The organism is Methanimicrococcus hongohii (genome assembly GCF_032594095.1).
In the GTDB taxonomy this organism is placed as follows: Archaea; Halobacteriota; Methanosarcinia; order Methanosarcinales; family Methanosarcinaceae; genus Methanimicrococcus; species Methanimicrococcus hongohii.
Genome location: NZ_CP131059.1, coordinates 2,075,593 through 2,190,935 on the forward strand (window position 1 = coordinate 2,075,593; position 115,343 = coordinate 2,190,935).

General features: G+C 41.8%; 115 protein-coding genes, 7 tRNA genes, 3 rRNA genes and 1 pseudogene (2 of these 126 only partly in view). 67 read left to right on the top strand and 59 right to left on the bottom strand.

Translation table 11 applies throughout. From position 1 onward, the window contains the following. On the bottom strand, positions 1-522 hold the beginning of the coding sequence (locus tag MmiHf6_RS09535; RefSeq protein WP_316557558.1) for a CDC48 family AAA ATPase. 1,929 nt of this gene lie to the left of the window's left edge; 522 of the gene's 2,451 nt are visible here — the first part of the coding sequence; the start codon lies at positions 520-522; its stop codon lies off the left edge, out of view. 177 nt (positions 523-699) lie between these two features. Here MmiHf6_RS09535 and MmiHf6_RS09540 point away from each other — a divergent pair, with 177 nt between their 5' ends. Then, a complete protein-coding gene (locus MmiHf6_RS09540) occupies positions 700-1,605 on the top strand; it encodes an NAD+ synthase (RefSeq protein WP_316557559.1) in 906 nt (301 codons plus the stop codon). A gap of 130 nt (positions 1,606-1,735) precedes the next feature. Here MmiHf6_RS09540 and MmiHf6_RS09545 read toward each other — a convergent pair whose 3' ends face one another. From MmiHf6_RS09545 to cptIN, 5 genes are all read right to left on the bottom strand, one after another. Then, positions 1,736-1,957 carry a hypothetical protein gene (locus MmiHf6_RS09545; protein WP_316557560.1) on the bottom strand — a complete coding sequence of 74 codons (222 nt, stop codon included), beginning with the start codon at positions 1,955-1,957 and terminating at the stop codon, positions 1,736-1,738. Positions 1,958-1,992: 35 nt separating this feature from the next. Further along, the gene (locus tag MmiHf6_RS09550) at positions 1,993-2,232 is read right to left on the bottom strand and encodes a hypothetical protein (protein ID WP_316557561.1); all 240 of its coding nucleotides are present in this window, start codon (positions 2,230-2,232) and stop codon (positions 1,993-1,995) included. Positions 2,233-2,244: 12 nt separating this feature from the next. Continuing rightward, a complete protein-coding gene (locus MmiHf6_RS09555; RefSeq protein WP_316557562.1) occupies positions 2,245-2,634 on the bottom strand; it encodes an ADP-ribosyltransferase in 390 nt (129 codons plus the stop codon). 9 nt (positions 2,635-2,643) lie between these two features. Further along, a complete protein-coding gene (locus MmiHf6_RS09560) occupies positions 2,644-2,928 on the bottom strand; it encodes a hypothetical protein (protein WP_316557563.1) in 285 nt (94 codons plus the stop codon). 67 nt (positions 2,929-2,995) lie between these two features. Beyond that, a complete protein-coding gene (cptIN, locus tag MmiHf6_RS09565; protein ID WP_316557564.1) occupies positions 2,996-3,508 on the bottom strand; it encodes a type III toxin-antitoxin system CptIN family toxin in 513 nt (170 codons plus the stop codon). A 494-nt stretch (positions 3,509-4,002) separates the two neighbouring features. On the opposite strand from cptIN, the gene MmiHf6_RS09570 reads away from it, so the two are divergent. The 9 genes from MmiHf6_RS09570 to MmiHf6_RS09610 all read left to right on the top strand — a co-directional run bounded on the left by MmiHf6_RS09570 (position 4,003) and on the right by MmiHf6_RS09610 (position 11,984). After that, the gene (locus MmiHf6_RS09570) at positions 4,003-4,245 is read left to right on the top strand and encodes a hypothetical protein (protein WP_316557565.1); all 243 of its coding nucleotides are present in this window, start codon (positions 4,003-4,005) and stop codon (positions 4,243-4,245) included. 579 nt (positions 4,246-4,824) lie between these two features. Further along, the gene (locus MmiHf6_RS09575) at positions 4,825-7,029 is read left to right on the top strand and encodes an S-layer protein domain-containing protein (RefSeq protein WP_316557566.1); all 2,205 of its coding nucleotides are present in this window, start codon (positions 4,825-4,827) and stop codon (positions 7,027-7,029) included. Positions 7,030-7,811: 782 nt separating this feature from the next. Then, positions 7,812-8,165: a DUF6978 family protein gene (locus MmiHf6_RS10245; RefSeq protein ID WP_420891330.1), complete on the top strand. Its 354-nt coding sequence runs from the start codon at positions 7,812-7,814 to the stop codon at positions 8,163-8,165. 4 nt (positions 8,166-8,169) lie between these two features. After that, positions 8,170-8,967 (top strand): DUF1828 domain-containing protein, encoded by a 798-nt coding sequence (locus MmiHf6_RS09585; protein WP_316557568.1) that lies wholly within the window; start codon positions 8,170-8,172, stop codon positions 8,965-8,967. A 418-nt stretch (positions 8,968-9,385) separates the two neighbouring features. Continuing rightward, entirely contained in the window at positions 9,386-9,652 is a 267-nt protein-coding gene (locus MmiHf6_RS09590) for a hypothetical protein (protein ID WP_316557569.1), read from the top strand. 135 nt (positions 9,653-9,787) lie between these two features. After that, positions 9,788-10,063, top strand: a complete 276-nt coding sequence (locus tag MmiHf6_RS09595) for a hypothetical protein (protein ID WP_316557570.1) — start codon at positions 9,788-9,790, stop codon at positions 10,061-10,063. Between the two features lie 92 nt (positions 10,064-10,155). Further along, positions 10,156-10,830 carry a hypothetical protein gene (locus MmiHf6_RS09600; RefSeq protein ID WP_316557571.1) on the top strand — a complete coding sequence of 225 codons (675 nt, stop codon included), beginning with the start codon at positions 10,156-10,158 and terminating at the stop codon, positions 10,828-10,830. 130 nt (positions 10,831-10,960) lie between these two features. Continuing rightward, complete coding sequence (locus MmiHf6_RS09605; protein ID WP_316557572.1) at positions 10,961-11,197, top strand: 4Fe-4S dicluster domain-containing protein; 237 nt, start codon at positions 10,961-10,963, stop codon at positions 11,195-11,197. Positions 11,198-11,387: 190 nt separating this feature from the next. Continuing rightward, entirely contained in the window at positions 11,388-11,984 is a 597-nt protein-coding gene (locus tag MmiHf6_RS09610) for a hypothetical protein (protein WP_316557573.1), read from the top strand. 55 nt (positions 11,985-12,039) lie between these two features. Here the strand turns inward: MmiHf6_RS09610 and MmiHf6_RS09615 are convergent, their stop codons facing one another. Further along, a complete protein-coding gene (locus MmiHf6_RS09615; protein WP_316557574.1) occupies positions 12,040-12,195 on the bottom strand; it encodes a hypothetical protein in 156 nt (51 codons plus the stop codon). 99 nt (positions 12,196-12,294) lie between these two features. Here MmiHf6_RS09615 and MmiHf6_RS09620 point away from each other — a divergent pair, with 99 nt between their 5' ends. Together MmiHf6_RS09620 and MmiHf6_RS09625 are read left to right on the top strand one after the other, a co-directional pair. After that, complete coding sequence (locus tag MmiHf6_RS09620) at positions 12,295-12,924, top strand: hypothetical protein (RefSeq protein WP_316557575.1); 630 nt, start codon at positions 12,295-12,297, stop codon at positions 12,922-12,924. A gap of 55 nt (positions 12,925-12,979) precedes the next feature. Beyond that, entirely contained in the window at positions 12,980-13,642 is a 663-nt protein-coding gene (locus MmiHf6_RS09625; protein WP_316557576.1) for a hypothetical protein, read from the top strand. 229 nt (positions 13,643-13,871) lie between these two features. Here MmiHf6_RS09625 and MmiHf6_RS09630 read toward each other — a convergent pair whose 3' ends face one another. Both MmiHf6_RS09630 and MmiHf6_RS09635 read right to left on the bottom strand, forming a co-directional pair. Next, positions 13,872-14,456, bottom strand: coding sequence for a malonic semialdehyde reductase (locus MmiHf6_RS09630; RefSeq protein ID WP_316557577.1), 585 nt, complete (start codon positions 14,454-14,456; stop codon positions 13,872-13,874). Between the two features lie 95 nt (positions 14,457-14,551). Beyond that, positions 14,552-15,115 (bottom strand): flavodoxin family protein, encoded by a 564-nt coding sequence (locus MmiHf6_RS09635; RefSeq protein ID WP_316557578.1) that lies wholly within the window; start codon positions 15,113-15,115, stop codon positions 14,552-14,554. A 199-nt stretch (positions 15,116-15,314) separates the two neighbouring features. On the opposite strand from MmiHf6_RS09635, the gene MmiHf6_RS09640 reads away from it, so the two are divergent. From MmiHf6_RS09640 to MmiHf6_RS09685, 10 genes are all read left to right on the top strand, one after another. Further along, positions 15,315-15,435, top strand: a tRNA-Met gene (locus MmiHf6_RS09640). A 147-nt stretch (positions 15,436-15,582) separates the two neighbouring features. Beyond that, entirely contained in the window at positions 15,583-16,884 is a 1,302-nt protein-coding gene (locus tag MmiHf6_RS09645) for a hypothetical protein (RefSeq protein ID WP_316557579.1), read from the top strand. 18 nt (positions 16,885-16,902) lie between these two features. Then, entirely contained in the window at positions 16,903-17,538 is a 636-nt protein-coding gene (locus MmiHf6_RS09650) for a hypothetical protein (protein WP_316557580.1), read from the top strand. Between the two features lie 640 nt (positions 17,539-18,178). Beyond that, complete coding sequence (locus MmiHf6_RS09655) at positions 18,179-18,943, top strand: SDR family NAD(P)-dependent oxidoreductase (protein WP_316557581.1); 765 nt, start codon at positions 18,179-18,181, stop codon at positions 18,941-18,943. Between the two features lie 17 nt (positions 18,944-18,960). Continuing rightward, entirely contained in the window at positions 18,961-19,716 is a 756-nt protein-coding gene (locus tag MmiHf6_RS09660) for an SDR family NAD(P)-dependent oxidoreductase (protein WP_316557582.1), read from the top strand. 467 nt (positions 19,717-20,183) lie between these two features. After that, positions 20,184-20,396: a hypothetical protein gene (locus tag MmiHf6_RS09665; protein ID WP_316557583.1), complete on the top strand. Its 213-nt coding sequence runs from the start codon at positions 20,184-20,186 to the stop codon at positions 20,394-20,396. Positions 20,397-20,417: 21 nt separating this feature from the next. Beyond that, a complete protein-coding gene (locus MmiHf6_RS09670; protein WP_316557584.1) occupies positions 20,418-20,765 on the top strand; it encodes a hypothetical protein in 348 nt (115 codons plus the stop codon). 18 nt (positions 20,766-20,783) lie between these two features. Next, complete coding sequence (locus tag MmiHf6_RS09675; RefSeq protein ID WP_316557585.1) at positions 20,784-23,888, top strand: DNA-directed DNA polymerase; 3,105 nt, start codon at positions 20,784-20,786, stop codon at positions 23,886-23,888. Further along, positions 23,848-24,009 (top strand): hypothetical protein, encoded by a 162-nt coding sequence (locus MmiHf6_RS09680; protein ID WP_316557586.1) that lies wholly within the window; start codon positions 23,848-23,850, stop codon positions 24,007-24,009. Before MmiHf6_RS09675 ends, MmiHf6_RS09680 begins: the two co-directional genes overlap by 41 nt. Before the next feature lie 111 nt (positions 24,010-24,120). Beyond that, complete coding sequence (locus MmiHf6_RS09685; RefSeq protein WP_316558672.1) at positions 24,121-25,545, top strand: dihydroorotase; 1,425 nt, start codon at positions 24,121-24,123, stop codon at positions 25,543-25,545. Between the two features lie 11 nt (positions 25,546-25,556). Here the strand turns inward: MmiHf6_RS09685 and MmiHf6_RS09690 are convergent, their stop codons facing one another. From MmiHf6_RS09690 to eif1A, 4 genes are all read right to left on the bottom strand, one after another. Beyond that, positions 25,557-26,033, bottom strand: a complete 477-nt coding sequence (locus MmiHf6_RS09690) for a hypothetical protein (RefSeq protein ID WP_316557587.1) — start codon at positions 26,031-26,033, stop codon at positions 25,557-25,559. 453 nt (positions 26,034-26,486) lie between these two features. Further along, positions 26,487-27,050, bottom strand: a complete 564-nt coding sequence (locus MmiHf6_RS09695) for a KH domain-containing protein (protein WP_316557588.1) — start codon at positions 27,048-27,050, stop codon at positions 26,487-26,489. A 2-nt stretch (positions 27,051-27,052) separates the two neighbouring features. Beyond that, complete coding sequence (locus MmiHf6_RS09700) at positions 27,053-28,063, bottom strand: RIO1 family regulatory kinase/ATPase domain-containing protein (protein WP_316557589.1); 1,011 nt, start codon at positions 28,061-28,063, stop codon at positions 27,053-27,055. 180 nt (positions 28,064-28,243) lie between these two features. Then, positions 28,244-28,582: a translation initiation factor eIF-1A gene (gene eif1A, locus MmiHf6_RS09705; RefSeq protein ID WP_316557590.1), complete on the bottom strand. Its 339-nt coding sequence runs from the start codon at positions 28,580-28,582 to the stop codon at positions 28,244-28,246. A gap of 829 nt (positions 28,583-29,411) precedes the next feature. On the opposite strand from eif1A, the gene MmiHf6_RS09710 reads away from it, so the two are divergent. The 5 genes from MmiHf6_RS09710 to MmiHf6_RS09730 all read left to right on the top strand — a co-directional run bounded on the left by MmiHf6_RS09710 (position 29,412) and on the right by MmiHf6_RS09730 (position 36,217). After that, a 16S ribosomal RNA gene (locus MmiHf6_RS09710) occupies positions 29,412-30,885 on the top strand. Positions 30,886-31,004: 119 nt separating this feature from the next. Then, a tRNA-Ala gene (locus MmiHf6_RS09715) sits at positions 31,005-31,076 on the top strand. A 231-nt stretch (positions 31,077-31,307) separates the two neighbouring features. Then, positions 31,308-34,240: ribosomal RNA gene (locus tag MmiHf6_RS09720) — 23S ribosomal RNA — on the top strand. Positions 34,241-34,537: 297 nt separating this feature from the next. Then, positions 34,538-34,659 (top strand): 5S ribosomal RNA (rrf, locus tag MmiHf6_RS09725). Together the 16S, 23S and 5S rRNA genes with 1 tRNA gene alongside form the textbook arrangement of a ribosomal RNA operon. Positions 34,660-35,926: 1,267 nt before the next feature. Next, on the top strand, positions 35,927-36,217 hold the full coding sequence (locus MmiHf6_RS09730; protein WP_316557591.1) for a DUF1292 domain-containing protein: 291 nt from the start codon (positions 35,927-35,929) through the stop codon (positions 36,215-36,217). A 59-nt stretch (positions 36,218-36,276) separates the two neighbouring features. Here the strand turns inward: MmiHf6_RS09730 and MmiHf6_RS09735 are convergent, their stop codons facing one another. After that, positions 36,277-36,906: a GTP-binding protein gene (locus MmiHf6_RS09735; RefSeq protein WP_316557592.1), complete on the bottom strand. Its 630-nt coding sequence runs from the start codon at positions 36,904-36,906 to the stop codon at positions 36,277-36,279. 105 nt (positions 36,907-37,011) lie between these two features. On the opposite strand from MmiHf6_RS09735, the gene MmiHf6_RS09740 reads away from it, so the two are divergent. Further along, positions 37,012-37,083: transfer RNA gene (locus MmiHf6_RS09740), tRNA-Cys, on the top strand. A 261-nt stretch (positions 37,084-37,344) separates the two neighbouring features. On the opposite strand, the gene MmiHf6_RS09745 is transcribed toward MmiHf6_RS09740, so the two are convergent. The 3 genes from MmiHf6_RS09745 to MmiHf6_RS09755 all read right to left on the bottom strand — a co-directional run bounded on the left by MmiHf6_RS09745 (position 37,345) and on the right by MmiHf6_RS09755 (position 39,701). Beyond that, positions 37,345-37,701 carry a nascent polypeptide-associated complex protein gene (locus MmiHf6_RS09745; protein ID WP_316557593.1) on the bottom strand — a complete coding sequence of 119 codons (357 nt, stop codon included), beginning with the start codon at positions 37,699-37,701 and terminating at the stop codon, positions 37,345-37,347. Positions 37,702-37,923: 222 nt separating this feature from the next. Continuing rightward, complete coding sequence (locus MmiHf6_RS09750) at positions 37,924-38,244, bottom strand: HesB/IscA family protein (RefSeq protein ID WP_316557594.1); 321 nt, start codon at positions 38,242-38,244, stop codon at positions 37,924-37,926. Between the two features lie 227 nt (positions 38,245-38,471). Beyond that, positions 38,472-39,701 (bottom strand): hypothetical protein, encoded by a 1,230-nt coding sequence (locus MmiHf6_RS09755; RefSeq protein WP_316557595.1) that lies wholly within the window; start codon positions 39,699-39,701, stop codon positions 38,472-38,474. Between the two features lie 611 nt (positions 39,702-40,312). On the opposite strand from MmiHf6_RS09755, the gene MmiHf6_RS09760 reads away from it, so the two are divergent. Then, positions 40,313-41,020: a mechanosensitive ion channel family protein gene (locus tag MmiHf6_RS09760; RefSeq protein WP_316557596.1), complete on the top strand. Its 708-nt coding sequence runs from the start codon at positions 40,313-40,315 to the stop codon at positions 41,018-41,020. Between the two features lie 197 nt (positions 41,021-41,217). Here MmiHf6_RS09760 and MmiHf6_RS09765 read toward each other — a convergent pair whose 3' ends face one another. Then, on the bottom strand, positions 41,218-41,463 hold the full coding sequence (locus MmiHf6_RS09765) for a hypothetical protein (RefSeq protein ID WP_316557597.1): 246 nt from the start codon (positions 41,461-41,463) through the stop codon (positions 41,218-41,220). A 687-nt stretch (positions 41,464-42,150) separates the two neighbouring features. On the opposite strand from MmiHf6_RS09765, the gene MmiHf6_RS09770 reads away from it, so the two are divergent. From MmiHf6_RS09770 to thsA, 7 genes are all read left to right on the top strand, one after another. Further along, positions 42,151-42,876: an NAD(P)-binding domain-containing protein gene (locus MmiHf6_RS09770; RefSeq protein WP_316557598.1), complete on the top strand. Its 726-nt coding sequence runs from the start codon at positions 42,151-42,153 to the stop codon at positions 42,874-42,876. Between the two features lie 457 nt (positions 42,877-43,333). Further along, positions 43,334-44,692, top strand: coding sequence for a glutamine synthetase family protein (locus MmiHf6_RS09775; RefSeq protein WP_316557599.1), 1,359 nt, complete (start codon positions 43,334-43,336; stop codon positions 44,690-44,692). 143 nt (positions 44,693-44,835) lie between these two features. Next, positions 44,836-45,933, top strand: coding sequence for a M42 family metallopeptidase (locus MmiHf6_RS09780; RefSeq protein ID WP_316557600.1), 1,098 nt, complete (start codon positions 44,836-44,838; stop codon positions 45,931-45,933). Between the two features lie 524 nt (positions 45,934-46,457). Next, positions 46,458-46,616 (top strand): hypothetical protein, encoded by a 159-nt coding sequence (locus MmiHf6_RS09785; protein ID WP_316557601.1) that lies wholly within the window; start codon positions 46,458-46,460, stop codon positions 46,614-46,616. A 244-nt stretch (positions 46,617-46,860) separates the two neighbouring features. Next, complete coding sequence (locus MmiHf6_RS09790; RefSeq protein WP_316557602.1) at positions 46,861-48,525, top strand: hypothetical protein; 1,665 nt, start codon at positions 46,861-46,863, stop codon at positions 48,523-48,525. A 344-nt stretch (positions 48,526-48,869) separates the two neighbouring features. Continuing rightward, complete coding sequence (locus tag MmiHf6_RS09795; RefSeq protein ID WP_316557603.1) at positions 48,870-49,337, top strand: hypothetical protein; 468 nt, start codon at positions 48,870-48,872, stop codon at positions 49,335-49,337. A 346-nt stretch (positions 49,338-49,683) separates the two neighbouring features. After that, positions 49,684-51,333 (top strand): thermosome subunit alpha, encoded by a 1,650-nt coding sequence (gene thsA / locus MmiHf6_RS09800; protein WP_316557604.1) that lies wholly within the window; start codon positions 49,684-49,686, stop codon positions 51,331-51,333. A 440-nt stretch (positions 51,334-51,773) separates the two neighbouring features. Here thsA and MmiHf6_RS09805 read toward each other — a convergent pair whose 3' ends face one another. After that, positions 51,774-52,220 carry a hypothetical protein gene (locus MmiHf6_RS09805; RefSeq protein ID WP_316557605.1) on the bottom strand — a complete coding sequence of 149 codons (447 nt, stop codon included), beginning with the start codon at positions 52,218-52,220 and terminating at the stop codon, positions 51,774-51,776. Positions 52,221-52,793: 573 nt separating this feature from the next. Here MmiHf6_RS09805 and MmiHf6_RS09810 point away from each other — a divergent pair. From MmiHf6_RS09810 to MmiHf6_RS09820, 3 genes are all read left to right on the top strand, one after another. Continuing rightward, the gene (locus tag MmiHf6_RS09810; protein ID WP_316557606.1) at positions 52,794-52,958 is read left to right on the top strand and encodes a zinc finger domain-containing protein; all 165 of its coding nucleotides are present in this window, start codon (positions 52,794-52,796) and stop codon (positions 52,956-52,958) included. Between the two features lie 85 nt (positions 52,959-53,043). After that, entirely contained in the window at positions 53,044-53,313 is a 270-nt protein-coding gene (locus MmiHf6_RS09815; protein ID WP_316557607.1) for an elongation factor 1-beta, read from the top strand. 403 nt (positions 53,314-53,716) lie between these two features. After that, on the top strand, positions 53,717-54,421 hold the full coding sequence (locus MmiHf6_RS09820; protein ID WP_316557608.1) for a CDGSH iron-sulfur domain-containing protein: 705 nt from the start codon (positions 53,717-53,719) through the stop codon (positions 54,419-54,421). Between the two features lie 95 nt (positions 54,422-54,516). On the opposite strand, the gene MmiHf6_RS09825 is transcribed toward MmiHf6_RS09820, so the two are convergent. Both MmiHf6_RS09825 and MmiHf6_RS09830 read right to left on the bottom strand, forming a co-directional pair. Further along, positions 54,517-54,723 (bottom strand): hypothetical protein, encoded by a 207-nt coding sequence (locus MmiHf6_RS09825; RefSeq protein WP_316557609.1) that lies wholly within the window; start codon positions 54,721-54,723, stop codon positions 54,517-54,519. Then, positions 54,704-54,901 (bottom strand): hypothetical protein, encoded by a 198-nt coding sequence (locus MmiHf6_RS09830; protein ID WP_316557610.1) that lies wholly within the window; start codon positions 54,899-54,901, stop codon positions 54,704-54,706. The genes MmiHf6_RS09825 and MmiHf6_RS09830 overlap by 20 nt, the downstream gene beginning before the upstream one ends. Before the next feature lie 444 nt (positions 54,902-55,345). Here MmiHf6_RS09830 and MmiHf6_RS09835 point away from each other — a divergent pair, with 444 nt between their 5' ends. From MmiHf6_RS09835 to MmiHf6_RS09845, 3 genes are all read left to right on the top strand, one after another. Beyond that, a complete protein-coding gene (locus tag MmiHf6_RS09835; RefSeq protein ID WP_316557611.1) occupies positions 55,346-55,858 on the top strand; it encodes an amino acid-binding protein in 513 nt (170 codons plus the stop codon). Between the two features lie 16 nt (positions 55,859-55,874). Further along, positions 55,875-56,876, top strand: a complete 1,002-nt coding sequence (locus tag MmiHf6_RS09840; RefSeq protein WP_316557612.1) for a homoserine dehydrogenase — start codon at positions 55,875-55,877, stop codon at positions 56,874-56,876. A 281-nt stretch (positions 56,877-57,157) separates the two neighbouring features. After that, positions 57,158-58,912, top strand: a complete 1,755-nt coding sequence (locus MmiHf6_RS09845; protein ID WP_316557613.1) for an ATP-dependent DNA ligase — start codon at positions 57,158-57,160, stop codon at positions 58,910-58,912. Here MmiHf6_RS09845 and MmiHf6_RS09850 read toward each other — a convergent pair. Continuing rightward, a complete protein-coding gene (locus tag MmiHf6_RS09850; RefSeq protein WP_316557614.1) occupies positions 58,894-59,025 on the bottom strand; it encodes a hypothetical protein in 132 nt (43 codons plus the stop codon). The two genes, MmiHf6_RS09845 and MmiHf6_RS09850, sit on opposite strands and share 19 nt — an antisense overlap. Before the next feature lie 89 nt (positions 59,026-59,114). Next, positions 59,115-59,264, bottom strand: coding sequence for a hypothetical protein (locus MmiHf6_RS09855; RefSeq protein WP_316557615.1), 150 nt, complete (start codon positions 59,262-59,264; stop codon positions 59,115-59,117). Between the two features lie 50 nt (positions 59,265-59,314). Here MmiHf6_RS09855 and MmiHf6_RS09860 point away from each other — a divergent pair, with 50 nt between their 5' ends. From MmiHf6_RS09860 to MmiHf6_RS09880, 5 genes and pseudogenes are all read left to right on the top strand, one after another. After that, entirely contained in the window at positions 59,315-60,274 is a 960-nt protein-coding gene (locus MmiHf6_RS09860) for a Fic family protein (protein ID WP_316557616.1), read from the top strand. A gap of 266 nt (positions 60,275-60,540) precedes the next feature. Further along, on the top strand, positions 60,541-62,322 hold the full coding sequence (gene infB, locus MmiHf6_RS09865; protein ID WP_316557617.1) for a translation initiation factor IF-2: 1,782 nt from the start codon (positions 60,541-60,543) through the stop codon (positions 62,320-62,322). A gap of 170 nt (positions 62,323-62,492) precedes the next feature. After that, positions 62,493-62,903, top strand: a complete 411-nt coding sequence (locus MmiHf6_RS09870) for a hypothetical protein (protein WP_316557618.1) — start codon at positions 62,493-62,495, stop codon at positions 62,901-62,903. Next, positions 62,875-63,285, top strand: a complete 411-nt coding sequence (locus tag MmiHf6_RS09875) for a hypothetical protein (protein WP_316557619.1) — start codon at positions 62,875-62,877, stop codon at positions 63,283-63,285. The genes MmiHf6_RS09870 and MmiHf6_RS09875 overlap by 29 nt, the downstream gene beginning before the upstream one ends. Positions 63,286-63,678: 393 nt before the next feature. After that, positions 63,679-64,083 (top strand): annotated as a pseudogene (locus MmiHf6_RS09880) (30S ribosomal protein S6e); the annotation flags it as partial. 292 nt (positions 64,084-64,375) lie between these two features. Here the strand turns inward: MmiHf6_RS09880 and MmiHf6_RS09885 are convergent. The 4 genes from MmiHf6_RS09885 to MmiHf6_RS09900 all read right to left on the bottom strand — a co-directional run bounded on the left by MmiHf6_RS09885 (position 64,376) and on the right by MmiHf6_RS09900 (position 69,369). After that, the gene (locus MmiHf6_RS09885; RefSeq protein WP_316557620.1) at positions 64,376-65,737 is read right to left on the bottom strand and encodes a DUF7121 family protein; all 1,362 of its coding nucleotides are present in this window, start codon (positions 65,735-65,737) and stop codon (positions 64,376-64,378) included. A 9-nt stretch (positions 65,738-65,746) separates the two neighbouring features. Beyond that, complete coding sequence (locus MmiHf6_RS09890) at positions 65,747-66,334, bottom strand: hypothetical protein (protein ID WP_316557621.1); 588 nt, start codon at positions 66,332-66,334, stop codon at positions 65,747-65,749. 534 nt (positions 66,335-66,868) lie between these two features. Continuing rightward, positions 66,869-67,159 carry a DUF424 domain-containing protein gene (locus tag MmiHf6_RS09895; RefSeq protein WP_316557622.1) on the bottom strand — a complete coding sequence of 97 codons (291 nt, stop codon included), beginning with the start codon at positions 67,157-67,159 and terminating at the stop codon, positions 66,869-66,871. Positions 67,160-67,266: 107 nt separating this feature from the next. Continuing rightward, complete coding sequence (locus tag MmiHf6_RS09900) at positions 67,267-69,369, bottom strand: minichromosome maintenance protein MCM (RefSeq protein ID WP_316558673.1); 2,103 nt, start codon at positions 69,367-69,369, stop codon at positions 67,267-67,269. Positions 69,370-69,672: 303 nt separating this feature from the next. Between MmiHf6_RS09900 and MmiHf6_RS09905 the strand changes: the two genes are divergently transcribed. Then, a tRNA-Ser gene (locus MmiHf6_RS09905) sits at positions 69,673-69,755 on the top strand. A 142-nt stretch (positions 69,756-69,897) separates the two neighbouring features. Here MmiHf6_RS09905 and MmiHf6_RS09910 read toward each other — a convergent pair. Further along, a complete protein-coding gene (locus tag MmiHf6_RS09910) occupies positions 69,898-70,110 on the bottom strand; it encodes a hypothetical protein (protein ID WP_316557623.1) in 213 nt (70 codons plus the stop codon). A gap of 109 nt (positions 70,111-70,219) precedes the next feature. Between MmiHf6_RS09910 and MmiHf6_RS09915 the strand changes: the two genes are divergently transcribed. The 5 genes from MmiHf6_RS09915 to MmiHf6_RS09935 all read left to right on the top strand — a co-directional run bounded on the left by MmiHf6_RS09915 (position 70,220) and on the right by MmiHf6_RS09935 (position 74,392). Continuing rightward, on the top strand, positions 70,220-71,263 hold the full coding sequence (locus MmiHf6_RS09915; RefSeq protein WP_316557624.1) for a transcriptional regulator: 1,044 nt from the start codon (positions 70,220-70,222) through the stop codon (positions 71,261-71,263). Between the two features lie 213 nt (positions 71,264-71,476). Then, positions 71,477-72,088 (top strand): TetR/AcrR family transcriptional regulator, encoded by a 612-nt coding sequence (locus MmiHf6_RS09920; protein WP_316557625.1) that lies wholly within the window; start codon positions 71,477-71,479, stop codon positions 72,086-72,088. 185 nt (positions 72,089-72,273) lie between these two features. Next, positions 72,274-73,644, top strand: coding sequence for an MATE family efflux transporter (locus MmiHf6_RS09925; RefSeq protein WP_316557626.1), 1,371 nt, complete (start codon positions 72,274-72,276; stop codon positions 73,642-73,644). A gap of 357 nt (positions 73,645-74,001) precedes the next feature. Continuing rightward, positions 74,002-74,160 carry a hypothetical protein gene (locus MmiHf6_RS09930; RefSeq protein ID WP_316557627.1) on the top strand — a complete coding sequence of 53 codons (159 nt, stop codon included), beginning with the start codon at positions 74,002-74,004 and terminating at the stop codon, positions 74,158-74,160. A gap of 70 nt (positions 74,161-74,230) precedes the next feature. Next, on the top strand, positions 74,231-74,392 hold the full coding sequence (locus MmiHf6_RS09935; RefSeq protein ID WP_316557628.1) for a hypothetical protein: 162 nt from the start codon (positions 74,231-74,233) through the stop codon (positions 74,390-74,392). A gap of 205 nt (positions 74,393-74,597) precedes the next feature. On the opposite strand, the gene metG is transcribed toward MmiHf6_RS09935, so the two are convergent. Then, a complete protein-coding gene (gene metG, locus MmiHf6_RS09940; protein ID WP_338140907.1) occupies positions 74,598-76,817 on the bottom strand; it encodes a methionine--tRNA ligase in 2,220 nt (739 codons plus the stop codon). Positions 76,818-77,180: 363 nt separating this feature from the next. Between metG and sppA the strand changes: the two genes are divergently transcribed. The 5 genes from sppA (at position 77,181) to MmiHf6_RS09965 (ending at position 81,184) form a co-directional block, all read left to right on the top strand. Further along, complete coding sequence (sppA, locus tag MmiHf6_RS09945) at positions 77,181-78,245, top strand: signal peptide peptidase SppA (protein ID WP_316557630.1); 1,065 nt, start codon at positions 77,181-77,183, stop codon at positions 78,243-78,245. 503 nt (positions 78,246-78,748) lie between these two features. Then, positions 78,749-78,874 (top strand): hypothetical protein, encoded by a 126-nt coding sequence (locus tag MmiHf6_RS09950; protein WP_316557631.1) that lies wholly within the window; start codon positions 78,749-78,751, stop codon positions 78,872-78,874. Continuing rightward, on the top strand, positions 78,819-78,992 hold the full coding sequence (locus tag MmiHf6_RS09955; RefSeq protein WP_316557632.1) for a hypothetical protein: 174 nt from the start codon (positions 78,819-78,821) through the stop codon (positions 78,990-78,992). The genes MmiHf6_RS09950 and MmiHf6_RS09955 overlap by 56 nt, the downstream gene beginning before the upstream one ends. Positions 78,993-79,084: 92 nt before the next feature. Continuing rightward, on the top strand, positions 79,085-80,509 hold the full coding sequence (locus MmiHf6_RS09960) for a TiaS agmantine-binding domain-containing protein (RefSeq protein ID WP_316557633.1): 1,425 nt from the start codon (positions 79,085-79,087) through the stop codon (positions 80,507-80,509). A gap of 348 nt (positions 80,510-80,857) precedes the next feature. After that, the gene (locus MmiHf6_RS09965; RefSeq protein ID WP_316557634.1) at positions 80,858-81,184 is read left to right on the top strand and encodes a hypothetical protein; all 327 of its coding nucleotides are present in this window, start codon (positions 80,858-80,860) and stop codon (positions 81,182-81,184) included. A gap of 102 nt (positions 81,185-81,286) precedes the next feature. Here MmiHf6_RS09965 and MmiHf6_RS09970 read toward each other — a convergent pair whose 3' ends face one another. The 5 genes from MmiHf6_RS09970 to rpl7ae form a co-directional block, all read right to left on the bottom strand. Beyond that, on the bottom strand, positions 81,287-82,057 hold the full coding sequence (locus tag MmiHf6_RS09970) for an SDR family oxidoreductase (protein ID WP_316557635.1): 771 nt from the start codon (positions 82,055-82,057) through the stop codon (positions 81,287-81,289). A gap of 291 nt (positions 82,058-82,348) precedes the next feature. After that, a complete protein-coding gene (ndk, locus tag MmiHf6_RS09975) occupies positions 82,349-82,798 on the bottom strand; it encodes a nucleoside-diphosphate kinase (protein ID WP_316557636.1) in 450 nt (149 codons plus the stop codon). A gap of 152 nt (positions 82,799-82,950) precedes the next feature. Beyond that, entirely contained in the window at positions 82,951-83,139 is a 189-nt protein-coding gene (locus MmiHf6_RS09980) for a 50S ribosomal protein L24e (protein WP_133517274.1), read from the bottom strand. 13 nt (positions 83,140-83,152) lie between these two features. Then, on the bottom strand, positions 83,153-83,377 hold the full coding sequence (locus MmiHf6_RS09985) for a 30S ribosomal protein S28e (RefSeq protein WP_316557637.1): 225 nt from the start codon (positions 83,375-83,377) through the stop codon (positions 83,153-83,155). Positions 83,378-83,397: 20 nt separating this feature from the next. Next, positions 83,398-83,760 (bottom strand): 50S ribosomal protein L7Ae, encoded by a 363-nt coding sequence (gene rpl7ae / locus MmiHf6_RS09990; protein ID WP_316557638.1) that lies wholly within the window; start codon positions 83,758-83,760, stop codon positions 83,398-83,400. Positions 83,761-84,435: 675 nt separating this feature from the next. On the opposite strand from rpl7ae, the gene MmiHf6_RS09995 reads away from it, so the two are divergent. Together MmiHf6_RS09995 and MmiHf6_RS10000 are read left to right on the top strand one after the other, a co-directional pair. Beyond that, the gene (locus MmiHf6_RS09995; protein ID WP_316557639.1) at positions 84,436-87,996 is read left to right on the top strand and encodes a cobaltochelatase subunit CobN; all 3,561 of its coding nucleotides are present in this window, start codon (positions 84,436-84,438) and stop codon (positions 87,994-87,996) included. Then, on the top strand, positions 87,915-89,012 hold the full coding sequence (locus tag MmiHf6_RS10000) for a cobaltochelatase subunit CobN (protein ID WP_316557640.1): 1,098 nt from the start codon (positions 87,915-87,917) through the stop codon (positions 89,010-89,012). The genes MmiHf6_RS09995 and MmiHf6_RS10000 overlap by 82 nt, the downstream gene beginning before the upstream one ends. Before the next feature lie 324 nt (positions 89,013-89,336). Here MmiHf6_RS10000 and MmiHf6_RS10005 read toward each other — a convergent pair whose 3' ends face one another. Together MmiHf6_RS10005 and MmiHf6_RS10010 are read right to left on the bottom strand one after the other, a co-directional pair. Further along, a complete protein-coding gene (locus tag MmiHf6_RS10005; protein WP_316557641.1) occupies positions 89,337-90,266 on the bottom strand; it encodes a hypothetical protein in 930 nt (309 codons plus the stop codon). A gap of 380 nt (positions 90,267-90,646) precedes the next feature. Next, complete coding sequence (locus MmiHf6_RS10010) at positions 90,647-91,573, bottom strand: beta/alpha barrel domain-containing protein (protein WP_316557642.1); 927 nt, start codon at positions 91,571-91,573, stop codon at positions 90,647-90,649. A 228-nt stretch (positions 91,574-91,801) separates the two neighbouring features. On the opposite strand from MmiHf6_RS10010, the gene MmiHf6_RS10015 reads away from it, so the two are divergent. Next, entirely contained in the window at positions 91,802-92,059 is a 258-nt protein-coding gene (locus tag MmiHf6_RS10015) for a hypothetical protein (RefSeq protein ID WP_316557643.1), read from the top strand. Positions 92,060-92,150: 91 nt separating this feature from the next. Here the strand turns inward: MmiHf6_RS10015 and MmiHf6_RS10020 are convergent. The 6 genes from MmiHf6_RS10020 to MmiHf6_RS10045 all read right to left on the bottom strand — a co-directional run bounded on the left by MmiHf6_RS10020 (position 92,151) and on the right by MmiHf6_RS10045 (position 95,741). Then, positions 92,151-92,223: transfer RNA gene (locus tag MmiHf6_RS10020), tRNA-Asn, on the bottom strand. 129 nt (positions 92,224-92,352) lie between these two features. Further along, a tRNA-Ile gene (locus MmiHf6_RS10025) sits at positions 92,353-92,425 on the bottom strand. Between the two features lie 158 nt (positions 92,426-92,583). After that, positions 92,584-92,656: transfer RNA gene (locus MmiHf6_RS10030), tRNA-Asn, on the bottom strand. 100 nt (positions 92,657-92,756) lie between these two features. Continuing rightward, positions 92,757-93,602 carry a HemK2/MTQ2 family protein methyltransferase gene (locus MmiHf6_RS10035; protein ID WP_316557644.1) on the bottom strand — a complete coding sequence of 282 codons (846 nt, stop codon included), beginning with the start codon at positions 93,600-93,602 and terminating at the stop codon, positions 92,757-92,759. Positions 93,603-93,684: 82 nt separating this feature from the next. After that, on the bottom strand, positions 93,685-94,554 hold the full coding sequence (gene rsmA / locus MmiHf6_RS10040; protein WP_316557645.1) for a 16S rRNA (adenine(1518)-N(6)/adenine(1519)-N(6))-dimethyltransferase RsmA: 870 nt from the start codon (positions 94,552-94,554) through the stop codon (positions 93,685-93,687). A gap of 359 nt (positions 94,555-94,913) precedes the next feature. Continuing rightward, positions 94,914-95,741, bottom strand: coding sequence for a DUF655 domain-containing protein (locus MmiHf6_RS10045; RefSeq protein WP_316557646.1), 828 nt, complete (start codon positions 95,739-95,741; stop codon positions 94,914-94,916). A gap of 483 nt (positions 95,742-96,224) precedes the next feature. On the opposite strand from MmiHf6_RS10045, the gene MmiHf6_RS10050 reads away from it, so the two are divergent. Beyond that, positions 96,225-96,800, top strand: coding sequence for a phosphatase PAP2 family protein (locus tag MmiHf6_RS10050; protein WP_316557647.1), 576 nt, complete (start codon positions 96,225-96,227; stop codon positions 96,798-96,800). Positions 96,801-97,661: 861 nt separating this feature from the next. Here MmiHf6_RS10050 and MmiHf6_RS10055 read toward each other — a convergent pair. From MmiHf6_RS10055 to priS, 4 genes are all read right to left on the bottom strand, one after another. Then, entirely contained in the window at positions 97,662-97,850 is a 189-nt protein-coding gene (locus MmiHf6_RS10055) for a 30S ribosomal protein S27e (RefSeq protein WP_316557648.1), read from the bottom strand. Positions 97,851-97,856: 6 nt separating this feature from the next. Continuing rightward, on the bottom strand, positions 97,857-98,135 hold the full coding sequence (locus tag MmiHf6_RS10060) for a 50S ribosomal protein L44e (RefSeq protein ID WP_316557649.1): 279 nt from the start codon (positions 98,133-98,135) through the stop codon (positions 97,857-97,859). A gap of 203 nt (positions 98,136-98,338) precedes the next feature. Continuing rightward, a complete protein-coding gene (locus MmiHf6_RS10065; protein ID WP_316557650.1) occupies positions 98,339-99,175 on the bottom strand; it encodes a DNA replication complex subunit Gins51 in 837 nt (278 codons plus the stop codon). Beyond that, positions 99,165-100,394 (bottom strand): DNA primase catalytic subunit PriS, encoded by a 1,230-nt coding sequence (gene priS, locus MmiHf6_RS10070; RefSeq protein WP_316557651.1) that lies wholly within the window; start codon positions 100,392-100,394, stop codon positions 99,165-99,167. The genes MmiHf6_RS10065 and priS overlap by 11 nt, the downstream gene beginning before the upstream one ends. 257 nt (positions 100,395-100,651) lie before the next feature. Between priS and rqcH the strand changes: the two genes are divergently transcribed. The 3 genes from rqcH (at position 100,652) to MmiHf6_RS10085 (ending at position 104,760) form a co-directional block, all read left to right on the top strand. Beyond that, positions 100,652-103,006 carry a ribosome rescue protein RqcH gene (gene rqcH / locus MmiHf6_RS10075; RefSeq protein ID WP_316557652.1) on the top strand — a complete coding sequence of 785 codons (2,355 nt, stop codon included), beginning with the start codon at positions 100,652-100,654 and terminating at the stop codon, positions 103,004-103,006. A 100-nt stretch (positions 103,007-103,106) separates the two neighbouring features. Continuing rightward, the gene (locus MmiHf6_RS10080; RefSeq protein ID WP_316557653.1) at positions 103,107-104,171 is read left to right on the top strand and encodes an mRNA surveillance protein pelota; all 1,065 of its coding nucleotides are present in this window, start codon (positions 103,107-103,109) and stop codon (positions 104,169-104,171) included. Positions 104,172-104,634: 463 nt separating this feature from the next. Then, positions 104,635-104,760: a hypothetical protein gene (locus tag MmiHf6_RS10085; protein ID WP_316557654.1), complete on the top strand. Its 126-nt coding sequence runs from the start codon at positions 104,635-104,637 to the stop codon at positions 104,758-104,760. Here MmiHf6_RS10085 and MmiHf6_RS10090 read toward each other — a convergent pair. The 4 genes from MmiHf6_RS10090 to MmiHf6_RS10105 all read right to left on the bottom strand — a co-directional run bounded on the left by MmiHf6_RS10090 (position 104,757) and on the right by MmiHf6_RS10105 (position 106,486). Beyond that, on the bottom strand, positions 104,757-104,993 hold the full coding sequence (locus MmiHf6_RS10090; RefSeq protein WP_316557655.1) for a hypothetical protein: 237 nt from the start codon (positions 104,991-104,993) through the stop codon (positions 104,757-104,759). The genes MmiHf6_RS10085 and MmiHf6_RS10090 overlap by 4 nt on opposite strands. Before the next feature lie 96 nt (positions 104,994-105,089). Next, the gene (locus tag MmiHf6_RS10095) at positions 105,090-105,353 is read right to left on the bottom strand and encodes a thioredoxin family protein (RefSeq protein ID WP_316557656.1); all 264 of its coding nucleotides are present in this window, start codon (positions 105,351-105,353) and stop codon (positions 105,090-105,092) included. 64 nt (positions 105,354-105,417) lie between these two features. Next, positions 105,418-106,221 (bottom strand): coenzyme F420-0:L-glutamate ligase, encoded by an 804-nt coding sequence (gene cofE, locus MmiHf6_RS10100; protein WP_316557657.1) that lies wholly within the window; start codon positions 106,219-106,221, stop codon positions 105,418-105,420. 82 nt (positions 106,222-106,303) lie between these two features. Next, positions 106,304-106,486: a hypothetical protein gene (locus MmiHf6_RS10105; protein WP_316557658.1), complete on the bottom strand. Its 183-nt coding sequence runs from the start codon at positions 106,484-106,486 to the stop codon at positions 106,304-106,306. 204 nt (positions 106,487-106,690) lie between these two features. Between MmiHf6_RS10105 and MmiHf6_RS10110 the strand changes: the two genes are divergently transcribed. Both MmiHf6_RS10110 and MmiHf6_RS10115 read left to right on the top strand, forming a co-directional pair. After that, entirely contained in the window at positions 106,691-106,831 is a 141-nt protein-coding gene (locus tag MmiHf6_RS10110; RefSeq protein ID WP_316557659.1) for a hypothetical protein, read from the top strand. Continuing rightward, entirely contained in the window at positions 106,813-107,064 is a 252-nt protein-coding gene (locus MmiHf6_RS10115; RefSeq protein WP_316557660.1) for a hypothetical protein, read from the top strand. The genes MmiHf6_RS10110 and MmiHf6_RS10115 overlap by 19 nt, the downstream gene beginning before the upstream one ends. 187 nt (positions 107,065-107,251) lie before the next feature. Here MmiHf6_RS10115 and MmiHf6_RS10120 read toward each other — a convergent pair whose 3' ends face one another. From MmiHf6_RS10120 to MmiHf6_RS10160, 9 genes are all read right to left on the bottom strand, one after another. After that, the gene (locus MmiHf6_RS10120) at positions 107,252-108,190 is read right to left on the bottom strand and encodes a methylenetetrahydrofolate reductase (RefSeq protein ID WP_316557661.1); all 939 of its coding nucleotides are present in this window, start codon (positions 108,188-108,190) and stop codon (positions 107,252-107,254) included. A gap of 40 nt (positions 108,191-108,230) precedes the next feature. Beyond that, positions 108,231-108,842: a methylenetetrahydrofolate reductase C-terminal domain-containing protein gene (locus tag MmiHf6_RS10125; RefSeq protein WP_316557662.1), complete on the bottom strand. Its 612-nt coding sequence runs from the start codon at positions 108,840-108,842 to the stop codon at positions 108,231-108,233. A gap of 600 nt (positions 108,843-109,442) precedes the next feature. Continuing rightward, positions 109,443-110,423 (bottom strand): hypothetical protein, encoded by a 981-nt coding sequence (locus MmiHf6_RS10130; RefSeq protein WP_316557663.1) that lies wholly within the window; start codon positions 110,421-110,423, stop codon positions 109,443-109,445. A 724-nt stretch (positions 110,424-111,147) separates the two neighbouring features. After that, positions 111,148-111,984 (bottom strand): dihydropteroate synthase, encoded by an 837-nt coding sequence (gene folP / locus MmiHf6_RS10135; protein WP_316557664.1) that lies wholly within the window; start codon positions 111,982-111,984, stop codon positions 111,148-111,150. 129 nt (positions 111,985-112,113) lie between these two features. Beyond that, positions 112,114-112,977 carry a bifunctional 5,10-methylenetetrahydrofolate dehydrogenase/5,10-methenyltetrahydrofolate cyclohydrolase gene (locus tag MmiHf6_RS10140; RefSeq protein WP_316557665.1) on the bottom strand — a complete coding sequence of 288 codons (864 nt, stop codon included), beginning with the start codon at positions 112,975-112,977 and terminating at the stop codon, positions 112,114-112,116. A gap of 290 nt (positions 112,978-113,267) precedes the next feature. After that, on the bottom strand, positions 113,268-114,503 hold the full coding sequence (locus MmiHf6_RS10145; protein WP_316557666.1) for a serine hydroxymethyltransferase: 1,236 nt from the start codon (positions 114,501-114,503) through the stop codon (positions 113,268-113,270). 123 nt (positions 114,504-114,626) lie between these two features. Further along, positions 114,627-114,875: a hypothetical protein gene (locus MmiHf6_RS10150; protein ID WP_316557667.1), complete on the bottom strand. Its 249-nt coding sequence runs from the start codon at positions 114,873-114,875 to the stop codon at positions 114,627-114,629. Next, positions 114,775-115,131 (bottom strand): hypothetical protein, encoded by a 357-nt coding sequence (locus tag MmiHf6_RS10155; protein WP_316557668.1) that lies wholly within the window; start codon positions 115,129-115,131, stop codon positions 114,775-114,777. Before MmiHf6_RS10155 ends, MmiHf6_RS10150 begins: the two co-directional genes overlap by 101 nt. A 207-nt stretch (positions 115,132-115,338) precedes the next feature. Continuing rightward, a protein-coding gene (locus tag MmiHf6_RS10160) for a hypothetical protein (protein WP_316557669.1) crosses the window boundary here: on the bottom strand, positions 115,339-115,343 show its end. It continues 142 nt past the right edge of the window; the window shows 5 of its 147 coding nt (coding positions 143-147); its start codon lies beyond the right edge, outside the window; it ends in the stop codon at positions 115,339-115,341.

Below are 115,343 nucleotides of genomic sequence, written 5' to 3' on the forward strand. Positions count from 1 at the left end.
GAATTCGACCGTTTGTTTTTTCATTTCCGGCTGTGAAACATCATTGAGCCCGAGCATGTCTTTTCGAACGGGAACGATGTCTTCTTTGACCAAATAGCGTTCTCTTAAATTGTATCTGATTTTATCTTCGATTTCCCCGCTCAGCGTCAGCCGTTCTTCTTCAAGCGGCGCGACCGTTATTTTTTTTGCGGGGACGACTTTTGCTTTTCGAATGGTGACTTTGTCGCCGACGGTGACTTTTGCGTTGTAGCGGATAAATGTGTCAATTCGAAGAGTTTCGTCAGTCGTTCCGTCCAAAATGTTAGCTTTCCAGACGCGCGCTACTGTTTTTCTTTCGCCTTCGATTTCAACAGGCTCGCCGACGGAAAGTCCGAGCATTTCCATGACTTCGGGAGTCAGCGGGATGATTCCTTTGCCGTAGTCGTCGGTCGGATACACTTTTTCGACTTCCATTTGGAGTTCGTCGACTTTGGGTCTTTTTTGAACAGGCGCGTCTGCATTGATGAATTCATTCTTTTTCATAAATTTTCCCGCTTAAAATTACTGCCGCAATCGTTTTCAATGAAACGGCGGCGTATCTTCTTTATTTGAATATTCTATTAATACGCCCGTTATAATTTATTTCTTTCGTATTCTTTTTTGAATCGTTTCAACTTAAATCAGTAAACTTTAAAGCCCAACCGCTCCAATCTAATTATTATGACAACTGTTCATTTCTCCGTTCCGGCGCCTTTTCAAAATTTTGATGCGGCTGCTGCCGAAACGAAAATTATTGATTTTATCCAAAACACTGTCCGCGGCTCCGGCTCTTCCGGCGTTGTTCTTGGTCTTTCCGGCGGCATTGACTCGGCGCTTGTTGCCGCTCTTTCCGTTAAAGCGCTCGGCACGGAAAATGTGAATCCCATTTTCTTTTACGACGCGCCTCCCGGAAGCACGATCGAATTTGATTCTGACGATTTGCGGGATGCGGAACTTCTTTCCAATCAGCTCGGCTTAACGCTTCAGAAAATCAATCTGTCTCCCGCGTTTGCCGCCGCCAAATCTTCATTTGAAATCAAACGTCCGGCGGCACTGGCTGAATATTCGACAACTTCGCCTTATTGGGAATTCGGCGAAACTTTGATTCCGTCGGGCAATTTGAAATCGAGACTTCGAATGTCTTTGCTTTATTATTATGCCAATCGCGGCAATTTGCTTGTCATCGGCACGAAAAATAAAACGGAACGCTTGACCGGCTATTTCACAAAATACGGCGACGGCGGCGTTGATTTAGATCCGATTGCCGATTTGTATAAAACAGAAGTTCGATTGCTTTCAAAATTTATGGATTTGCCTGAATCTGTTTTGACAAAAATGCCGTCTGCGGGTTTTTGGAAAGGCCAGTCGGATGAAAACGATCTCGGCGTTCGTTATGAGCAATTGGACACTCTGTTATATGAGATTGAAAAAGTCGGAATTGATCAATTTTCGAAAATGAGTTCGGAAAATTTGGAAAAAGTTTTAGCGGAATCTAATCTTTCCAAAGAACAATGTGATGCGATTGTTTCAAGAGTTAAATCGGCGGAACATAAAAGAAAGTTGCCGGAATTTCCGGTGTTTTCTTAATTTTTTTTACAATTAAAAAAAATTATATTATATTTGTACTCGATCATTTCATACGGTTAACCCGTCGAATTCGACGGGTTTGGTCAGTCGCCAATTGCAGAAAATCGACAAGATCTTTTTAATTCACCACTCACTCTTCAATTTCTCCAAACATAGCTCTGATTTTTATCAAATCTTCTTCGGGATATTTTGTTCCGTCTAACTGAATCCCTTTTCTAATTCTTTGAATTTCTTGTTTCATCTCTTCTTCTGCTCTTTTTACCATTTTTTCAATTTCTTCTTTCTTTTCCGGTGTAAATTCGGGGGCTTGCCCGACGTATCTGAATATTTCACTAAAAGATTCACACTGCATATCAATTCACTTCTCACTTTTTCAGTAGTATGTGCTTATTTCTCAATTCTTTTAATTTCTCCTTCTTCTCCAAATATTGATTTAAATATTATGAGTTCTTCATCATCGTATTTTGTCCCGTCCAAGCGAATGCCTGTTCTTATTCTCTTTATTTGACATTCTAAATCTTCATTCATTTCTTTTATTGTTTTTTCAATCTCGGCGGCTTCTTCCGGGGTCGGTTCGGGAGCTTGCCCGACGTATCTGAATATTTCACTAAAAGATTCATACCACATATCAATCAACTTTTAAATTTTTTCAATACTGTATATCTTCACTCTCTTATTTATATTTTCTATCTTGAAACTCTCAATTTTTGTAATGATGTATGTTGATTTTCTCGGACACAATATTTCATTTTCCGCCTTGTCTAAATACAAAGCATTCATTCCTTTTCTCAATTTCAATTGGAAAAGTATCGGTTTTTCCGGATCTGAATATTTGAGTGCCCTGTTAAAATCCAATGAAAAACTTCCAAAAGCATCTTCTGTAAATGTTCCCCCTACATTCGGATTTTCTATCCAATCTATGTCCTTTACTCCTCTGTATACGACATAATCTCTGTCAGCTCTGCTTTTCCGAATCGAATTATCAATATTCAAAGCATTAAAACCAACCAATTCTTTTTCATCAATCAATAAATCATTCTAAAATTCTAAGTGCCGACAGCAATTGTTTATCGCAAAACACCACGGCTTACTTCTCCAAATCTCCGGCAAATCAAACGACCAATTTCCTTTTTGTTCATTCCACGAATGTTTGTCCTGATAATTTCCGATGCAAACTTTTTCGGTTGCCGTCAAATCCGGTCGATCAACATAAGCTGTCAGAAAATTATTTTGGAATGTTTCTTGGTTTTCGGCAACGATATTCGCCGAATAAATGTCAATTTCTTTGTTTTTTGTCTCTTCTGAATTGTAATATTTACTCATATCAGGCGAAACTTATTGCATTCATTTAATGCGTTTGATTTTGTTAAAAACGGCAGCTTTATATCGGTTAAGCCTTACGATTCCTTTTCTTTTCAGTCTTTTTGTTTTTCATCAACAGTTTTTCTTTAATGGAATCAACATCTGTAAAAAAGACGCCTTTCCCTTTTTCATGAGCTTTTAAAACATCATTCGATAATCCTATTATCTTTTTTTCATCTCGCTCGTCAATTTTTACTTCGACATTATTTGTGTCTGTATAAACTGATTCAATATATTCTTCAGTCGTCGGAAACATATTCTGAATCAGAAACGCTTTCTCGTATCCTAAAACCTTACAAAAATAAATTGTATTGCAGTATCCGTATTTTTCAAATTTTTTGCGATGGATATTTCTGTATTTTTTAAGTTGAGACGAAATTGGGATGAGCCAAAACAATTCAGGATGTTTTGTGTCTTTAATTGAAAAGAAACAAGGTCTGCCATGTAATTCTCCATCGGTGCCGTCTTTGTTTTTCATTAAACCATTGTCAGGATATTCATCGTAAAAGTAATCTGAAATAAAATAAAAACAATTTGACATGTTAGTGCACCTGTAATATCAATTATAATCAGTAAATATAATCAGTAGTCTCATTTTAAATAATCATACACAGTCAAATTCGAAATAATCATACACTATTGACATTCAAATCATTATCAGCAATTGATATCTTTATACGATTGGCAGAAGAGCAATTCGCAGAAAATGCTGATTATTTTATGAGATTTTACGAATGTTGCACTCAAGCAACAAATTGACAACAAAAATAGAGAATTGGGAAGGAAACTACTCCATATTTGTATCCGGCCATTTCATACCCCGCATACCGGAGAGCGGGGATCATTTGTATCCGGCCATTTTATACCCCGCATACCGGAGAGCGGGGATCATTTGGAATAGATTTCCTTCAATAGCCGAATGAACAGCTATACAATCAATGAATTGTCTTGGTGGTATATCAATTTTTCTTTATGAGTCGCATCGCAACATAAAATTTAATGAAAAATTATGATAAGCATTACGGGAGAACAAGGTTGGAAGAAATCTATTCTCATGTGTATCCGACTAATTTTTGTCACCGGCTGTCGGAAAGCCGGGGAGATTTGGATCCGGTCTATTTTATTACAACCGCCTTACGGATGGCGGTGGGCGGAATAGATTTCTTTCCCGCTGCTTTTACGCAGCAATCAATAGCAAGACTCTTTGATATAAATTACTTTTCTTTTTTCTCGAATTATATCTATTTGGATTTTATAGAATTATTATTTTGGAATTAATCTTAATTCCGTTTTTCCTGTCTGTCGCAGTTGTTGCAAAATTTGCAACAACTTTATTCTCTGCAATCCATTCAATCCGCCAATAATCCCCTCAAAATCTCCCAATCGACAAAATTAAATGAATTTACGACATTTTTCAAAATAATTCAAAATAATCGTCAAAAATTCAAAATAATTCTAAAAACCACAAAAAACAACAAAAAAAGTCGAAATTCTAATCCGATTTCGTTCTTAATCATGCATTTTCACGATAAAACTGCAATCAATCGAAAACTTCAATTCAAATGATAGCTTTACCGCTCTCAAAAATCGTTGTCGTCGATTATCGACTTCTTCCTCGTTTTAAAGTGAAAATCCGCCCCAAATTTTATTCAAATGACCGCAAAAGTTTAATAACCCTTTTGTCAGTTTTATCCTCTGTATAAGCTCGGGTATTCGTAACTATCATTGTATTCGGCAAAAGCCGGATATTTCAGTGATTTTCGGACACATTTCACAATTCATGTAATTCGTTGAATTTACGTTCATTACCGAATAATCAAAACCCGTGTTTACCATTCTAATATGGAGGAAAAATAAATGCAAATGAAACACTTATTAGTGGCATTACTTGTTCTTCTTGCATTCGCCGGTATGGCCGCAGCAGATACTGTTGTCGATTCCGTCGAAATCAGAAGTACAATTATCCACTATGGTAGCGGAACTATCTCTCCGGCTACAATTACACCTGCTGACTGGGCAGGTCTTTGGTATGACCTTGATGAAAATGTTTCAACAGAAACGATCACTTTTGAATTCACTGCTGGTCAAAAAGGTGACGTTAATGTCACATACACAACTATTCCGGCATTCCAGAATTATGAATATGACGGATGGGCAAACACATCTGTTCCTGCTGAAAACTTCGGCTATGCCGTCATTGGTTTCTTCGCAGAACCGTACGTTGCACTCGGACAAAAGAACATTAATGGTACATGGACTCCTGCAACCATTGCAACTGTGGCACCTAAAGTTAGCGCAACCAAAATTGCAAAACTTGTCATTGATGATGATGAAAAATACACATTAAAGACTGGTGCAACCCTCGAAATGGGTGAAGGTTACTCTATTATTGTTGATCAGATTGATGTTGACGGTAACAAAGCATATCTCAAACTCATGAAAGACGGCAAAGAACTTAACTCAAGCATTGTTAACACTAACGAAACGGGACTCAACAGCTCTACTTGGATCTTTGATTTAACTGTTCTTGGTGACAAAAACATTCAGGTCTTAAGAGTTCACGTTAAAGATGTTTTCCAGGGTACAGAAAGCAGCCTCGTTGAAATCGATGGTCTTTGGTTAGTTGACTACCTCAACGCAATTGAAGTTAAATCTGATGACAAGTTCGGCAAATTCGAATGTACTGTCGATGACGACTATAAATTAGAATTTGAAGCCGAAGAAGTTACTCTGAGTGCTGATTCCGATATTGAACTTGGTAAGGGTGTCTACATTAAGACTGAAAAGAACTTTAATAAAACAGATGCCAGCCTTGACAAATTCTATCTCTACAAAGAGTATACTGATGCAGGCACATATGAAATCCGCAGCAGTGTCTTTAACTATGGCGCTGCCAGTGGTGCAACAATTACATGGGTCGGCGGTGCGCCAACTTCAACTGAACTCAACTTCACAACCTTTGCAGCATTCTTCTATGATATGGATAATGCAGTTGACACTGAAGTTTTGAAGTTCGGTACTGGTACAAACGCTACTGAAATTCCGGAAGGTGACCTCACTTACGAAACAACACCCAAACCTGTCGAATATGAATATGATTGGGTGCGTTCTATTGCGGATGGCGCTTCTACTATTGATATCCCCGAATTCTATATGATTATGGGATTCTTTGGTGAAAAATATGTTCCGTTCAATGCAGTTGATGTCGATGGTGCTTTCAGCAATGTTACCCCTGATAAGATGGCAAAACTCATTATCGATGATGATGAAAAGTACACTTTGAAGACTGGTGCAACATTAGAACTCGGCGAAGGGTACACTCTCATCGTTGACCAGATTGATGTTGACGGTAACAAAGCATACCTCAAATTCCTCAAAGATGGTAAGGAAATCAACTCCAGTATTGTTAACACAAACGACAGCACAAGCAACTGGATTCTCAGACAGAATATCTCCAATGAAAAGAATATTCAGGTACTCAGAGTTCACGTGAAAGACGTGTTCCAGGGTACACAAGACAGTCTTGTTGAACTTGACGGTGTTTGGCTTATGGACTACGAAAACATTGTTGAACTTAAATCCGATGACAAGTTCGGTGTCCTTGAATATGACGGTGATGCTGACCTTACAGTTTACTTCGATCCTGGTATGAACTATAGCAACAGCACTCCAATCAACCTCTCGGTTTCTTCAAAGACACTTGAGTTCTCCTCTGGTTCTAAGATTTCCTGGAGTACAGATATGGACAAGCAGATTGCCAACAATATGTACTTGAAGACAGCTGACAACAGCACCAACAAATTTGCATACTTCTACGTCAATGCAATCGTCGGTGACGGCGGAAATGTTACACCTCCAGACGAAACACCGTCTGAAACACCCACCGAGCAACCTCCGGTGACAACACCCACTGAACCCGGAAACGAAACTCCTGACCCGGAGAAACCCGCAGAAGAATCCTTCTTCAAGAAATACATGTGGTACATCATTGCAGCAATTGTGTTGATCATCATCATCGCAGGCGCAGCATACTACTTCATGGTTTACAAGAAGCAGGCATAATTGTCTCGTAAAGGTTTAAACTAAAATTAAGTAAGAATTTCTTCGGAAATTCTTTACTTATCTATTTTTTTTGTGATTGTTTTTTTGGAAGAGCTTTTGCTGTCTTTTTGCTTTGATTTTTGTATTGTTTTTGTTATCGTTTTTTTGATTTTTTTGTTTCGTTTTTGTTTATTTTTTTGAAAAACGGTTTTTGCGGTTCGCTTGAGGATTCCCGAAAATCGAATAAAACGAGAAATATAAAAAAGATTCGAAAAATCAGATCATTCTCTGCCATAAACGTTTTTCTTTTTATTGGAAAAGCGGCCGCCGCTTGAGTGCGGCTCGCTTCAATTGTCTCATCTTTTAAAAATTGAAATTCAATCCCTTTTAAAACTGTTTTAAAAAACTTCGACATTTATTTATAGAAAATAGGTCTTGTCTAAGTTGCAGTGTTCATCTTTTAGATCTCACTCAAATATTTTCCGCTTACCGGCTGCGGGATATATAAATCGTCGGGATTAAATCTATCGGTATTTTCAAAATCGGCCGATCTTTCATATTTTAAAATCAATTTTGGTGATAATTATGAACGGTCGATTTTATTTTGAATCAAATCAATATGCAGAATTAGCGGAATATCTGGTCAGTCTTGAAAAATATATCATTCAAAACGGGAAGAAGGCGGAAATATTTTCGTTAAATATCGAGTATCCGATGAATTTCCAATTGTATCTTTTTTCACCGGATGATTCAGGTCAAAATTTTACGGTGAATGTAAAAGAAAGTGAAAAAAATCTTTAAAAATCAGTTTACATCATCAAGACCGCAGCACACAAACAGGATTATTAAGAATAGATTTTTATTCACGCCATCAGAATCCTGTTAACATTGTTTCAACTGTTCCGGAAAAATTTAAACCGTTTGCAGGATTATGGTTGGATGAATACAACGGCCATATCCATTACGCAGTAAATGGTTATAAACCGTTGGCCTGGGCGATACCGTTGGATTCAGATGACTTTCCCGTCAAAGAATTGGCTGAAAGAGATGATTACATCAAAACACTCAAAGCGTTTTTTGATAAAATAAATTTGAAAACAATTATTAACTACGGATTTCAGAAAAATTTGAGAGATTTATATGAATTGGGTAAATGAAGTAATGGATAATTACTATAATTTTCTGAAAGAAAAAACAATCGTAACAACCGACTCTTCTTCCGATTGGGTCGAAATCAGCACACCCTTTGTCGGCTTATTTAATGACACGGTAGACATCTATGCCAAAAAAGAAGGGCGCAAAATAATTCTTTCCGATGACGGCAACACAATGAGAGACTTAGAATTGAGCGGCCTTGAAATAACAAAATCATTCAAAAGAAAAGAAATACTTGACAGAATACTAAACAATTATGGAGTAACACTTAACAACGGCGAACTGATTACCGAAGCAACCGAAAAAGATTTCCCTCAAAAGAAATTGAATCTGATTTCGGCCATTTCCGAAACAGCCGATATGTATTATTTGGCAAAACACACAGTTGCTTCAGTCTTCAAAGAAGATGTGAAAGCCTATTTGGATGAACAGGAATTGATCTATACACCGTATTTTATTTCCAAAGGAAGTACCGGATTAGAATTTACTTTTGATTTCCAAATTGCTTATAAAAATTTGGAAATTGTAATCAAATCTTTCAATTCAGTAAACAAAATGAATTTACCGCAGTTTTTATTCACGTTGGAAGATATAAAAGGGGTTCGGGAACAACAAACACAAAAAGAAATTATCGGATTGGCTGTAATTAATGATTCGGATAAAGAAATCAGTGATGAATACATTAATGCACTCGATAACAAAGGTGCTCAATACATTCTTTGGAGTGAACGCCATACTCCTGAAAACATAAGCAAACTAAATCCGTTTTTGAATCCGCATCCGCAATCGTTAATATCCTTGTGAAAAACAGGTATCCAATATTTTTGGATAACTGAATTTCATCCGATTTATAATATACGATTTTAAATTATGATATATTTTAGTCAGATTGGTAAAGCGGCCGCCGCTTGCGTGCGGCTCGCTCCTGCATCTTTCAATCCATCTGGTCTGCGGCTATCGGTTTTAAAATAATTTTTCTCTCTTAATTATCACTCGATTTTTATGAAACTTTTCAAACATCGTTTGTCGTCAATTATCGACGGGTTAAACGTTATATCATGTAACAGATTGCGTTTTTTAAAATTAATGACCGCAAAACTTAATAAAGAGTATTTCATGGTTTGTGACTATACCAAGCACGGTATATTGGTTTGATGATCTTTCAAAATAATTTTGACGGATTTTCCGTGCTTGAAGAAATCAGGAAATAGGGGGGATTTGGTTGAGCAAAAAGAGTTTACTCATTACAGTCGTTTTGATTTTCGCGTTCGTTGCGACAGCAATGGCAATCGAAAACAAAAGCGCCGGTGAAAATTTCACAAGTTCAGAGTACTTAAATACCAAATCAATTGAACCGGTTTCAGTTGCATCATATGCAGCTGACACAGGTGTCGAAGGTGAAAATCTTGAATTAAATCTTCGGCAAGACCCCGATCGGTGGGCAGGGATGTTCTCGGCTTTACAGCCTTATTCGGGGAATGAAACATAATGATCTAAATCATAATGATTTATCTAAATGATTAATCTGAATGATTAATCTGAATGATTAATCTAAAATTATAATGATTTTTATGATGTTTGTGTTTTCAGATTTATTGGTTAAACAAAACAAACAAGTGATACAATGAAGAAAATATTAATCGTTTTGTTGGTTGCTCTTCTTGCTGTTGCGGTCGGCGTTTCCGGCTGTTTGGGCGGCGACGATGGCACAGACAACAATACGTCCGACAACTCAAGTGTAAACAATTCAACAAACAATTCAACAGATGACGCAAACAATTCATCAAATGATACTGATGAAAACAATACGGATAATTCATCCGTAAATGCAAATTCAACGAACGGTTCGTCGAATGGATACAGCGGTTCGGAAGAATACCTGAATAATCCCAATGAATAAAACGGATTCGAAGGACTGAATAATTCTTCAAAAAATTTATGTTTTTGGCTTTTCGTTCAGATTTATTTAACAAAACAAACAAGTGATACACAATGAAGAAAATATTAATCGTTTTGTTGGTTGCTCTTCTTGCTGTTGCAGTCGGCGTTTCCGGCTGCTTGGGCGGCGATGATGACACACCTGACAATAACACATCAAACAACTCATCCAACAATTCAAACAATTCGTCAAACAACACGAATGGTACGAACAATTCATCCAATAATACAAACGGTACGAATAATTCGACAACCGACAACTCAACAAACAATTCAAGCACAAACGCAACGCCTGAAATCTCATTCAATAACAGCACTGTTACTGTTTCAGTTTCCGGCTACGAGCTTTTGGCAATTAGAACTGTAACTGCTGACGAACAGAACATTGACGGCGTTACAGACGCGCTCAACGGTCTTTCCGGTTACTATTCCGTTAACTCAACAAATGTTTACCTCTCCGCTTACCAGACAGCAAACAATTCATCTGCAGAAGGATATGTTCAGTCGATGATTGACGCAAACAAGGAGAAGTACCCGACTACCTACAATATTACAAATACAACAATCAACGGAAACGATGCAACCGTCATTACAACAACATCCACTTCCGGCGGCACAACCGTTGAAAGATATGTTGTGACATGGGCAAGCGGCGACAAGCTCGTCGTTGTTGACGGTCCGGCAACACTCAGCGAAATCAAAACAATCGCCGAAGCTTCCGATTTGTAATTTAAATATAATTTAAATCGTAAATGTTGAGAGGATTTTTCCTCTCACTATTTTTATTTGCGTTTTTTAATCTTTTTCTTGTTTTTCAATTCTTTTTTATATCTGTTGCGACTTTTTCATTTCGATTCATATGGCAAAACATTGGTTCCCCGTTTTTTCTTCCGACAAATGTCATCAATGCGAAGCCTGTCTTTTGATTTGTCCCGTTCATATTATTGAATTAACAGAACTTAACGGCAATTTCATTCCCGCTCTTTCCGATTCCGATGAATGTCTTGTGAATTGTTTCAAGTGCGTCAAAATTTGCCCGAACAACGCCGTCGGAATCATCCGCCCTGCAAAACCATGTGATTGCTGTTCTTTTTAAAAATTTTGGACGAGCACGCGATTAATATACCATCAAAATCATTTATTTGCGGCTGACTACGATTTATTTGCGGATGATTCAAATTATTTTCAATCATTTCGATTTATTTTGATCAATTTTATTTTGATCAATTTATTTGCTTATGATTCGTTTTTCAGCATTTGATTCGGTATTCAGGTAGGGGATAATTATGAAATTTACTCAAATCTTATTTTTAATTCTTGCCGTTTTCATTGCAGTCGGCGTTTCCGGCTGTCTGGGCGGCAGCGATTCGGACAATGCGACAGATGAGAGCGATAACTCAACAAACAATTCAACAACACTTCCCGATGAGGATTTGAATTACAGCACAAATATTGTAACAGTCCGCGATCTTCCGGAAGGATTCGAATTCCTGTCGACGCAAAGTGTAAAATCAAACGGTGAAAGCGTCGGAATCACGGATGTTTTGTACGGCTACAGAGGATATTACAAATTCACAAACGACACCGTCAGCAACGCAACCGTTTATTTCTATTGTTTCAAAACAAATTCAACAGAAGATGCCGACCGATATTATCAGCAAATGAAAGACTCATACAATTCAAATGACGGCGACAGCGGAGATGTTTCGACAGTCGTGGTCAATGGTCACAACGCGGCGAAATTTACGACAGCCGATGATGTTGCCGGGACGGATATGATTGCTTGGACGCGCGGTAATTTAATTTTTGCCGCAAAAGGACAAACTGCCGGCCAAATTGATTACGGAACATTGGAATCATTGGCAATTGCATCAGAACTTTAAATGATTCAATGATTAATGATCGGCTGAGAGGGGGGAATGTTTTTCTCACTCCTTCTCATTTTTTCTTTTTTTTCTTTTCATTTTTTTCTTTCATTTTTTTCTGTTTTCTCTTCTGATCGAATGCGCTGCCGCGCACGCCGCTTCGCTCTTCTTTTTCTTTTATCAAATAGCGTTCATTTTTCTTTTTCTTTTTTGCATTTCTTTTTTGCATTTCTTTTAAATCGTCTGTTCATTTTTTATAAAATTGCGTTCTCCAATCACTTTAATAATATAATTGAGTATATACACTATCAAGTTCGGAGGTTTTTCTATGAAAAAATCATTATTCATTTTAATCATTCTTCTTACTGCCGCTTTAGTCGGCGTTTCAGGATGTTTGGGCGGCGGCGATGATGCCGACAGCAACACAACAAACAATACGACAGAACCGCCCGTGAGTGAACCCGATAATTCTTCAAACGAGTCCGGTCAGTCAAACGCAACGATTATCACAACATTTAACGCAAGCGTTGTTACCGTCAATCCGCTTCCCGCAGGATTTACGCATCTGGCAACCCGCTCGGTCAATGCAAACACGGAAGGAATCGGTGTTTTGGAAGCCTATATCGGCTACAGAAATATGCTGACATATGATAACGCCAATGTTTATCTTGCCGCTTACAGATGCACGTCAAAAACAGCTGACGAGTGCATTCAGGACATGATTTCATCTCATGCTTCAAAATACGGAAGCGACAGCAATGTTTCAACCGTGACGATTAACGGGCACGAAGCAACGCTTCTTGAGGCAACCACCGTTGACACGCCGCAGCAAGGCAGATACATCTTGGTTTGGTCCAACTGGTCCGGCGATCAGTATGACGACAGCTTTTTGATTGTTGTTAACGGGCAAGTCAATTATTCCGTCATTAAAGAATTGGCGGAAGCTTCCAACCTTTAATCTTTAATTTTTTTCAATTTAAAAAACAATTCTAAAAACTCTGTGAGGAAAAACAATGAAGAAAAACATTCTTGTTCTTCTTCTCCTCGCTGCTGTTTTGGCAGTCGGCGTTTCCGGCTGTCTCGGCGGCGATGACGAGGCGAACAATACGACAAACAACACAACAAATAACACGACAAACGGTTCGAATAACTCAACCGATTCTTCAAACAACAGCTCTAATAATGATTCCGACAGCGATGATTCTTCAAATGAATCCGTATCGATCCCGCCGTTTGACGCGAATTTAACTTTAGTAGATCCTATTCCCGACGGTTTTTCTTTCCTTTCGACGGCAACCGTCAGATCTCACGGCCAGCATATTGGTGTTACTGACGCGCTGTTCGGCTACCAAGGCATTTATCAATACGGTGAAAATGAAACATCCGTTTTCCTGACGTTTTATGATGTCGCGATTGCGAACACGACCAAAACATCTGAAGATTACATTCAGATAATGAAAGACAGCCACGCCTCTCAATACGGCGATGACAGCAGTATTTCAACGATTCGGTTTAACGGTCACGACGCGGTCTTGTTCACTGCCGAAACCGATGACGTGCCGCAATACGGCAGATATATGATTGCCTGGACGCTTGGTGACAGCATATTTGTAACCGTGACGGGTGTCGTTGATGCCGATGTTTTGGAAGCGTTGGCAACGGCTACAGGATATTAATCCGCTGAGTTATTGTGAAAAAAAGTTGAGAGACATTTGAGACCTCTGTCTCTCTTTTTGATTCTTTTTTAAGTCTGATTATCTCTTTTGATTCTTTTTTAAACGCGATTGCCTTTTTAATTGTTTTTAAAAATTTGTGCGGCTCGCGCGCGGCGGCGGCCGGAAGCGCAAACCGACAAGCTGCGGGGGTGCAAACTTCACTCCGGGCGAAATAAGATCAGTCAGATTCTTAAAGAATTTTGCAGGCTTCATCAAATTTGAATCTGTCATCGCGCGGATGAAGTTTGCTTTTGTTGCCGATTCCGAGGTTGCACAGAAAGACGGATTTGAATCTTCCGTCCGGGAAAAATTCCTTGTCGACGCCGGCATTATCAAAGCCGCCCATCGGGCCGCAATCCAGTCCCAGCGCACGCGCGGCAATAATCAGGTAAGCGCCTTGAAGCGAACCGCTTAAAAGTCCTGCACGCGTTGCAAATTCTTCATCACCTGCGAAAACGGAATAATAATCGCCGTGCGGATAAAGGCGCGGCATAAATTCGTAAAATTTCGTGTCATACGCGATGATGGCAGTTGCGGCCGCTGCTTCAACTTTTTTGACATTGGATTCATCTAAGTGCGGAATCAGTTTTTTCTTGGCTTCCGGACTTCTCACGAAAACAAAACGGCCGGCTTGGCAGTTCGCCCATGTCGGCGCCATTTTCAGTTCATCGTAAATCTGAGTCAATAATTCGTCGGAGATATCTGTTTTTTCAAAATATTTGTGCGTTCGGGCTTCATCAAAAATGATGTCCGTGGATTCTTTGCTGAGTTTCATTTGATCGCCTGCTGTTTTTGTTTTTTAATTTTGTTTGTTTTAATTTTGTTTATTTTTATTTTACTTATTTTTCAATTTTATTTCAATTTCTATTTTCAATACATCTGTTTCATTTTTGTTTGAATTTTGCTGACGGATTCTTCCGCCTGTTTTATAATTTCAGGTTTTGACTTCACTGCGCCGGCTTCTAAAACGCCTTTTGCGACAATGATATCTGCGATTTCAACGCCGATATAATCAAAACTGTCCTGATACATTCCGATGACGTGAGACGCTGTTTTATCTTCGGTATCTTCCATCGGGACGACTAATATCACTTTTTTATTTTGGAATGTTTCGCGCGGCAAACCGTACCATCTGTCGGTAAACACTTTCAGCTGCGCGGTCGGTCCCCACCAGTAAACGGGTGTTCCGAGAATCCAGACATCCGCTTCTTTCATCTTTTCGCCCATCATCTGCATATCATCTTTTTTGATACATCCTTTGCCGCTTTTATGGCACGCATCGCAGGCTTCACAAAAACCGATATCGGCTTTGTTGAGATTGACGAAATCTGTTTCCCAGCCGGTGTCAGCTGCGCTTTTCAGAATCGTTTCCATCAAAAAATTCGTGTTGCCGTTCTTCCTTGGACTTCCGGAAAAGCCTGTTATTTTTACCATTAAATTTCCCTCTCACTGTTGATTTTATTTCCGTTTTTCAGCATTCGTTTTTATTTATTTTTCATTTTCAATTTTTTGAAAGCAATCAATAAAACTGTTCGGCTTTTATTTATATTTTTATAAAAATGTTCCCACGTCAAAAACGCCTTTTCAATCAATATCTTTTAATACCAAAATGTTTATTCTAATGCATCCGACAGCCCGGATAGCCTAGTTGGTTGGGGCGCCAGACTCATAGGGAAAATAATGACGGCGTCTTGTTGGAATTTCAAAATTCCTGAGACATCTGGAGGTCGCGTGTTCGAGTCACGCTCCGGGCATCTGATTGGTAGTTCGAGTCATGTACTTGAACTGCCTTAAATTAATACAATATTTTTGCTTATGATTGTTACGCGATTTTTGTTCTTAATTGTAAGTAGTTCATATTAAAAACGGTCAAAGAATAATCAAATAAATGAGGCCGTTTAATGTTTGTTGATTTTTTAATCTCTTTTTTAAATGGTGTCTATTTTATACCAGTCGCCTCGTTCGTTTTTTGTATTTTAGCTTCTTATATTATTTCTTGTTTCATACAACAATTATTAAATGTCAAATATGTTTCTTTATCTTTCATTATTAAACAGATTATTATTCTTGTGTTTCTTTCTGTTCTTACAACATTTTTAAGTTTCATATATTTTATATATACAGCTTCAGGAACATTCATTGAAATTACATTTTTTTTATATTCATACATTCTAATTGTATTGGGCTTTGCAACTTTTTTTCAATATAACCGTTTATTTGACCTTTTTAGAAAAATAATGGGTGAATATTTTGGTGACTCTGAAATTTTGTATATGTGTAATAAATTGAAAGCTTTTGCTCAAGCGTCTTTTTATGTTCTTTATGCTGTCTCTGCTTTCTTTTTAGTTTTTGGATTTATATATTTTATATTTGTTATTATGATCTTAAAAACAACATTGTCTGAAGCTGCTAATAAATTTGAATTTGGATGGATTATCGATTCAATCCTTGTTGTAGCAACAATAGCTTATGTGGTTTTTACATATCTGGCTTTAAAACAAAGTAACGAGTCAACAGAACAAACAAAAAAGCAAATATTAAATCAAGAAAAAGTCCAATCAAAAAAAGATACTCAAGAGACAATTGAATTTAAAATTCAAAAGCTAAGTGACAAATTAATGTTATTTTACATTCCTCTTAAAATAAATATGCGTAATGTCCAAAAAAATCTTAGAACTTATCGGAATGTAGCAAAATGGGCATTTGTAGAATCTGATCCTGCAAAATCTATGGAAGATGAAAAAAGACTTGAAGACTCTATAAATAATATCTATTCACTTTTAATTGATGTACGTGCTTTACAACATCGATATATGTATTTAGATGACGAACAAATTTCTTATTCATTCGAACCTCTTATGGTCGAATTTGCAAAATTTGCAAATTTTGAAAATGAAAAAATAACTGATTTTCGGAATAAGTTATTTGCATCTCATAATGATCCATATGTTATAGTTGATAATCGCGATTTTGAAGATCTTAATATTCTTCTTGACAACAATTATCTGGAATTAGATGAGGCAATTGATTTTTTTTCAGAACAAATTGATCAGATAATTGGCAGTTTAATATTGGTGATTCAAGGTATAAACTATAATTTAGAAGTTCAATTTAATGAATTAAATAAATTAAAAAATGGAATTGATGAAATTGAGAAAATCTATAAGAAATATCCTCAAATTTATTGGGAAACTGAAAAATAATTGTAAAATATGATAATTATGACAACAGACGGATGGCTTATCATTGCAATTATTCTCTTGCTTTTGATTTTTCTTTGGCTTGCGAAACCGTTCTTTTATTTGAGTCTTCCTCATTGGAAAGGGTATGCCGGTGAAAAATTCGTTATCAATACACTTAACGATTGGGCATATGATAATAATTTGCAGGCGAAAGCACGTTTTTATAAAACGCGTTTGAATCAAAGACAAAAAATAGATCTTCTTTTAAAAATCAGAACATCCCAAAATGTCGGAATTGAAGTTAAATCAAGAAATGCAGAAAATTTGCATTATTTTTTGATGAATCATATTTCCAGACCTCATCGTGACGGCAGCCGACAATCATCAAAACAACTTTACAGATATGTCAAACAAAAGAAAATACTCGGTTTGTATGCATTTGTTTTTGTACACGACGGATACGCACATCTGCACTTTTTGCCGCATTATATTATAGAAGAAATGATCCGTCAAAAAAGAATGTCGGTCAAAGTGGATGAAGTTATTTCCCATCCGAACGGTTATGCATGGCGTGAGGATAATAAAGCTTTTTTGAATTATATCGAGATTGAATTTCAAAATCAACAGAACTTTTTAAAGAGATTTCCTCATGAAATTTTCTCTCCAAATTCTTAACAATTATAATTATATCTCATGGATTAAGATACTTGATTGCGATTACTTATTTATGATTTGGAAATGATTTGATGCTTTCTCATAGCGGTATAAAAAATACAGCTCTTTTTTTAATTCTTTTGCTGTTTTTTATTTTATTTGTCTCATCCGGTAACAATTTTTACGGAATGTTAGCTTTTTTGCTTTTACTTTTCGGCAGCTTCTTTTACGGTCTCTATTCCAAAAACCCAATCCTGTCGGGATTATTGGGATTTTTGCTCCCTGTTATTTTTCTCATTTTTGTTTATTTTGAAGACGGGTCTGCTGAAGTGCAACGTATTTTTTGGTATTATTGTGTTTTGTCATTTACGGGATTATTTTCAGGTTTTCTTGTAAGTATTCGAACCGAAAATACCAATTTTAACGGGATTTGTTTTCTTTTTTCGGTTGCTTTTGTCATTATCGGTCTTTTCCATTTTCTTTCGGGAATTAATTAATAAAAAAACTATAATTTTATTTGTCCGCTTCTCTTAATTTTTCTCTCTACTTTGCGGTTTACAATCATCCATCATGTATATATATGACGAATTTTACCGTTTTCATAAGCCAAAATAGGCTTTTCTAATTTAATTCATAACTTATATTCATGGAGGATACAAAAATGTTTGATTTAACAGGCAGAGTCGCCGTTGTCACAGGCGGCTCTTCAGGTATCGGCGTCCAATTCGCAAAAGCGCTTGCCGAGCAAGGCGCAGATGTCGTCATCATCGCGCGCAGAATGGACAAACTTGAAACAGTTGCAGAAGAGGTCCGCAAAACCGGACGCAAATGCCTGCCGATTGCCGCCGATTTGACAAAAGCGGATGACATCAAAAAAGCGGTTGCGGAAATCGTTGAAAAATGCGGTAAAATCGACATTTTGGTCAACAATGCCGGAACAAGCGCGGTTGCGCCGGCCGAATCCATGACTGATGAAGAATGGAACCGCGTTGTTGAACTGAATTTGGATTCCGTTTTCTTCGTTGCCCGTGAATTCGGAAAAGTAATGATTGAAAACAAATACGGCCGCATCATTAATATTGCGTCCATGTACGGTCTTGTCGGAAGCAACAACCCCGATGTTCCGACCGTTGTTTATCACGCGACAAAAGGCGGTGTCGTGAATTTGACACGCGCGCTTGCAGCAGAATGGGCGAAATACAACATCACTGTTAACGCCATTTGCCCCGGCTTCTTCCCGTCCGAAATGACTCAAGGCTTGTTTGATACAAAAGAATTCCAAGATTACTTGAAAATGACAACGCCGATGGGCCGCGGCGGCCGCGAAGGCGAATTGAATCCGGCGCTCATTTATCTCGCGTCAGATGAAGCCGGCTACACAACAGGATCGATGGTCGTCGTTGACGGCGGAACAACTGCAATTTAAGGAAAATGGTGATTAAAATGTATTTTGATTTAACAGGAAGAGTCGCAGTAATTACAGGCGCTTCATCTGGATTCGGCGTTCAGTTCGCAAGAGCGCTTGCCGGGCAGGGCGCGGATTTGGTGATTATCGCCCGCAGAAAAGATAAATTGGAAGCCGTTGCCGAAGAAATCAGAGGCATGGGCCGCAAATGCCTGCCCGTCGTTGCCGATGTGACGAAAACGGAAGACATTCAAAACGCCGTTAAAGCAACGATTGCCGAATATGGAAAAGTCGATATCCTCGTCAACAATGCCGGAATCGGCGGCGAAGATCCGGCAGAAGTCATGCCCGATGAACAATGGTACCGCGCCGTGAATTTGAACCTGACGGCGATGTTTACAACATCTCGCGAATTCGGAAAAGAAATGATCAAAAACAAATACGGCCGCGTCATCAATGTCGCTTCCATGTACGGTTTGGTCGGCAGCTACAGCGGCGCCGCCTACCACGCGTCAAAAGGCGCTGCCGTTAACTTTACGCGCGCGCTCGGCGCCGAGTGGGCAAAGTACAACATCACAGTAAACGCCATCTGCCCCGGCTTTTTCCCGACGGAATTGACCGAAGCGGCGCTGAACACCGATGAATTCCAAAACTTCATGAAAGCCACCGTTCCGATGAAAAGATACGGCAAAGACGGTGAATTGAACACGGCGCTTCTGTATTTGGCGGCAAACGAATCCGGTTACACGACAGGAACTGCGGTTGTCGTTGACGGCGGAACGACTTGTGTTTGATGAAAAAGAATTCACATTCTTTTTCTTCTTTTCTTTTTTATTTTTTGTTCATGAATCGGGTTGTTCGGCTGCATCTGCCGCCTGCACGCGCGAATTGCATCATTTTTCTTTGATTCTAAAAACCGTCCCTCGTTTTTTATTTTATTTTTCAGATGAAACCCAAACATCCAATTTTCAAAATCGGTGAACCTGAACGCCCGATAAAACCCTAATCTTAAATTTTTAGATCTTGGATAAAAGAAGGCGTTCTGTTTTTGAAAATTTTGATGAAAAACGATGTTTCAATCAATTTCAGATTGGGTAAAAGTTCGAAAACCGACTCCTCCAACGACGCGTTTCCGAAGCGCAGCGGAGGAAAGAAGGAGTTGGAGATTCTTTCCCGTACGAAACGAAAAACAAAAAAGGTTTGATTTTTCAGCTGCGGTTGGCTTCTACCGAGCCTGCCAATCTGCAACTGTCTTTTATGGTTGCTGCTGTCGGTCAGGTTTGAGTTGCTGCTTGTATCTGCTCTTTTAATCGTAATCCGTTCGCATTCGCGAACGTGCCGTTGCTACCTTACTGTTTGTGTTTCCGCTTGGAGTGCGGTGTTTGTTTCCGCTTGGAGTCAGGTTTGTGTTTCCAATTGGAGTGCGGTGTTTGTTTCCGCTTGGGGTGAGGTTTCTGTTTCCGCTTGGAGTTAGGTTTCTGTTTCCGCTTGGAGTGTGGTTTCTGTTTCCGCTTGGATTCAGTTTTCTGTTTCCGCTCGGAGTCAGGTTTGTGTTCCCGCTTGGAGTCAGGTTTGCATTTCCGCCGCTCACAACTTTCCGCCCGGCAGCAGCAGCTGCCGCCGCGCCCGCGCGAGCCGCACCCTTTTTATTTTATTTTTCAATCCCGCTCCTCATTTTCATCTTATTTTTCAAAAACAGATTTCCATTTTTATTTCATTTTTCAAAAACACATTTCGTTTTCATTCGTTTTTCAAAAAACAGATCTCCGATTTTTGTTTGGTTTTTCATCCTTCGTTTAAACTTTCCGATTTTTTCCAATCCAAAAAGGATATATTAAATTAAACGAGTTAATATGCCGATATGAATTTCCAGATTCTTGACGCAGACTACAAACTCATCGGCGAAGACGAGCCGGTGATTCGGCTTTTCGGCAGAGGCGAAGACGGCAAAAGCGTATGCTGTCTGATTCCCGGATTTGAACCGTTTTTCTACGCCGAAAGCACAAACCCCGAGGAAACCCAAAAAATGCTTTTGGAAAAGTTTCCGCAAATCGTCCGCGTCGAAATCGTTGAGCGCTTCGGTCCCATCGGTTATCAGACAAAAACGTCGCCGTATCTGAAAATCATTGTTCAGGCGCCGCGAAACGTTCCCGAAATCCGTGACGACGTCGCGAAACTTCCCGGCGTTACCGCGCTCTTTGAAAGCGATATTTTATTCCGCAACAGATTTTTAGTTGACATGAACCTCGGCGGATTTCAATGGGTGGAAGCCGTTGAAGACACATCGCTTGACCGCGAACATTTAACAACGGAAATCCCGATCAAAGCCGATACGATCATCTGCGCAAAATCCGTTAATCCGATTGACCGCATTTCAAACGCGCCGCTCCGTTATCTTTCTTTTGACATCGAATGTCTTCCCGAAGGCGGCAATATGCCGACACCTGAAAAATCGCCCGTTATCTTAGTCAGTTTCGCGTTTGAGCCCGCCCGGAACGGCAAAAAAACGCTCGTTTACGTCGGAAAACCCAAACCCGACGGATTTGATTTTGAAACAAACGACGCCGACGGCGACACCATTTGGCTTGAAAATGAAAACGAACTTCTCGCCAAAACATTTGATACAATCAATCAATTCGATCCCGATTTCATTACCGGTTACAACATTTCAGATTTCGATATCACTTATTTACTCAAGCGCGCCGACGTTTTGAAGAAAAAAGGCGCCGCGATCAAAACAGGAATTGCAAGAGACAGCAGCCCGATTTTCTCCAAAAAATTCGGCATTACTGTCAAAACCGAAATCACAGGCAGAATCGTCGCCGACGTTTTGCCGCTCGTCCGCCGCAATTTCAGCCTCAAGCAATACACCCTTCGAAACGCCGCCAAAGAACTGCTCGGCCGCGAAAAGCTGGATGTTCCCGCCTCGGAAATGGAACGCTATTGGCATAACAGCGGCGAATTGCTTGCGCAATTTATCAATTATTCACGCCGTGACTCTGAACTTGCAATAGAGCTGCTGCTTCATCTTAAAATCTTAGACAAATACGTCGCGCTTGCGCGCATTACAAATTCCGTCATTCAGGAAACACTCGACGGCGGCCAGACTTCGATGGTCGAACAAGTGATGCTCAAAGAATACGGCAAACACAATCGCGTCATGCCGGTCAAGCCCGACGGCGAAGCATTTGAAGAGCGCGATAACGAAGAAGAACTCAAAGGCGGCGCCGTTTTGGATCCGGTTCGCGGGCTTCATGAAAACGTCATCGTTTTGGACTACAAATCCCTTTATCCGACAATTATGATGGCGCATAACCTGTGCTATACGACAATCATTAGCGACAAACGCGATTTGCCGGCACTCGGCTTGACCGAAGAAGATATCGACGTAACGCCGACCGGCGGAATGTTTGTCAAACAAAATATCATCAAAGGAATCGTTCCGTCCATTCTCGAAGATTTGCTCAATCGCAGAATGGAAACAAAACAAATGATGAAGCAGACGCAGGACGAATCAGAAATTCGGGCGCTTGACGCAACGCAAATGGCGCTTAAAATTCTGCTCAACAGTTATTACGGTTACACCGGATACGCCCGCGCGCGCCTTTACAGCATGGCGATGGCAAGTTCCGTGACAAGCATCGGCCGCGAAAACATTCTCAACACCGAGCGAATCATCACGCAGGTCATCGGAAAAATCTATCTTTACGATAGCAAAGCATGGCTTGAGAACGAAATTAAAGATCATTTTAAATCCGTCGGAAAAACCGTTGACGCCGATTTCGATTCCGGCAGCATTTCCGATTTGGATTCTGCCGTCATCAGCGGCGATGTCAAAATTGTTATGCTTTCCGTCGTTTACGGCGATACGGACAGCGTTTTCATGCATTGTTCCGCCGAGTCCGGAGAAGAATTCACGCCCGAGCAGTTCACTTTAGAAGATGCGGCGCTTGTCGGCAGCAAAACGGCGGCAATCGTCACCGCATCGCTTCCCTCCCCGATGGAACTTGAATTTGAAGCGGTTGCAAGGCGCGCCGTTCTGATTGCCAAGAAGCGATACGCTCAGTGGCTTTTTGAGCGCACCGGCTCCGGCTGGTCCGATAAAATCAAAGTCAAAGGAATGGAAACGGTTCGCCGCGATTGGTGTGAGCTGACATCCGATACGCTGACGCGCGTCTTGGATCTTGTTTTGATCGAAGGTAATGTCGATGAAGCAATCAAATATGTCCGCAAAGTCACAAGCGATCTGCGCAATTTGAATCTTTCAGAAAATCCCGAATTCATCAATAAGCTTATTCTCACAAAGAATTATTCCAAGAAAACGGACAATTACAAGAACAAGCAACCTCATTTGACGGTCGTTGAAAAAATCAAATCCCGCACGGGAATTTCAACGCCGATCGGAACACGTGTGCCGTTTGTGATTATTTCCGGCAAAGGATTGTTCGTCGAACGCGCCGAAGATCCCGAATATGTTTTGGAGCACAACATTCCGATCGATACGGAGTATTACATTAAAAAGCAGATCTTGCCGCCGGTCGAGCGCATTTTAGAAGTTTTCGGCGTCGATGCGGGATCGCTTGATAAGTATATGCAAAAAGGTTTGTTCGATTTTGCCGATTCCGAGCCTGCCGTTAAAAAAGAGCCGGTCGTTCGCTCAATTTCTGATGTCGCATCCAATAAAACGGATTCGGCTCCGAAAGGATTGGACGCGTTTGAAGATACAGGTCCGTCAAAGGCGCCCGTTTACAAAGAGGAGGCGGCCGAAAATATTCCGGAAACATTTGCCGACGATTTGTCAGGCGAATTTGAATCTGCCGAATCCGAAGAATCCGGTTCAGACGATTCTGCCGAAGCAAAATCCGATGCTGATTCTGCCGCGAAATCCGAGATTGATTCCGTTTCTGATTCCGGCTCGAAAAAAGATGCCGGAAAGAAACCTCAAAAATCTTTGTTTGATTTTTAATTCTTCTGCTGTTGCTGCTGTCGGTCGGGTTGTGCTGCCGGCAGACAGCTGCCGCCGCCGCGCGCGAGCCGCACCATTTTTGAATAATAATCAAAATAGTCCTCTTGTTTTTGAAAATTAATTCAAATGATAATTGCATTTTTAAATGAAAAAATTATGCCATCTCTGAGAATATCCGATTTCGTTTTGGATGCGGGTGAAATTTTATTAACAGGAAAGACAATTGTTGTTTATGCCCGATGTTCTTATTCAAAATGCGCGTGTTCTTGACGGCGGTCAGCTTGTGCCGGCCGAGATTTTAATTGAAGACGGCAAAATCAAAGGAATTGCCAAAGAGTTTCGTATTTCTTCTTATGATGAATTGATCAATGCCAAAAATGCGGTTGTTATTCCGGCAGGCATTGACGGGCATGTTCATTTTCGCGATCCCGGTTTGACTTACAAGGAAGATTGGTATTCGGGATCGTGCTCAGCTGCGGCCGGCGGTATTACAACTGTTTTGGAACATCCGAATACAATTCCGCCCGTGATCGATAAAGCGGGTTTTTCTGTCAAACTCAAACGCGCTCAAAAAAGGTCTGTTATTGATTTCGGAATCAACGGCGGCGTTACAAATAATATTGACAAGCTTAAAGAAATTTGGCGCTTGGGCATTAGTGTTTTTGGCGAAATTTTCATGGCGGAATCTACGGGCGGTCTCAATATCAGCAATAATATGCTTGGGGATGCGCTTTCTGAAATCGGTGAAATGGATGCTTTGGCTTGCATTCACGCGGAAGATGAAGCGCTTCGTCTGATAAATGAAGGAATTTTGAAAAACGACACGGGAATTGATGTTCATTCGAGAATTCGTCCGAATGAGTGTGAAGAAATTGCCGTTCACGACTGTATTCGGATTAATAAAGAGGCGGCTGTTTCATCAAGACTTCATTTTTGTCACACAAGTACGCCCGAAGCGGTTTCATTGATTGCAAAAGCGCAAAAAGAATTTTCTTCGGCAGGCGCAGGAAATGCCGGAAAAATCACCTGTGAAGTGGCGCCGCATCATTTATTTTTATCGACGAAAGATTACGCGCGCTTGGGAACGCTCGGAAAAATGAATCCGCCGCTTCGCTCTTCCGATGATGCCGCTTATATGATTCGGGCGCTCAATTCCGGTTTGATTAATGCTGTGGCGTCTGATCATGCGCCGCATATGCAGTATGAAAAGGATGTGCCGATGCGCTCGGCGCCGTCGGGCGTTCCCGGTGTTGAAACTTTGATGCCGCTGATGCTCGCGTCTGTTCGCAAAAATATGCTTTCTCTTGAGCGTGTCGTTCAGGTCACCAGTTTCAATCCTGCCCGCATTTTCGGACTGGATCGTTTGGGAAAAGGTTCAATGGATGAAGGCTATGATGCCGATTTGCTTTTCTTTGATCCGAAAAATGTTGTTCCGATTCAATCGAAAAATCTGCACACGCGCTGCGATTGGACGCCTTATGAGGGAATGGACGGCATTTTCCCGAGCATGACGCTTTCGCGCGGCGATGTGATTTGGGACGGTTATCAGGTGGTTGCCAAGAAAGGGCGCGGTCAGTTTTTGCCGGGCGCGGGGCTTCAAACAGATGAAGACGGCAAGCCGATTACGGTATTTGATGACGACGATGATGAAGAATGATTGTCTGAAGTTCATTTTGAAAAACGAAGTTGAAATGAAAAATGCAAATTCAATTTTGAAATCTGAAATGAAAAACATGATTCGATTTTGAAATTGATTATTTTTAAAATGAGGCGGCTCGTGCGAGCGGCGGCCATCGGCAGCAGCAACATTAATTTTATTAAAAACGTGTGTCGGTTTTGAGAACATTTTCCAAAAATGGGGCGACTCGCGCGGCGGGCGGCGGCAGCTGCCGGGTGGAAGTCGGCGGGCAGCCGAAACGCAAACCCGAAGGTAACATCGGCAACACAAACCTGACTCCATTCGGTAACAGAAACAGTAAGGTAGCAGCGCCCACGTTCGCGAAGCGAACGGATTATGATTAAAATGAGCAGATGCACGCGGAAACACAAACCTGCCCTGCACGCGGAAACACAAACCTGCCCTGCACGCGGAAACACAAACCTGCCCTGCACGCGGAAACACAAACCAGCTCCAAGTGGCAGCAATCATAAAAGACTGTTTTTCGTTTTTCGTTTCGTATGGGAAAGAATCTCCATCTCCTCCTTCCCTTCGCTCCGCTTCGGGAACTCGTTGTTGGAGGAGCGGTGTTTTGTCTTTTCATTCATTTTGATTTTTATTGAAACATCATTTTTATCAAAAATTTCAAAAACGGAATGCCTTCTTTTATCGAAATTTAATAATTTTTTAGGATTTTATCGGGCATTCGGGTTCACCGATTTTGAAAATTGGATGTTTGGATTTTTCAAAAATAAAATAAAGATGATGAGGCAGGTTTGAAGAATTATTCAAAAAATGGGACAGCTCGTGCGCGGCAGCCGTTGCTTCAACAGAATGGCGCAGCTGAAAAATTGAAAGCAATTTGAAACAAAAAATGAAAAATAAATTGAAAAGAAGTTAAAACAAAAAATGAAAATGAGTCGAATGAATGATCGAACGGATCATTCTTCTTCCGGTTCGACAAATTCGATCGAATCCATTTGTGAGCGGATTAAATCGTCGTGTTTCTTTTCAAGGAAACTGTAAACGGTTCCGTGGTTGACGCCGTTGACAAGCATGTCCACAGCCGTTCTGACAATTGTCGTCTGTTCCGGAAAACCGATGACGCTGACCGTTTTTCCGTATACGGAAATTTTGACATTGATGAGTCTTTCTGCGATTTCTCTTGTTTTGCCTTCGCGGCCGATAATTCTGCCTTTCAGGCGTTCCAATTCTCTCGGCGTTGATGCCGCTTCCGATAAATCAATAATGTCTAATGTCAGAAAATCTTCATAAAAAAGTTCCATCGCTTTTTCGGGAGAAAATCCGCGCGCGATTGCTTTAATGACTTCCATTGCGCGCATGCCGGCAACAGGGTCTTCTTCGTCTTTAATTTCGACGCGCCCGTCTTCACTGTTCACTTCAAGTTTTAATTTTGCAGCTTCTTCGATCTGCTTTTTAGTTGCGCCGCCCGGGCCGATAATAACTGCGATTCTTTCTTTCGGAACTTTTACAAATTGTGTCATATTCATTCTTCCTCAATTTCATTTTCAGTATTTTCATTTCTGTTGGTTTCGTTTTCAATACTTTCGTTTTTATTGTCTTCATTTTCAGTATTTTCATATCTATTGTTTTCGTTTTCAATACTTTCGTTTTTATTGTCTTCATTTTCAATATTTTTGTTTTTGATCTCTTTATTTTCTTGGCCGACCGTTATTTCTTCCGGGTCCGGCTCAATGATAGTATCTTCTTCTTTTTTAAGTTTGATTCGTTCCAAAATCTCTTTTGTCGGCTCGTCAATACCGAATTTTTTGAAGAAACGCTTTATGTTTTCAATATCTCTCGTTAAAAATTCGCGCGCGTTCGGATGATTTAATGTTACAGCCTGGCCGACATCAATGATGACGACTTCTTCCTTTTCGGTATCAATCAAAATGTTGTATTCGCTTAAATCTGCGTGAACGAGCGACGCTCTGACATACATGCGGCGCATGTTTTCAATAATTTGGTCGTAAAAATTGCGCGCTGTTTCGTCATCCATTTTTATTTCTTTCAAAGAAGGGTAGGCAACACCGTTTTCACCCATGAATTCCATGATCAAAACATTTCTATCAAACGTAATCGGTTTCGGCGAACGAATACCCGCTTTGTTAATTCGAAGCAAATTTTGATATTCTTTCTGCGTCCACGCAAAAATGATATCTTTTCGGCTGTGGCGAATGTGTGTGAATCTCGGATCTTTGAGAATGTAAGGATCCATTGATTTGAATGTGCTTGAATTGATTCTGTAAATTTTAACTGCGACTTCGCCTTCATTTCCGATTGCATAGAACACGTTTGCTTCTTTTCCCGTGCTGATGGAACCGCCGAGTTCATTGATGAATCCTTTGTTGGCGAATGAATAAAGCAATTTTAATGTGGGGACATCGAATACATTTTCTTCGGCTTTAAGGAACGATGAATCTTTCTTAAAAACACGTCCTTTGGCGCGCTTATCTTCGATTTGCTTCATCTGTTTATCAATCTTTTTTTGACTCATGCCGTCACCTTAAAAATCGGGTTGGAGCTGATTTGAACGCTGCTTTTTACAGCGATTCCTGTTCTTAAAAAACGAATGCTATCAAGCGAAATTATATTTGCTCATTTGTCACAAATTTTTGGAATTATTAATTCATTCATTTAATGAGTTAATAAAACAAATTTGTAAAATTTGAGAACTTTATGTTCTCAAATAGCCTTTTTTGTCCAGCCAGTCCACCTGCGGTCTGGTGTATTTCCAAATAATATCGGCTTTTCCATCCTGGAAGTCCCACGGAACAGCAATAACGACATCGCCTTCGTGGATCCAAATTTTCTTTTTCATGGAGCCCGGAATACGTCCCAAACGGACAACGCCGTCCATGCATCTGAGTTTCAAGTGGTTTGCGCCAAGCAAAGTTTCAACAATTGCCAACACTTCACGTTCTTCTTTTTTGGGGAGCCTGACACGAACAACCTGTTCGCCTTCCTGCGGTGCCGGCCCTTTTCTGCCGCCTCTTCTGTTATTAAAATTTGCCATGTATTAATACCTGTTATTCAATTAATTGTAAAATAAATTGTAAATATGATTCTCTAATGAGCATTTTTTATTTATTATAATAATATGAATGCTGATTTTTATGTAAGTAGACTGTTTTCCCGTTTAAAGGTTGTGTCTTTTTCAATTTGATTCTATCGTTATTATTCATGAATTTTAATCGTTTATTTCGTATACAGTCACAACCTTTAAATAGGAATTGTGATATTCTTTGGATTCGCTCAGTCTGAGCAACTCCAAGCGAGTCAGATTGAGAAAGATTGACATTTTCAATTTAGAAATTAGTAAAATGAGTACGGATTTTATTTGTCCGGTGCTTTTTTGAATATTTGATCTTTGTGTCAAAATTCTTAAATACAATGTCAGCCTAATATAACATTCCGCGCAAATCGCCGAATTCTTGCGGCGCGTTTCGCAGATATTACATTCATCAATTAATGAAGTCCGGAGTTTTTTCCGGTACTGATATGTGACCTGATGTTTCGGTAAACTTCGGCGGTGGTTTTCAAATCAATTCTCACTTGTGAGAAATTGACTCAATTTGCAAAGCAAATTGAACAAAAATTTGTAAATCATCGTTACGAGATTTACAGGAATATCAAACTGTGTATTGTAAGGAAGCAACTCTAAAATCTAAGAACTAAGTGTGAATAGCGCTTTATTCGTGGTTGAGAAGTTTTTTCCGACAATTTCTGTTTAAGCAGTGTTTGCAGTATTTCCAAAAAACCAGCTATTAAAAGCAACATCTAAGTGTGTACAGGATTACATTGACGAAGCGTTCACGTCTTTTGCGATGTTTTATCTTAATATAATTCCGGTTGATCCTGCCGGAGGTTACTGCTATCGGTGTTTGACTAAGCCATGCGAGTCAAATGTTCTTCGTGAACATGGCGTAATGCTCAGTAACACGTGGATAACCTGCCCTCAGGTCCGGCATAACCTCGGGAAACTGAGGATAATTCCGGATATCCCTTTTCTGCCGGAATGCTTAAAGGGACAAAGAATTTCGCCTGAGGATGGGTCTGCGGCCTATCAGGTTGTAGGGGGTGTAACGTACCCTCTAGCCTACAACGGGTACGGGTTGTGAGAGCAAGAGCCCGGAGATGGATTCTGAGACATGAATCCAGGCCCTACGGGGCGCAGCAGGCGCGAAAACTTTACAATGCAGGAAACTGTGATAAGGAGACACCGAGTGCTCGCATCAAATGCGGGCTGTCCACATACCTAAATCGTATGTGTTAGCAAGGGCCGGGCAAGACCGGTGCCAGCCGCCGCGGTAATACCGGTGGCCCGAGTGGTAGCCGCTTTTATTGGGTCTAAAGGGTCCGTAGCCTGTTTGATCAGTCCATTGGGAAATCCGGATGCTCAACATCCGGGCTTCCAGTGGATACTGTCAAACTTGGGATCGGGGGAGGTAAGAGGTACTACAGGGGTAGGAGTGAAATCTTGTAATCCCTGTGGGACCACCTGTGGCGAAGGCGTCTTACCAAAACGAGTCCGACGGTGAGGGACGAAAGCTGGGGGCACGAACCGGATTAGATACCCGGGTAGTCCCAGCCGTAAACGATGCTCGCTAGGTGTCAGGCATGGCGTGACTGTGTCTGGTGCCGAAGGGAAGCCGTGAAGCGAGCCACCTGGGAAGTACGGCCGCAAGGCTGAAACTTAAAGGAATTGGCGGGGGAGCACAACAACGGGTGGAGCCTGCGGTTTAATTGGACTCAACGCCGGAAAACTCACCAGGGGAGACAGCAATATGTAGGTCAAGCTGAAGACTTTACCTGAATCGCTGAGAGGAGGTGCATGGTCGTCGCCAGTTCGTACTGTGAAGCATCCTGTTAAGTCAGGCAACGAGCGAGACCCGTGCCCACAGTTACCAGCGGCATCTCCGGATGGCCGGGTACTCTGTGGGGACCGCCGGTGTTAAATCGGAGGAAGGTGCGGGCTACGGTAGATCAGTATGCCCCGAATCTCTTGGGCTACACGCGGGCTACAATGGACGGGACAATGGGTAACTACCCCGAAAGGGGATGTTAATCTCATAAACCCGTTCGAAGTTCGGATCGAGGATTGAAACCCATCCTCGTGAAGCTGGAATCCGTAGTAATCGCGTTTCAACATAGCGCGGTGAATACGTCCCTGCTCCTTGCACACACCGCCCGTCAAACCACCCGAGTGGGGTATGGGTGAGGGTATGGACATCGTGCCGTATTCAAACCTGAATTCCGCAAGGGGGGTTAAGTCGTAACAAGGTAGCCGTAGGGGAATCTGCGGCTGGATCACCTCCTAAGAATAAAACACCGCCGAATGCCGAAAAAACATCAGGTCACAAACATAAACCAATAAATGATCTCAAAGGTCATCGGGCAAGACCCAAGCAAATTCGGGTAATGCCTGAATTCGTTAAGGGCTTGTAGATCAGCGGTAGATCGTCTCCTTCGCATGGAGAAGGCCTGGAGTTCAATTCCCCACAAGTCCATTTTATTGGTTTAAAATTCAATAAATCAGAAACGCTTTTCAAAAAAGCGTTGAGGCGCGATTCCTCATCAAACATTTATAATGCACCCCGTAAACTGTTACGGGGGAAGGACGGATAAATCCGGGTGCCAGCCCGTGTATTTGCGTGATGTCATGTAAAGGTTGAAGAAGACAAACAACAAATCAACAAGTTGGACAGATATATCAGACGCTGACTGAAAAATCGGTTAAGCGAATGGTGTTACGCCAACAGGTGGATGGCTCGGCTCAAGAGCTGATGAAGGACGTGCCAAGCTGCGATAAGCTCAGGGTAGACGCAAGGAATCTATGAACCTGAGATCTCCTAATGGGAATCCCGTTGTCCGCGAGGGCAGCGATCATTCATGATCGGGAACGCTCCGAATTGAAACATCTTAGTAGGAGCAGGAAAAGAAATCAATAAGAGATGCCGTTAGTAAAGGCGATTGAAACCGGCAGAGTTCAAACTGAATCCGTTGCAGGAATGCGGCGGAGATGTGGTTTACGGCTGACTTTATTTTCCGATGTCATTTAATCAAACTTGCCTGAAACGGCAGACCAAAGAGTGTGATAGTCACGTCGATGAAAATGAAAGGAAAATCGTCATGTCCTGAGTAGTGTGGGTCGGAAATCTCGCACGAATATGGGGGTCACCAATCTCCAAAACTAAATACTCCTTGAGTCCGATAGCGAATTAGTAGGGTGACCGAACGCTGAAAAGTACCCCGAGAAGGGAGGTAAAAAGTGCCTGAAACCTGTTGGTTATAGAACGATGGGGCGTGAAAGGATCTTTCTTATGAAGGAAAAAGCTGCGAGGCTTGTGTACGAATAAGATTGCCGATGTTCCATCTTAAGTTTTGAAGAACTGGCCAGGGAGTTTATTTTGGTGGCGAAGGCTAACTGTTTACACAGGCAGCCAAAGCGAAAGCAACAGGTGCGCAGCCCTACGGGCGAGGCACGGCGTATACAAGTGCGCGGAGTCACCGGAATAAGACCCGAAGCCGGGCGATCTAGGCGTGGGCAGGTTGAAGCGTGGCGAAAGCTGCGTGGAGGACCGCAAGTGGTATTGATCTGCAAATCATTCACGTGACCCACGTCTCGGAGTGAAATGCTAATCTAGCCCGGCATCCGCTGGTTCCCTCCGAAACATGTCGTAGCATGACCTGACCCGAGGTCGTTGGTGGAGTAGAGCACTGATTGGGGAATCCGGGGAAGAAATTCTTCGCTCTTCTGTCAAACTCCAAACCCACCCACACCGTAGACGGTCGGAGTCCGCACTGCTGGGGTAAGCTTGTAGTGCGTAAGGGAGACAACCCTGCCCGTGGTTAAGGTCCCCAAGTGTCGGCTAAGTGTAAACACTAAAGGGCGTCCCAAGCCCAAAACAGCTGGAAGGTTAGCTTAGAAGCAGCTATCCTTTAAAGAGTTCGTAACAGATCACCAGTCGAGGTTTGGGGCCCCGAAAATTGACGGGGCTCAAGCCGACCACCGATACCACGGAGTACCGTATAAGGTAATCTCGTAGGAGGGCGTTGCGTTCGGGCAGAAGCAGGGCTGTGAAGTCCTGTGGACCGTTCGCAAACGAAAATCCTGGTAATAGTAGCAGCATAGTCAAGTGAAAATCTTGACCGCCGAAGGGGCCAGGTTTCCTCGGCAATGATCATCAGCCGAGGGTTAGTCGGTCCTAAGACGTACCGTAACTCGAGTACGCCGAATCAGGGAAACAGGTTAATATTCCTGTACCGTTCGACAATAATCCTGACGCTTCAGGGCAGACCGAGCGGCGTTGTCGCGCCGTTTAAGCGCCGAAGTTCGTGGAGAGCCGTAATGGCGAGAAGCGAATGAATGCGTTATGACGCAAGTCGGTTGCACCCCGGAGCCCGTGAAAAGGGGTCGAAACGTCCGTACCAAGATCTGACACAGGTGCCCCTAGCTGAAAAGGCTAAGGCGTGACGGAGTAATTCAGTTTAGGGAATTCGGCAAATTAGCTCCGTAACTTCGGGAGAAGGAGTGCCTGCTGTGAAGACAGCAGGTCGCAGTGACCAGGGGGCTCCAACTGTCTAATACCAACATAGGAGATCGCAAATCCGTAAGGATGAGTACGATCTCTGAATCCTGCTCAGTGCAGGTACCTCAAACCCCGGTTCAACGGGACGAAGGGCCTGTAAACAGCGGGGGTAACTATGACCCTCTTAAGGTAGCGTAGTACCTTGTCGCTTAATTGGCGACTTGCATGAATGGATCAATGAGAGCCCTACTGTCCCAAACTGGAATCCGGTGAAGCTTACATTCTAGTGCACAGTCTAGAGACCTCTAGGGGGAAGTGAAGACCCCATAGAGCTTTACTGCAGCCTGTCGTTGAGTTGTGATTTCGAATGTACAGTGTAGGTAGGAGACGTCGAAGCGGGCGCGCCAGCGTTCGTGGAGTCAAAAGTGGGACACTACCCTTTTGGAATTACGATTCTCACTCTCTTCTCGAGAGGACCCCGATAGGTGGGCAGTTTGCCTGGGGCGGGACGCCCTTGAAAAGATATCAAGGGTGCGCAATGGTTGACTCAAGTGGGTCGGAAACTCACTGAAGAGTGCAAGAGCATAAGTCAGCCTGACGTTATTTCGCACAACAAGGAATGACGAGACGAAAGTCGGTTCTAGCGAACTTTTGAGCCCGCTTGGTGCGGGCCAAAAACTACAGAAAAGTTACCTTGGGGATAATTGTGTCGTTGCCGGCAAGAGTACATATCGACCCGGCAGCTTGCTACTTCGATGTCGGTTCTTTCCATCCTGGCCGTGCAGCAGCGGCCAAGGGTGAGGTTGTTCGCCTATTAAAGGAGATCGTGAGCTGGGTTTAGACCGTCGTGAGACAGGTTGGTTACTATCTACTAGAGGTGTTTGATGTCTGAGGGTAAGTTGCTTTTAGTACGAGAGGAACAAAGCAACGGTGCCTCTGGTCTACCTGTTGTCTGACAAGGCACCGCAGGGCAGCTACGCACCAAGGAATAAGAGCTGAATGCATCTAAGCTCGAAATCTCACCTAAATAAGAGACATCGTCAAGGACACTCGTAAAAGACGAGGTTGATCGAAACGGGATGTACGCACCAAGGCAACGAGGTGTTAAGTCCGCGTTCACGAATTGTCCGTGCCGCCGCAAGACCGGTTTTTCAGGCGATATCTGAATATGTCTGTGATAAAACCAAATTGTTGAAAATTAAAAGAAAAGTTGTTTGTCGTTTAGGAAAAATCAAATTTAAGATTTATTTCAATTAATTTAAGATTCATCTTTGATTATTTTGATCAGTCTTATGATTTGTATTTCAAATTCAATCGTTACATGGCAAAATGTTTCCGAAATTTTATAGGAAACCGTTAAATATCATATCCGTTATTCAAAGGTTGTTGTCGCGACGCGTCAACAATATTTGAACTTATATCACGCTTAGAGAAAGTCTTTTGGCGGCCATAGCGGCGGGGCGACTCCTGTACCCATACCGAACACAGAAGATAAGCCCGCCGGCGTTCCCTGTTGTACTGAAGTGTGCGAGCCTTCGGGAAGCTTGGATCGCTGCCATGAGTCTTTCTTTATTATTCTTATTTTGATGTTTTTAAAATGAAGAGCGAACGCTTTTGAATTGTTTTTGTTTTATTTTATTTTTTAAAAATCGAGCTGCCGGTTTGTTTAATTTTTCGATAAATTCGTGTGTCAATTTTGTTTTATTCTTTAAAGTCGGTGCGGCTCGCGCGTGAAGCGGGTGCGTTGGGACAGTTCTGTTAAAGACAGTTGCATACTTGCAGGCTTAGCCCGTCAGGTTGCCGATTTCGGATAAAATGAAACATCGTTTAAATCTAAAAAAGAACGGAACGCCCATTTTCAATAAAATCTAATATATTTTTTAGGATTTTATCGGGCGTTCGGATTTATCAATTTGAAAAATTGGATGTTTGGTTTTGATTCAAAATAATCAAAAAGTTTACAACCGACCCCGCAAGTTGAGTTTCCGAGCGTAGCGAGGAGACGAGACTTGGCGGATTCTTTCCACGACGAATAAAAAGTTCAAGCACTGTTTGCCTTGGATGTAGCTAAGAAAATCGTGTTTGTAAATTTGTTGACTTATTGTTAGAATCTCCAACTCCTTCTTTCCTCCGCTGCGCTTCGGAAACGCGTTGTTGGAGGGGCGGCTTTTTATCTTTTCATTTAATTTTCAAACAAAATGAAACATCGTTTTTCTTTAATCTAAAAAAGAATGGAACGCCAATTTTTCAATAAAATCTAATACATTTTTTAGGATTTATCGGGCGTTCGGGTTTATTAATCTGAAATAAATCGGATGTTTGTTTTTTAATTCAAAATAATCAAAAAGTTCACAAACCGACCCCGCAAGTTGAGTTTCCGAGCGTAGCGAGGAAACGAGACTTGGCGGATTCTTTCCACGACGAATAAAAAGTTCAAGTTCAGGTTGTCGTTGCATACAGCTGAAAAAGTCGGAAATCGTAAATTCGTCGACGTATGGTTAGAATCTCCAACTCTTTCTTTCCTCCGCTTACGCTTCGGAAACGCGTCGTTGGAGGGGCGGTTCTTGAACTTTTAATTTACATTTATTTTTGATTGAAACATCGTCTTTCATCATTTTTCTTCAAAACGGAACGCCAATTTTTCAATAAAATCTAATACATTTTAGGATTTTATCGGGCGTTCGGGTTTATCAATTTGAAATAAATTGGATGTTTGGTTTTTCAATTTTTATAACATTTCGAAGATTATTTATCTTCAAGCAGCATGTAGGCGTTAAACACTTTGATCGAATTGATTTTCAGGTGAATAGTTATTAGGAGATTTATTTATGGAACACGAACACACTCATGAACACGGCTCAGACTGCAGCTGCGGAGAATCTAATACTGTTACGATCGAATTTGACGACAATACTTGTGTCGAATGCGAAATCCTCGGAACATTTGAAGCCAACGGCAAAGAATACATCGCATTAGTAAAACAAGACGAATCCGAAGACATTTTGATTTACGGATTTAAAGAACTCGAAGACGATATCGAATTGATTGACATCGAAGACGAAGAAGAATTCCAAAAAGCGGCAGATGTTTTGGATGAACTCCTCGGCGAAGATTCTTAATTTCTTTATCTTTTTAATTTTTTTCAATTTTTAAATATTAATTATTTAGATATCATTTTTTAAATTTCAATTAATTTTATAATGTCATCCATTCCTTTTTTATTTTGAATCGAATTTTTCAAAATTTTCGCATCCTGATTGATTTGCCGAACACTTTCTTCAACCAAACTCAATTCATTTTCGGGAATTAAATCCGTTTTATTCAAAACAATCACTTCAGAAACCGAAATCTGATCAAATGTTATTTTTTTCTTTTCTTTTACATTTTTGAAAAAAACAGAACAATCAATTAAAGTAAAAAGAGGCGCAAAATTATACTCTTCCGCTCCTGATTTTAAAGATACTTTTTCAAGTTCATCTTTTACAACCAACGGCGAAACCGTTTCCTTTGGTTCAATAAACAAAACATCCGGATGAGCGCGTTCAATCAGCTGCTCAACCGATGCTGACATCACTTCTTTTAAATTGCAAGTCACGCAAGCCGTTGTGATTTCATTCGCGTCCATATCATATCCGAGCAAATCGCCGTCAATCACTTCTTCGCCGACTTCATTCGTAAAATAAGTCACAACTTTTCCTGAGGATGCGTAAAACTTGCCGAGCTCTTTGATCAAAGTCGTTTTACCGCTTCCTAAAAATCCGCCGATAATCACAATTAATGTATTGTTTTTCAAATTTGCCGTTGCCATTCTTTAACCCGTCAAATAAATACCTTTCAAGTTAAAAATCTCTCCGTTTCTTTTAAATATTAAAAAATCATTCATGAACATCTCTTTTAAGAGGTAAAAATAGGAGCCAACGTGGCAGAGCGGCTATGCGTTCGCCTGCAGAGCGAATATATTTCGGTTCGAATCCGGACGTTGGCTTAAAGTTAAGGCTCCGAAAACAATATGTGAGCCGGAAAAGGCAGCAGAAACAAAAATGCAAAAGTGTTCAGTTTCTGTTGCTTTTTTTATGCAAAAATGCGGAATTATTTTTTTGTTGCCGCCGCAGGCTGATTTCTGTCCGCAGCCGCGCGCGAGCTGCATATCTCTTTTTTAAAGCCAAAAACGAAAATTTCATTTTTTATAAATTGAAAAAATGAATATGAATTTTGTTTAAATGTATAAATTCAAAAAAAATGAAAATCAGCTCGAAAGCGCCAAAATCGCTTCCGCCAAATCTCCGTTATTGTCTTCAAGCGCCTTTTTCGCATCTTCTTCGGACGCGCCTGTCTGTTCACAAACGAGACGGACATCCTCATCGGGAATCACAAGTTCTTTGGGTACTGTTCTGACATCGCCGTTGATCTGATACGTGTCAACGCCTTGCGCGCGCATAATTGAAACCGCAGGATTATCAATAATAATTTCGCCGTCAGTTGTTTTAATAATAACTTGTTCGGCATTGTTGATTTCACTCATTTCAATACCGAGCTGTTTCATCATTCCTTGCATTTTTTTCGGATTCATTCCGCCGCGTCCGCCGCCCATTCCCGGAAACATGATTTTTCACCTGAATATGATTTGAAATATTTCAATCTTGAATAAAACTGATAAAAATAAAATAAAAAATAATAAAAAAGGCACAATAGAGACACGACACACAGACAAATGCCGTGCTTGTGTGACTTATTGTACTGTTAATCCATTTCTGAATTATAATCTGTATTTGAAATCAATTTTAATTTGAAATCAATTTGATTCTTTTTTAAATTGATTTTTAAATTAATGGCAGCCGGCACATCCGCCGCCGCAGGGTTCAGCTGTCGGGTCTTCGATGACGAAGCCTGTTCCCATTTCATTGTCAATGTAGTCGATGACCAAGTTTTCAACGGTTTTTTCGAGTTCAACGTCGTAAATCACTTTGGTTGCGCCGACTTCTGTGGTTTTGTCGGTTTCATTGACTTTGTCTTCCAGGGCCAAGCCGAAAGACGGTCCGCTGCATCCGATGCCTGCAATAAAGACACGGAGATAGTGATCCTTTTTGTTTTGTTCTTCAAGAACATCATTTAAAGCAGCAACAGCTGCATCCGTAATTGTTACCATGTTTTTTCTCCTTTGTTTTTGGTATATTGAAATTTTTTCAATACAGAACATAGCGGCAAATCAGATATAAATCCTTTTGCAACTCTTTTGATTTATCATTTGATATTGATTATCTATTTGAGGTTGGTTTGATTAATTCTCAGATAAGTCTTTTTGATTCATTTTTTATCTTATTTTTTTATTAATTTTATTGTTTATTTTTTTTATTTTTCTATTCGTTTTTATAATTACACGAATTCGGCGCCGTCGTCCGCCGGGTTTGAAAGCGGCTGACCGTTATACGCGTTGATTTCCAAACAGTCTTTTTTGCCCTGAACTTCCCAGACTGACGCGAATACTTGCGTGATTTTGATTTCAAAATCCTTGTCCTGCGGGCGAAATGTTTTGTTTTGATAAATGATGGATTGCGCGTCCATATCGTTGGATTTGACTTCCTGAGTGTGCTGACGCTTCAATTTTTCCAAAATCAGTTTTTGAGCTTCTTCTTTTGTCATTTTCGGCTGTTTCATGACATATTCGATGTCCGGAATCACCGTCTGCGTGCCGATGTCGCCGAGTTCAATGTCGTCTTCGATTCCGTTCACGGCGTTGTAAAGACCTTCGCCTGAAGCCGCCATTTTGACGTGGTCGCTGCCCATTTTTCTGTCCACTTTGAGCGTGTATGTGTATTTCCAGTACGGAACAAATTTTAAAACAACATCTTTGACTTCACCGAACGATGATTTGCCGGCGGCGGCGGCGCGCTCAATCGGCATATTGATGGCTGAGGCGCGGATGCCGAGCGTTTCTTTTTTGTCGGCATGGAATCTTTCGGGCTCCGGTTCCGGAATATCGTAAGACTGCGGCAGCGGTCTCGGCGCTTCAATATATTCGGATCCTTTGCGCGCGGATTCGGAGGACGCGCCAAACATTGAGGCTGCGCCGTCATCTTCTCCGGGCGCTTCAAAAATGTTGCTGAAATCGTAATTTTCAAGAGATGCCGGTGCCGCATCGGGCTGTTTTTCATAAAATTCGGGCAATGTGCCGCTGGCAGGGTTTTTTGAATTTGCAAAAGCGCTTACAGGATCAAAGTTTTTTTTTTGATCCAAAAGAGATTCTAAACAATAGTTGCCGACGACGCTTTCAAGCGTTTCGCGGCTTAAATTCGCGACCATAAACGCGCCGACGTAGCGGGCAAGCGCGTCTCTGTCCCAAATCATAACGCCTGTGTCTTCCGCATATCTTTTTACGGTTTCTTCGCCGCCTTTGATCTTTTTGGTTGTGATGTAAAGGCTGTTCATGCCGTTTGCCTGCTGTGTGAATCGCTCAAGTGTGTTTAAGTTGCCGTCGATATCGCATTTGACCCAGATCTCATAGTCTTGGCGCTTGCCGATAATGTCGCAAAAAGTGCCTTCGCTTGTTTCATATCCGTAAGATTTGAACATTTCCAAAAGAAGTCGCGTTAATTCCTGTTTCATATTTTAATCTCTGAATGTTAATGGAATATTTATGTGAAATATTGTGAATATTATGAAATATTGTGTGAAATAAAAGTGAAATGTTTTGAAATATTTGTAAATGTGGAGTGTAAATGTGAATATGAATGTGTGAATATGAATGTGTGAATATGAATGTGTGAATATGAATGTGTGAATATGAATGTGTGAATATGAATGTGTGAATATGAATGTGTAAATATGAATGTGTAAATATGTGATATAGTGAACATATTTGAAATAAATATGTAGTAAACACTTTTAATTATAAATACATTCAGTCATATACGATTTTTGTTCGTCATTCGACTATTCCGGTATATTTTGAGTTATCTCGCTTATATCTCAGATTTACTTTTTCATGTCTTTGATCTAAAAATCAATTATTAGAAACATATATATTTTTTGAAAAATATTTCTTTTCAGGTTATTTCTTTTGATTTTGCCGAAATCAAATTCATCCGGCAGAATCGTAATAACTTATAACTTATTAACCATTGGTTTAATTCAAAATCCTCGGAGGGGTTCTTATCGCTATAAATGATATTTTAGAAACAGCAATTCCTTATACGGAATGGGATGTTTCTGACATTTTGATTGCGCTTGTCATTCTTGTCGCGGCGTTTATTGTCGCCCGTATTTTGGTCAGCGTTTTCAAAAGAGTTTTGAAACGTACAAAAATTCCGGAATTGGCGGCCAGCTTTTTGGTTCAATTAATTACGGCGCTTTTGTACGTGGCGGTTTTGCTGGCGTTTTTTTCGGCGCTCGGAATTACGGTCAGTTCGATCATTCTCGGTCTTTCGGCTGTCATCGGTTTGATCTTGGGCTTTGGTATGCAGGACACTTTAACGAATTTGGGCGCGGGTGTTTGGCTTGCCGTTTTGGAGCCGTTTAAAAAGAATGATTATATCACGGTTTCCGGACAAACGGGTTATGTCAAAGATGTCGGTTTGATGTCGACGGAATTGATTACGCCCGACAACACTTACATTATGATTCCGAACAAAATGGTTTGGAACAGCGCGATTGTCAATATGTCTCATTTACCGACGCGCCGCTTTGAGCTGACGATGACGTTTAAGCTTCTCGGCGACGTTGACAGTACGATTCGCGCCGTGACGGAAGTTTTGAAAAAGAATCCTGAAGTTCTCCAAAATCCCGAGCCGAAGATTTATATTTCAAATTTGACGGACTCAACCGTTGATTTGCAGATTCGCGCTTGGGCGGGAACAGAAGATATCGGTTTGATTTCAACAACCGTTAAAGAAGAATTGCTTCGCGAATTCGATGAGAAGAACTGAAAACGGCTTTCGTTTTCAATTTTTCTTTTTTTCAATTTATTTTTCATTTCTTTTTTATTTTTGTAAAAAACGTGTTTTTGTTTTGTTTTTTTCAATAAAATTCGTGTCGTTTTTATTTTTCTTCTTTTCAATAAAACTCGGTTTCGTTTTTTTTCTTTTTTTCAATAAGACTCGGTGTCGTTTTTGGAAAATTTTGTTTAAAATGCGGGGGCTCGCGCGCGGCGGCAGCTGTTGCGGGCGGCAGCAGCGCAAACCTGATCGGCAGCAGCAAATGGAAAACTGTAGGTAGCGGCGGAAACAGAAACCTGAAGGCAGCAGCGGTACGTTCGCGAAGCGAACGGATTACCATAAAATGAGCAGATACGCGCGGAAACAGAAACCTGATTGAAGGCGGCAACATTAAAAGACAGTCGCAGATTGGCAGACTCAGCCGGAACAGACAACAGTAAAAGACAGTTGCAGATTAGCAGTCTCGTCGGGTCAGACAGCAGTAAAAGACAGTCGCAAGAAGGAACAAGCGGAAACAGAAAAGCAAACTCATAAACTCAGCGGTTTTTTTATTTTTTGTTTCGTATGGGAAGAATCCGCCAAGTCTCAATTCCCTCCGCTGCGCTTCTGGAATTTCAACTTGCGGGGGCGGTAAATTGCCTTTTCAATCTAAATTTAAAAAGAATTGAAACATCGTCTTTCATAAAAATAATTCAAAAACGGAACGCCTTCTTTTAATGAAATCTATTTTTAAATTTAGGATTTTATCGGGCGTTCAGGTTCACCGACTTTTGAAAATTGGATGTTTGGGTTTGATTTTTGTTTATTTTATTCGGTTTTTTGTTCTTTGTTTTTGTTTTTTGTTCTTTGTTCTTTGCTTTTTATTTTTTGTTTTTGTTTGTTTTTATTTTCGTTTTATCTTTCGTTTTGAATATTTGTTTGAAAATATCTCGTTTAGAATTTTTTAATTAGTCATTATAATTCAATTTGTTTTGTCATCTCTAAATTCTTCTGTTTTCTCTCTTTCTTCGGTCTCTAAGTATTCTTTTTTGTTCTTCGTTTTCATCCGAATGATTTATATACACCCGAATTTTAAGTTGGAAACTGTAACATTTATAGGTGATAAATGTTGGTGATAAATCATGAAGATTGCAATTTTAGGAGGAACCGGCAGTATCGGTAAAGGATTTGCGCTCCGCTGGGGGCAAGTCCACGATGTTATTGTCGGCTCAAGGGAAAAAGAGAGAGCACAAACAGCAGCAGCAGAATACACGACTTTCTTAAACGAAAGATCATTGTCGTCCAACATTACAGGCGATGAAAATAAAGCCGCAGCCGAAGCCGCAGATATTGTCGTTATCGCAATTCGATACGACCAGATCCAATCCGTCATGGAACACATCAAACCGGTACTCTGCAACTGTCAGACCGTTTTGTCCGTCGTCGTTCCGATGGTCAAAGACCGCTGCTACCTCAACATGGGAACAGAACCGGTCAAAGTCGAAGTCGACCCCGAAGAATACAACGCGGATTACTTCTGCTACGCACCTCCGAAATCCGGAAGCGCCGCAAAAGAAATTCAGGCGCTTCTTCCCGCGGGAATTGACTTGGTCGCATCTTTCCACAACGTTTCTGCAAAGCGTTTGGAAGACTTTGACAAAGACATGGATTTGGACATTGCCGTCTGCGGCAACAACAAACAAACCAAAGACGTCATCATGCAGCTCGTCCGCGACATTCCCGGCTTAAACCCCGTCGATGTCGGACCGCTCGAAGCAGCCGCATTGACCGAGCCGATCACGCCGCTTTTGCTCAACGTCGCAAAGATGAACAAAGAGCTGCGCCACGCCGGCATCAAATTCGTCTGAACTTGTTTTCAGACAATAAATTAACTTTTTAAAAATTATTTTGAAAAACGATCCTTTATTTTTTTATTTTATTTTCGTTTATTTTCGTTTATTTCTTCCGGATTTGTTTTTGCATTTTTATTTCGCTTCCTTTTCTGTTTCTCTTTCCGTTTTTGTTTTTGTTCAATTGTCGCCGATGTCTGCGGCCGCCGCCGCGCGCGACCCGCTACATTTTTCATTCCGATTTCAAAAACGCCCCGCGTCTTTATTATTATTTATTCTTTACCATTTTTATTTCATAATCGGTATCGCTGTCATTATTTCATTTATTAACTTTTGTGGTGCAAAATTTTATACTTGTAACAGTTTATACTTACAGTTTATAAATTCAAAATAATTTTTAACAATTCAATCTATTATAATTCAATTATAATTCATTCAATTTATCAGATTATTATTCATTTGCAGAGTGTTGATTATGACTCAATTTACAACTATTTCGGAAATTCTTGAAGCCGTTGAAGAACAGGATATTGATTTTGTCAAATTCCATTTTTCAGACGCTGACGGCATTTTTAAGGAAATCGATGTCCCGTCCGCGCTTCTTGAAAACGCTTTTTCAAAAGGACTTCCTTTTGACAACTCTGTCGGCGGCACTTTCAAACCGACCGGTTCTGATTTAATGCTGAAGCCCGACCCGAGAACATTTTCAATTTTAAGCTACGGCAACGCAAGGCTGAACACAAAACAAAGATACGGGCGCGTCACCTGCGAACTCACTTTCTTAGACGGTCAAGCCTTTGACGGCTGCGTCAGAAGTAATTTAAAATTATTCGTTCGCAAAATTTACCAATCGGGATACACGTTTTCGGTTTCTTCATCCCTCAGTTTTTATTTATTCGATTCCGCTTCGGTTTTGCCGGTATGCGCGCCGTCCGCGTCATCCGCACCGTTCGCATCGTCCGTTCCATCCGCGTCGCTTTCTCCCGAAACGATTTTAAAAATGGAAAATGTCAAGCGCGACATTTTAACGGCTTTGAACAACGCCGACGTTGATATTGTTTCTCTTCGTCAGACACATGTCGGCGGACCGATTGCAATGGTTTTCAAAGATGGCAGCGTTCTTCGAACTGCTGATAATATGATGACCGCGAAATATCTTGTCAGCGATGTCGCTCGCCGTCACAATTTACACGCTTCTTTTATGCCCAAACCCGCAACGAATCTTGAAGGTTTGTCGGCGACATTCGGTTTTACATTAATGAAAGACGAATTCAATGAATTCTATCATCCCGATCAGGATATGATGATTTCAGACAAAGCCCGCGGATTTATTGCCGGAATTTTCAAGCACATCCGCGCCATCAGCGCCGTGACGAATCCTTCCGTGAATTCTTACAAAAGAATTGTTCAAAAAGGAAAGGCGCCGTATTATGTTTCCTGGTCAGCCGTTGACCGCAATTCGTTGGTTCGGCTCCCGTCTTCGCGCGGGCGCGCAACGAAAATCGAAGTTCAAAACGCAGATTCTTCCTGCAACCCGTATCTTTCGCTTTTGGTTTTGATTGCCGCCGGAATTTCAGGAATTGATGAGGAATTAACACCTGTCGCGGCAGTCAATTTCGAAACGCACGATTATTCCGAATCTGAAAAATTGGCGCTGTCGGCCGGAACGCTTCCCAGTACGCTTCGGGAGGCGATTGCCGCTTTTAATTCCGACACTTTGATCAAAGACGCGCTCGGCGAATCCGTTTCAACATCCATTTATCAGACGGCGGCAATGGAATGGAATGAATATATCGGCTGCGTTCACGCGTGGGAACTTGAAAAATATTTATAATTTATTTGATTTGCAATTTTGCAGCTTATTTATTAAATTTCAAATTGTTAAATTTCAAATTATTTTCTAATATTTCCTAAAATTATTCTTAAAATGTACAAAAACTAAATAAAAACTGACAAAAAAGAAAACGAAGTGATATTTTGACAAATGATCCGAAAAACTTGGACGCGCTCGCGTCTCTTCTTGAAAAGTATTCTAACGCGCACGGTGTTTCCGGAAATGAAGATGAAATCCGCCGTATGTTAAAAGAGGATTTAAAAGACTGTACGGATGAAGTTAAATCCGACGCGCTCGGCAGTTTGATTGCTGTCCGCAAAGGCAGTTCGCCAAACGGTCCGACAATTATGCTTGCGGCGCACATGGATGAAATCGGCCTGATGGTCAAATACATTGATGAAAACGGTTTCTTGAGATTCGCGAAATTCGGCGGCTGGTTTGACCAAACGCTTCTCAATCAGCGCGTGATCGTTCACGGCTCAAAAGGCGATGTTTACGGCGTTATCGGCTCAAAACCGCCGCACGTCATGACACCCGAAGATTCCAAAAATCCTGTCAAACACAAAGACATGTTTATTGATGTCGGCGCGAAAAACGCGGAGGATGTCAAAAATCTCGGCATTGAGCAGGGAACTTACATCACGTCCGACCGTCATTTTGCAAAACTCGCCAATGACCGCGTGACCGGAAAATGTTTCGACAACCGTGCCGGCGTCGTTTTAATGATTGAAATTATGCGCCGCCTGAAATCTAAAAACATAAAAGCAACGGTTTGCGCCGTCGGAACCGTTCAGGAAGAAGTCGGATTAAAAGGCGCAAAAACAGCAGCATACGCCGTTGACGCCGACGTTGCGCTCGCGCTTGACACGACTGTTCCCGGAGATCACCCCGGAATTACAAAATTAGATTCGCCGCTTGAAATCGGAAAAGGCCCGATCATTTCCATTTCAGACGCCTCCGGCCGCGGTTTAATCGCTCATCCTCAAGTCGTGAAATGGCTTCGCGAGTCGGCCGAAAAAGTCAACATGGATGTTCAGTTGGGCGTCGGCGAAGGCGGAACAACAGACGCGTCCGCCATTCATTTGACAAAAGAAGGCATTCCGACAGGAACGATTCAGCTGGCGACGCGCTACATTCACTCACCGGTTGAAGTGATTGATTTGAATGACATCGAAGACAGCGTTGAGTTGGCAGTTGCCGCAATTGAAAGAGCGCATATGTATTTTACGAAAAAAGAATGAGTGGGTGATTCATTCATCTTCTTTTTTTCTTTTCATTTTTAATTTCTTTTTTCATTTTGGTGGCGGCGCCGGCGCGCGCGAGTTGCCCCATTTTTATTTGATTTTTCAAACTTATCTTTTGGTTTTGTTTAATCTCAGATGAAACTTAAACATCCAATTTTCAAAATCGGTGAACCCGAACGCCCGATAAAACCCTAAATAAATGTTTTAGATTTTGGAGAAAAGAAGGCGTTCCGTTTTTGAATTATTTTGATAAAAACGATGTTTCAATTGAAAAAAATATGAATTAAAAGACTAAAAACCGTCCCCGCAAGTTGAGTTTCTGAGCGCAGCGAAGAAACGAGACTTGGCGGATTCTTCCCATACAAAACAAAAAATTAAAAACCACTGATTATTTATGTTGCTGTTCGGCTCCTGCTTGTTCCGTCTTGCAACTGTCTTTTACTGCTGCCTGTTCCGACTAAGACTGCCAATCTGCAACTGTCTTTTAATGTTACCGCTGCCGGGGCGGTTTCCGTTTCTGTGTGTATCTGCTTATTTTTATCGTAATCCGTTCGCATTCGCGAACGTGCCGCCGCTACCTACAGGTTTCTGTTTCCGCTTGGAGTCAGGTTTCCGCTTGCCGCTTTTCAGCTTGCCGGCCGGCAGCTGCCGCCGCCGCGCGCGAGCTGCTTCGTTTTTAAAAAAATTTAACACAAAAAACACACTCAATTTTTTAAAAAACTCTAAATCAAATATCATCCGGTCTTTTTTAATTTCGACCATTCATTATCGTTTTCATTTAATCTTTCATTCTTTGCTCCCGCGTTTCCAAAATCTTTTAATTTCAGATTGCCTATTCTTTTTTCATTCAGAATTATATTCAGATTTATTCAAAATTTATTCAGATTTTATTTTGTATTTCAGATTTTATCGGAGGAAGCAAATATGGGATTATTTAATTCCGAAATGACGCCGCAGAAAGCCGTTGAGGCGCTCGGCTCGGACAAAGAAGTAAAAGTAGAAAGCGGTGTTGAATTCTTGAAATCGCAAGGATCGGAAGTCCTGCCTTTTTTGGTTGAAAAATTTCAAACCATCCTCCCTCAGGCGGCGCGCTCCAAAAAACACGCCGTCGTCGCAGGACATTTGTACACATTTTTATGTGAAGCAGATTTGCCGGCTGAATTATGCACGCCTTTTGCCGAAGCGATTATTAACGCGCCCGAAAACATAGAACTCCCGCTGAACAAGCTTCCCGCATCCGTTGTCATCAACAGCTATCCTTATCTTGAAGCAACCATTCGGGACGCGGATGTCGATGTCAAGAAAAAAGTCGTCCCGCTCCTTGATAAAATTCATTTGCCGCCTTCTGTTCTTCCCGTTCTCGCTTCATTTTTAAATCGCGAATCCGGATTTGCCGAAGAAGCTTTGATCCTGATTCCGCAGGTGAACGGGGATTTGTCGCCCGTTTCCAACGCGCTTTACGACATGCTTGACCTTTATCCGCTCGGCGATAACGCGGCTCAGGCGATTTTGGAAATGCGCGGAAGGCTCCCGCCCAATATTGAAAAGCTGGACAAATATTTGATGGACTTCAGCTCCCAAGTTCAGAAACGCGCCATCCGCGTCGCTGTTCCGCTCGCCGAAGACAATTCCGCCGTTTATTCGCTGCTTGAAAAATCGATTCTGGCAGACGAGTCCGCCCGCGTTCACACGCTTGAAGTTTTGGAAAAACAAGAAACGCTTCGGCCCGATCAAATGGATTTGGTCTGGATGATTTTGGTCAACTCCGATTCGCCGCTGACGGAAGAGCGCGGCATGAAGTTTTTCGGAAGAATCGAGAAAAATGTTCGCCCGCTGATCATTCATTATGCGCAGAGCGGCACGTCGCAGGAAATCGCCCGCGCTTTCAAATGCATCGGCTACATGAAAGAGGAAGGGCCGCGCATTTGCAGGGAATTGCTCAACGTTTACATGAATGATGATTCTCTTCTTTTCGACCGCGCCGGCTATCAGTCGTTTGCCGTCATTGCGGACATGATGAAAGGCAATTGCGCAGAAGACGCGCAGGCATCGGCGCTTGCGAAGAAAATGCGCGATTATTGTACGCAAAACGAGCTGGACACGCCGACAGAAGTCATGGCGCTGCTTGCGCCCGAAGAGTTGTCTGATGTCATTGAATGGTCGTTTAAGCGCATTTTCGACACTTACGGCATCGGCTACACACAACAGTACACCGATGAAATGCTTGCCGGCATTTCCGAGCTTGTTTCATTTGAGCCCGCCGTTATGAATTCGTTCATCAAAGCCATCGGATTTGCTTACAGTTACGAAAGCGGCGAAAACAAACCGATTATTTCTCACAAAGAAACCGCCGCCGCAATCAACCGCCTGCGCTCTGTCAATACGCCCGCGACAAGCAACATTCTTCATTTAATTTCAAGAAAAAGAGATTTAGAAATCACACAAACGGATCCTTCCGGCGCCGTTATTTCTTCATTCACGCTTTCCTTTGAAGAACACAGAAGATTGGCGCTGGACGAATTGGAACGCCGCGGATTCCCGGCTTACAATCCGGTGAATTATCTGAAACAGGAAAAGCCGCGTTATTAACGGCTTCTCGTACTTTTTTTCTTTTCTTTTTTCTTTTCTTTTTCTTTCTTTCATTTTTTGGCGGTCCGCCGCGCGCGAGCTGCTCCATTTTTAATTTTCTTTTTCAAATTCGTCCGATAATTTTGTTTTCTTTTTCAAATTCGTTTTTCGGTTTTGGTTGTTTTCAAAATGAAACCTAAACATCCAATTTTCAAAATCGGTGAACCTGAACGCCCGATAAAACCCTAAATAAATGTTTTAGATTTCGATAAAAGAAGGCGTTCCGTTTTTGAAGAAAATTGATGAAAGACGATGTTTCGCTTTGTCATAAAACTCAAATAAAATTTCAAAAGCCGCCCCGCAAGTTGAGTTTCCGAAGCGGAGCGGAGGAAACGAGACTTGGCGGATTCTTCCCATACAAAACAAAAAAATTCAAAACCGCTGATTATTTGTGTTGCTGTTCGGCTCCGGCAAAGCGTTTTCTTGCAACTGTCTTTTGCTGCCAGCTTCCTGCTGAGCCTGCTCGTCTGCAACTGTCTTTTAATGTTGCCGCTGCCAATCAGGTTTGTGTTTCCGCTGCCAATCAGGTTTGTGCTGCTGCCTGCAATCTGCTCTTTTTTAGAAATCCGTTGGCATTAAATTTTGCTCGCTTCGCTCACAAAATTTCGGTTGCAGGGGGAGGCTGTGTTTGTTTGCAGTCGGAGTCAGATTTGTGTTTCTGCTGCTACCTTACCGTTTCTGTTTCCGCTGCTGTCAGGTTCCGCCCGGCAGCTGCAGGCAGCCGCCCCGCCGCGCGCAAATCGCGCAATTTTTCTAAATTTCTTCAAATCTGACCCGCGTTTTAATCAAATAATTCTTAAAATCCAAAAATTCAAAAATTCAAAAAAATTCTAAACCATTCCCGTTCCCTTTAGTTTTCCTTTAATTTCATAACCGTTCGTCGCTTATCGCTCATCTCTTTTTAAACACCGACGGTTTTTTATAGAACTTTTATCAGTTAATTGTTAGATTTCTATCCGAAATTTCATTTTTTTCAAGTTCTTTTTGTTTTCATAAACATCGCGATGCATCTTGAAAATTTTGTCTTAAACTTCTATACATCATTTATTGAATCATTTATTCAATTAAATCCAATAAATTCAATTATTATTCCATTAATTAATATCAGGAGACATATATATGGCAAACACAGGTCCGATTATTGTCTTAGACCCGGGAAAAGAAAGAACAAGAGGAAACGAAGCGCTCTTTATGAACATCAGCGCTGCAAAAGCAGTCGCAGGTCTCGTTCAAAGCACGCTCGGTCCCAAAGGCATGGATAAAATGCTGATCAATAAAATGGGTCAAGTCAGCATGACAAATGACGGTGTCAACATTTTAAAAGACATCGGCATCGAACATCCCGCCGCAAAAATGATCGTCGAAGTCGCAAGATCCGTTGAATCAACGGCCGGCGACGGAACAACAAGCTCCGTTATTTTTTCGGCCGCGCTTTTGGACAAAGCAGAAAAGCTTGTCAGAAAAGGAATTCACCCGTCCGCAATCATTAAAGGATACAGAATCGCTGAGACAAAAGCTTTGGAACTCATGGAAAACAGCGCAATCGACGTTTCCAAAGACAACCGCGAAGATCTTTTGAAGAAAGTCGCAATGACGGCCATCACAGGAAAGGCACCTGACATTCAAAAAGAACATTTGGCCGACCTTTGTGTTCAAGCCGCCGAAATCGTTGAAGAAAACGGTTTCGTTGACGTGCGAACCAAAATCATCCGCGTTGTCGAACTTCAGAGAAGAATCGAAGAATCCGAAGTGGTCGAAGGCATCGCTTTAAACACCGGCGCGCTCAGCAAAAAAGCGCCGAAAAGAATCGAAAATCCGAAAATCGTTCTTCTTGACACCGAAATCGTTGCCAACAAAACAAAAACAGGTTCGGTCATGGTTGTCAGTTCTCCCGAAGAACGCCAAAAAATTATTGACAGCGAAAGAAACGACTTGACGGCAATCGCCAAAAAAATCGTTGACACAGGCGCAAACGCCGTTTTCTCAACGAAAGTTGTCAGAGGTGCTGTTTTAGAATACTTTGAAAAGCATGACGTTTTCGTCTCCCGCCCGATGGAAGAAAAAGACATTGAAAACGTTTCATACGCGACAGGCGCAAAAATCATCCGCAACCCCAAAGAAATCACGGAAGCCGATTTGGGATACGCAGATTTGCTTGAACGCGACACAAGAAACGGCGGCGGCAAAACATTCATTCGCGGCGGTCGTAACTCTAAAGTCGCGACAATTGTTGTCCGCGGCGAAACGCTTCAGCACGCCGACAGCGTTGACACGGCCCTTGACGATGCGCTTTGGGTCATCAAATCCGTCATCGAAGACGGCAAGATTGTGGCAGGCGGCGGCGCAAGCGAAATGGAAGTCGCACTCGGTCTGAACGCGTTCGCGCCGACTGCGGGCGGCTACGACCAGCGCGTCATTGCAGCGTACGCCGAAGCATTGGAAGAACTTCCGAGAACGCTTATCAGAAACGGCGGCTTGGATGTCATCGACCTTTCCTTGGCTCTTCGCGCCGAACACGCTAAGAACAAGAATGCCGGAATCAACGTGTTCACCGGAAAAATCACGGATATGCTTGAAGCAGGCGTTGTTGACCCTTACAGAGTCAAAGTCAACACAATCAAAGCGGCAACAGAAGCAGCCGTTATGATTCTCAGAATTGACGATATGCTTCGCGCAACTGTCACGCGCGACATTCCGGATGCGCCTCCCCAACATTTGGCAGCCTCCTACAACGGAATGGCTCCGCCGCAAATGAACGAGCGCAGATAAGGATTGATTTTTAAATAATAACAGAAGGCTCTTTTGAGTCTTCTTATTTTTTACTTTTTTTGATAATTTTTATACGCATTCCTTTTTTTGATTGTTTTTGAAAAATGAAATTCCCATTTTGATTCTCTTTTAAATGCATTTCACATTTCGATTCATTTTTTAAACATTGTGCGGCTCGCGTGCGGCGGCAGCTGCCGGCCGGCAAGCTGACAGACAGCGGAAACAGAAGCCTGAAGGCAGCGGCAGCGTAAAATGAAAATGAAAACGATGAAAAGAAAAACAAAAAGAGATACAAAAAGATGAAAAGAAAAACAAAAAGAGATCAAAAAGATGAAATGAAAAACAAAATGAAAAACAAAAAGAAAAAATAAACTTGAAACGACGTTTCAAGTCTGTCGCGGCTTCGCGCCGGAAAAAAAGATTTACGCCTGAAACGTAAATCAGAAATTTTCAAAATATTTCAAAACGAGAACGGAAATGATCAAACAAAACGCCACCGTTATGATAAATATTTCCCAACCGATGTCGAAAAATGAACCGTCGTAAGCCATGTAAATGAATTTGACAAGCGCCATGATCAAAATGGTCAAACAGAAGGCAACCAAAAAGGCGACGACAACGGATGTTGTTCGGCGGACGAAGCGCGAATTGAAAAATTCATAGCCGACGACAAACAAAAGAGCGAAAATCAGCAGAATCAAAGCGCCGGGAATCGGCTGCTCGCCGCCGTCGGCATACATGCCGTAGATGCCGTACATGGAAAAAGTCAAAAACAATGCCATTGCTAATGAGACCAAAAGCGTTCTCAGATAATTATTCTTAAATGAAGGAAGTTTGGGAAGACTCGAACTCTTCTTTTCATATTTTCTCGGCGCGATAAACGACACCACCTTTGAATTGTGTGAATTAATAATTGAAATAATATAACAAAACAGCCGGTAAATATGGCGACCGGCAAATGAATTAATGAAATGATAGAAATACAACTATTAAAAATTTACTTGCAATTGACTTGCAATAAGGATGAAATCAGATTGAATCAAAGAAAATTATAACAGAATCCGGCAAAAAACATAACAATTTCAGGAGCTTCAAATAAATTCAAAGAAAATCAAACAAATTCAAAGAAAATCAAAATTCGGAGAATATCAAACAAATTCAGAGAATATCAAACAATCTAAGTAAAATCAAGAATTTCAATCAAAATCAACTAATTTAAACAAAATTCAAACTGAATCAGAACTGAATCGGAATTGAATCGGAATTGAATCAGAACTGAATCGTATTTTACAATTCTTCCGAAATCCCTTTTTCAAACAGTGAAAAACAAATCCTGCAATAAACTTTAAATCATAAGATATCTTTTCAGAGTCATTATTGCAGACATTCAGGCTGACGGCTTTCATGCCTGCAGTCTTATGAATTCTATTCAATTTTATCAATAATCAAGGAGAGAGAAGATGACTAAAGTCGATAACTGTACAACATGCGGCAAGAATCTTGTTGAAGACGGAAACGTCAGATTCCCCTGCCCGAAATGCGGCGAAGGAATCGGAAGATGCCAGAGCTGCCGAGTTCTTGCAAACACCTACGAATGCACAAAATGCGGATTCGTCGGTCCCTGAGCGAGTCAACGAAAGATTTGAATCAAAATAATCAAATTCAATTTAAATGAATTTATTTTAACGATAAATTAAAAAAGGTGAAATTATGAGCGGTGTTGCAGCAACCATTAAAGTTATGCCGGCAGATGCTGACACAGACTTAAACGCACTCAAAGAAGCAATTAAAGCGGCTATGCCCGCAGGCGGAAAAATCAACGGCGAAATTGTCGAACAACCCATCGCGTTCGGTTTGAAAGCTTTAATCGTGACCGTTATCGTCGAAGACGATGAAGGCGGCATCGAACCCGTCGAAGACGCATTCAACGCAATTCCTGAAGCGGAAAGCGTCAGCGTCATCAACCTCGACAGACTTTAAAATTAAAATAATTAAATCATTGAAATCGGAAATTCCGGTTTCATCCTTTTACTTTTTTGCAGAAATCAAACTTGGGAGAATACATTCTTCAGGTTTTCGCTCTGCTGCTGCCCCCCGGTTTTGTTCTGTTTTCCGCTCCGTTTTTTACTCAGCTGCACCCGCTCAATTGCGCCCTTTCATACGTGCCCGCTCACGCGCGAAACGCTTCGTTTTCAATCATTTCTTCAAACACGCCTGTTTTTCAAAAAACAAATTGTAAATGATGCACAACTTTCAATATCATCTTTTTATAATATTTCTGCTATAATTATTATGGAGCAGTTAACAGCTGTACAAAAACGAATCTAAGTGGAATATAAAGTAAAACGAATAAAAAACAAATTAAAAACAGGAGTTATCTCAAATGGTTAAAAAAATCAAAATCACGGAGAACGGACCGTATGAAGTGAGTCCGGACATTCCGTTAGTCCAATCTGTTATCGTTATTGATGATCGCGGCACTTCCATGAGCTGGAAAACGGGGAAGAAATATCCCGGCCAAACCGAACCTTATCATCTTTGCCGCTGCGGGCGATCCGAAAACAAACCGTATTGCGACGGTTCTCATGAAAAAGAAATGGGAATAATGAAAAAGAAATTTGACGGAACGGAAGTCGCAACGCATGAAAGTGATGAATTAAACACGCACGTTTACGAAGGTCCTGAACTGACTTTAATCGATGAAGAAAGTTTGTGCGCCTCCATGCGTTTTTGTGACCGCGGTCCGCGCGTCTGGAACGCTGTTATGCAATCTGATAAAGATTATTTGAAACAAATGGCAATCGAAGAATCCTGCGACTGCGCTGCCGGCAGATTAACCGTTGTCGATAAAGAGGGAAATGTTTACGAACCGAAATTGGATCAGGAGATCGGATTGGTTCAGGACACCGCAGAAAAATGCAGAGGACCGCTTTGGGTCAAAGGCGGAATTTTAGTTGAAGGCGCCGACGGCAAGCCGTACAAAATCAGAAACAGAATGACGCTTTGCCGCTGCGGCGAATCCGAAAACATGCCGTTTTGCGACACGTCACACAGAAGCAGCGAAAACATGCGCGGCTTTGATGAATGAAGATGAAATGTCTTCCTTTTTCTTTTTTCTTCAATCAAAAATATCTGTTCGTTTTTTAATTTTTTAAAAACGAATTCCTCTTTTTTGATTATTTTTTAAAATTTGTGCGGTTCGTTCGCGGGCGGCTTGCCTGCTGCGGCTGTCGGCAGCGGCAGAGCGCAAACATGATTGCCGGCAGCAAAAGAAACCTGTAGGTAGCAGCGGAAACACAAACCTGAAGGTAGCAGCGGAAACAGAAATTGCAAGGTAGCGGTGGCACGTTCGCGAATGCGAACGGATTTCTTAAAAAAGAGCAGATGCAAGCGGAAACAGAAACCGCCCCGACAACAACAACATTAAATGACAGTTGCAGGTCGGCAGTCTTGGCAGGAGCAAGCAGCAGTAAAAGACAGTTGCAAGAAGGTACTTTACAGAGGCGAAACGCAAAATATTACACTCAGCGGTTTTGATTTTTTGTTTCGTATGGGAAGAATCCGCCAAGTCTCGTTTCCTCCGCTTCGCTTCGGAAACTCAACTTGCGGGGGCGGTTTTTGAGATTATATTAATCTAATAATTGACTGAAACATCATTTTTCATACAAATAATTCAAAAACGGAACGCCTTTTTTAATGAAATCTATTTTTAAATTTAAGGTTTTATCGGGCGTTCAGGTTCACCGATTTTGAAAATTGGATGTTTGGGTTTCATTTTGAAAACAAACAAAAACGGGGGCAGATTTTTGAAAAATCCAATAAAAATGGAACAGCTCGCGCGCGGCGGCGGCTGTTGAACGGCGGCGAAATCACAATGTAAAAACAAAACAAGAAACTTTTCATTTTACGTAAACCATCAAAAATAAATAAAGAGCGGATTATAACAATCGTATTTACCGCAAGATGAATATTTCCCGCAGCGATTCGACTGCGGCATAATTGAGGAATTTTTATGAAAGTCACGATGGACATAGAACTGAAAGATGAGCCGGGGCAGCTCATTTTGGCGCTTGAGCCGGTTTCAAGAAACAAGGCGAATTTGATTTCTGTTTTTCACTATCACAAAGCAAACGGCGCGACAAAAACAGGCGGCGACAAAGTTCAGGTCCAGCTCGTGCTTGACGCGAAAGTTCCCGTGATCGAAAAAATCAAAGAAGATATGGAAAAAACAGGCATCCGCATTCTTCGAATCGGGGAAGAAAAATATCGGGAAACGATTACGGTCATAATGATTGGTCATGTCGTCAATACGGATATTCGCGATACGATTTCAAGAATTGATGAAACCGGAATCGCCGAAGTCACGGACATGTCGCTTTCCATGCCCGAAATTAATGAACCGACTTCTGCCGCGATTACGATTAACGCAATCGGCAAAGACGAATTGAAAAAAGTTGTCACACTTTTAAAACAGATCACGAAAGAAAAAGAACTTCTTTTGGTGCTGCCGATTGAAATCGAATGAGGATGGAGGAAGAAAAATGAAAACAGTTAAAGCTTCAATTATCGGTTTCGGATCGATCGGACAAGGCGTTGCCCGCGTTCTTTTAATGAAAAAAGAGTATTTGAAAAATGAAGGCATTGACATTAAAGTCGTGGCAATCACGGATTCAAAAGGCGCCGTCATTGATGAGAACGGTTTGGATTTGGAAAAATGTCTGGCAAAAAAAGCCGAAAACGGAACGATCGCCGAGAAAAAAATGACCGGAAAGGATGTTATTGAACAAATCGCTCATGATTTGGTGATTGAAGTCTCGCCAACAGATGTGATTACGGGCGGCGCTGGACTTTTGAATATGCAAACCGCTTTTGAAAAAGGGTTAGATGTCGTCACTTCCAACAAAGGTCCGTTGACTTTGAAATTCAAAGAATTGAACGAACTTGCCGACAAGAACGGCTGCGCTTTCCGCTATGAGGCGACTGTCGGCGGCGCGATGCCGATTATCAATTTGTCCAAAGAAGTGATGGCCGGCAACGAAATTGAAAGCATCAAAGGCATTTTTAACGGCACCTGCAATTATATTTTAACGAGAATGCTTGAAGAAAAATCAAGTTATTCCGAAATTTTAACCGAAGCGGTCGACTTGGGAATTGCCGAGACCGATCCGTCTTATGACGTGGAAGGAATTGATACGGCAGGAAAAGTCGTTATTTTGGCAAATGCCGTTTTCGGAATGAACAAAACAATCAATGATGTCGATCGAACGGGAATTACACAAATCACTTATGAAGCGCTTGAAATGAGTTCAAAGAACGGCAAGACGATTAAGCTCATCGGCGAAGTGAGAAAAGACGGCAGCCTGACGGTTTCGCCGAGACTCGTTCCGATCGGGCACCCGCTTTCCGTCAGCGGCACACTCAACGTCGCATCGATTCAAACGGATTTGGCGGGCGAAATTACCGTCACCGGAAAAGGCGCGGGTTCCATTGAAACGGCCAGCGCGATTTTAAGCGATATCATTTCCATTTACAAAGAAGATTAATATCAAAAAATAATTTCAAGATAATTTCAGATTGACTCAAAATTATTTCCAAAAATAATTTCCAAAATAATTTCCAAAATAATTTCCAAAATAATTTCCAAAAATGATTTCCAAAAATGATTTCCAAAAATAATTTCAAAAATTATTTCCAAAAATTATTTCAAAAAAATCATTTCAAAAAAATCATTTCAAAAATAATTTCATAAATTATTCAAGTTTAATCTTAAAAATAATTTCAAAATTTAAATGAAACAAAAACATATTGAAGAAACGGGAAAACCATGACTCAATTTTCAGAATTCACCGACCTTTGTATTAAAATCGAAAGCATTCCGGGCTCTCTTGAGATGACGGATGTTTTTGCCGAATTTTTAAAAAGCGTCGATGATGACGAGCTTGCCGTTTCCTGTTATATGGTTATGGGTGAAATTTTTCCGGCTTGGACGGGCAAAAAACTCGGTCTCGGCCCGAATCTTCTTTATTCGGCGCTTTCAAAAGCGGCCGGAATTTCGCTTGATAAAATCAAAGCGCTTCTTCGTGAAACGGGAGATGTCGGCGAAACGACTTACAAAGCGCTTTGTGAAGACAAAAAAAGCCAGTCGACCTTTTCCAGTTTTTTTGAAGCGGAAGATAAAAGCAGTGATGACAGCAGCGACGGCAACAGTGATGGCAGCAGAGGGTTATGCAATTCAGGCGGCAGACTTTCGATTCGCGAAGTTTATGACCGTTTGAAAGAGATTGCCGATGCTTCGGGAAAAGGCGCTCAGTCTCAAAAAATCAAAAGTCTTCAATATTTGTTTTCGGAATCTTCTCCGATCGAATCCAAATATATTGCAAGAATCGCGCTTGAAGAACTTCGTATCGGAATCGGCGAAGGAATCGTCAGAGATTCGATTGCAAAAGCGTTTGACGTTCCCGTTGCTCAAGTCGAATTCGCTTTTATGGTAACGAATGATTTGGGCGAAGTGGCGGTCGCAGCGAAAAAAGGCGGCTCTGACGCGCTTGTTCATCAAAATATTCAAGTCGGCCGGCCTGTTAAAATGATGCTCGCGCAAGTGACGACCGGCATTGAAACGGCTTTTGCCGAGCTGGATGAAGCGGCAATTGAATGGAAGTTTGACGGCGCCCGCCTTCAGATTCATAAAAGCGGCAGCGATATTCAGTTGTTTACGCGCCGATTGGAAAATGTCACCAATTCGATGCCGGATGTTGTAAAAGCCGTTACTGAAGCCGTGACTGCTGAAAATGCCGTTTTGGACGGTGAAGCGGTTGCGATTGATGAAAACGGAAATCCGAGACCGTTTCAGGATATTTTGCGCCGTTTCAGACGCAAATATGATGTTGAAACAACGTCAAGAGACATTCCGATTCATGTAAATCTGTTTGATCTGCTTTATGCCGACGGTGTCAGCTACATTGAAAAACCGCTGACGGAAAGAAGGGCAAAGCTTTCCGAAATCGTCAAACCGAATGCAAAAGGTATCAGTGTCGACGAATTAAAAATTACGAAAGATCCCGAAACTGCCAACGAAATGTATCAGGCGGCGCTTGCTGCCGGTCATGAAGGCATCATGATAAAAAATCCGAACTCGCCGTATTCGCCGGGGAAGCGCGGCAAAAATTGGCTGAAGAAAAAACCGGTGATGGACACGCTGGACTTGGTTGTCATCGGCGGCGAATGGGGTTCAGGGAAACGCAAAAACAAAATCGGTTCTTACGTTTTGGCGTGTTATGATAATATTAAAAATGTTAATCTTGAAATCGGCCGCGTCGGAACCGGTCTCAGCGATGAGCTTTTAGACACGCTGACGGAGCAATTCAAAGATTTGATCGAAGCGGAAAACGGCGTGATGCTTAAAATTAAACCTGAGGTCGTTTTTGAAATCGCTTTTGAAGAGATTCAAAAAAGCCCGAATTATCCTGCGGGTTACGCGCTTCGATTCCCGAGACTGGTTCGGGTGAGAGAAGACAAGACGATTGAAGAAATCGATACGATTGAAAAGATTGATCGAATGTATCAGGGACAGAAAGAGTAATTTTTGCGTCTTTTATTTTCATTTTCTTCTCTTTCATTTTCTTTTCTTTCATTTTCTTCTCTTTCATTTTCTTCTCTTTCATTTTCTTTTCTTTCATTTTCTTTTATTTTCATTTTCTTCTCTTTCATTTTCCTTTTTGGAAATAAAATCCGTTTGTATTTTTTTTGATTTTTTATAGCGGTGTGTCGATTTTTGTTTGATTTTAAAAGTCCGGCGAGCCGCGCGCGGCGGCAGTTTCTGCGGCTGTGAGCGGCAGAAGCGGCTGCAGCGCAAACCCGACCGGCAGCGCAAATCCGACCGGCGGCGGCAACGTTCGACAGCTGCAGTTTTCTTTTTCAAAATTAATCTCCAATAAGGCGACATTTTCTAAAAATTTAAATAAAATGTCGCCTTTTTTGAATTATGACTGAAAATAAATATCGTTTAGAAAAAATAGAAAAAAACGGAAGCGCTCGGTATAATTTGATCAAAGATGTTCGTTTCAAAGATAAAAACGCGAAAGTAAGAAAACCAATTTTTAATCCGAAAAATGTCGACTTTTTTGCTTTTGATCCTGAACTCGAAAAAAAAGCGATTTTTAAAAAAGCCGGACTCTCTTCCGATTATTACACTTCCGATTATTTGGAAAAATCGGATATTTTCTCTTTGGAAGAAAAAAAATGGATTGCAAACGAATTTTTCAAATCGGCTCCGACTGATGATATTAAACAGTTTGAAAAGCGATTTGAAACCGGTTATATTCACGGAACGACAGCGATTGAAGGAAATACACTCAGTTTCAGCGAAGTCAGCGACCTCTTGGAATACGGCATTTCTCCGAAAAAAGAATTGCGGGAAATTAATGAAGTTCAAAATTATACAAAAACGCGTCAATTCACAAACAACTCAAACGGAAAAGTCACAGTTCATTTTATTAAAAAAATTCATTCTCTCGTTATGGATAACATTCTTGAAACGCCCGGTCGATTCAGAAATACAAACGTCGGAATTGTCGGCTGTGATTTACAGCATACACCGCCCGAACTTGTTGAAGATGAACTAAACGAATTGATTCAAAATTATTATGAAAATATTCAATCTAAAAAATATCCGTTTGAACAGATTATGCTTTTCCATCATCAATTTGAAACAATTCACCCGTTTTCCGACGGAAACGGGAGGGTTGGGCGCGAAATTATGAATTATATGCTGAGAAAGGAAAAATATCCGCAATTTCTCCTTGGAGAAAAAACGCGGGAGAAATACCTTTCAGCACTGCACTTCGGAGACGAAAATCAAAACAGGCAAATGATTCAAACATTTTATCAAATGTATCACAACCAATGGAAAAACATTGAATCCGACTTCGATCGACTCAGATGAAGTCATTAAATGAAGTCATCAAATGAAGTTATTTTATGAGATTTTGATTTGAGAGTGACTTTTTTATATCGGTAAACTGTTGCTTTTATTCTATTAAATAAGAGTTCTGCCGCTTCAAACCTTTTTATACTTCGACGGCATTTTTATCTCTATATTTGATTTTTTAATTTTAAGATTATTTCAAAAATAATTCATTTCAAACCAATTCATTTCAATTTCAAATATTATATTCGCCGAAGCGGGGTGTTTCGGCTGAGGTGATTTTTATGGCAGAGGATAAAAATAATTTAAGAACGCCGATCGTTTGCGTTATGGGGCACGTCGACCACGGCAAAACAACGCTTTTGGACCAAATCAGAGGAACGAGAATCGTCAAAGGAGAAGCGGGCGCAATCACACAGCACATCGGCGCAACAGAAGTTCCGATTGACATCATTGTTGAAAAATGCGGTGACAAGCGCCTTGCCGATAAATTCATCGTCCCCGGTCTTCTTTTTATTGACACGCCGGGGCATCACGCTTTTACAACGCTTCGCAGCCGCGGCGGTTCGCTTGCCGATTTGGCAGTTGTCGTCGTTGACATCAATGAAGGATTTAAGCCGCAGACGATTGAAAGTTTAAACATTCTCAAGCGTTTCAAAACGCCTTTCATTGTCGTCACAAACAAAATCGACAGAATCCAGGGCTGGAAAGTCCATCAAGGCGAATCATTTTTATCGACTTACAAAAAACAAACGCCTGAAGTTCAAGCGCTTTTTGAACAGAAATTCTATGATGTCATCGGCAACCTTTACGAACAAGGATTCAGCGCCGACCGATTTGACCGCGTGACCGATTTCCAGAAAACGCTGGGCGTTATTCCGATCAGCGGCATGACCGGCGAAGGCATCCCCGACGTTTTAATGATTCTTCTCGGCTTGGCGCAGCGCTTTTTAGAGTCTTCGCTTCACTATGACATCAACGGTCCCGGCGTCGGAACCGTTTTGGAAGTCAAAGAAGAAAAGGGTCTTGGGACAACGATTGACGTGATCTTATATGACGGAACTTTGAGGAAAGGAGATACGGTTGTCATCGGCTGCCTCGGAGAGCCGATTGTTACAAAAATCCGCGCGCTCTTAAAACCGCGTGAACTCAGTGAAATCCGATACGAAAGCAAATTCCAGCCGATTCCGGAAATCACGGCCGCAGCCGGTGTCAAAATTTCCGCGCCCGACATAGAGAATGCGCTTGCAGGCGCGCCCATCATTTCGACAACACCCGAAACATTGAATGGCGTGATTGAAAGAGTCAAATCCGAAATCGATGATGTTCAGATTCAAACGGATGTCGACGGCGTCATGATTAAAGCGGATACGATCGGCTCTTTGGAAGCGATGGTCCATGAGTTTAAAAAAGCAGATGTTCAAATCCAAAAAGCGGAAGTCGGCGACGTGACGAAGCGCGATGTTATGGAAGCGTCCACAATTAATGATCCGATGCATTCCGTTATTTTGGCGTTCAACGTCAAAGTCAATCCGGACGCGCAGGAATTGCTGGATACAACGCCTGCCGTTAAAGTTTTCAAAAACGATGTGATTTACCGCATTTTAGATGAATATCAGGACTTTGTCAAAGAACAGGAAGAGGAGCTTGAAAAGCTTCGATCGGACACGCTGACCAAACCCGGTCAATTTAAGATCCTGCCGGGATGTGTTTTCAGACAGAGCAAACCGGCCGTCGTCGGCGTCCGCATTTTAGGCGGCGTTGTGAAAAACAACACGGATGTCATGCTTCCGGACGGCAGCGTTGTCGGAACCGTCAAAGGTCTTGAGCTCAACGGCAAAAAAGTTCCCAAAGCGACTGTCGGCATGGAAGTTGCGATGGCGATTGACGGCGTTACAGTCGGCCGCCAAATCAAAGAAGAAGATATTTTGTACGTTCACATTCCTGAAAGCGATTCCAAAGTTTTGGAATTTGAAATTTTTGATACGCTGACGCCGGACGAGCAGGAAACGCTTGACAAATATCTGACGATTCGCAGAAAAGAAAAACCGTTTTGGGGGAAGTAAATTTACTGAATATTTATCGGAATTATCAAATCATTAAATTAAACAATTTAATCAAATTATTAAAATTCAGATGATTTCGATAAATCTTATTTTTATTTTTGTTTTATTTCTCAATTATAAAAAATTAAAAAAGTTATTTTAACAACCGTATCTTATGCAGGTGTATGACATTGACTGTTCCTGAAAATTCTGCGGAGAGTTATCCGGTTATCCTGAAAGGTATGAACGCTGTTCAAGATTTGCTGCGGTATGACTCCGTTTGTGTTTCTAAAAACGGCGATGTTTTTGAAATTTCCGAGTTATCGGCTGATTCCCGCTTAGTTCTTCTTCATCCGTTAGAGTTGACTGTTTATTTTGACGACGGTTTATATATCGTTGAAAATGATGTTTTTGAAATATTTTCCTTTGATAAATCTTTTAAAAACGCTTTGCATGATCTTGAAATTCAATTTTATGATCTTTGGGAAGACTTTGTTTCAGTTGATGAAAGTTGTTTGGCTCCAAGCGGAATCATACTGAAGAAACTTCTTCAAAAATACCTGGGTGAAAAAAATGACACGAAGAACATTCAGTCTTTCTAAAAAAAGCGGTAATCAAAAAACAACTGTCACTTTTCAAAGGAATAAAGCGAAAACCAATTGCGTTTTGAATCCGTTGAAAATTCGAATTTCCGAAGAGGGCGGATCTTTTGAAATGCTTCAATTTTCTTCAAAATCAAAACTGGAATTGTTCAAGCCGCTTCCTATGACGGTTTACTATAATTCAAATCTTTTCACGATTGAAAACCCTCTCTTTGAAGTCTCATCAACTCATAAATCATTTAAAGGCGTATTAGAAGACATGGAACTTCAGATCAGCGCTTTATGGGACGATTTTGTTTTGGCGGAGAACCAACTCACACCCGACGGGCTTCTTCTTCAAAAAAACCTTTTAGCTTATGTCCGCGAAAGAAACGCACAATAAAACCGCGTTTCTCACGAATAACATTTATAAACAATGAAACGTTTTACACCATACACGACGACGGTAATTATATCTCGAGATTTTGTTTCAAAATCGTAAAGGTCTTTAGTATTTGATTTCTTATGAATCGGATTTTATTCCGACCTCATTCTCATTGATTTCGACTATTGCATCCGATTTTTAAACATTCAATTTTAAACTTATTATTTCGCTTGAATACATTTTTTATTTTCGTATTCGAAAGGAACTTTACAAATGAATTAAAGTAATTATTAAAAAATTTCATTAATTTATTAAAAAATTAACATTAATTAACAATTTAAAAAATTAGCATTAATTAACAATTAAAAAAATTAACAATTAAAAATCATTCAATTCAACGGAGTTATTTCAATGGCAATGAAAATGGTCCTCGCAGACCCGAAAACAGGTAAATCTTACAAGATCGAACTTGATGCAGCAAAAGAAAAAGACATGGTCGGAAAAGCAATCGGCATGGAACTCGGCGCAGAAATCGTCGGCCTTTCCGGTTACACATTAAAAATCACAGGCGGTACCGACAAGAGCGGCTTCGTCATGAAAGGCGACCTTCCCGGACCCGCAAAAAGAAAAATCCTCGGCGCATCAGGTGTCGGTTTTTCCCCGAAAATCAACGGTCAGAGAAGAAGAAAGTTCATCCGCGGCAACGAAATTTCCGTTGACACTTCTCAGATCAACGCAAAAATCGTCGGCTACGGCGACAAGAGCATCGAAAAACTTCTCGGTCTTGAACCCGAAGAAGAAGAGCCTGTCGCAGAAGAAGCCGTTTCTGAAGAAGCAGCTGTCGAAGAAGCCGCAGCAGAAGAAACAGAAACACCCGCAGAAGAGTAATTTAACTCTTCTCCATTTTTTGTTTAATTTTTGATTTTATTTGTTTTAAACACCATTTCTCTTAATTTTGTATTCTCAATTTCATTCCTTTAGTTTCTTATTTTCATTTCATTATCCTCATTTTTAAAGAGCTGACGCTGTTTCATATTTATAACTGATAAAAGAAGAAGACGAGAATATAATTCTCGCCTGATTTGTTTTTGATTATTGTTTCAATTGATTATTCTTTATTGAACTCGATATCGCCTTTTTCAATCAAAGCGCCGAGGTCCTCTAAACTGAGGCGGCCGTTTTGCTTCAATTTCTCTTTGGCGTTGGCGTGAACTTTATCGACGCGCTTTTCATCTCTTTCATTTTGGAAGTCTTTCGTTCTGTCCAAATAGATGTCAAGTTCTCTTCTTGTGATGGCAATGTTTTTCTTCAGCGGGTCGATTTTCGCCGTTGTCGGCTTAATGAGCGCATATCTTTCGGTCAGGCGCTTGTGGTAGCCGTCAGCTTCTTTTCTGAGCTCGTCAACCTTTCTGAAAACTTCAATCATTTCAAGATGGTATTTTTGAGATTCTTCGGAAAGCTGTTTGATTTCAACGGAAAGCTCGTCACTTTTGGTGTACATGCCTTTGTTTTCGTTGTAAATCTCCTGGATCTTGCCGTGAAGCTCGTTTGCTTCTTTGGTTGCTTTAACGCGCTCGGTCAAGTCGGTCAGGCGTTCAAAAAGATTCTTTTCGTGATCCAAATTGATGTCGTCTTCAAGGAATTTTCTTAAATTCTCTCTGTAGTTTTTCATCAAAATATCATACGTGCCTTTTGAAACTTTGTTGTATTCATCTCTTTTCGTTTTGAGCTGATTGATTTCATCAGATTTGGATTTTGTTTTTCCCATCTCTTCGCTTCTTTCCGCTTTCAAAACAGCGATTCTTTGATTGACTTCATCTCTCTTGGTGCGGCTTTCCTGAGCTGTTTTGGAAAGTTCTCGGACCTGCGCGTTCAATTCATCTCTTTTGCCTTTTAAATCGTCGCCGTCGACTCTGTGATTTTTCAATTCGCGGAATATGGATTTCAAAGTTTTTTCGTCGCGCTCAAGAGAATTTCTAAGCTGATTGGACTTGTTTTTGACTTCCTGTTCCGTCATATTGGCAACTTCGGCTTTTAAGTCTTCCAAACGCTTTTCAACGGATTCCTTGTCTTCTTTTAAGATTTCCGCTTCCGCTTTTTCTTCGGCAGCGATTTCATCAATGACAGGCGCTTTTTCTTCAGCGGTTTCCGATTCGGCTTCGACCGGCGCTTCTGTTTCAGCTTCGGAAAGGGGCTCGATTTCTGCGGCCGATTCCGTTTCGGAAACCGTTTCAGTTTCTGGAGCAGTTTCCGTCTCGGCAGCTGTTTCTGTTTCAGCAGCAGCTTCGGCTTCGACAGGTGTTTCGGTTTCGACTTCGGCAGGTGTCTCTGTTTCGGCTTCCGCGGTTGTTTCCGGTTCTGCTTCGATGATCATTTCAGCTTCGATTTCGGCAACGGTTTCCGTGATTTCAGTTTCAGCGTTTTCGTTTTCTGCCGGATTTTCCGTATAAGTAGTATTTTCTTCAGTCATTTTAAGCCCTCACTTCATCCCTTTCCAGTATTCTAAGGACTCTTTATGGCTCTCGATTCTTTTGGAAAGCCAGTCCGCTCTTTTGTTTTCAGTGACTTCGCCCTGTTTCTGCTGAAGAGTTTCTTTGTCGGCGGTGACGGTTTCTTTTAATGAATGTTCTTCGGTGTACGCCTGATACGCGGCATCGATTTTTGCCAAAAGAGCCGACTTGTCGCCGCCTTCCGCATTGTTAATGTCCGAGCGCAGCGCATCGTAAACCGCTTTTCTTTCTTCTGCGGTATCTGATGTTTTGTCGGAGTTCAAAGCGGTAATGCCGGCTCCGATTTTCTCGACATCCATCGGCTTGAGATCCAACTTTTTTAATTCTTCTTCCGCTTCATAGCCGGAATGATGTTTCTTTTCATCAAAAACACCTGTTTTTTCTTCGTTTTCTGAAATGCGCTTTTTCAAATCCTCAATTTCCGTATCCAAAGCAGTGGAAGTTGTCGACAGCGCATCGTATTCCGCCTGATATTCCGCAATTAAGCGTTCATGTTTATCAATCACGGCAGAAATGAGTTCATTTCGTTCTAAGATTCTGATTTCTTCAGTTTGCACACTATCACCCGAAAAAGGCAATACTTTGAAAAACAGCCGGGATTATTTCACATCCGGAGACTGTTTTTAAGTTGTATTTTATGAATTATTTTATTAAAAGTTGAATGAATGAAGTTGAATTTGAAAGTTAATTTGAAAGTTAATTTGAAATTTTGAAAGTTAATTTGAAAGTTGAATATTGAAAGTTGAATAATTATGAAATAATTGATTCAAATAATTTGTTGAATTATTTAAAATTTAAATTCTGTTGACATTGGATATGATCTATTATATTTAAATTATTATAAATTTTTCAAAAGCGTTTTCAAAACAATTGAAATGATATAAATTACAAACAAACCGCAAACATAAATGATTAACAGCTTGATATTGTTTTTCTTCAAAAAATGAGTCTTTTGATTTTGAGCCTGTTTTAAATCTTTGATATTTCATTTTAATTTCAAAAATATCATAAAATACAGATTCTCTTTCATTTTTTGAATTAGATTCGATTATGAATTATTTAAATCCTTTGATTCGGTTTCAGGCTCTGTTTTACAGTGTAAAATACAAAGCATGCGGAATTTCATCAAAGTAAATTGCCGAATTCGGATCAACGATCCCGCATTTCACCGCGCAGGCAACCGCTTTTTTGCCGGTCAGATTTGCCGTTGTCGCCTGCATCAGCAACACTTCCAGCATTTCCTCCGTTCCTTCTTCCCCCTGATAAAATGAAGCGTTCACTTTCATTTCACACGCCTCATTTTTGAGCGTTTGGCCGATCAGCTCTTTATCGCAGGCGGCCACCATGAAATGTTTATCGGTTTTGTAAGTTTTAATGTACATGTTTTATTCTCAATTTTTTAAATGAATGATTGAATATTGATTGAATGGTTGATAAATTGAAATTTATTATTTATTCATTCTGCCGCTGTTTATTACGGTTGTTTATTTCAGCGTGAAATCCATTTCAAATGGTCTTTGTCGGGCTCGGCAATATCTCCTTTCTTGCGCATTTTTTCGATGTAAACATCCATTTCATCCGCAACGATTCCCGATTTTTCGGCTTCTGCATAAACTTCTTTGCGCGACGCTTTGTGTCCTTCGCTGCGTTCGGCAATCATTTTAATGATGTCTCTGACGATTTCAATCTTATCGCGCTGAGACTTGCTGATACCTGATGCGATAATATCCGCGTCTAACATTCCCGTTGCGGGATCGATGCCGACATTTTTTAAACATTCCATTGTGATATCGGTCGTTCGGATAGCGTCATCAATCGTCACGCGATTGCTCAGGCGAACGCGGGCACTTGCTTCAGCCAATCGAATCAGCGCTTCAAGCTGACGCGCCGTCACCGGAACAGGCGTGTTTTTGCCTTCGCCCTGTTTTCTGAGACTTGTGTAAAAGTCAACTAAATGCATTCGGGCGTCATCATCCATAATCGGGTACACGTTTCTTCTGGAATAAGCGACATATTTTCGGAGCAAATCGGGATCAATTTCCGGAATGATGTTGATCATCTGCGAATCGATGTATTCCTGCGTGATATCGGAAGAGGAAATGTTGCTTTTGTGCTGCATCAATTCGCCGGTGTAATGTGTCTGAAGAACGTGCTCTGCAATGCGGTTATCCATTTGACTTTCCGGAACGTCCAAAAGCAGGAAAATCAGGTCAAATCGAGACAAAAGCGCCGGCGGCATGTCGATTTGATCCGCTAAACTTTCATAGCGGTTGAATCTGCCGTAAACGGGATTGGCCGCGCCGAGCAGAGCGCATCTGGATTTGAGCGTTGCGATAATGCCCGCTTTTGCAATACTGATGGTTTGCTGTTCCATGGCTTCGTGAAGCGAACTTTTGTCTTCATCGCGCATTTTGTCCATTTCGTCAACGGCCGCAATACCCATGTCGGCCATAACAAGCGCGCCGCCTTCAATCGTCCAGCGCCCGTCGCCGAGATCGTCGCGGACCGCGGCAGCCGTGAGACCGCTTGCAGATGAACTTTTGCCGGATGCGAAAACGCCGCGCGGAGATAGTTTGACAATGTATCTCAAAAGCTGAGATTTGGCAACACCGGGGTCGCCGACAAGAATGATATGAATGTCGCCTCTTGTTCGCGTTCCGTCGGGAAACTGCTTGACAACGCCTGAGAAAAGCTGGTACATCAGCGCGCGTTTAACGTGCTCGTTGCCGTAAATCGTCGGGGCGATGGATGAAACGATTTTATCGTAAATGCCCGGGTCGCGGCTGAGTTCTAAAATTTCTTCTTCTTCTTCGGCAGTGATGTCGATCTCATCGTATTCCTGGTCCAGATGCTCAATGGAATTGGCGTCCAAAACCAAGTCATAAAATGTTGATTTCCCTTCGCGGAGCGCGCGCGGAACGGAGCGCAGAATACCGTTGATGATCACGCGGTCGCCCGGAGAAATCATACCGGTCAAGTCGTCGTTGAAATTGATTTCAATGCTTTGCGGATTGGAGCCGCCTTTCAGGCTGTCGGGCGATTCTTGGACCTGTCCTTTTTGAGAATCGATAAAATCGGATTGCTCGATGACGAGTTTGAACGGTCCGCGTTTGCCGCAGTTTTCATTTTCACAGCCGGAATAAGGTTCGTCGAGTTTGTTTCCGGGCTGTTCGACGTAAGTGATCGTGTCGCAGCGCAGACATTTATACGCCGCTTTCGTAATGCGCGGGCGGACTTCCGTTGCGCGTCGAATCATTCCTTCGATTGCGATGAATTTTGAAAGATGCTTGCTTCTCAAATCGCGAATCGGAATGCGGTTCGGGATATTAATGACGCGGACGTGTGCATTTTCCAAGTTTTTCGAAGTCGGTAAATCCATGTCTTTGAGCGCGAATTCCAATGAAAGAATCACCGACTCGGGATCTTCCATTAAATCGCGGGCGATGTCACGGTCAAAAACTTCCAGCTTGTCGTAATTGACAGTCAAGCTGCGCTTATCGGGATAACTGTTCGCAAGCTCCAAAACGTCGTCCTGATGATAGCGTTTCAGGAAGTCCTTCAATTTTTTATTCCATTTTTCGTCAACGACCATGATGTCACCGAATTTTAAATTAATAACAGCAAATTTGGAAAGAAGTAAATGTTTCAATCCTATGATAAACCTTTTTAAATTTTCAAATTTCAGATGAAAATTTTAAAATAAAAATCAACGGTGTAACGGGTGAAAGTATTCGATGAAAGTATTTGATAATTGATTTATTTTTGATAAATTTTGACAGTGTTTATCAGTTATGTCGATTTTTATCAAACTTAAAAGTATTTATATGAAAAATGGTATTACTCAAAACATTGAGTTGCTCTCTTTGAGTTCTCAATAATTTTCAATCTTTTTCATGCCCGGTTAGTCTAGTGGTAAGGCGGTGGTCTCGAAAACCACTTCTTCTTCGAAGAGCGCAAGTTCAAATCCTGCATCGGGCGCTATTTTTATTTTAGTTTTGTTTTGATTATCTTTGATTCCGTTTTTATCAAAATGAGTAAAATTCGTCTCCCCTTTTGTTTGTTTTATAAAATTGGTGCAATTCGCGCGCGGCGCAGCTGGAAAAATCGCGTAAGCGATTTTTCATAAACACCTCCCTCCAACTGCAAACAGAAACCTCCCTCCAACTGCAAACAGAAACCTCCCTCCAACTGCAAACAGAAACCTCCCTCCAACTGCAAACAAACACCTCCCTCCCGCTGCAAACAGAAACCTCCTCCCACTGCAAACAAACACCTCCCTCCCGCTGCAAACAGGCGAAGCCTGAAAAATTGCGAAGCGATTTTTTACAAACACCGCCCTCCCCCCGCCCATGAAATTTTGTGAGAGGCCGACCGAAGGTCGGTCACGAACAAAATTTTTTGACAACTCTTATATAGACCCGCATTCATATTTTGAGGATAGAATGTCTCGAGATATCCTTGCCGACCAAACAATCGAAGTGCTTCGGCATGCCGGATTTTTGGTCTCCGACAAATGTGACATCCGCCCCCGCAGTTTTGATATTGCTGCCCGGCGAGGCGATACCTTACTTTTATGCAAAATTCTTCTCAATCTCGACGGCTTAACAGAAGAAACCGCAAACGAAATGCATGTTCTTTCAGAAATCCTCGGCGGAACGCCGCTTGTCATCGGCGAAAAAACCCGCGACCAATTGCTTGAAGACAATGTCATTTACACGCGCTACAAAATAACAGCCGTCAACATTCAGACATTTTACGATTATTTCATCGAAGGCATTCCGCCGATGGTTACCGCTTCTCCAGGCGGCCTTTACGTCCCGATTGACGGCACCGCGCTCAAAGAAGCAAGAATTGAAAACAATTTATCTCTCGGATCGCTTGCCGGAATCGTCGGCGTTTCCCGCCGAACCATCAGCAAATATGAAGAAGAAGGAATGCATGCTTCCATTGATACGGTTTTGATGCTTGAAGATCTGCTTCAAATCGAACTTGCGCAGCCGATCGACATCTTGAATCCGATTTTAACAAATCCGCAGAAACAAACACCCGACCCGACTGCTCCCGCAAAAGTCGGCGGCACAATTCAAGGCATCGGAACGATTCACGATTCCGCCGGCAATCTCGAAAACAAAGCAGGCAAACCGGAAACAGCGGCTGAAGCCGAAATGCTGACTTACGTCTCAACCCTCGGATTCGATGTCAAAGAAACCGCGCACGCGCCTTTCCGAGCCGTTTCCAAAGACAAAAACTCTGTCATCCTAACAGGCGTGAGCAAGTACAACGCGTCAACGCTGAAGCGCGCGCGCCTGATGAGCAGCATCTCCGATGTGTTTCAAACAGAATCCGTTTTTTTGATCAACGGCAATTCCAAAGTCAAATCCGTTGAAAGCACCGCTTTTATTGAAAAGAAAGAACTCGTCAGAATGAGCGGCCCCGAAGATTTGATTGAAACGATTGAAGAGCGGAAAGTGCCGGAAAAGAAGTGATTTTTTAATAACTTTTTAATTTAACTTTCACTCATTTTTATTTTTCATTTTTTTTTTGTTTTTGTTTTTTATTTTTCATTTTTCATTTCTTTCAACATCGTTTATGATTTTTTTGAATTTTTGTTTTTATTATTGTTTAATTTCGCTTTGACGAAAATTATTTATAATTACGTAAATTTATAACAGTGTTATATTTCTGAATTCGGTGATCTGATGCCTGAAAGAACTCAAACAGCCATATTAAATGCCGGTAAAAACGAATTTCTTTCAAAAGGATATTCGGGCGCAAGCATGAGAAATATTGCAGCGGCCGCGGGAGTTACAACCGGCGCCGTTTACGGATATTATTCCGACAAAAACGCATTATTTGCCGCATTGGTTGAACCGGCTTCCGAAAAATTTACAGAGCGGTTCAAAGAAGCGCTTTACAGTTTTTCGGTACTGCCTGCAAAACGGCAAATCGGAGAAATGGGAACTTACAGCGGCGATGCTTTAAAAGAACTGCTGAATCATATTTATGAAAATTTTGATGAATTTTATCTGATTATTTGCTGCAGCGAAGGATCGAATTATGAAAATTACGTTCGAAAATTCGTTGAAGCGGAAATCGAAGCAACTCTTGAATTTATGGAAGTGATGAAGCAAAACGGTCATGAAATCACTTCGTTAAGCATGAATATGATCCAAATTCTTTCAGCTTCATTTTTCTCGGAAATCTTTGAAACCGTTGTTCGCCGCATGGACAAAGAAGAAGCCGACATTTATGTCGATCAGCTGCTTCTGTTTCATGCCGCCGGATGGAAAACATTGTTCAAAATGGATTGATTTTCCCCCAAAATGTTATCAAAAAATGTTATCAAAAAATGTTATCAAAAAATGTTATCAAAAAAACGTTGCCTTGTTATCATCAGCTTTCAGTCTCGGGTGCGATTATTGTATTCATTGTAATTTGTATTGATTCGTACTGCAATCAATAATCAACAATAATCAAACTTAAAGAGATGTATTCTATGAGTGATGTCAGAAATGAATTACTGACGCAAAATCCGTGGAAACTCATGATAAAATTGAGTTTGCCCGCGATTTTGGGCCAGTTTGTTGTCGGCTTTTATGCCTTTATTGACTCTATTTTTGTCGGACAGATGGTCGGCGTTGACGCGATGAGCGCCGTTTCAGCCGCCTCTCCGTTCGTCTTGATCAACAACGGAATTGCCGTTTTGATCGGAATCGGTTCCGGCTCGATTTTGGCGCGGGCAATCGGATCAAAAGATCAGGAAACCGTGAACAAAATCATGGGGAATTTAGTTGTCCTGTCTTTGCTTTTATCCGCTTTGTCGATGTTAGTCGTCATCCCGTTAGCGCCTTGGCTTTTAGGCTTGACGGGCGCCGAAGGAGCCGTTCTTGAAATGGGCGTTTCCTATCTGCGGACCGTGTTTTTAGGCTCCGTTTTTGTGAACTTTATGCAAAGCGCAAACATGATTATGCGCGCGGAAGGCCGCATGAACACCGCTATGCTGATTATGGCAAGCGGCGCCATTTTAAACATCATCTTGGACCCGCTTTTTATCATCATGATGCCTGACAAAGGACCGCAGGCCGTTGCAATTGCGACCGTTGTCGCTCAATTCTTCCAAGCCGCCGTCACGCTGTATTACTTCCTGAAAGTCAGCCCGATCGTGAAATTCAACGGCATCAAACTTGCGCCCAAACTGATTCCGCAAATCTTTTCGGTCGGCTCAAGCGCGATGCTTATGCAAGTGATGATGATTGTTCAAATGACTGTTCTCTACCACACGGCTGTCAAATACGGCGGACCTGACCAGATCGCGCTCATGGGCGCCGCGCAGCGCATATTGCAGCTGACATTTGTTCCGCTTTGGGGAATGAGCCAGGCCATGCAGCCCGCTGTCGGAACGAATTACGGCGCCAAGAATTATGACCGCGTTAAAAAATTGACAACCGTTTTCATACTCGGATCAACGATTCTTGCAACCGCTTTCTTTATTCTGATTCAGATGTTTCCGGGCTTCTTATTGTCCGCTTTCATCACAGACCCTGCAATTGTCGCGTCGGGAATCAGTAATTTCCGCCTGATGTATGCCATCTTCCCGACTTACGGTTTGCTGATTATGACAATCACTTATTTCCAGTCGCTTGGAAAAGGAAAAGAAGCAGGACTCATAGTTATGCTTCGTCAGGTTTTTTTGATCGTTCCGCTGATTCTCATTCTGCCGTATTTCATGGGATTGACAGGCGTTTGGGCAGCCTTGCCCGTTAACGATGCGATCATTTTGATTTTGGCAGTTGCTTTGATGATCAAAGAATTCAGACTGCTGGACCGGAAGAAAGCGGCGGAGGCGTCAGAGGCTGCAGCTGTTTGAAGAAAGCAAATTAAGAATTGAAAGAATTGGAAGAATTGAAAAAAAGGTCTTCATAATTCCTAATTCATAATTTTTCAATTCTTTTTTCTTTTTTGTTTTTTGTTTTTTGTTTTTTGTTTTATTTCCAATTTTGAAACCCAAACATCCAATTTTCATAAATCGGTGAACCTGAACGCCCGATAAAACCCTAAAAAATGTTTAATCGTTGGATAAAAGACGGCGTTCCGTTTTTGAATTATTTTGATGAAAGGCGATGTTTCAATAAAAATAAAAATGAATGAAACTCCAAAAGCCGCCCCCGCAAGTTGAGATTCCCGTAGCGAAGCGAAGGGAATCGAGACTTGGCGGATTCTTCCCATGCGAAACGAAAAACTAAAAATGTTCTGCTTTTTCAGCTGCATTTGGCTCTGGCAAGGCACTTTCTTGCAACTGTCTTTTCTGGTTGCTGCTACTGAGACGTTTTGTGTTTCGGCTGCGGGTCCGGTTTGCGTTTCCGCGTGCATCTGCTCATTTTAATCGTAAATCCGTTGGCATTAAATTTTGCTCGGCTTCGCCTCGCAAAATTTCAGGTTGCAATGGGAGGGAGATGTTTGTTTGCAGCGGGAGGGAGGTTTCCGTTTTCCACGGGCGGTCAGGTTTCTGTTTTCCACTGCCGATCAGGTTTGCGTTGCCGCTGCTGCCGGCAGACTTCCGCCCGGCAGGCAGCTGCCCGCCGCCGCGCGCGAGCCGCACAAATTTTAAAAAATAATCAAAAAGAGAATCGCATTTTAAAAAACAAAAATGAACGGACAGTTTATATTGAAAAAAATAAAAAATGAAAAAAATCAAATAAATTTAAAAAATTGGAAAATAAAAAATTGAAAAATAAAAAATTGAAAAATAAAAAATTGAAAAACCAAAAAAATGAAATGAAGCAAATCCGTTTCATTTCGTTTCTTTTTTACAAAACAGAATCAGCAAACATCCGATCCCGGTTCCAATTCCCGGTCCGGCATCAAAAGAGAAACTTTTCCGCTGCCGTCATCGGCTGCCAAAATCATTCCCTGAGACTGAACGCCGCACAATTTCGCCGCTTTCAAATTCACGATCACACAAACGGTTTTGCCGACAAGTTCATCCGCTTCATAATAAGCGCGGATTCCCGAAACGATTTGGCGCGGCTCGGGCTCGCCGACGTCCACCATGATCTTGTAAAGCTTCGTTGATTTTTCAATGATTTCAGCGGAAAGAATTTTTCCGACTTTGATCTGCGCTTTAAAGAAATCATCAATCGTAATTTCAGGCAATAATGCCGATTCATTTTCAGCTTCACATTTATTTTCGGTTTTATTCTCTGTTTTGTTTTCTGCATCCATTTTTTCACCTTTCTTTTTAGATTCTTCAATCAATTTTTCTTCATCCGGAACCAATCCGGCTTCTTTCATTGCCAAATGAACGCGCTTTTTAGCGATTTCATCCATTTCGGAAATCTTGTCGTCTTCCAATTTCGTAAACAAAATCTTGGGCTCGCCAAGCTTCGCGCCGGGCACAAGAGGTACAAGCGCCTCGCCGTAAAGCGCGTCTTCGACTTTTCCGCTCAAACCGAGCTGCTCCCAAGCTTCCTGCATTTTGCCGGGCGTCACCGGTTCAAAAAGAACAGTCAGCGCCTTGACAAGCTGAAGACAATTGTAAACGACTTCGCCGCACTTTTCTTTGTCGGTTTTTATGAGCGCCCACGGCTCATGAGACTGAAAATAAGAATTAGCGTAAGAAGCAAGTTCCATAACGGTATCGGAATACTTTTTAAATTCATATTCTTCCATCGCAGCGGCGGCATCTTCTGTTGTCTGTTTGATTCGTTCTAAAATTTCAGGTTCAACCGATCCTGTCGGAATTTCGCCGAAATTCTTGGACGCGAACAACAAGGACCGATAGAACAAGTTGCCCAAAACGGCGACAAGTTCCGAATTGATCTTTTCCTGAAGCATATCCCAGCCGAAATTCAATTCTTTTGTATGGGAAGTGTAGCTTGACAAATAATAGCGAAGCAAATCGGGATGGAATCCCTGGTCCAAATAATCCTCGCCGACCCAAACGACGTACCCGCGGCTTTTTGAAAACTTTTTGTCTTCAATTTTAACCATTCCCGAAGCAACGACATCCGTCGGCAGCGAATATCCCGAGCCCTTGAGCATCGCTGGCCAAAAAATACAGTGGTGGTAAACGATGTCGCCGCCGATAAAGTGAACGATTTCGGAATTCTGCTTCTCAAGCGTTTCGTCATACACAGCGTCCGCAGCTGCACCCGCAGTTGCACCTGTAGCTGCATCCGGAGTTGCTTTCCAAAACTTTTCCCAAGAATCGTTATTGGCTTTTGCCCATTCTTCGGTAAACGCGATGTAGCCGATCGGCGCGTCTACCCAAACGTAAACGACAAGTCCGTCCGCGCCCGGGAATTTTACGCCCCAATCCATGTTTCGAGTAATACACCAGTCTTCAAGCCCTTGCGTCACCCAGCCTTTGGCATAATTGACAGCGTTATCCGTTCCTTTCAACTTCTCTAAATAGTCTTTTAAGAAACCGTCAAATTCGGAAAGTTTGAAGAAATAATGTTCCTGACTTTTGTATTCCGCCGGATTTTTACAAACGGTGCATCTCGGGTCGATAAGTTCGCCCGGGAAAAGCGGTTTTTTACAGCCCTGGTCGCATTCGTCGCCGCGCGCGATTGCTTCGCAGTGCGGGCAGATGCCTTCAACGTAGCGGTCAGGCAGGAAACGGTCACAGTGCGGGCAGTAAGCGATGTCGATGTTTTTTGTGTAAACGTAATCGTTGTCAATGAGTTTTTGAACAATATCCGTTGTTCTGACGTGATTTTCTTCATCGTCCGTCGTTCCGTAAGCATCAAAATGAACGCCCATGCGCGTGAAAATTTCCGAAAAGTGTTTGTGATAAATCGTCACGAGTTCTTTCGGGGTGATGCCTTCTTTTTCAGCGTTGACGACAACGGGTGTTCCGTGCGTGTCGGAGCCGCAAATGAAGACAACTTCACGTCCCTGTTTCCTTTGGGAGCGAACGTAAATGTCCGCCGGCACGTAAGTGCGCATGTGACCGAGATGTGCCATTCCGTTTGCGTACGGAAGCCCGCAAGTGACAATCATCGGTTTCGTGTCTCGGTTCATTTTATAATTCCTCAAAAATTGTATAATAAATTGTATAATAAATTGTATAATAAATTGTATAATAAATTGTATAATAAATTGTATAATAAATTGTATAATAAATTGTATAATAAATTGTATAATAAATTGAATAATAAATTGAATAATAAATTGAATTATTTATGAATGATTAGATTTATTCATCATAAATTTGAATATTCCTGTTGAGAGGGGTATGAAGTCCTCCCGAATTTATAAAATTTTGTATAACTCGCCGATGGATTATATTCAGATTTTTCGTTTCGTCTCAATTTTTTAACAGAGAAATATTTAATTCAAGAAGACATTTTATCCGCAGCGTTCAAAATTGGTTTTGGCTTATCATAGGAGGATTAATAATTGAATGAAGACTCTCCCAAGGGCTCAGTCCCTTCCGGTTCCAGTTATCGGCCGTATTACAGTTACGCGCCCGAAATGAAATCGGAGAAAAACGTATCCGAACAGATGCCTCCCGCATCTTCTGCGCCGGAAGCGCCTCCCGCGGCCGCGCAAAGACCTGCGCCGAGGCCGGCAGCTGCATCCCGAGACACACCTGTTTCAAGACCGGCGCCGCGCCCCGCACCGCCAAAACCGGAGAAAAAATCCAATAAAGGCATTTGGACCGTTATTGCTGTTGTTCTTGTTTTGGCCGCGCTCGTGTCTGTCGTTTATATTGCGGCAGAAGGAACATCAGGCGTCGGTTCGGGCAGCAAAATCGCAGTCATTCACGTGAACGGCTATATGTACACCGGCGATTATATGTACGGCTCAGGATATGCCGGTTCCGATTCGATTGCAAGTCATATTCGGGCGGCAGCGGACAATAACAGTGTCAAAGCGATTGTTTTAAGAATCGACAGCCCCGGCGGAACAGCCGCCTGCGCGCAGGAAATCAACATTGAAATTCAGCGCGCGCAAGAAATGGGAATCCCTGTCGTTACTTCGATGGGCGACCAGGCGGCAAGCGCTGCTTATTATGTCGCGTCTCAGACGGATTACATTTACGCATCGCCTTCGACGATGACCGGTTCGATCGGTGTGATCGGAACGCATGTCGATAATTCGACGCTTTATGAAGAAAACGGTATTAATATCACCATTATCAAAAGCGGAGAATTCAAAGATATGGGAACGGATACCCGTGAATTGACATCGGCGGAAAAAGCGTATTGGCAATATATTATTGATACCAGCTTCAAAACATTCGTTACTGATGTCGCAAGCGGCCGCAGCATGACTTACGAACAGGTTTTGGCTCTTGCCGACGGCAGAGTTTACTTGGGCGAAGATGCTTTGAAGAACGGGTTGATTGACGATTTCGGAAATCTGTATGACGCCGCCGACAAGGCAGCGGAATTGGCCGGAATCAGCAGTTATACGCTTTATTATCCGGACACGGTGACTTTGTCATCTCTGTTGTTCTAAAAAATTTTTGAATAAATTTGAATTGAAGCGATTTGTTTCAATTCACTTTTTTTGTTTTTTATTTTTTTGTTTTTTATTTTTTTGTTTTTTGTTTTTTGCTTTTTGTTTTTGGGCTGCGCCGCGCGCGAGCTGATCCATCTTTAATTTGACTTTTCAAATTCGTCCGACAATTTTGTTTTATTTTTCAAATCGTTCTTCGGTTTTATTTGATTTTCAGATGAAACCTAAACATCCAATTTTCAAAAGCGGTGAACCTGAACGCCCGATAAAACCCTAAATTTAAAAATAGATTTCATAAAAAAAGGCGTTCCGTTTTTAAAGAAAATTGATGAAAAATGATGTTTCAATAATTTGAAAATTAAAATTAAAATTTCAAAAACCGCCCCCTCCAACGACGCGTTTCCGAAGCGCAGCGGAGGAAAGAAGGAGTTGGAGATTCTTTCCCGTACGAAACGAAAAATTTAGAGCATTCTGCTTTTTCAGTTGCATTCGGCCCCTGCAAAGTGCTTCTTACCCCCTGTCTTTTATTGTTTCCGACACCTGCCGAGACTGCCAATCTGCAACTGTCTTTTAATGTTGTCGTTGCGAGTCAGATTTGCATTTCCGCTTGCATCTGCTCTTTTTTATGACAATCCGTTCGCATTCGCGAACGTGCTGCCGCTATCTGCAGGTTTCTGTTTCCGCTTGCTGTCAGGTTTGCGTTCGTCGTCGCCGGCAGTTGCCGCAGCAGCCCGCCGCCCCGCGTGAGCTTCCCCATTTTTAAAATTTTTTCAAAAAACGCACCTCGTTTTTTCATTGATTCATAACAATCTAATAATTTGCCGTTCTTTGACATTTAAATGCTGATCGGAATTGACGATACGGATTCAAATGAGGGCATGTGTACAACTTATTTGGCGGCGCTTTTAGCCGATGAGCTGAAAGTTTTCGGAAACGTTGTCGGCTTTCCTTATTTGATTCGTCTGAACCCGACAATTCCTTACAAAACGCGCGGAAACGCGGCGCTCGGGATTGAATTGGATTTGTTTGAAGAAAATTCCGAAACAAAAGAAAAAGTGATTTCTTTCGTTGCCGAAAAAATCAAAGAATACGCCGAACTTTCATGTGATAAAACAAACCCCGGCGCCGTTTTTATTTTCGATTCAATAAACGTAAATATATGCGACTCTTTGCGCCGGCCGCTTTATGAATTTTACAAAAAAGCGGTCACCGATGTGATTGAAATTGAAGAAGCCTTTAAATTATTAAATCAGATCGAATCGAAATTCCCGAATTCAGTCGTTCATATTTCAATGAAAAACGGCCGCGGTTTAATCGGTTCTTTAGCGGTTTGCGGCGCGATTCTCAATTTTAATAATGATTTATCTCAAAAACCTGCATTTCAAGATTTAGACTTTCAAAAATCATCATTCCAAGACTTGCCATTTCAAGACACATCATTTCAAGATTTTACTTTCGAATATTTGGCCTACCGCCTTCCTCAAAATCGGGGAAGCAACGGCGGCCCGATTCGTTTTGTTGACAAAGAAAGTCTCATTCTTGCCGACCAAATGACAACGCCCGAAACGTGGGATACGATTGATTTTGACAAAAAAACAAAACCGTTCCCGGTTTGCGTTCCTTCCGGAAAAGATCCCGTTTTATTCGGCATTCGCGGAAATTCAGCCGGCGCCGTTTCAAAAGCCGCCGAATATGTTGTTTCCGAAGAAATCGAACGCTCTCAAATTTTCAAAACAAACCAGGGAACCGATGTTCATTTGATTCCCGTCAAATCCGTTTCCGAAATGAAGCCGCTTCATTCTTACATTTTGAAAGGTTTTGTTCATTCAAAAGCGGAAACGATTGAAGGCGGCCACGATATTTTCAAATTAGAAGACGAAAGCGGCGACATTTTGGTATGCGCCGCCTTTGAGCCGACGGGAAATTTCAGACACATTATTCGCGAACTGATTCCAAAAGACGAGATTCGTGTTTACGGCAGTTTCAAAAACGATACGCTGAATCTCGAAAAGATTAAAATCCTGAGACTTGCCGAAGATTTCAAATTCGATAATCCGAATTGTCCGATTTGCGGCAAACGAACGGAGTCTGCCGGAATCGGACAAGGGTTCCGCTGCAAAAAATGCAAAACAAAAACCGAATCCAAAATTGAAGTTTCGGTTCCGAGAAAAATCAATCTTGGTTATTATGAAGTTCCGCCGTCGGCGAGAAGACATTTATCAAAACCGCTGATTCGATATTCAAAAGATGATTTGGAATCTTAAATTCAATTGTTTTGAAATTTAAAATCAAACATCCAATTTTCAAAATCGGGGGACATGAACGCCCAATAAAATCCTTATCTTAATTTTTTAGATCTTTATAAAAAAGGCGTTCCGTTTTTGAAAATTTTGACAAAAACGATGTTTCAGTCAAATCAAAAATATAATTGAAAAGACGAAGTGCCGCCCCCGCAATTTGAGTTCCGGGCGGCGCGAAGCGGCGAACCGGACTTGAAACGAAGTTTCAAGTTTCCGAAGCGAAGCGAAGGGAATTGAGACTTGGCGGATTCTTTCCATACGAAACGAAAAATTTAAAACCGTTTCTTTTTGCTGTTGCGGTTGCGAGCAGGGTTGTGTTTCCGCTACCGATTCGGTTTGCGTTTCCGCTGCGTGACTGTTTGCGTTGCTACTACCGGACAGATTTGCGTTGCCGCGTGTATCTGCTCATTTTATCGTAATCCGTTGGCATTAAATTTTGCTCGCTTCGCTCACAAAATTTCAGGGTTGCAGTTGGAGGGCGGTGTTTGTTTGCAGTTGGAGTCAGGTCTCTGTTCTGCTGCTAGCTTCAGGTTTCTGTTTCCATTTGCAAGTCAGGTTTCTGTTTCCGCCGCCTGCAGTTTTTCCGTTACGGCAGCAGCTGTCGCTGCCGGCCGCCGCGCGAACCGCCACAATTTTTAAAATATAATCAAGAAGAAAGGATGACATTTAAATTAAATAATCAAAAAAGAGAAACGCATTTTTAAAAAATAAAAAATGAAAAAATAAAACGGTCAAACCGGCTTAAATAGCCGTCCAACCGCCGTCGATATTAAGAAGCTGTCCCGTTGTATAGGTCGAAGCGTCTGACGCGAAATAAATAATTGCGCCGTCCAACTCTCCTGCTTTTCCGGCTCTTCCCATCGGGCAGTATGTATCCAAAATTTTATTGAATTCTTCCGCTCCCAAAACATCCTGAGTCATTTCCGACTCAAAATAGGCTGGACCGATTGCGTTAACGGTAATGCCTTCGCGCGCCCATTCATTTGCAAGCGCTTTTGTCATCATGAAAACCGCGCCTTTTGTTGTTGCGTAGGCGGTAATCATTTTTGAGAAAGGCATTGCGACTCTGGAATGGATGGAACCCAAATTGATGATTCTTCCGTACTTGTTCTTTCTCATAATTTTACCGACTTCACGGGCGAAATAATAAACGCCGTCAACATTGGTTTTCATCATTTTTTCCCAAACTTCATCAGACATCGTGTCGGCTGCTTCACCGATTCCGAGTCCGGCATTGTTGATCAAAATGTCGACTGTTCTGTAATGTTCAGCAATTGCAGCGACCGCGTTTTTGACGGATTCCGAATCGGTAACATCGCAAATCTGCGTAAAAACTTCCATACCTTTGGCTTCCAAATCTTTTTTCACGGCTTCCAATTTGTCTGCTCTTCTGGCAACCAATGCGAGTTTTGCGCCCTGGTTTCCTAAAGCGTTTGCAAATTGAACACCGAGTCCGCTGGAAGCGCCGGTGACAATTGCGACTTTACCTGTTAAATCAAAATAATTTTTCATATTTTTTGACCTCCAAATTTTCATTATTAAATATGATATTTAAATACGTTTGCATTTCAAATCTAAAGCCGCTGTATTAATGAACGTATTATAATATATATAAATTTATAATAATTTGAATAATTGAAATGAATCTGCAACTATTAACAAATATTTGAAAACGCTATCTGTTTTCGATAATTTTTAAAATTTATTCGGCTCGCGCGCGGCGAGAGCTGCTGCATGTGAAGCAGAAGTTTACGTTTTTTAAAATAAAAAAGAGATCAAAAGAAATTTGATCTGCAATAAAAATTATTCGTAAAGACAGTCGTCGTCACATCTCTTGTATGTTAAAAGAGCTGCGTCGCCGAAGTGGATCTTGATTTCGCGTTCTGCTGCTTCGGTTGAGTCGGACGCGTGGACAAGGTTTCTGCCGGTGTCGACTGCAAAGTCGCCGCGGATGGTTCCGGGTGCCGCTTCTGCGGGCTTTGTTGCGCCGTTGATTGCGCGCATGATCTTGATTGAATCGTTTCCTTCAACGACCAAAGACAAAGACGGAGCGGAAGTGATGAATTCGACGAGACCTGCGAAGAATGGTCTTTCAGCGTGTTCTGCGTAGTGTTCTTTGGCTTTTGCTTCTTCCATGACGGCAAACTTCATGCCGACGATTTTAAGACCCTTTTTCTCGATTCTGCCGAGAACTTCGCCCATCAAACCGCGTGCGACGCCGTCGGGCTTAACCATAACATATGTGCGTTCCATATAAAATCACCATTAATAGATTTGATTATATTGATCAATAAAGTAATTCGTAAATAAGGTAATGTAAGTGTCAGATTTAAATTAATTTTTAATTAATATATCTGAATGAAAAAAATCAAAAATAAAAAAACGGAAAATAAAGTCGATAGACTTTACTTTCTCTTCTGTTCGGCGCGGCCCTTTTCGGTCCAAATTGTTTTTCTCGGGAGTCTTCCCATTGTCAAATTGTTTTGGCATTTGGAAGAGCATAAGAAAAATGTTGCGCCGTCTTTTTTGACGTAGAGTTTGCCGGTGCCGGGTTCAACCATTTTCCCGCAAAAGCTGCATTTTCTTTGTTCCATTTTGAATCACCGATTATCTCATGCTTAATTTTTTAGCTTCACGTGATGTTTCAATCAACATCAAAATGTCGCCGATACGGACAGGGCCGACGCAGTTTCTGGTAATGACACGTCCTTTGTCGCGTCCTTCCAAAATTCTGCACTGGATCTGACTGGCTTCACCGTGCATACCGGTGTTTCCGATAATTTCGATCACTTCGGCCGGAAAACCGTTTGCGTTGTTAAATTCTTCTGCCATAATTTATCTCTCCCGATAAATCAGTTTTTGAGAGCGGCAGTTTTCTGTGCAACATCATCAACCAATTCGGCTGCTTTGCCTGCGTCTGTGATTGCGACTGCTGCGCAGCCGACGGTCAGACCGCATGCGGCTCCGAGGTCTTTCTGTTCTTTAACAAAAATGTATGCAGCGCCTTTCTCTTCACAGAGCGGACCGAGGTGGGCAATGATTTCAACGGGTTCAACGTTTTCGGCGATGACAACGAGTTTTGCAGTTCCTCTTTCGATGGTTTTGGTTGCTTCGTTGGTACCTTTTTTGATTTTACCGCTGTCTCTTGCTGTTTCCACAGCTTCCAATGCGCTCTTTTGAAGTTCTTCAGGGGCTTCGAATTTTGCAATTGCCATATAAATCAATCTCCTTCAAGTCCGGAAATGTTTCACGATTCACGCTGCAGGCAGCGAAAAAAACGGATGAAAACAACTCCAAACTTTCATTATTCATAGTTGTTTATGACTAAAATCTTGAATCGTAATTGAATGACTGTTTTAACTCATATTTGAGTTGAATAAAACAAGTGTAAATCGAAATCAAGTCTCAGATTAAAACAGATTTTAGAGGGAAATATTGCATATAAAGGTTTCTGAAATTTTGTTTTTATGTCGGTTCTTTGTTTTTCAAGCAGGTGCTTTGTTTTCACACGGTTCTTTATTTTCACGCGGTTCTTTGTTTCCACGGCAGTTTTTTGTTTTAGCGTCGATTCTTTGTTTTCAATGCCGTTTCCTCAATTATAACGATAATTTCATTTTTTAATAACAATTCTTTGCATTATTAATAATATATGTTTTAAAATAGAGTTGAATTTTTCAATATTAAAATTATTTGACGGAAATTTTTTCATCAAAACACTTGCAAAAGAAATATTTTTCAGTTTCCTTAAAAGATTACAAATGATATCAAAAAACACACCTATTTATTATTAAATGCTCCATAGTTGAAACTGTAAACTTGCGTAATAAAAGCATAACACTGCAAGCTATTTTACAAAGAATTATTGGAATTTGTTTATGAGGTTACAGACTATGAGGAAAATTTACACACTATTTGTTTTACTGATCCTGCTTGTATCAATGATGCCGGCAGTGAATGCTGATCCTGATGATGATTCAAAAATAAAAGTCGCATATGTGAATAGTGACGGAAGTATCGAATCATTATATAACGCGGCAGCACAAGATGATATTGTGAAAAAATATGTCAGCGCAGCTGAATTGATTGTACTTAAAGATTCAGATCTTGGTGAAGACCTGAATATTGATTTATCAGATTATGATTTCATTATTTTGGAACATTTAACCGTTGTTGTCATAGGCGCACTGGAAGCAACTTTGACAGAAGCGAGTGATAACGGAGCATCTATTATTTCAATGACTCAAACTTCCGCTGCTTATGAAAATATTGAAGATGTAACGAGTAAAAATATTACGGTCGAAGGCATCAAAAAATACATGACATATCCGTCGGAAGGAAATTACAAAAACCTGTTTTTAACACTTGCATTGTATAATGGTTTATCTGTCTCCGAAACGATTGCGGCGGCCGTCGAAACAGATGTTTACGGGATTTATCATCCGGACAGCGACATTGTGTTTTCAAACGCTTCCGAATATATGGAATGGTATACAACAAGAGAGGACGGCGGACACGTATTTGACCCCAACATGCCGACAATCGGTGTTATTCCTTCATCCGTTATGAATAAAACGGAAAGAGATTCACCTGTTTGGGATGCGTTTGTTGAATCTATCGAAGGAAGAGGATACAACGTTGTCGTCGGAACATATATTTACGGTGCAAGGACTGCTATCAATGAAACGGCAAACCGTGACAATTTTATGATTGATGATGAAGTCATTGTCGATTCAATCATTGCAATCTCCAGAGGCGGTCGGTTCTTTTCCACATCTTCCGATATGGGGCGAATGGAATTGGAAAATTTGGGCGTTCCTGTTCTGAATGCGATCCAATTATACGATACCTCTCTCACAATTGATTCTTGGAGGGAAATGAATGACGGTGTCATTGCCGGGGAACTTTATCAGCTCGCTTTTGCCGAACAGGACGGTATCATCGAGCCGATCGTTGTTGCCGTAAAAGATGACGGGTCAACAAATACGCCGATTCCCGAACAAATCGAATGGATGACCGAAAGGGCAATCGGTTGGGCTGTTCTGGGGGCTAAATCAAACGAAGACAAAAAAATCGTCATCCCTTATTACGCGGCGGATGCCGGTAAATCCAATGTCGGGTCCGATCCTGATTATTACTTAAACGCTCCCGAAAGCATTTTGAATTTATTAAAAGCAATGGAAGAAGCCGGTTATGATGTCGGAGACCTTCCGGATACGGCTGACGAGTTAAAGGACATTTTGGTTGAATACGGCTACAATGTCGGAACCTGGGCACCAGGAGAACTCGAAAAGCGCGCTGAAAAAGGAAATGTCACATTACTTCCTGTTGATGAATATGCCGCTTATTTTGAAATGCTTCCTGCCGAAAAACAAGCGGAAGTCAAAGACCTTTGGGGAGAATCACCCGGAGATATTATGGTCTATAAGTCGGATGGTGAACAGTACTTTGTCATTCCGACAATTCAATTCGGCAACGTAATGCTGACGCCCCAGCCTCTTCGAGGACGCGACCAGAGCGAAAACGCACTCAATCATGTCGGCAGTTATCCGCCCACGCACCAAGCTTTGGCTGTTTACTATTACATCAATGAAGTTTATGAAGCGGATGCGCTTTTGCCGGTGTGGTCGAATTTAGGCGTCATGCCCGGAAACCAGGCAAGTTTAGCGGCAGATGACTGGACTGCCTTAATGATTCAGGATCTTCCGCACATTCACATGCTTCCGATGGACGCAACCGGAATCACGGATAAGAGGCGCGCGAACATGCTCGTGATTGACTTTTTGACGCCTTATTTGATGCCGAGCGGCTTGTACGGTGAATTATCTGAATTGGAATCTTTGATATATGATTATGAACAGTTCGGAGATGAAGAAGTTAAAAGCCAAACCATCGAACTGATTAAAGAAACCTGTGAAAGTTTGGGATTGGATACATCTTTAAATTTGAATTGGGAAAACACCGACACTTCTGTTTCAAAAATTAAAAGTCATTTGAGCGGCATCAAAAGCAGTTACATTCCCTACGGAGACCACGTTCTCGGCGTTGCGCCGACAGAAGATCAAATATATTCCATGACAAGTTCCATGCTTTCATACAACACTTTTGACGTCAAGATAAACAGCGTCGACTTCAACTTAAATCTGGACGACTTGCTGGAAGAAAAATTTGGATCCGAAGCGGAAAGCATAAAAGAAGAACTTTTGGATGAAATATTTGAAGGAAATACAGTGGCTGACGCAGTCCTTAATGTGACCGGAAGCAGGGATTCCCACATTGAATACACGCTTGCCATGGCAATCATATACAAACTCGGATTAGGAAATGAAATTCCGACAGATGAACAAATATTTTCATTGGCCGACACTTTGCTGTCTTTCGATGTGTATATCCAAACAGCGACATCCACCTATTACTACAGAAATCTGGACGATGAATTGTACCAACTTTATGATGAAGACGCTGACGAAATGAAAAAAGAATTGATCATCAACACAATCGTCAACGGTGAAGATCCGGAAGAAACCATCCGCAATCTGTTCGGCGATTCGGCTTATTCAACCGTCAGTTCTGATACAAAGCTGACATACGGGGAAGATGTTGAACGCGTCTTAATGATTGTAAATGATCAAATCGATAAATTGAAGAATCCCACCAACGAAATTGAAAGTCTTTTGAATGCCTTGGATGCCAAATATATCCCTACCGGACAAACCGGCGATCCGATTCAGAATTTTGAAGCGGTTCCGACGGGAAGAAATCCAGTGCAGGATGATTCAAGATTGATTCCGACAAAAGCAGCGTACGCAATCGGTCAAAAACTTGCCGACACTCTTATTTTGACATATCAGGAAAATAATTCGGACGCTTATCCGGAAAAAGTCGCGTTCTTACTTTGGGCTGTTGAAGCCGCAAGAACAGGCGGCACAAGCGAAGGAGAAATCTTCTCTCTGCTCGGCGTCGAACCGAACTGGGATGCAAACGGAAGAATCAATAACAGCACGCCGTTGAAACTGATCTCCGCAGAAGAACTCGGAAGACCGCGTATTGATGTCGTTGTTGAAACGTCGGGCTCTTACAGAGATTCTTACAGCAGACAAATTCTCTGGATCAATCAGGCTGTCAGAATGGCGGCAGAAGCACCGGATTCTGATGAATATCCCAACTATGTCAAGCGCAATTCGGATGCCATCTACGAAGCTTTAAAAGAGGAATACAAAGACAGCAACCTCTATACTGATGATGAATTAAGGGAACTTTCATACGCGCGTGTTTTCGGTCCGCCTGAGGGAGAATATACCCGGGAATTGAAAATATTGCAGGCAGTGGTCTTGAAGATGAAATCGACATTGCTGAACTTTACATTCAGCGTATGGGCACTGTATACGGCGTGGAAGTCGGCGGTGAAACTCTTTGGGGCGTTTCTATGCCGAGTTTGCTGCAAAGTAATCTGAAAGATGTGGATATGGGCGTTTTCAGCCGTTCTTCTAATTTGTACGGCGTTTTAGATCATCCGATGGTGGCTGCTTATTTCGGCGGTCTTGCCGCGGCGATTACTGCTTCAGGCGGAGACGCAAATATGTACATCAACAATTTGAGAAATGGTGAAACCAACATTCAAACCCTCTCAGAGTTCTTGAGTATGGATCTGAGTTCTCGATATTTGAATCCGGAATGGATTAAAGGAATGATGGAATCAGGTTATGCAGGAACAGCACATATGGAAGAACTCTTTGGAGTTATGAGTGTTTGGCAGATGACAATGCCTGATTTGGTTACTGATAAAATGTGGAATAATCTTTACGAAACCTACATAAATGACAGTAAAGAGACAGGTGTTACGGAGTATTTGAAGAGTGAAAATGCTTATGCGTATCAATCAGCAGTTGCAACACTTTTAAATTCCATTTACAGCGGTGACTGGACTCCTTCCGAAGATGTTCAAAAGCAATTGGAACAGGAATATGTTGAACAAACTATCCTCAACGGTGTCGTTTGCTGCCATCATACATGCAGTAATCTGGAACTCAACGCTCAAATCGTTCAAGGTCTTTTGTCAATGGACATTTCCAAGAGTGAAAAACAAACCTATTTGGATATAATCAATGTGGCGCTTGATCAAAATTTCAACCTGCCGACAACGAATTCCGGAAGCGGTTCAGGGACCGGCGGAGCGGTTGTCGTTGGGACGGCTGACAATGAAACGAACACCACTTTGGCTCAAACGGAGGACACAACAACTGATGGCGAAGGATTCGGGCAAGACGCAACGCCGTCAGGATCAACGGCATCGGCCGCGCCGCAAGTTTCCGGTTACGAAATGGTGACGCAGAGGATGGAAAACGCGGCTTCGTCCGTTCGGGATTTCATCGCCAACCCGACTGTTTCATCTTCCAGCATGATTGCAATCGCTTTTGTTGTGCTTGTTATCGGTGCTGTTTTCTTCGGTTTCAGAAGAAAAGGAATTTAAACAAAATTACAAGTAAGAAGCGGAGTTATCCGTTTCTTTTTATTTTTTGGCTTTTTTAAAAACTGCTTTTAATAACATTGGACGGTGCAGCGAATGCTTTTTCAAAATCAATTCAAAGAAAAAAACAATAAAAATGAGAAATATGGTCATGTTTTAAAATTGAATGAAATCCGAGTGCTCGTGCGAGGCGGCAGCGGCGGTTAACGGCAGCATATACCTGTTTTCGAAGCTGTAAAAACGAAGAGATAAAAGAGAATGAAAAAGAAAGAAAAGAGTTGATTCAAATTCAACTCAGTTCAAAACATAAATTAAAAATCATTTAAATTAAGCAGTTGTTGACTGCTTCGTGTGATCTGAAATCAATTTATACAACGCGTTTGTGTCTGTCATGAAAGAGGTGTAGTCCGCTCCGTCCACATATGTTTTCATAACGTTGTCTTCTTCCGTGATCGTAAATTCGATTCCTTCGCTTGCATTTTCGGCAAGGTCGTAGACGGCTTGCTTCATTTCATCATTCGGATTGAGGATGATGGATTCTAACTGGAAAGCCAATTGGAATGTTGTCATGTTGACATACTGGGAAGAGCGCTGGTAGTACTTTTCATAGTTGCTGCCGTTGTTTGCTTTGTAAACAATGATTTCATCATAGGTTTCGGTATCGTCAGCGTATTCCAAAATATCATTTAAAGTTGTGGAGCCGGCTGATTTTCCTGCCAAAACATCAACTGCTTTTTTAGCCAATGAGTTGTCTGCAACATAATTGTAAAACGACGCAATGATCAACGGGTTTCCCGCAATGACGCGCTGGTAGGGGCTGATAAAGATAATATTGTAATCTTCGTAGTCTTCATATTGAGGCTTGCTGCCGTTAAGGACAATGCTTACGTTTTCTTCGCTTTCGAGAACAACATATTCAAGTCCGCCGGTCAGGTAAGACGCAGTTAAAAGTCTTGCGGGTTCCGCTCCGGGGAAACTTGTTTGAAGCGTTTGATCAATCGTGTCATTGTCATAGACTTTCAGAATGTTGATACTCAAAACATCTTCGGGAACATATTGGGCCGCATCTTTCGCGTTCTTAAACGTGAAATTTGCATGTGTTCCGGGAACATCTGCGAAAGGATATTCGATTGTTGCGTTTTCGTCGCCGGTCAGGCCGTCCCAATACATGAGTCCGACAAATACACCTGAGCCGACCATAATGAGGATGGCAAAAATGGCGCCGTATTTTACCCATTTGCTTTTTTCTTCTTGCATGAATTACACCTTAAAAAATAAATTTGAGATATGAAAGCTTAAATCAGTTTGAATAAACCTTTTACCCGTGTAAACTATACAGCAAAATCATTTTTCTCCTATAAAAATATTGACTTGAAAAAACCGACAAAAAGAGACTTCAACCGCTGAAAAACATCGTTTTCGTATAATCGGTGAATAGGAAGATGAATTCTGTGAAATAAATTCTGTGAAATAAATTATGTGAAATAAATTATATAAAATTGAATGTATGAAATTGAATATATGAAATTGAATATGAATAAACTGATTGTGTTAAAACCGATTATATGAATCTGATTGTGTGAATCTGCTGTATAAAATTAAATGTATAATGAGTAAATAAATGAATGCAGAGGAGTTTATTCTCCTCTGTAAATTCGGATTGCTTCTTCAATCGGCACGCGTCTGATGGTGAGCGCGTTGATTGCGTTGCACATGCGGACAGCTTCTTCCAGCGGTTTTTGGTGGATGTTTCTGCCGGTTGCGTTGCCTTCTGCGCCGCTGACATTTAACTGTTTGTAAAGTTCTTTTAAAAAGTCTTCGGGCTCGGCGTTGGATCCGCCGGCGCAGACGACTTTTGTTCGGCCGGCTGCAATGACTGCTTCTTTGAGCAAAACGGCTGAGTCCTGACCGTCTTTTGCGCGCGGCGCGTTGACTTTAACAAAGTCGGAGTTCAAACAAGCGGCAACGCCGGTTGCGCCTGCAATGAGGTGAGAATCTTTTTCGTCGATGACGGCTTGGCCGCGGGGATAGATCCATAAAACAGTGATTAAGCCGACGCGGTGGCATTCGTAAATTAATTGGGCGGCTTCGGCGAGCATATCGGATTCGTATTCGCTGCCGAGATAAATCGTATAACCGATGCCGACAATGTTAAGGCCGCTGTTTTCTTTAAATTCCAGAAGTTGGTCGATGTCGTACAATTGGCCGCTGTAAGGGTCGATTTGAGATGTTTTGACGAGATGTGTTTTGGAGTTCATTTTGACTAAATAAGTCAAGTCGGGATAATCCATGCCGTAGCGCGCGAGAAGTCCCATTTGCGTTGCGAAAACACCGATTTCAGCGTTTTGCGCGATTCGGAATAAGTGTTCGGGATCGTTGTCTTCTTCGGGAATGTTGTCGCCGTAAAAGTCGTCGTTTAAATGTTCGATTTTTTGGTCGCCTGCAAAAAGCATTAAGCGGCCTGTATTTTGCGTTGCGCGGAGATAATTGGCGATATAATCGTCGTGATAATCTGCGGGCACGTCTAACGGAACTAAAACATCTTTTTCTGTAATCATAAACATCCGGCCTCAAAAAGGGTAGAATCGAAAATAATAAAAAATTTGAGATATGGTCTAAAGGAAGATTAGATTATTAAGAGTTTGGTTAAAAGTTTGGTTAAAAGTTTGGTTAAAAGTTTGTTAAAAGTTTGTTAAAAGTTTGTTAAAAGTTTGGTTAAAAGTTTGTTCAAATTTTGTTCGTGACAGCCTGTCGGCTGTCTCTCACAAAATTTCATGGGCAGGTGGAGGGCGGTGTTTGTAAAAAATCGCTTCGCGATTTTTCAGGCTTCGCCGGTTTGCGCTTGGAGGGCGGTGTTTGTTTGTGCTTGGATGGAGGTGTTTGTTTGCAGTTGGAGGGCGATGTTTGTTTGCAGTTGGAGTGTGGTGTCGGGTTGCGTTTGGGTCTTGGCGTCTGCGTCTGCTTTTAAAGTCTGTCACGCGGTCGCGCGCGAAATGCCGCATTTTATTTATGGTTTACATCCGTCTCCGTTTTTTCAAATATTTTTCTAAAAAATAACGGGAAAACAATCTGAATTTTTATGAAAATGCCGGCAAAAATAAATCAAAAAAACTGTCGGGGCAAATATAAAGAAAAGAGAAGCGCCGCCTACAGGGCTCGAACCTGTGACATTCTGGTTAACAGCCAGACACTCTACCATCTGAGTTAAGGCGGCATATACGTAATTGAACAGATTTGAAAAACTGTTATATTGTATATAAAATTTATGACCGAAAATTGTTGTGAAATTGTCAGTTTTAAATTTTAAAATTTATTTTATTTATTTAATTTTAAAACTTTTGAGTGGGCCTGACAGGATTTGAACCAGTGACCGCTCGGTTATGAGCCGAGCACTCTAACCGCTGAGTTACAGGCCCGCGCGAAAGATATGATGAATCAATACATTGATGACGTTTTAAAGTTAAAATATTTTCGAATAATTCGCAGAATTTTTAAAAATGATTGAAATTGAATTGATTCATAACAAAACAAAATTAAATAAATGAAAATTAACAAAAATATTTAAAACAACAAGCGCCGCCTACAGGGCTCGAACCTGTGACATTCTGGTTAACAGCCAGACACTCTACCATCTGAGTTAAGGCGGCATACGTTATTGATGTGTTATTGAAGTAAAATACTCAAAGCCTGCAATTATATTTAAACATTGTGAAAAAAGAACGGAATGAGAGCCTTTTTGAATTTCAATTAACTTTCAGAAAGACGTTTTCCTTTCAATACCATCAATTCTTCAAAAGAACATTTGGTCGTACCGATAACTTCTGTCGAAAATCCGCAGTTTTCCATTTCGGCAGCGGTTTCATCTAATCCTGTTATCGAAGAAATCAAAAGCAAAAAGAAGCCGCCGTCTTTGAGATAATCGCCGACTTCATTCAAAAAACGATTGATGCTCTCGCGTCCGTCAACGCCGCCGTCAAAAGCGTAATTGAGCATGCCGCTCACTTTTTCATCTTCCGATGTCGGCAAATACGGCGGATTGAATATGATTAAGTCAAACCCGAGCGGCGGTTTTGCCGGCGCCGCATCTTCAACAGGCGTATCAATCGAACGCAGATGTCTCGGTTTTTCAAAAACGCCGAACATATCCGATTCAAACGCGCGAACGCCGTTCATACGCGCGCAGGCAACGGCATTCGGATTGATGTCGACAGCCGACACATGCAAATCCGGGAATCGGTTTTGAATAAATGCGGAAACAAATCCGGAACCGCAGCCGACTTCAAATGCGAAAAAATTATCAAAAAAATCAAAGGCATCAAAGTTCTTGATTTTGCCGACGCCGTCTGTGTTTCCGAGTCCGGCATTTCCAATCTTTTCATCATCATCATTTTCGATATTCACGATTTTTTCAAAAAGCGCATCATCATTTGATTCGGGAATCAATTTTGCGATTTCCGAAACAGCGCAGTCCGCCATCAAAAATGTATCTTCGGCAGGTTCATAAACATCTTCCAAAACGGAGACTTTCGTTCCTTTGTATTCTACTTTTGTAACAATGACGGGTTGTTTGCCGTCGACGGTTTCATCAGACATTTATTCACCTTGCGATTTTGATCTTGTTTTTCTTGTTTGATTTTGTTTTTGTTTGATTTTATTTTTTGAAATGTGAAATGTATTATTTCGATTTTTTTCCGTAAAGCAAATTTGAGAAATAAGCGATATCTGCCGGCGACAATTCTTCGGCGCGCATGGACAAAAGATCGCCGACGGTTTTATTTTGAAGCGCATTTGAAACAAGAGAATTATCAAGCGGCTGATCCGACAAATTATCTAAAACATCTTTTAAGTCAGGAATTTCCGATTTCAAAGGGCTACCGAGAAGTGTGTTTTTGATCTTTTTCCGGCGCTGGGAAAAAAGCGCTTTTGTCACCGCGAAAAAGAATTTTTCGTCTTCAACGGCGTAAGACGCGGGCCTCGGAATCAGTTGAATGACGGCGGAATCTACTTTCGGCGCGGGTTCAAACGATTCTTTCGGGACTTTCAGAATCAGGGAAGCATCTGTTTTGTATTGAACGTGAACGGAGAGGCGCCCGTAATCTTTGCCGCCGGAGTCGGCTGTTAATCGCTGCGCGAATTCGTATTGATACATCAAAACGGCGAGATCAAATTTATGTTGAAGAAATTTGAGAGTAACATCAGAGGAAATCGAATACGGCAGATTGGCAACGATTTTGTTGAATTGCAGTTTTGATAAATCGATGTCCATGACGTTTCCTTGAATGATTTCAATATTTTCATAAACGGAAAGGCGGGATTTAAGAACGCGAACCATTTGCGGGTCGAGTTCGATGATGATCAGCTTTGAAACGCGCGGCGCAATCCGTTCGCTGAGATTTCCGATTCCGCCGCCGATTTCAAGAACAATATCTGCCGGTTCCAATCGGGCAGCGTCGATAATTTCATCTAAAGCGGCGGCGTCAATCAGAAAATGCTGATCCATTTTGCCGCCTTTGACATTATATTCCTTGAGAATTTGACGAACCATGATAATCCTGTTTTATTTGATAATTTTAGATTTTTAATGTTAAGGATTTAAGATTTTTAGTGTTAAAAATTTAAGGTTTTTAGTGTAAAATTTAAGGTTTTTAGTGTTAAGAATTTAAGATCAGATTTTTAAATGTTTTAAAATTTTGATAATTAAAATTTTGATAATTTGAATTTAATAATTCTGATTTAGAAAATTAAGATAAAGATAAAGATAAAAATGAAAAAGAAAATAAAAAAGAATCGGGATAATTCCCGATTTCAAGTGTTTTTGTAATCGTTTTGTTTTTCATTTTTCGATTTAATTTTTGGTTTATTTTTGTTTTTATTTATTTTGATTTTGTTTGGAATGAGATCTTTTTAATCTCTTCTGTTGCTGTAACCGCTGCTGCGCCCGCCGCCGTAGTTGCTGCTTCTGCCGTCGCGGTTGCTGTCACGGCTGCCGCTGCGATCTCCGCCGCCATGTCTGCTGTCTCTGCCGCCGCCGTAATTGCGATTGCCGGTTCTGTCGCCACCGCCTTCTTCGCGCGGCTGTGTCAGCGCGCGGGACGGCGCGGCTGCGAAAACGTAATACTTTTGACCGCCTTTCATTTCTTCAATAATGCGCTGAACGATCTGTTTTTCGGGGTTGTGGAGCGCGGGTACACGTTCTTTTAAGTCGGCGAATCCTTCAAACGGTCCTTTTTTGGAGGCGTCCAAAACATCCTGCATCAGCTTTTTGCCGACGCCGGGGAGCAGTTCAAGACTGTTCTGGCGCATGGAAAGGGGGGCTGCTTTGCTGAAAAACTCAATGAAACGGCTTTCGTTTGCCGTTACGTAATCTTCCAAAACGAGCGGGAGTTCTAATTTCGCGCCGTTTGAAAGTTCGTCATAAGAAATTCTGGATTTGACGCGCTCAACATATTCTTCGTCTCTTCCGCCGATATGTGTTTTGAGGTGGGCGGGCGGAATTTTGTCTTCAATCGGAATCAATTCCATCAAAATGAGTTTATTGTCGCCGAGTGCGTGAATGAGCGGTTTTTTCTGGTAAACCGGACGATTGTCTGTTTCCCTGCCGTACGGGAGATAATCCAAAACCCAAACCCATTCCTCACGGTCATCGCGTCCGCTGTCCTGCTTGCGTTCTCCGTGGCGTTTGTGCTCAAACGTGGGGTCGGCTCTCTGTCTGTTCGGGATTTCATCAGTCATAATATATACTCTCCGTTATTGTTGTCGAAATGGGATTGAGCATTGCAAATATAATCGACACTATACACTGATCATGATTTGTTTGATTCATTTTCAGGAATCAACATCAGCTTATATAATTCAGTTTCAATACAATTCAAATAATATTTTTAATTTATATGGTTAACACCTTGTTGTTGTTTAGTTATCAATAGACATATCCCTCTGACCGAAACTCAATTCAGGATTGAATTTCGATTTTTATTTTTAATTTTTGATGTAAATTCAATAATGGTTCATATTTATACACTTCAAATATAAATAAAAGACTCATATAAAGGCACTCTTAAAGTAAAATAAAGTAACATAAAGCAAAATAAAGCAAAATAAAACAAAATAAAACAAAATAAAAAGTCACCGAACCCGTCAAAAATCGAAAAGAATGAAAAAGACATTAAAAGACATTAAAATATATTAAAAGACACGAAGAGACAGGAATTGAAAATGAATCCGATTGATTTTATCCAAATGATTGATTCTGCCGCCGTTTTAAAAATCTATCTTGCCGGCGGCAATTCTTTTTTTGATTTCATCGCGATTTCGCTTTCTTATCTCGGCACATTCAGAGTCGGCGCAATTCTTCTCTCACTCATTTTTCTTCTGAAAAAAGAAACTCAACCGCTTTTTTTCATCTTAATCGTCGCCGTTCTTCTCAGTACTGGAATTACCGGAATTCTGAAAGAAATCATCGCCCGCCCGCGCCCGTATGTTGAACTCGGATTAACGGCAGCTGATATGCTTGTTCCGACACTCCCAATCGGCTCATTCCCGTCCGGTCACACGACAACAGCGTTTACGGTTGCAACCGTTGCAGCTTATCATTTCAGAAAATTTGCGATCCCGCTTTTCATTCTTGCTTCAATTGCAGGGCTTGCGCGCCTTTATTTATCGGTTCATTATCCGTCGGATATTATCGCGGGCGCAGTTGTCGGGATTTTGTCGGCTTTGTTTGTGATTTGGTTTTTTGAAAGACAACGGCGTATTTCGGAAAACAAAGAAGAAACCGAGACTTCGATTTGAAAATATTCGTTAAAAATTGGCAGATTGTTTTCATGTTTTTTTTGAAAAGCGGAGCGACTCGCGCGCGACGGCGGGTTGCTGCGAGTGCGGGGCGGTGACGGTTGGCGGCAGCAGCAGCGCAAACCCGAAGGTAGCAGCGGCAGCGCAAACCCGAAGGTAGCGGCGGCAGCGCAAACCCGAAGGTAGCGGCGGCAGCGCAAACCCGAAGGTAGCGGCAGCACGTTCGCGAATGCGAACGGATTACCATAAAATGAGCAGATGTACGCAGAAACGCAAACCTGATTGACAGCAGCAACACTAAAAGACAGTTGCAGATTTGCAGACCTGTTCGGAGCTGACAGTAAAAGACAGGGGTAGGAAAGCATTTTGCAGGAGCCGGACACAGCTGAAAAATCGGACTGTTTTTTAGTTTTTATTTTCGCATGGGAAGAATCCGCCAAGTCTCGTTTCCTCCGCTTCGCTTCGGAAACTCAACTTGCGGTGGCGTTGTTTGAACTTTTCATTTATTTTGTTTTTCGATTGAAACATCATTTTTATCAAAGTTATTTAAAAACGGAACGCCAATTTTTAATGAAATCTATTTTTAAATTTTGGGTTTTATCGGGCGTTCAGGTTTACCGATTTTCTTAAAATTGGATGTTTGGGTTTCATTGTGAAAATCAAAAATAAAAATGAAGAACGAGTTTGAAAAAATAAAATAAAATAAAAACGAGGGACATGTTTGAAAACAAAATAAAATTGATGCCGTTCGCGCGCGGCGGCGCTTCCCAAAATAAAATATAAAAAATTAAAAAATAGGAGATAAATATGAAATTAGTAAAATAAAATGAAAACAATCAAAAAATGATTGAGAAGTCTCGATTACTCGAGGACTTCAAGAATGTGGGTTGTAATGTTTGATTTACCGCCCGTGCATTCGGAAAGAATTCTTCCGCAGTTGTTGCAGACAACCTTTCTGCTTGCGCTGCCGAAAATGATCTGTTCGTTTTCACAGTCATTGCATTTCACGCGCAAAAATCTGCTTTTGGGTTTGTTTGTATAATCTGTCATTTTGCCTCACTCCACAAATTCGAATTTCTTTGCTCTAAAGCCTTTTCTCTGGTGCGCTTTTTTGCATTCCGTGCATCTGTATTTGAGCGCGATCTTCTTGGTCGGCTTGTCACCGCCGGGAACCTTAGAGAATTTACCGGCGTTACCAATACCGGTTTGTCTTTTCTTTTGTCTGGCAATCATTGTAAGAGAGGAGGCTTTGCCTTTCTTAACTCTCTCCAAAGAAATTTCCGTGTGCTTTTTGCAGAACGGGCAATATGTTTTAATGTTCTTGGGCATCTTCATGATGTTCACCTGCGATTCCTTAACATTCCGCGGGATAAGCCCGCGCGGAATTCAAATAAATTATAAAAGGATCCGTTGCCGGAATGATACGATCGGTCGCGCGCTTCTGCAATGCAGTACGCCGTTTCTCACAATAAATATCGGGACGCACATCCGTTTCGCGATTAAAGATGCCAAACAATACAAATAATCATTTGACAGCATCACGATTCCGGATTGCCTTCGGAACTGCCGGTTATACCTAAGGCGACGCCGCGTTTTATCAGCAAGTTCGCATTCGCGGCCGGCAATTCGACCTCGTCCTGCGCCTTGAGCTGATAAGTTTGCTTGTCTTCGCCCATAAATTCAGGTAAATCCTTTAATATTCGGACAAGAACGTAATTCTCATTTATAACATTTGCGGAAGATGACGGTGCCTGATTCGGCGCGTGCGCGGCAGATTCAGAAGAATTTGAAGCGGTTTTTGCCGCCGAATTTTCAATCTTAGATTCAGTCTTTGCTTCAATTTTAGATTCATTTTTAATTTCCGCGTTTGCTTCTGCTTTAACTTCCGCTTTAATTTCCGATTTTGGCTCGTTTTTCTGAATCGGCATCTGACCTTTCTGTTCGGATTTGACGATCGGTTTATATTCATCTTTGTCCGCGTCGACCAATTCCGCAATCAAAGCCGTTCGCGCTTTTAAAATCGCCTGAAGCACATCTTCATAAAGCTGCTGTTCGGCCGGCAGTAATTTGTCGACATCTTTTTTCAAAAGAATATTTTTGGAATTCGTAAAAGCGCCTGACGTCGCGCGCTCAACAACTTTTCCGGCGCGCTTCATAAAAACGGTTTCAACATCCGTCACAAGACCCGAGAGCTCATCTTCCAGCATCTTGTACTCCACAGATCTCGGGCGGCCGATTTTCATCATCTCCGCTTCCAGATTCTTGGCAGCGACCGTCGCCGTTGAATAAAAGTCGGAAGGAATCGGTTTTAAATCGCGAGCCTTTTCTCTGCGAACCGTTTGTTTAACCTCTTCAAGCGTTTTATCAATATCCATAATTTGCAACTCCCCTGCACATTAAGTATACAGCGGCGTATTCGGGAAGCTCGATGTTCCCCTCTGTCACGGAAAAATCCTGTCCGTTGAGCATGAATGAAAACGGACGCTGAATTCGAACCTTCGTCGGTTTGTCGTCAAACGCCAGCGAATCCGTCAGCGGATCGTAGCCGGGCAGCCGGTCAAATGAAAGCGTCTGCACTTCAAAGCCGGAACCGCCGTGAAGCGACCCCGGAAAGCGGATCAGTCTTTTAATGTCGCCCGTCACCGGCTCGTCAACGCTTGCGCCGGCATCGACGCCGAATTCCGCAACGGTTTTTTGAATGATATATTCAATAATGGTCTTAAAATCTTTAACGGGGAAATCCAAGCGTCCTTTGTCTTTGATTTCCGCAAGCAGCGCTTCATCAGCAGCAAATGCCGCCAGCTTTTTTAAAGTTGCATCTCCCGCTATTTTATTCTCCTTTAAGTCTTTAAACATTTCCTTAGGATTTTCTTTTCCGATTTCCGCTTCGGCTCTCAAATAATCAACGACATATCCTGCAATTCGTTTGCCCCAGCCGTTTTCATATCCTTCCAAAACCCATTTTGTCGGAATTTTGCCGCGCTTGCCCATGAATTCTTTAGAACCCGAACCCGTATCGCCGACCATGGCGACTTCTTTGAAGAAAAATTTAAAATCCAAATCGCGCCCGCTGATATAATTCACGATTTCGCGGCGTTCGGCGCTGTCGAGCTGAGAGATTTTGTCGTCATAAATGTGAAAGTGATAGCCGCGCCCGCCCGAAAAGACAAGTTCGATGTTCTCTTCGGGAAAGCCGAAGTCGTCAATCAGAAAATCGGCGAGCTTCAATGATTCCGCTTTGACATGGTCAAGCATATCGGAATACGTCATTTTCGCGCCCGGCAGATGGTCGGCGTCCAAATCGAAAATCAGGTCCGCGCCTTTCCAGCCTTTTTGATCCATGCGCGGCGCGCCCGGCATATCGTAATAAGCAACGGAATAATAAACGTGCGCCGGTGCCATGCCGATTAAGTATTCGGAAACTTCGTTGAACGATCCGAAATATTTGTGGCGTTTCATAATGACATCGGGCATCGGATCAAATGAAATGAAACCCCATTCGCGCGACGTGAAAGAAGGCGGCAGCTGAAGGTTCAAATTTTTGTAATGCGATTGAAATTTCGCTTTTAAGAAACGCTTTGTCAGCTCATCCATTTTGACACCGATTGAATAAACAGTTGAATTGAATATGTTGAATTTGAAATTAAAGTGAATGTTGGAATTAATTTTGAATGGAAGTTGAATGTTAAAAGAAGTATTTGATTTAAAAAACTTCAGATGAGATTTATTGATTCATAATTATTGGCTTATAAATATTGATTCATTCGATTCGATACTCTGAATGTTGATAATATTTATAGACATTTGTATTATTATATCTTTCAATGAAACAAGAAATGACGAGCGCTGATGTGGCAGCGATTGTTGCGGAATTAACAACGGGAAATACGACTCTGATAGACGCGAAAATCGAAAAAATCTATCAGCCCGATGAAAATGAAATCCGCATTAACTTATTTGCCCGAAACAGGGGACGCGACAATTTAATTATTGAAAGCGGCAAACGCCTGCATATGAGCAAGTATCTGAAAGAATCGCCGAAAGTGGCGCAGAGTTTTCCGATGCTGCTTCGAAAATACATTACGGGCGCAAGAATCATCTCAATCGAGCAGCATGAGTTTGACAGAATCGTTAAAATCGGGCTCGTCCGCGGCGGCGAAGAAAGCATTCTCATCGCCGAACTTTTCTCCAAAGGCAATATCATTTTGACCGACAAGGACGGAAGAATCATTCTGCCGATGAAGCCGGTGACGTTTCGGGAGCGCAGAATCCGCTCGGGTGAAATTTACGAGCTTCCGAAAAATCAAATCAATCCGATGAAAACGAGTGTCGAAGAAATGAAAGAGATTCTGTCGGTATCCGACAGAGATGCGATTCGAACGCTTGCGAATCAGTTCAATCTCGGCGGTTTGTATTCAGAAGAAGTTTTCAAAAGATGCAGCATTGACAAAACAAAACCCGCTAACGAATTGACGGATGACGATATTCAAATTATTTACAATACGATCAATGAAATGCTTGATCCGATTCGAAACGGCAGTTTCAGCCCGCGTTTGATTTTGAAAGAAAAGAAAGAAAAAGGAAAGGCGGAAAAAGAATCCGAGAATGGTGTCGAGAAAGATATCGAAAAAGCGGATCCAAGTTCAATTGTTTCGGAAAAAACGGGGGATGTTGTTGACGCGGGCGGCGCGGCGGCAGCAGTAACAGCAGCAGATGCAGCAGCAGCAGATGCAGCAGCAGCAGATGCAGCAGCAACAGATGCAGCAGCAACAGATGCAGACGCAAACAGCCCGGCAGGCGGCAGCAGCGCCGCAGTAAATGCAGCGGCAAACGCAGCCGACCCGGCAGACAACAGCGCCGCACCCGCGTTCACGCTTCCGGCCGGAATGGAAATTGCCGATGTCGTCGCGCTTGATTTGGCGCAATACAAAGGCTTGCCGTTCGTTGAATTCAAAACGTTTTCGGAAGCGTTGGATGAAGCGTTTGGGAAAACAGCGTTGAAAGAAGTCGAAGTCAAAAAGGAAGAAGTCAAGCAGGACAAAAAACTCGGCATTTATGAGCGCCGCTTGAAACAGCAGACGGAGACGATTGAAAAGTTTGACCGCGAAATCGAAAAGAACACGAAAATCGCGGAATCGATTTATTCCAATTACGCTTTTGTCGAGTCGATTTTAAATGTCTTAAACGGCGCGCGTGACAGTGGCCGGTCGTGGGATGAGATCAAAAAGATTATTGACGCCGCCAAAAAAGAAAATTCAAATGAAGCGGCGAAAGCGATTTTGTCGATTCAGCCGGCGGACGCGTCTGTGACGGTTGATTTGAAAGATTTTAAAGCGGTTTTGGACATCCGAAAAACGGTTCCTCAAAACGCCAATGTCTATTACGATTTGGCAAAGAAGTTTGAGAAAAAGAAAGACGGTGCCGAGAAGGCGCTTGCCGATACGCAGGCGATTATTGAAAAGAAAGAAAAGGAGAAGAAGGAAGACAAATCCAAAAACACGGAATTTGTCCTTAAACGAAAGAAACATTGGTACGACCGTTTCAAGTGGTTCATTTCGTCGGACGGATTTTTGGTTGTCGGCGGGCGTGATTCCGATTCCAATGAAGAAATTTTCAAAAAATATATGGAAAAGCGCGACTTTGTTTTTCACACGCAGCATCCGGGCGCACCGCTCACGGTCGTGAAGTCGGAAGGGAAAGAGGTTCCCGAAACGACGCTTCAGGAAGCGGCGACGTTTGCCGTTTCTCATTCTACGCTTTGGAAAGGCGGAAGCGCGTCGGGCGACTGTTACATGGTGAAAGGCGATCAGGTTTCAAAAACGCCGGAGTCCGGCGAATACGTCCCGAAAGGCTCTTTTATCATTCGCGGCGAGCGCCGTTATTTTGAAAACGTGACGCTTGAGCTTGCCGTCGGTTTGGAATTCAGGCCCGAGACACGCGCCATCGGCGGTCCGATTTCGGCTGTGACGAAAAACGGTGATTACGTTTGCGAAATCGTTCCCGGAAAATTCAATCAGAATGATTTGTCAAAGAAAATTTACCGCCTTTATACGGATATGATTAAGGATCAAAAGTTTTTGAAACAAATCGCATCGCCCGATTTGATTGCAATGGTAATGCCGCCGGGTGAATCGGATATCAGGAAAGGTCCTGAAGGCGGAAAGGCGAAAGATGAAAGCATGAAGCTGATGGAAAATATGAAATAAAACGATGAGATAAACCGATGGAATAAACGATGAAATAAATCAATAAAATTTAAAATTAATATAATCAAAAATAATCAAAAACAAGAAAACGGTGAACAAAATGAAAGTGCTGAAAAAAGATTTGAAAGGCAGAAGCGGTGAAATCGCGCTCTTAGCGGAGACGCTTGAAGATCTTTGGCACTTGAAATACATTATTGATCCCAACGACTTGATTTTCGCGCTCACGAAAAGAAAGCCGGAAGGCGCAGGCGACAAAATCCGTCCGGAAAAATTGGAAAAAGTGACCGTTCGCCTCGGCATTCGCGTTGAAAAAGTCGAGTTCCATAAATTCGCAAACCGCCTGCGCATTCAAGGCGTGATTGAACACGGAATGGACACCGGAATGCATCACACGCTCAACATTGAAGAAGGCATGAATTTGTCGATTATCAAAAATGAATGGAAAAACGATCAGCTGGAGCGCATCAAAGAAGCGGAAATCGCCGGCAAACGCCCGTCCGTTATTATCGCCGGGATCGAAGAAGGTGACGCCGACATCGGTTTGGTTCGTCATTACGGGATTGAACCGTATTCTCATATTCGCCAATCTTCCGGAAAACGCGAAGGCGGTCTCCGAGATGTTTTCTTTAAAGAAATCGCCGACCAATTGAATTTCGTTTACGATGAAAGCGCTGCCGTTGTCGTTTGCGGCCCAGGTTTTACAAAAGATGATTTTATGGATTATTTCAAAAAAGCGTATCCCGAAATTGCTTCAAAAACCGCTGTTGAAGACAGCACGATGATCGGAATTCCGGGATTCCTTGAGGTTTTGAAGAAAGGTTCAATTGATAAAATTATGCAGGAGTCGCGCCTCTCGCGCGAAGCGGCGATGATGGATGAGCTGCTGAAAGAGATTGCAATCGACGGCAAAGCCGCTTACGGCCCCGCCGAAGTGAAGACGGCAATTGATTACGGCGCCGTTGAAACACTTCTTGTCGCCGATGAAAAATTGCGCGAAGAAAGAGAGACGGCGGACAACGCATTTGATTTGTCGATTGAAAAAATGATGAAAGATGTCGAAGCGGGTCAGGGAAAAATCATCGTTTTCAGCACCGAGTTTGAGCCGGGGCAGAAATTGAATTCGCTCGGCGGAATTGCCGCAATTCTCAGGTACAAAATGCAGTGATTCGGGCAGCGGGCAAGAATGTGCAGTCCGCTGAATGCGCAGTCGCCGCGCGCGTTAATGACATCATTTTTATTTAATTTTTCAAACTTGTTCTCCTTTTTATTTTGTTTTCATTGAAATGATCATTCAGTTTTTACTTTATTTTTTTCAAACTCGTTCTTCATTTTTATTTTTGTTTTTCGCAATGAAACCCAAACATCCAATTTCAGAAATCGGTGAACCTGAACGCCCGATAAAACCCTAATCTTAAATGTTTTAGATTTCGATAAAAGAAGGCGTTCCGTTTTTGAATAATTTCAATGAAAGATGATGTTTCAATCTGTTTTTAATTTGATAATATTTCAAAAACCGCCCCCGCAAGTTGAATTTCCGAGCGCAGCGAGGAAATGAGACTTGGCGGATTCTTCCCATACGAAATAAAAATTTTAAAACATTCTGCTTTTTCAGTTGCATTCGGCGCTGAATGGGCCGGCTCGTATGCAACTGTATTTTACTGTCAACTCCGAACAGGTCTGCAAGTCTGCAACTGTCTTTTAAGATTGCCGTTGCCAATCAGGTTTCTGTTGCCGCGTGCATCTGCTCATTTTAATCGTAATCCGTTCGCATTCGCGAACGTGCCGCTGCTACCTTTAGGTTTGCGTTTCCGCTGTTACCAACCGTTTCCGTTGCTGCCTTGCCGCTCACGTTACCGCCGACAGAAATGCCGCCCGCCCGCGAGCCGCTCTGCTTTTCAAAAAAATTATCGAAAATGCACATTTGCTTTTCAAACAAATAATCGAAAATGTACATTTGCTTTTCAAACAAATAATCGAAAATGCACATTTGCTTTTCAAAATCAATTGAAAAAGCACTCAGTTTTTCAACCTGTTAATTGACAACTCTGTTTCGTTTTTCAAAAAAAAGAAAAAATGAGAGAAATCAGAGATATTTTTCAATCTCGGTTTCCATTTTTTCTTTAGACGTCAAGCCGACAAAACTGCTGACCAGTTCGCCGTTTGACAAAATCACAATCGTCGGGATTGCGTGAATCGAATATTGGCGCGCCATTTCTTGATTTTCATCAACATCGACAACGCTGAACTTAACATCAGTATATTTGCCTGCCAATTCTTCAATAATCGGCTTCTGCATTTTACAAGGACCGCACCAAGCAGCTGTAAAATCAATAACTTCCAAACTCATTTTTTTCACCTGTTATTTTAATTAAGGTTAACGAATAAAATTGCATACACTTTTAAATAGCTTTTCATTTTCGAGGTTTTACTTTCCCTTTTTGAAGAACGCCCCAGTACATACATTCTTCGGGAGGAATTGTAATAATTCCCGAAACTTCCGGATCAAAAACGGCACTCGCATTTCGAATCAGAGCAAACGGCGTGCTTTCGTTGCTCTCCCCCATCACCGCAACGGCGGCAGATGCCAGATTGTCGGCAACAGCAACGCGCGTAACAGTCAGCGGACGCCCGAACAAATCGGTTTCACCGCGCTTGTCAACGGTGGCATGAAAGCCGGCAGCGCCGATTGCAACGCCCGTACATCCGAGGCGCAGCGGCTGTGTCCGGCTGTCTGCGATAATAACGCCGACGCGAACGCCGAATTTATCTAAAATAAAAGAAGCGATTGCTTTCGCGCTTTTCGTCGGATTTTCGGGATACAAAATGACGCATCCGTCGGGTGCATTTGAATTGTCAATCCCCGCATTCGGGCAAAGCATTCCGGCTTTAAGCGTCAAAAGAACGCCGAAGACGCCGCCGAAAATGACATCGGACTCGCGAATCACAAGTTCGGCTTCGCGCGCGTCAACCTGATGCAGTTTTTCATATTCAAGCGCTTCTGCGCCGGGCTCAATATCCGAAAGACAAACAACGCGGTTTTCGGATGTTGCCAGCGCCGATTCCGCAATCACAAGAATATCATTTTCCTGAGGCAAAACCCCGGCATTTTGAAATGCCGCGCTGATTTTTAAAAATATATCATCGCCCGGATGAATCAAATCACTTTTTAAGCCGAAAATTTCAAGCGGCTTTGAATTTTGAGACTGTAAAGACATGAAAAGACCTTTTTCAGAATTTAAAATAAATTAATGTATCAATACACCAAACAATAACAAAATCCGCCATTCATTAAAAGAGTTACGGAAAATCCATTTTTTCAAAATCGACTCTTGTTTTCATTTTTATTTTCATTTTTATTTTCATTTTTATTTTCATTTTTATTTTCATTTTTATTTTTATTTTCATTTTTATTTTTTCACGTTGAAACCCAAACATCCAATTTTCAAAAGTCGGTGAACCTGAACGCCCGATAAAACCCAAAATTTAAAAATAGATTTCATTAAAAATTGGCGTTCCGTTTTTGAATAATTTTGATAAAAAATGATGTTTCAATCGAAATAAATGTGAATTAAAAGACAAAGAACCGTCCCCGCAAGTTGAAATTCCCGCAGCGTAGCGAAGGGAATTGAGACTTGGCGGATTCTTCCCATACGAAATGAAACATTCAAAACCGTTGACTGTAAATTGCTTCTCGGCTCCTGCCAAGTGTTTTCTTACCCCTGTTTTTTGCTGTCAGCCCCTGCCGAGACTGCCAATCTGCAACTGTCTTTTAGTGTTGCTGTTGTCGGGGCGGTCTCTGTTTCCGCGTGTATCTGCTCATTTTAATCGTAATCCGTTCGCATTCGCGAACGTGCCGCTGCTACCTACAGGTTTCTGTTTGCAGTTGGAGGGTGGTGTTTGTTGCCGCTACCGGTCAGGTTTCTGTTTGCAGTGGGAGGGCGGTGTTTGTTTCCGCTTGCCGGTCAGGTTCGCATTGCCGGCAGCGGCTGCCGCCGCCCGCGCGAGCCGCCCCATTTTTCAAACAAAAAAGCCAAAAGCAAAACCAATTAAAAAAATAAAATCAAAAATGGAACCAACGAATTTAATGAAAAACAAATCAAAATACTCTCGTTTTATTGAAAATACGAAACCAAAACGTCCTCTCTTTTAAATCAATAAATCAAACAAAAACAGAATCAAACAAAAGGCAGAACAAAACAGAAACGAACAAAAGAAAATCAATTAAAAAAGCGCGCTCGAATTCAATCATTCAAGAACGTGCGCCTTTTTCAGAATTTTTTCGGTGTAAGTATGCGCGCCGACAGGCATCATGTGAATTCCGCGGCAAACCGGCTTGAGCTGCCTGATCAATTCGGCGGCGATTGCCATTCCTTCAGAAACCGCGTCATCCGATGATTGAATCCGTTCATGAATCTCTTTCGGGACCGTAATCCCCGGAATATTGTCATCCATGTAGCGAAGCATTTGAGCCGAACGAATCGGAATAATTCCGGCAATAATCGGCACATCCGTTTCGATTTTTTCCAAAAATTCCTTGAATTTTTCAATATCAAAAATCGCCTGCGTTTGAATAAAATCAACGCCAAACGAAAGTTTCTTCTCAAGTTTCATGATTTGAAGGCGTTCATCAGGATCGGCATTCGAAACAACGCCGACACAAAAATCAGGCGCGCCGGACAAACCGCTTCCCGAAAAATCATAACCTTTCTTCAAATGATTGATCGTTTTTAAAAGCTGAACCGAATCCAAATCGTAAACAGGCTTGGCAGTCGGATGGTCGCCGCATTTCGGATGGTCGCCGCTCATCACAAGAATATTGGGAATACCGAGCGCGGCAGCGCCGAGCAGATCCGCTTGAAGCCCGATTCTGTTGCGGTCGCGGCAAGTCATCTGCATCACCGGGTCCGAATAACCGTTTTCAATCATCAGGCGCGCAAATGCAAGCGACGACATATGAAGCGTCGCACATTGATTATCCGTCACATTGATCGCATCGACAAACCCCTGAATCGTTTTCATATTTTCAATTGCCGATGAAAAATCGGTGCCTTTCGGCGGTGAAACTTCGCCGGTCACAATAAACTGCGGCGATTTCAATTTCTCTTTAAATGTCCCTTTCGAACCCATATTTGCCCCGGGATGTGTTTCGTTTTGAATAATCCTCGGAATTACTTTCTGCGCCATTCTGCCCAATCCTTATTTTCTCATTTATTTGATACCCGCATCAAACCCTGTGATTTTTCGGCATCTGAATATCCGAAAGCACAGGCGTCAAATTGATCGAATCCATTTTCCTTTCAATCAAATACCAAACACAATCATTTTCGCGGGAAACCTCGCATTTTCCGTTCTTGGAACCGCCGCAAGGCCCGTTCATTTGAGATTTCGGACAGCGCGCGTTCGGACAAATTCCGCTGAAGTCGCCGATGTTGCACTCGCCGCACATAATACAAAGCTGCTCGGACGGATGCAAACCTAAACAGCCGCCCAGAGACATCGTTTCATTTGTGCCGGTCACGGGAACGTCGGTGACAGAAGAGACAACGGATGTTCCGCTGCCGCAGCCCATTACCAAAATGCAGTCCGCGTCTTTGATTTTTTCGTTTTTATCAGCCAAATGGTCAAAAGAGCGGACACTGCACGCAGCGGTCGGCAGCGCCCAGCCGATAATCGGGTGACCTGCCTTTTCCAAGCGGTCGGCAAGCTCCAAGACTTCGGGCTCACCGCCTGTTCTCATTTTAGCGGCGCAGACATTACAGCCGACAATGAAAATATTCTTTCGTCCTTCAACAAAAGGCAGAATTTCTTCAAACGGCTTCGCTTTGGTAATAATCATAACAAATCGAAATGGTTTTTGTAATCGTTTTTTATTCGAATTCGAATGCCGTCCCCCAACAGACGGTAAATCCTCAATAAATCAGGTCGAAAATTCAGAATGTCATGATATATGCCTTATTTGTATATAAAGTTAAAAGAAAAATAACCAAAAATAAATAAAATATATACAACGTGATAAAAACAGCAGAAAAAATAATCGAATTGAAAAACACTATCCCTTGACTTTTGATATTTTATGAAATTTGTTTTTCATATTTTACTCATTTTTTTCACATTTTATTCATTTGTTTTTCACACTTTATTCATTTTTTATTCATATTTCACTCACTTTTTATTCAGATTTTAAATATATCCCCCTTTTTGATTCTTTTTTAAAATTTGTGCGGTTCGCGCGCGGCAGCAGCGGCAGCTGTCAAGCAGCAGCAATAGAAAAACCAATCGAAAAACAGACTCAGCAGCGGAAATAAAAACCCGATTGCAAACAGCAAACGAAAACAACAGAATAAGAGCTGAAAATCGAAAAAAAGAAATGAAGAGAATGAAATGAAAAAACATTTTTCAAATCATTTCTCAAAATAAATTTTTAATTAAATTTTAATTATTTTCTTCTCATGTACAAAGCGCCGGCAATACCGATGCAAGCAATGATTCCGATGACGCCGACACCCGGAATGCTTCCGCTGTCTTCATCTTCGCCGCCGTCGCCGCTTCCGTTGTCAGCATTTGATGCCAAAACGGGCATGACATAAACGGCCTGATAGTTGTCGCCGCCGACGTCTTCATTTTCATTTAAACCCATGAAAGTCCAAACACCTGCTTTGGAAACAGTCGCAGAGAATGTCGGGTCTGCATTGGATTTCACAGTCGTGACGGAATGGATGCCTTCGCCGTTTGCTTTCATTTCATACGGATTGACATATTCGGCAATTTCAATAGGAAGCGGATCCAGAACATCGCTTTCATTGTCGACTTCCTGTGCAAAGAAACTCATGTTACCGGACAATGTGAAGTTCACAGAGGTGCCTGCTTTAATGTTGCGCGTGTCAGTGACAGGATACAGAACAACACTGTAATCAGCATTGTTGGTTTTCTGAAGGTTGTCCCAGCCGGTGGAACTGTTTCCGACATAAAGAACAGTAATGGATTGTCTTTCTCTGGTTTGAGTGCCGTTGTCATATGCTTTTTGGATGCTGTTGATGTAGTAGACGCCTTCCTGATCAAGTGTCACATTTGAAGTGTACCAGTTCGCTGTCACTTCTTCGCCGTCACCGATTTCGTAAGTAACGTTAGAGGTCGAGCGTGTCAATGTAACGGAAGCAACTGATCCGTTGGGATAAATCACTTGCTGGCTCATGTTGAAAGTGTCGGCAATTTCAGCGAAATTCGCTTCAGCCGGGTGGATAATGTAGAGGAAAAGGTTGGCTGTGTCGCCGACATCGAAGTAAAAGTTGTCGGCGGTTGCGTTGATGGAAGCTGCCTGATTCGCGCCCGGCAAAACAATGACCGAGTGCGCTGCGGCAGGCATGACCATGGCGAGCATGAATAATAAAACGAACGTTAATGCAAAAATCTTTTTCATAAAATCAAATCCTTTGGTTTTTCAAAAACCCATTATCTTTAAAACATTTCTGAATCGAATAATTCAAATTTTAAGTTTTAAAAATTGAAATAATACATTTCATGAGACGTGTTTGCAAAGAAATGTATCGGAATATCCAATATCAAAGAGCAGTCTCCTTTGAGGAACTGCGGGGGATGAAATTGAAGATTAAAAGAAATGAGAGAGGTTAATCAAACTTAATCAAACTTAATCAAACTCAATCATTTTCACTTCATTCAACAAAGTTGAATCTCTAACTTGAAATATAAATATATTGGTGAAAATATTCAAATTTTATTGATTTTTCATAAATTTTGATAATAAAATAAATGTATCGTTGACTTTAATAATACAATATGTTAAAAATAACAGAAGACAAGTGAAATTAATTCGACATTATTTTTTCAAAACACTATGCTGCGATATTCGGGTGAAACTGTTTCGGCGAAACGGATTCATTCAACATTTTTTTTGAGACAACGATGAAAAACGGAGGCTGTGAAATATCAATAAATATTGACGAAACAATGATTGTTTCGTTCTGAAACTAAAATGAAATGCAGGCGGGTTTGAAAAAATAAAATAAAACCGGAGCAGCTCGCGCGCGGCGGCCGATGAAATGAAAAACAGTGAAAACAGTGAAAAAACAATGAAAATAGTGAAAAAACAATGAATAAACAATCGAAAAAACGAAGTTCAAAAATCAAACAAATTCTTTTTGATTTTTAATTGCATAAATGACTTTGACAGCGTCTGCCGTTTCCGAAACGTCATGCGTTCGGATGATGTGTCCGCCTTTGTAAGCGGCGATGCTTGCCGCAACCAAGCTCGAAACCATCCGTTCTTCCGCGGGTTTGTTAACAACGGAATTTAAAAAAGATTTGCGTGAGACGGCAACCAATATCGGCATTTCAAAAACTTTGAATTTTTCAAAACGATTAATGACATCAAAATCGTATTCTGCCGTCTTTTCAGGCGTCCAGTGTCCGATTGCCGGATCCAAAATAATTTTCTGCGGGTCGATTCCGATTTGTTCGGCGTGGGAAACCGCATTTGAAAGAGACGACATGACCGCGTCCATTCCGAGCGGGTCGCCCGGCACTTTCTGCGTTGCCATCAAAATGGCGCACGCGTCGTGATCGGCAATCACTTTTCCCATTCGTACGTCCGCTTTCAGGCTTGAAATGTCGTTAATAATGTCGGCGCCGCGGTTCAGCGCGCCTTCGGCGGCATCGGCGTACATCGTGTCAATCGAAATCGGAACGGATATATTTCCCGAAAGCTCTTTCAGCGCCGAAAAAAGACGATTTTTTTCTTCTTCGACACTGATTGAATCCGCCCACGGCGACGTTGAGCGCGCGCCGATATCCAGCATTGTCGCGCCGTCGTCAATCATTTTTTGAGCGGCTTCCAGTATCGAAGACGAGTCGCGGACGGAATTTTTGTAAAACGATTCCGGACTGAGATTTAAAATACCCATTACATGAGGCGGATGATTGCCGCCGAATGTTAAGCCGCATATTTTTACCGTAAATGTCATAAATATACCCGAATCGTTTCGATTGATTTTATATCGTTTTTTTAATACGTTTTTTGAATCAATATTGAATTAATTTTTTGGTTAATTTTTAGATTAATTTTTGGATTAATTAAAATTTATAAGATTGTTTTATTTTTCGGCAATCATTTCAGCGCATTTGACAACGTGCATCATCAAAATTGCAATCGTCATCGGTCCGACACCGCCCGGAACGGGTGTAATGAGGGATGCCTTTTTGATGACGTTTTCAAAATCGACATCGCCGTATGTTCCTGTTGAATCGGTTGTGATGCCGGCATCGAAAATTGCGGCGCCGTCTTTGACCATATCTTCTTTGATCAAATGTTTGACACCGGTGCCGACAACTAAAATATCGGCTTCCTTGGTGTATAATTTCAAATCTTTTGTGAAAACGTGACAGACAGATACAGTCGCGTCCCGATTGAGAAGCATTGCAGCCATCGGTTTTCCGACAATATTGCTGTGTCCGACGACAACGGCGTTTTTGCCTTTGATTTCAACATTGTATTCTTCCATCAAACGAATGATTCCTTTCGGCGTGCAGGGAACGAGTCCTTCTTCGTTGATCATTAAATTGCCCATGTTGAACGGATGGAAGCCGTCAGGATCTTTCATCGGCGAAATCGCGTTCATGATCGTCTGCGCGTTGATGTGCGCGGGCAGCGGCAGCTGAACCAAAATGGAAGAGACGGAATCGTCTTCGTTTAAGCTGCGGATGAGTTCCAAAAGTTCGGCTTCGGAGATGTCCGCGGACGGCAGGCAGTCTTCCGCCAAAATGCCGACGCGCTCACACGCTTTGTGTTTCATACGGACATACATTTGAGAAGCGGGATTGTCGCCGACCAAAACCGTGACGAGTTTGGGTGAAATTCCTTTCTCTTTCAGTTTTAATACGGCGGCTGACGCTTCAGCTTCCACTTTGGCTGCAACGGCTTTGCCGTCGATAATTTTAGAAGTATCAATATCGGACAAAAAATCACCTGGAAATAAATGTCAATAAAAATAAAACCGGAAACAGTCTCCGGCAGTGTTGTATGAATTTGAAATATGAAATAATGATATTTGAAATTGAAATTGAAGTTTGAAATTGAAGTTTGAAATTGAAGTTTGAAATTGAAGTTTGAAATTGAAGTTTGAAATATGAAATTGAAATTTTAAGTTGAAATTTTAAGCATATTTTAAACCAAGATTAAAATAAATTTTTAAAATTTTAAACTTAAAATTAAGAGTTGAAAAATTGAAAAAATTGAGAAATAAAAGAATTATTTGTAAACGGGGAAGCGTTCACAAAGTTCTTTGACTTCCAATCTGATCTTTTCGAGTTCGGTATCGTTTCCTGCATTTTTAATGGTTCCGGAAATCGCATTGCCGATGAACTCCATTTCGGGTTCCTTCATTTTGCGGGTGGTTGCTGCCGGCGTGCCGACGCGGATTCCGCTTGCAATGAATGCTTTTTGTTTGTCGAACGGAATAGTGTTCATGTTCAAAACGATGCCGGCTTTGGCGCAAGCGGCTTCGGCATCTTTTCCTGTGATGTCAAAGGATGTCAAATCAATAAGCATCAAGTGGTTGTCGGTTCCGCCGGAGACGATTCTGAAACCGTTTTCGGCAAGTGTGTCTGAAACGACTTTTGCGTTTTTGATTGTCTGGAATTGGTCTTTCTTGAAGTCTTCTGAAAGTGCTTCTTTGAATGCGACGGCTTTTGCGGCAATCGTATTCATCAGCGGTCCGCCCTGTGTTCCGGGGAAAACGGATTTGTTGATTGCTTTTGCGAATTCTTCTTTGCACATGACCATGCCGCCGCGGGGGCCGCGAAGTGTTTTATGCGTTGTTGTCGTCACGAAGTCGGCGTACGGAACGGGGCTCGGGTGCGCGTCTGCAACGATGAGGCCTGCGATGTGCGCGACATCGGCGAGCAAATAAGCGTCAACAGAGTCTGCGATTTCTTTGAATCTCTTGAAGTCGATTGTTCGCGAATATGCGGATGCGCCGCAGACAATCATTTTGGGGTTGTGTTCTTTTGCGAGTTTTTCGAGTTCGTCGTAGTCGATCATTTCGGTTTCGCGGTTGACGCCGTAGGGAACGATGTTGTAGAGCTGTCCTGAAAAGCTGACCGGGCTGCCGTGTGAAAGGTGGCCGCCTTCGGACAAATTCATGGAAAGGATGGTGTCTCCCGGTTTCAAAACGGCGAAATAGACTGCCATGTTGGCGCCCGAGCCGGAATGGACTTGAACGTTGACGTGGTCGGCGCCGAAGAGTTTTTTGGCGCGCTCGATTGCCAGCGTTTCAGCTTCGTCGACGTACTCGCAGCCGCCGTAGTATCTGTTTCCGGGATAGCCTTCGGCGTATTTGTTGGTCAAAACGCTGCCCATTGCTTCCATGACGGCTTTGCTGGCGTAGTTTTCTGAAGCGATTAAATCAAGACGGGTTTCCTGGCGGTTGAGTTCTCTTTCAAAAACGGCTGCCATTTCGGGATCTTCTTTTTGAATGTAAGACATAAACATCCTCTAAAATTTAAGTTGAATTAAATCAAATTAATGGTTTTATGATTAAGGTTTCAATACTGAAATTCCCCGCTCGCTGCCAATCTCGGCAAGCGCGGAAAAATGAAAAGATAATGTCTAAAAATTGATTAAAATATAAATACATGACCACAAAGAAGCTCTTTTTTGATGAATCATTTCAAATAATATTATATAAAACATTATAAAATCGGAGTCGGAAGTTGGATCATAAATGTAAATCGGGCGGGTGTTTTTCAATCCTTTTTCAAAATTGGTGCGGCTCGCGCGGCGGCGGCGGCAGCTGCTGCCGGCAATGCAAACCTGACCGGCAAGCGGAAACAGAAACCTGACTCCAACCGGAAACAAACACCTGACTCCCACTGCAAACAGAAACCTGACTCCAAGTGGAAACAGAAACCTGACTCCAAGTGGAAACAGAAACCTGATTCCAAGTGAAAACAAATACCGCCAACAGCAGCAACATTAAAGACAGTTGCAGACGAGCAGGCCCAGCCGGAAGTTGACAGCAAAAGACAGTTGCAAGACGGAACAAGCAGAAGTCGAAAAACAACTGACAAACAGTGGTTTTAGAGTTTTGTTTCTTATGGGAAGAATCCGCCAAGTCTCGTCTCCTCGCTTCGCTCGGAAACTCAACTTGCGGGGGCGGTTTTTGAAATATTATCAAATTAAAAACAGATTGAAACATCATCTTTCATTTTAATTATTCAAAAACGGAACGCCAATTTTTAATGAAATCTATTTTTAAATTTTGGGTTTTATCGGGCGTTCAGGTTCACCGATTTTGAAAATTGGATGTTTGGGTTTCATCTCAAA

Bases quoted from the DNA above. Each gene is read 5' to 3' on its own strand.
- MmiHf6_RS09960 (WP_316557633.1), top strand. From the start codon at position 79,085: ATGCTGATCGGAATTGACGATACGGATTCAAATGAGGGCATGTGTACA.
- MmiHf6_RS09750 (WP_316557594.1), bottom strand. From the start codon at position 38,244: ATGGTAACAATTACGGATGCAGCTGTTGCTGCTTTAAATGATGTTCTT.
- MmiHf6_RS09915 (WP_316557624.1), top strand. From the start codon at position 70,220: ATGTCTCGAGATATCCTTGCCGACCAAACAATCGAAGTGCTTCGGCAT.
- MmiHf6_RS09925 (WP_316557626.1), top strand. From the start codon at position 72,274: ATGAGTGATGTCAGAAATGAATTACTGACGCAAAATCCGTGGAAACTC.
- MmiHf6_RS09840 (WP_316557612.1), top strand. From the start codon at position 55,875: ATGAAAACAGTTAAAGCTTCAATTATCGGTTTCGGATCGATCGGACAA.
- rsmA (WP_316557645.1), bottom strand. From the start codon at position 94,554: ATGGTTCGTCAAATTCTCAAGGAATATAATGTCAAAGGCGGCAAAATG.
- folP (WP_316557664.1), bottom strand. From the start codon at position 111,984: ATGACATTTACGGTAAAAATATGCGGCTTAACATTCGGCGGCAATCAT.
- MmiHf6_RS09885 (WP_316557620.1), bottom strand. From the start codon at position 65,737: ATGACTGAAGAAAATACTACTTATACGGAAAATCCGGCAGAAAACGAA.
- ndk (WP_316557636.1), bottom strand. From the start codon at position 82,798: ATGGAACGCACATATGTTATGGTTAAGCCCGACGGCGTCGCACGCGGT.
- priS (WP_316557651.1), bottom strand. From the start codon at position 100,394: ATGGATGAGCTGACAAAGCGTTTCTTAAAAGCGAAATTTCAATCGCAT.
- MmiHf6_RS10125 (WP_316557662.1), bottom strand. From the start codon at position 108,842: ATGATTATTACCAAAGCGAAGCCGTTTGAAGAAATTCTGCCTTTTGTT.
- MmiHf6_RS10120 (WP_316557661.1), bottom strand. From the start codon at position 108,190: ATGGCGCAGAAAGTAATTCCGAGGATTATTCAAAACGAAACACATCCC.
- MmiHf6_RS10065 (WP_316557650.1), bottom strand. From the start codon at position 99,175: ATGGATATTGATAAAACGCTTGAAGAGGTTAAACAAACGGTTCGCAGA.
- MmiHf6_RS09610 (WP_316557573.1), top strand. From the start codon at position 11,388: ATGAAATTTACTCAAATCTTATTTTTAATTCTTGCCGTTTTCATTGCA.
- MmiHf6_RS10080 (WP_316557653.1), top strand. From the start codon at position 103,107: ATGAAAGTGCTGAAAAAAGATTTGAAAGGCAGAAGCGGTGAAATCGCG.
- MmiHf6_RS09790 (WP_316557602.1), top strand. From the start codon at position 46,861: ATGGGATTATTTAATTCCGAAATGACGCCGCAGAAAGCCGTTGAGGCG.
- MmiHf6_RS09575 (WP_316557566.1), top strand. From the start codon at position 4,825: ATGCAAATGAAACACTTATTAGTGGCATTACTTGTTCTTCTTGCATTC.
- eif1A (WP_316557590.1), bottom strand. From the start codon at position 28,582: ATGGCAAATTTTAATAACAGAAGAGGCGGCAGAAAAGGGCCGGCACCG.
- MmiHf6_RS10145 (WP_316557666.1), bottom strand. From the start codon at position 114,503: ATGTCTTACATTCAAAAAGAAGATCCCGAAATGGCAGCCGTTTTTGAA.
- MmiHf6_RS09680 (WP_316557586.1), top strand. From the start codon at position 23,848: ATGCCGGAAAGAAACCTCAAAAATCTTTGTTTGATTTTTAATTCTTCT.
- MmiHf6_RS09820 (WP_316557608.1), top strand. From the start codon at position 53,717: ATGGTTAAAAAAATCAAAATCACGGAGAACGGACCGTATGAAGTGAGT.
- MmiHf6_RS10035 (WP_316557644.1), bottom strand. From the start codon at position 93,602: ATGTCTGATGAAACCGTCGACGGCAAACAACCCGTCATTGTTACAAAA.
- MmiHf6_RS09675 (WP_316557585.1), top strand. From the start codon at position 20,784: ATGAATTTCCAGATTCTTGACGCAGACTACAAACTCATCGGCGAAGAC.
- MmiHf6_RS09630 (WP_316557577.1), bottom strand. From the start codon at position 14,456: ATGAAACTCAGCAAAGAATCCACGGACATCATTTTTGATGAAGCCCGA.
- MmiHf6_RS10055 (WP_316557648.1), bottom strand. From the start codon at position 97,850: ATGACAGATTATACAAACAAACCCAAAAGCAGATTTTTGCGCGTGAAA.
- MmiHf6_RS09655 (WP_316557581.1), top strand. From the start codon at position 18,179: ATGTTTGATTTAACAGGCAGAGTCGCCGTTGTCACAGGCGGCTCTTCA.
- cofE (WP_316557657.1), bottom strand. From the start codon at position 106,221: ATGTCTTTACAGTCTCAAAATTCAAAGCCGCTTGAAATTTTCGGCTTA.
- MmiHf6_RS09650 (WP_316557580.1), top strand. From the start codon at position 16,903: ATGACAACAGACGGATGGCTTATCATTGCAATTATTCTCTTGCTTTTG.
- MmiHf6_RS09850 (WP_316557614.1), bottom strand. From the start codon at position 59,025: ATGAAAATAAAAGAAAATGAAAGAAAAGAAAATGAAAGAGAAGAAAAT.
- MmiHf6_RS09735 (WP_316557592.1), bottom strand. From the start codon at position 36,906: ATGGCAACGGCAAATTTGAAAAACAATACATTAATTGTGATTATCGGC.
- MmiHf6_RS10010 (WP_316557642.1), bottom strand. From the start codon at position 91,573: ATGTTTATGATTACAGAAAAAGATGTTTTAGTTCCGTTAGACGTGCCC.
- MmiHf6_RS09660 (WP_316557582.1), top strand. From the start codon at position 18,961: ATGTATTTTGATTTAACAGGAAGAGTCGCAGTAATTACAGGCGCTTCA.
- MmiHf6_RS09900 (WP_316558673.1), bottom strand. From the start codon at position 69,369: ATGGTCGTTGACGAAAAATGGAATAAAAAATTGAAGGACTTCCTGAAA.
- MmiHf6_RS10045 (WP_316557646.1), bottom strand. From the start codon at position 95,741: ATGACTGATGAAATCCCGAACAGACAGAGAGCCGACCCCACGTTTGAG.
- MmiHf6_RS09635 (WP_316557578.1), bottom strand. From the start codon at position 15,115: ATGGTAAAAATAACAGGCTTTTCCGGAAGTCCAAGGAAGAACGGCAAC.
- MmiHf6_RS09755 (WP_316557595.1), bottom strand. From the start codon at position 39,701: ATGAAACAGGAATTAACGCGACTTCTTTTGGAAATGTTCAAATCTTAC.
- MmiHf6_RS10000 (WP_316557640.1), top strand. From the start codon at position 87,915: ATGGGCACTGTATACGGCGTGGAAGTCGGCGGTGAAACTCTTTGGGGC.
- MmiHf6_RS09970 (WP_316557635.1), bottom strand. From the start codon at position 82,057: ATGAAAAATTATTTTGATTTAACAGGTAAAGTCGCAATTGTCACCGGC.
- MmiHf6_RS09620 (WP_316557575.1), top strand. From the start codon at position 12,295: ATGAAAAAATCATTATTCATTTTAATCATTCTTCTTACTGCCGCTTTA.
- MmiHf6_RS09770 (WP_316557598.1), top strand. From the start codon at position 42,151: ATGAAGATTGCAATTTTAGGAGGAACCGGCAGTATCGGTAAAGGATTT.
- MmiHf6_RS10090 (WP_316557655.1), bottom strand. From the start codon at position 104,993: ATGTGCATTTTCGATTATTTGTTTGAAAAGCAAATGTACATTTTCGAT.
- MmiHf6_RS10060 (WP_316557649.1), bottom strand. From the start codon at position 98,135: ATGAAGATGCCCAAGAACATTAAAACATATTGCCCGTTCTGCAAAAAG.
- MmiHf6_RS09600 (WP_316557571.1), top strand. From the start codon at position 10,156: ATGAAGAAAATATTAATCGTTTTGTTGGTTGCTCTTCTTGCTGTTGCA.
- cptIN (WP_316557564.1), bottom strand. From the start codon at position 3,508: ATGTCAAATTGTTTTTATTTTATTTCAGATTACTTTTACGATGAATAT.
- MmiHf6_RS09835 (WP_316557611.1), top strand. From the start codon at position 55,346: ATGAAAGTCACGATGGACATAGAACTGAAAGATGAGCCGGGGCAGCTC.
- MmiHf6_RS10095 (WP_316557656.1), bottom strand. From the start codon at position 105,353: ATGAGTTTGGAAGTTATTGATTTTACAGCTGCTTGGTGCGGTCCTTGT.
- MmiHf6_RS09995 (WP_316557639.1), top strand. From the start codon at position 84,436: ATGAGGAAAATTTACACACTATTTGTTTTACTGATCCTGCTTGTATCA.
- MmiHf6_RS09845 (WP_316557613.1), top strand. From the start codon at position 57,158: ATGACTCAATTTTCAGAATTCACCGACCTTTGTATTAAAATCGAAAGC.
- MmiHf6_RS09730 (WP_316557591.1), top strand. From the start codon at position 35,927: ATGGAACACGAACACACTCATGAACACGGCTCAGACTGCAGCTGCGGA.
- MmiHf6_RS10050 (WP_316557647.1), top strand. From the start codon at position 96,225: ATGAATCCGATTGATTTTATCCAAATGATTGATTCTGCCGCCGTTTTA.
- MmiHf6_RS09775 (WP_316557599.1), top strand. From the start codon at position 43,334: ATGACTCAATTTACAACTATTTCGGAAATTCTTGAAGCCGTTGAAGAA.
- MmiHf6_RS09930 (WP_316557627.1), top strand. From the start codon at position 74,002: ATGCGAAACGAAAAACTAAAAATGTTCTGCTTTTTCAGCTGCATTTGG.
- MmiHf6_RS09645 (WP_316557579.1), top strand. From the start codon at position 15,583: ATGTTTGTTGATTTTTTAATCTCTTTTTTAAATGGTGTCTATTTTATA.
- MmiHf6_RS10130 (WP_316557663.1), bottom strand. From the start codon at position 110,423: ATGAAAAAGATTTTTGCATTAACGTTCGTTTTATTATTCATGCTCGCC.
- MmiHf6_RS09540 (WP_316557559.1), top strand. From the start codon at position 700: ATGACAACTGTTCATTTCTCCGTTCCGGCGCCTTTTCAAAATTTTGAT.
- MmiHf6_RS09595 (WP_316557570.1), top strand. From the start codon at position 9,788: ATGAAGAAAATATTAATCGTTTTGTTGGTTGCTCTTCTTGCTGTTGCG.
- MmiHf6_RS09955 (WP_316557632.1), top strand. From the start codon at position 78,819: ATGTTGTCGTTGCGAGTCAGATTTGCATTTCCGCTTGCATCTGCTCTT.
- MmiHf6_RS09550 (WP_316557561.1), bottom strand. From the start codon at position 2,232: ATGTGGTATGAATCTTTTAGTGAAATATTCAGATACGTCGGGCAAGCT.
- MmiHf6_RS09545 (WP_316557560.1), bottom strand. From the start codon at position 1,957: ATGCAGTGTGAATCTTTTAGTGAAATATTCAGATACGTCGGGCAAGCC.
- MmiHf6_RS09685 (WP_316558672.1), top strand. From the start codon at position 24,121: ATGCCCGATGTTCTTATTCAAAATGCGCGTGTTCTTGACGGCGGTCAG.
- infB (WP_316557617.1), top strand. From the start codon at position 60,541: ATGGCAGAGGATAAAAATAATTTAAGAACGCCGATCGTTTGCGTTATG.
- MmiHf6_RS09560 (WP_316557563.1), bottom strand. From the start codon at position 2,928: ATGAGTAAATATTACAATTCAGAAGAGACAAAAAACAAAGAAATTGAC.
- MmiHf6_RS10005 (WP_316557641.1), bottom strand. From the start codon at position 90,266: ATGCAAGAAGAAAAAAGCAAATGGGTAAAATACGGCGCCATTTTTGCC.
- MmiHf6_RS09615 (WP_316557574.1), bottom strand. From the start codon at position 12,195: ATGCAAAAAAGAAATGCAAAAAAGAAAAAGAAAAATGAACGCTATTTG.
- MmiHf6_RS09810 (WP_316557606.1), top strand. From the start codon at position 52,794: ATGACTAAAGTCGATAACTGTACAACATGCGGCAAGAATCTTGTTGAA.
- MmiHf6_RS09625 (WP_316557576.1), top strand. From the start codon at position 12,980: ATGAAGAAAAACATTCTTGTTCTTCTTCTCCTCGCTGCTGTTTTGGCA.
- MmiHf6_RS09875 (WP_316557619.1), top strand. From the start codon at position 62,875: ATGACACGAAGAACATTCAGTCTTTCTAAAAAAAGCGGTAATCAAAAA.
- MmiHf6_RS10085 (WP_316557654.1), top strand. From the start codon at position 104,635: ATGGGCCGGCTCGTATGCAACTGTATTTTACTGTCAACTCCGAACAGG.
- MmiHf6_RS09935 (WP_316557628.1), top strand. From the start codon at position 74,231: ATGTTTGTTTGCAGCGGGAGGGAGGTTTCCGTTTTCCACGGGCGGTCA.
- MmiHf6_RS09895 (WP_316557622.1), bottom strand. From the start codon at position 67,159: ATGTACATTAAAACTTACAAAACCGATAAACATTTCATGGTGGCCGCC.
- MmiHf6_RS09605 (WP_316557572.1), top strand. From the start codon at position 10,961: ATGGCAAAACATTGGTTCCCCGTTTTTTCTTCCGACAAATGTCATCAA.
- thsA (WP_316557604.1), top strand. From the start codon at position 49,684: ATGGCAAACACAGGTCCGATTATTGTCTTAGACCCGGGAAAAGAAAGA.
- MmiHf6_RS09985 (WP_316557637.1), bottom strand. From the start codon at position 83,377: ATGGCAGAAGAATTTAACAACGCAAACGGTTTTCCGGCCGAAGTGATC.
- MmiHf6_RS09860 (WP_316557616.1), top strand. From the start codon at position 59,315: ATGACTGAAAATAAATATCGTTTAGAAAAAATAGAAAAAAACGGAAGC.
- MmiHf6_RS09700 (WP_316557589.1), bottom strand. From the start codon at position 28,063: ATGAGTCAAAAAAAGATTGATAAACAGATGAAGCAAATCGAAGATAAG.
- MmiHf6_RS09585 (WP_316557568.1), top strand. From the start codon at position 8,170: ATGGATAATTACTATAATTTTCTGAAAGAAAAAACAATCGTAACAACC.
- MmiHf6_RS09920 (WP_316557625.1), top strand. From the start codon at position 71,477: ATGCCTGAAAGAACTCAAACAGCCATATTAAATGCCGGTAAAAACGAA.
- MmiHf6_RS09745 (WP_316557593.1), bottom strand. From the start codon at position 37,701: ATGTTTCCGGGAATGGGCGGCGGACGCGGCGGAATGAATCCGAAAAAA.
- MmiHf6_RS09695 (WP_316557588.1), bottom strand. From the start codon at position 27,050: ATGACACAATTTGTAAAAGTTCCGAAAGAAAGAATCGCAGTTATTATC.
- MmiHf6_RS09815 (WP_316557607.1), top strand. From the start codon at position 53,044: ATGAGCGGTGTTGCAGCAACCATTAAAGTTATGCCGGCAGATGCTGAC.
- rpl7ae (WP_316557638.1), bottom strand. From the start codon at position 83,760: ATGGCAATTGCAAAATTCGAAGCCCCTGAAGAACTTCAAAAGAGCGCA.
- MmiHf6_RS09980 (WP_133517274.1), bottom strand. From the start codon at position 83,139: ATGGAACAAAGAAAATGCAGCTTTTGCGGGAAAATGGTTGAACCCGGC.